The sequence below is a fragment of the Massilia varians genome, from assembly GCF_027923905.1.
GTDB lineage: Bacteria > Pseudomonadota > Gammaproteobacteria > Burkholderiales > Burkholderiaceae_D > Telluria > Telluria varians_B.
In genome coordinates, this window is record NZ_AP026966.1 from 1,336,636 (window position 1) to 1,451,978 (window position 115,343).

The following is a 115,343-nucleotide window of genomic DNA, read 5'->3' on the forward strand; positions in this document are numbered from 1 at the left end:
CTTCCTGGATCAGGTCGGCGTGCGGCAGACCATAGCCGAGGTAGCCACGCGCGATCGACACGACCAGGCGCAGGTGCGAGAGCACCAGCTTCTGCGCGGCGTCGAGGTCGTTCTTTTCGCGCAGCGACTTCGCCAGCGATACCTCTTCCTCGTGAGTCAGCATCGGCAGGCGGTTGACGGCAGAAATGTAGGCATCGATGTTGCCCAGATTGCCAGAGAAACCCAGTCCCAGAGCACGACTGCCGGCCGGAACCAATGCGGATTGTGCGGACATATTCAATTTCCTCGTAGTAGACTTACTGCATCCCAATGTGTCACGGACACATGCCGCGTGACACCAGCGTGTCGACTTCTACCTTGGATGCTTTCCTTGATTTCGCTGTATTCGAGACATATATTAGCACTCTCCATGTGTGAGTGCTAGGCAAGGCATCGATTTATCGAAATCGATTAAGTTTGGCCAAAGTATTGCTCTTAGGAATCAAAATCGCGCCGCTTTAACTGTAGAGCAGGCGACTGCAATTTGGTTGATTCAGCTCAAAAGTGAGCAAAAAACCGCTGGAAAACGTGTTAGAGACAGGTTAAAGGCCTGAGGAGCGGCCTTCTGTTGGCTGGCGCACATTCGTCAAAAACGGGCGTGTAGGAATAGCGCTCGTGTGAGCGTAGGGTGGGGCGGGTCAGCAGTTCGAAGCGGGGGCGGGCCCGGCTCGGCCGGTCGCACGCCCACCCACATCTGTTTTACCGGACGCGCGCCAGGTGCCGCTGCACCGACAGCATCGCGCCGATCAGGCCGAGGCCCGCGCTGATCGCCAGCACTCCCGTGCTTTCCAGCACGCCGAGCGGCACCAGCTGGAATTCCGAGGCATACAGTTTCGCAAAATCCGCAATGGCGCCGTTCAACGGCCGCAGGGACAGCGCCACGGCGCCGAGTGCCACCACGCCCGCGCACAGGCCGAGCAGGCCGCCGGTGTAATAGAAGGGGCGATGGATGAAATTGTCGGTCGCCCCCAGCAGCTTCGACACGCTGATTTCTTCCTTCTGCGTCAGCACCTGCAGGCGGATGGTATTGAACACCACCGCGATCACCACGACGCCCAGCGTGAGCGCCAGCAGCAGCAGGGCCAGGTGCAGGATGGCGAGCATGGCGGCCAGGCGCTTGATCCAGGCCGAATCGACCTGCACCACATCCACGCCCGGCAGGGCGCGCAGCTGTTCGGTGAGCGCGTCGACCTGGCCGGCCGCGCTGCTGCCGTCCAGGCGCAGCCTGAAGCTGTCCGGCAGCGGGTTTTCGCCCAGCGTGTCGATCACGTCGCCCAGGCCGCTCCCGGACTTCATCGCGGCCAGCGCCTGCTCGCGCGGGATGAAGTCGAGGTCGGCCTTGCCGCTGGCGGCGGCGAGTGCCTTGATGCGCGGCTGCAGGGCGGCCGCGTCCTCGCGCGTCGCCTCGAGCTTCATGAAGACGCTGATCTCGGGATCGACCGAGAGCTGTTCGGACAGCGGACGCACGTTGTCGAGCAGGGTGATGCCGGCGAACGGCAGCATCAGCGCGAACGCGACGACCAGCACGTTGAACAGGAAGCTGCCCGGTCCCTTGCGGATGGTGGACAGGGCGGCGCCGAGGGCGAAACGGTGTTGGCGGACCCAGGGGCTCATGCGGTGTCTCCCACCAGTTGGCCGTGCTCGAGACGGATCACGCGCGCCGCCGCACTGTCGAGCACCTCTTCGTCGTGGGTCGAGATCACGCAGGTCACACCGACGGCGTTGAAGGCGCGCAGCGCGTCGAGTACCTTGTCGGCGGCCACGCGGTCGAGGTTGGCGGTCGGCTCGTCCGCCAGGATGATCTGCGGCCGGTTGACGATGGCGCGCGCCACCGCCACGCGCTGCTGCTCGCCGCCGGAGAGTTCGAGCGGCATCGCCCTGGCGCGCTCGAGCAGTCCGACCTTGTCGAGGGCGGCCCGGGCGCGCTGCTCGGTCTGCTGCCGGGGCGCGCCGGTGACGAGCAGCGGCAGCATCACGTTGGCGAGGATGTTGCGGTCGTTGAGCAGGCGCTGGTGCTGGAAGATCAGGCCCAGGTTACGGCGCAGGAAAGGAATGCCGGCCCGCTTGAGGCGGCCGATGTCCTGGCCGTTGACGGTCACCACGCCGCTGCTGGGGCGCTCGACCGCGGCCACCATCTTCATCAGGGTCGACTTGCCCGCGCCGGACGGGCCGGCCAGGTAGACCAGCTCGCCCTTGCCGATGTTGAGGGAGACCTCGCGCAGCGCGTAGGCATCCTGGGAATATTGTTTGGAGACGGACTGGAATTCGATCATCGGGCGCGCCGTTCCTTCAACCCAGCAGGGCTTCGACGAATTCTTCGGCATTGAACGGCTGCAGGTCGTCCAGCTTCTCGCCCACGCCGATGAAGTACACCGGCACCGGGCGGGTCCGCGCGATCGCGGCCAGCACGCCGCCCTTGGCGGTGCCATCCAGCTTGGTGATCACCAGGCCGGTCAGCTGCAGCGCGTCGTCGAAGGCCTTCACCTGGGCCAGGGCGTTCTGGCCGGTGTTGCCGTCGATGACCAGCAGGGTCTCGTGCGGGGCGCCATCCATGCCCTTGCCGATCACGCGCTTGATCTTCTTGAGTTCTTCCATCAGGTGCAGCTGGGTCGGCAGGCGGCCGGCGGTATCGACCATCACGACATCGGTGCCGCGCGCCTTGCCCGACTGTACCGCATCGAACGCGACGGCGGCCGGGTCGCCCGAGGCCTGCGAGATCACGGTGACGTTGTTGCGCTGGCCCCAGACCATCAGCTGTTCGCGCGCCGCGGCGCGGAAGGTGTCGCCCGCGGCCAGCAGCACCGACTGGTCGAAGCGCTGCATGTGCTTGGCCAGCTTGCCGATGGTGGTGGTCTTGCCGGCGCCGTTCACGCCCGCGATCATCATCACCAGCGGTTCGTGGCGGCCCAGCTCGAGGGGCTTTTGCAGCGGCATCAGGAGCTCGATCATGAGCTCCTTGAGCGCGGCCTTGACCTGGGCGGCGTCGAGCAGCTTGTCTTCCTTGACCTTGCGGCGCAGGGCGCCCAGCAGGTGCTCGGTGGCGTCCATGCCGGCATCCGACATCAGAAGCGCCGCTTCGAGTTCCTCGTACAGGTCTTCGTCGATGCGCGCACCGACGAACAGCAGCGACAGGTTGCTCGAGGTCTTGGACAGGCCGGCTTTCAGGCGCGCCATCCAGGATGTTTTCTGTTCCGCAGCGCTGGTCGGACGTTCCGCGGTTTCCGGGAACAGTTCGCCGACATCGGCTGCGGCGGGCGGGGCGGCCGGTGCGGCAACCGGCACGACGACTGGGGCGGCCGACGGCGGGCTGAGCGGTGCATCCAGCGCACCCGGCACGAACATCGGCGCCGCTGCGGGCGCGGCCTGGTCCGGCGCCGAGACCTCGGTTTCAGGCTTCTTTCTCTTGAAGAAACTAAACATAAATGGGGGCGATTCCTGCGCACGATGCCGGCTGGCGCCGGCGATGAAAAAAGTAGCGAATATTTTACCAGAGCAGCAAGACGCTTCCCTGAATGCCCGGTATCGACGCTAGAAGATGCGTGGAAGGAACTCTTTGTTGTGTTATTGCTGAAACCGACAGGTTACTCAACAGTGCGCTTCTGGAAAACGACCGCGACTTGCGTTAAATTGAACAGAGAGAGAAAACCACAAAATACAGCGGGGCACACCGTGAAAATTAGCAATTTCCTGAAGCGCCTCATCTATGGAGACAACGCCACGGATGGCAGCGCTGCGAACATGCGCAACATCATCGTGTGGGCGTTCATCGCCCTCGTCGCATTGTTCCTGACCAACCCGTCGGGTGAGCCGGTCAGTATCTTCGACAAGCCGATTCCGCTGCCGGCCGAGCTGGGCCTGGGGCAGTAGGGTGGTCGGCTTGGCCGACCGCGCGTTCAAATACCTTATGAACATACGCTACGTCTGTTCTGCTGCTGGTTGAACGCGCGGACGGCATAGCCGTGATCTGGTCCACCGGACCAGATCACCCCTACGAAATCAGCGGCCTGCCTTGGCTGCTTCCGCCGTCTTGCGAATCGTCTCGAGCGTCGCATTCGGCGTGATCAAATTGCCGTCGTAGCGCAGCTCGATCACCGCCGGCAGCTTGCGTTCGTTCGCATGCGCCAGCGCGCGCTGCAGGGCGGGCGCGAATTCCTCGGTCTTCTCGACCACTTCGCCGTGGCCGCCATAGGCGCGCGCCAATGCGGCGAAATCCGGATTGTGCAGCCCAGTGCCCGACACGCGGCCCGGGTAGTCGCGCTCCTGGTGCATGCGGATGGTGCCGAACATGCCGTTGTTGAACACCAGGATGATCACGCCGGCGCCGTACTGCACCGCGGTGGCCAGTTCCTGGCCCGTCATCATGAATTCACCGTCGCCGGCGAAGGTCACCACGGTGCGCTGCGGATCGATGATCTTGGCCGCCACGCCGGCCGGCACCGCGTAGCCCATCGCGCCATTGGTCGGCGCCAACTGGGTGCGCTTGGCGCCGTAGCGGTAGAAGCGGTGCGCCCAGGTCGCGTAGTTGCCGGCGCCGTTGGTGATGATGGTGTCGCGCGGCGCCTGTTTCATGAGTTCCTGCACCACCTGCCACAGGTCGAGCGGCGCAGCGCCGTCGCGGAAGATCGGCGGCTGCGCCTGCCAGGCGGCCAGGTCGGCTTTCGCCGCTTCGACGCTGCCGGCCCAGGCCGAGGAATCCACCGGCGCCATCGCCGCCAGCATCGCGCACACCTGCGGAGCGCCGCTGGCGATCATCAGGTCGGCCTGGTAGACGCTGCCCAGTTCTTCCGGGTCCGCATGGATATGGACCAGGCGCTGGCGCGGCACCGGCGACGACAGGAGCGAGTAGCCGCTGGTGGTCATCTCGCCCAGGCGCGGGCCGATGGCGATGACCAGGTCGGCTTCCTTCACGCGCGCCGCCAGCTTCGGGTTGATGCCGATGCCGACGTCGCCCACGTAATTCGGGTGGGCGTTGTCCATCAGGTCCTGGAAGCGGAAGGTGCAGCCCACCGGCAGGCGGTTGGCTTCGGCGAAGCGGGCCAGGTCGGCGCAGGCCTGCTCGCTCCACGAGCCGCCGCCGAGCAGGACGATCGGGCGCTGCGCTTGCGCCAGCATGGAACGCAGCTGTGCGATCTGCGCCGAGGAGGGCGCCGCCTGCACCGGCTGGTAGCGGCGGGCATCAGGCACTTCCGCTTTCGCGACCAGCATGTCTTCCGGCAGCGCCAGCACCACCGGACCGGGGCGGCCGCTGGTGGCGACCTGGAAGGCGCGCGCGATGTATTCGGGGATGCGGTCGGCGCGGTCGATCTGGGTGACCCACTTGGCCATCTGGCCGAACATGCGGCGGTAGTCGATTTCCTGGAAGGCTTCGCGGTCGATGAAGTCGCTGCCGACCTGGCCGATGAACAGGATCATCGGCGTGGAATCCTGGTAGGCGGTGTGCACGCCGATCGAGGCGTTGGTGGCGCCGGGGCCGCGGGTGACGAAGCAGATGCCTGGTTTACCGGTCATCTTGCCGTAGGCCTCGGCCATGAACGCCGCGCCGCCTTCCTGCCGGTTGATCACGAAGCGGATGTCCGAATCGTGCAGCGCGTCCAGCACGTCGAGGTAGCTTTCGCCGGGCACGCCGAAGGCGGTGTCCACGCCGTGGGTATGGAGCGCATCGACCAGGATCTGGCCGCCGGTACGGGAAGGATGGGTCATGGTTGGGTCTCGTCCTTGATGGTTTTGCTATCCAAGCATTCTATGTGGATGAGGTGGGGAAGGATTTTGAAATGGCGACACGAAATTTCAGAAAACGTGGCTAGCTGGCGATAGGTTGTGCCGGCCCAATCGGTTACAATGCCCCCGTGAAGCAGGCCAGACAGCCGCTGGCCGTCACTTTCGGGTGATGGCGGGAGGAAGGTCCGGACTCCACAGAGCAGGGTGACGGTTAACGGCCGTCCGCTGAAAGCCGCAAGGTATAAGGCGAGGAATAGGGCCACAGAGACGAGCGTATTAAGTTACGGTGAAACGCGGTAACCTCCACCTGGAGCAATTCCAAATAGGCACGCGTTGATGTTGCTCGCGGAGCGTGCGGGTAGGAAGCTTGAGCGCTGGAGTAATCCAGCGCCTAGAGGAATGGCTGTCATAGGGGCGTCCCGCAAGGGAGACCACTACACAGAATCCGGCCTATCGGCCTGCTTTACATGAATTCAGCGCCCTGCCGAGGTGCCCCCGGGAGATGCCGATGCAGAAATACATCCTGGCGCTCGACCAGGGCACCACCAGCTCGCGCGCCATCGTCTTCGACCGCGCCGGCTTGGCCGTAGCGCGCTGCCAGCACGAATATCCCCAGCATTTCCCGGAACCCGGTTGGGTCGAGCACGACGCCCTCGACATCTGGCACAGCCAGCTCGCCTGCGCGCGCGCGGCCCTGCGCCAGGCCGGCATCGACGCGACCCAGGTCGCCGCCATCGGCATCGCCAACCAGCGCGAAACCACGGTCTTATGGGACCGCGCCACCGGCGAACCGGTCGCCCGCGCCATCGTCTGGCAGGACCGCCGCACCGCCGCCATGTGCGACCGCCTGCGCCAGCAAGGCAGGGCGGAGGACATCCGGCGGCGCACCGGTCTCGAAGTCGACGCCTATTTTTCCGCCACCAAGCTGCAATGGCTGCTCGAACACGTGCCGGGCGCCAGGGCCCGCGCCGAACGCGGCGAACTGGCCTTCGGCACGGTCGACAGCTGGCTGGTATACCGCCTGTGCGGGCGCCACGTCACCGACGCCAGCAACGCCGCGCGCACCATGCTTTTCAATATCCATACCCTGCGCTGGGACGAGGAGCTGCTGGCCCTGTTCGACATCCCGGCCGGTGTCTTGCCGGACCTCGTGGCCAGCTCGGAAGCCGTGGGCCTGGCAGCCGAGGAGCACTTCGGCGCCGCGCTGCCGATTGCCGGCATCGCCGGCGACCAGCAGGCCGCCACCTTCGGCCAGGCCTGCCACCGCCCGGGCCTGGTCAAGAATACCTATGGCACCGGCTGTTTCATGCTGATGCATGCCGGCACCACGGCCCCCGAGTCGCACCATCGCCTGCTGTCCACCGTCGGCTGGACCATCGAAGGCAGGACCGATTATCTGCTGGAAGGCAGCGTCTTCATGGGCGGCGCCACCGTGCAGTGGCTGCGCGACGGCCTCGGCATCATCAAGGAGTCCCGTGAGGTCGAAGCGCTGGCCCTGAGCGTGCCGGACAGCGGCGGCGTGATGCTGGTCCCGGCCTTCACGGGCCTGGGCGCCCCGCACTGGGACCAGTACGCGCGCGGCACCATCGTCGGCATGACGCGCGGTACGAGCGCCGCCCACATCGCCCGCGCCGCGGTCGAGGCGATCGCCTACCAGAGCGCGGAACTGCTCGCCGCGATGCAGAAAGACGCAGCCTGCGCCGTCCTCGAATTGCGCGCCGACGGCGGCGCCGCCGGCAACGACCTCCTGATGCAGTTCCAGGCCGACCTGCTCGGCATCCCGGTGCTGCGCCCGCGCGTGCTCGAAACCACGGCGCTGGGCGCGGCCTACCTGGCCGGGCTGGCGGTCGGCTACTGGGAAGGTAGCGACGAGATCGCGCGCCAGTGGCAGGTCGAGCGGCGTTTCGAGCCGGCGATGGACCCCGGCCGGCGCGCCGAACTGATGGCGCGCTGGGGCAGGGCGGTGGAGCATGCGAAGGGCTGGGCCAACGACTAGCTGCCTTGGTTCAGAACAGCGTGAAGCCGGCGCCCAGATCGGTATGCAAGCCAAGCCAGGTCAGCGCAGCCGCGACCAGCATCCCGAGCACCAGGTAGAGCTTCCAGGATGCCCGCCGTGCGACGTAGGGGTCTCGCAGGCTGCGCTCCGCCCCTTTCGGCAGCCTGGCCATGCGGGTCAGCGCCGTGCCGAAGGGGATGTTGATGCGGGCGCGGGCGTTCACCGCCCAGCCGTTGGCGTCCAGGATGGGACCCAGGTTGCGGTTGCGCAGCTTGAAGAAGGCCATCGCCACGGAAGGACCCGAAATCGCCAGGAACAGGCCCGCCATCGCGAGCGGCATCTGCCAGCCCTTGAGGCCCAGGAAGCCCGTGACCACCGAGGCCAGGGCGGTGCCGATGGCGCCGATCGCGAGCCCGAGGGCCGCGAAGATGCCGGCGAAGCGCGCCGCGTCGAACGTCGTGGGCGGCGGCCGGGCGCCGGCTTCGACCTTGCTGCCGGCCTCGGTGACCAGCTTGGACGTCATGTCGTCCACGCCCTTGGCCCGGGTGGCGGCGAATTTCTCCATCTGCTCGCTGATCAGGCGGGTGGCCTTGCGGTAGGGCGCCCAGAAAGCCTGGCGGATGCTGATCGGATGGTCCACGATCTTGGTAATGGTGGCATCCCAGTCCTTGCCCTCGCGGTCATAGAAGATGCCGTTGCGGCCGACCATGAGCTGGTCCGAATCGCCGGCGGTGAACGCGGCGGCGATCGTCATCTTCTGGCCGGCGCGCACACAGTCGCAATACGCCAGGTAGACCCCGGACAGCGTGGCCAGGACGCCGTGGCGGGCCGGGTCCAGCACCTTGATGCACAGCTCGCAGCTGCGGCCGTCCAGGAACAGGGTGCCGGCCTGGAACATGGCTTTGTCCTCGCTGCTATAGAAGTTGCGGAAGGAGACGAAGTTATTCGCCAGCTGTTCCAGGTCGCGCACATAGCGCACCAGGCGTTCCACCTCGGCGATGACCTCCGCTTCCGGGGCCAGGGCCAGGTCGCGCGCCAGGAGTTGGTCGATGGCGGCGCGGATGCCGGGTGCGAGGAAGGCTTGCAGACGGGCGGTTTCCAGGCCGGCCAGCGGCGTTTCCGGACGGGCCGCCTGCCAGGCCTGGTAGGCGGCGAAGCGCTCCTTCAGGCTCTCCCACTCGCCGGCGCTCAGGCTGTCCCGGTCTCCCAGCAGGGGGCGGACCACCTTGTCGCGCAGGGCCGCCACTGCCGCCGTCCAGGCCGGATTGATGCCGGAGGCCAGCGGCAGCGCGCCGCCGGCCTGGACGTAGGCGATCGGCAGGGCCGCCAGGACGGCGTCGTTCGCCGTCAGGCTCCTGGCGCCGACGGCGCGGATCTCTTCCGGTGCGCCGTTCATCAATTCCGCGGCCCGCGGGTCGAACTCGGCCAGGCGGCAGCGGGTGAAGTAATCGTCGGCCTTGACCTGGATCGCGGCCAGGGCGGCAAAGGCGGACTCGGTGTCGGCGCCGAGGGGGAGCAGGGCGGCGTCTTCGTGGGGGCGGGACTGCCAGGCGAGCCAGGCTTCGGCTTCGCTAAAGAAACGGTCGGCGAGCGCCTGGTCGATGCCTGCCGCGCCGCTGCGATCCGGCACGCTGCCCAGGGTCTCCACGATGGCGGCGAAGACTGGCCCCAGCGCCTCGTCGCAGGCCGTGGCGGTGATGACGCCGTCGCCGTTGAAGGCCATGCCGGAGAAGATGCGGTCGCTGTCGCTGACATCCTCGACGCTGATGGTGTCGCTGCCGCCTTTGCCCAGGCTGTCCAGCACGTGGCGCGCCGAGGTCAGGAGCCGCGCGCCCGCTTCGCTGTCGATGTCGAGGGCGGCCAGCGGCAGCGGGCCGCCCTGCGCCAGGACATCGGGGGAGGCCAGCCGCGCCGCCGCCCAGTCGATGGCGGCGATCAGTTCCGGAGCCCGGATGTGGCCGTCGTTGTCGGTGTCCATCAGCGCCAGGGTGCGGCGGTCGAATTCCAGGCCCTGGACCGGACAGGAAAGGGCGACCCACAACTTCTGGTCGAGCTGTTTGAGGTTGACGAGGTCGGCGCCCGTGTCGAGGCGGACCTGGGTGAAACCGCCGGCGGAAAAGAAGCGCCATGGATGACGCGGCTGGTCCTCGACGATCGGCGAGGCGAGATCCAGCAGGGGGCGATCCAGCGGGGCGTTCATGAACGGACCTCGCAGGCGCGGCATGTTCCCATGCGGGTGTGGACGGTGGAAGCGATAAGGGGAGAAACAACTGCCATGTCGAGCTTGGCCGGGAGGCCTGGGTCATTGTACGAAGCCTGGCAGTCTAGCCGAAAATGTTTCGCTAAGAAATTAGCCGGAGATGTATACCAAAGAGCGCCGCGCCTTCGCGCCGCGCCTTCGCCGCATTTCGCGCCGCTCCCGCGCATCTCGCGCCGCCGGCCGGCCATGTCGTCGCAAACCCGCCGGCGCACTACCGGCCTTGATAAGGTGGCGTGCATCGACCACCACCCGAAAGCCCATCATGCTGCAGCAGATCCTCATCAAGACCCCCCTGTATGTCTGGGCGATCCTCGCCTTCCTGGTGTATCGCGGCATGCTGGCCGCGCGCGAGCGCGACATCGCGCTCATCCGGATGGCGATCGTTCCGGTGCTGATGCTGGTGCTGGCGCTGCACGCCATCGCCACCCAGTTCGGCATGGGGAGCGTGGCCATGCCGGCATGGCTGCTCGGTGCGGCTGTCCTGACGCTGCAGCGCCTGGCGTTCGGCCATAGCGGCGTCATTGCGGGCGCCGGCGCGGGGAGGGTGCGCCTGCGCGGCAGCTGGACGCCGCTGGCCCTGATGCTGGCCGTATTTTCGATCAAGTACGTGCTGGCGATCGTGCTGGCGATCCGGCCGGAGATGGTCGGGCAGGCGCTCTTCGCGGCCACGGCATGCGGCCTCCTCGGCCTGTGCAACGGCTACTTCCTGGGCCAGCTGGCGCGCGATATCGTCTCGGCCCGCCATATGCCGGTGCTCAAGGCGCATCTGGGCTGAAGCGTGAGATTCCGGGAGTTTACGAGCATGCGGCAAATGGCATGATCTGCCGCATGCAAACGAACGATGGACGGGGATGAAGAAGACTAAGCCTGGCTACTGGTTCGCGGCCAAGCCGCGCGGACACGGATGGGGATGGGGGGCGCCGCTGACCTGGCAGGGTTGGCTGGTCCTGCTGGGTTTCATCATGCTCCTGATCGTGGGATCGGTCATGGTCCTGCCTTACGGCACCGGCATCTTCCTGGCCTACGTCGCCATCCTCGGCGCGCTGCTGGTCTATATCTGTGCGAAAAAGGGGGAGCCGCCGGGATCCTAGAACCCGATCCGCCCCTTGCCCGGTGTCGGCTTGATCCGGATATCCTCCACGCTGACGCGTTCGCGTCCGGCCGCCACCGCATGGCCCAGGCCATCGAGCAGGGTCTTGCGCAGGTCGCGCGGCGAGACGTTCACCAGCCGGTCCAGCACCACGTCGCCCAAGCGCGGATCGAAGGCCGCCAGGTTCAGCTCGTCCAGCAGCCCGGCGTACATGCGCTGGGCGATGCCGGCTGCCTGCTCGGGCGTCGGGGTCGGCACTTCATAGACCGCCATGCGGTTGAGCAGCGGGTGGGGGATGCCTTCGACCGAGTTGGCGGTCAGCACCCAGAAGATCCGCGAAGCGTCGATCTCGACGTCGATGAATTCGTCGCGGAAGCTGCTGGCCGTTTCCGGTTCCAGCAGCTGGTACAGGGCGGCGAGCGGATCGGATTGCGAGGAGCCGCTCGCCTTTTCCACTTCGTCCAGCACGATCACCGGGTTGGCGTACTGCCCGCGCACCAGGCGCTCGGCCACCTTGCCGCACTTGGCGCCGCGCCAGCTGGCCGAACTGCCGGTGATGACGAAGCCGGCCGACAGCGCATTCATGCTGATCAGCTCGCACTCGGTCTGCATGACCCGGGCCAGGCGCCGGGCGAAGTGGGTCTTGCCCACGCCGGGACCGCCCAGCAGCAGGATCGGCATGACATTGACGCCGCGGTCGCCCGCATGCGCCAGGGCCAGGTAACGCGCCAGGTCGTCCAGGACTTCCTCGAAGTTGGGGCATTCCTCGAACAGGGGATCGAGGGCATCGATCGATGAGGGTTTGGTGACGAAGCGCTCGGCCCCGGTTTCCAGCATGCGCTCGTAGAAGGCGTCGAGTTCCGGGGAGCGGCCGCGGCTGCGGTCGAGCGCTTCCTGGACTTCGATCAGGTCGTAGACCGCGCAGGTACGGGCAAGTGTAATGCTCACGGTATTTCTCCAGCTTGACCCGCTCACCCAGGCTCTGCCATCCAGCCGAGCGGGCCGTCGCCGGATGGGTCTTCGCCATGTCCCGATCCTAACGCTTCCAGCCGAGCACCGCCAATCTTCCACCATCAATTCTGTGCGGCAATTTTGTTTCCACAGAAAAATAAAACGTCAAGACATGAGATTAGTCAAACGGAAAGCTTGTCATGACAACTGAGGTCCAACCTTCATGTTGTTTCCTAAGTGACTGATTTAGGAGACATTTTAGCTTGGCGCTACCGCAATGGATGCGCCTAAGTCCTTGGTTTCATTAGACAAATTAGGATTTGCCAAGCGTGAATTCGCTTGACCACCAACATTGATTCCAATAAAGTGGGAAACAGTGTGAAAAAGTGTCGATTTGTGGGGGATTTTCAGAACCCCGAGCGGCCAAAAAATTCTAAATTGATAATTCTCCAAGCTAGGTAAATACGTGTTCCAGGGCGCGTCAGCGATCAATCTCGATGCTAAAGGAAGGATGTCGATTCCGGCAAAGCATCGTGACGCCCTTGCGGTCCAGTGCGAGGGCCGGATGACGTTGACGAAGCATCCGCACGGCTGCCTGCTGTTCTTCCCGCGCCCGGTGTGGGAGCAGCATCGCGAGCAGATCGCGGCCTGGCCGATGTCGGCCCGGGCATGGCAGCGCATTTTCCTTGGTAACGCGTGCGATGTCGAGTTGGACAGTGCAGGCCGGGTACTGATTTCGCCCGAGCTGCGCGCCGCGGTGGGTTTGGAGAAAGAAGTCATGATGTTGGGCATGGGCACCCATTTCGAAATCTGGGATGCCGCCAAGCTTGCCGAAAGCGAAGCCGAAGCTGTTGCCGGCGGCATGCCCGATGTCCTTTCCAATTTCTCCTTCTGAGGTACCGATGACGGAAACAAACACGGTGCCTGGAGCTTTTCAGCATCGCACGGTGCTGCTGGATGAAGCAGTCGATGCGCTCGACCTGACCGGCGAGCGCATCAACGGTACTTATATAGATGGCACCTTCGGCCGTGGGGGGCATAGCCGGCTGATCCTGTCCCGACTGGGCCCGCAGGGCCGCCTGGTCGCCTTCGACAAGGATCCGCAGGCGATTGCCACCGCGGAGCAAGTGCAGGACCCCCGTTTCACGATCGTGCACGACAGTTTTGCCACGATGATCGACGCGCTTGCCGCGCGCGGCATCAGCCAGGTGGACGGCATCTTGCTGGACCTTGGTATTTCGTCGCCCCAGGTGGACGACGCCTCCCGCGGATTCAGTTTCCGCCAGGATGGACCGCTCGACATGCGCATGGATACCACGCGCGGGATGTCGGCGGCCGAATGGCTGGCCACCGCGACGGAACAACAACTGGAAAAGGTTATTCGGGATTATGGAGAAGAACGGTTTGCTTTCCAGATTGCAAAGGCGATTGTTGCTCGCCGCGCAATCGAGCCAATTTCGACCACACGAGAGCTTGCCGCAATCGTGGCAAACGCGGTCAAGACTCGCGAAAAGGGCAAAGATCCGGCAACCCGGACCTTTCAGGCTGTCCGGATTTTCATCAATAAAGAGCTTGAAGACCTCGAAGCAGGTCTGAGCGCCGCCTATGCGGTGCTGGCGCCGGGGGCGCGCATGTCCGTGATCAGCTTCCACTCGCTGGAAGACCGCATGGTCAAGCAGTTCCTCGCGTCCAAGGCCAAGGTGGAGCAGCCGGATCGCCGGCTGCCGATCCGCGCCGTCGACCTGCCGCAGCCCTTGATGAAACTGATCACCAAGACCAAGCCGTCCGACCTCGAGGTCGAGGCCAACCCGCGCGCCCGCTCGGCGGTATTGCGCGTGGCCGAGCGCCTGGGCAATCGTCGGGAAGGCGCTGCATGAGCGTCAAGCTGAACATCGTGCTGACGGCGGCCGTGGTCGGCTGCGCGCTGTCGGTGGTGAACGCGCGCTACCAGTCGCGCCACCTCCTGATCGAACTCGAACGCCTGAACCAGCATTCGCGCCAGCTCGAGATCGACTGGGCCCAGCTCCAGCTCGACCAGTCCACGCTCGGCAAGAACGAGCGCATCGAGCAGATCGCGCGCAGCAGCCTGAACATGTCGCCGCTCACCCCGGCCCGTACCCAGTACCTGACGGAAGGGGCGAAATGAGCCGCACCGAACGTCGCAATACGTCGCGGGTGGCCGCTTCCAAGGGTGTGGCCTTCTCGAAGAGCCCGGTCCTGGCGGTGAACGTGCCCAACTGGCGCTCGCGCCTGGTGCTGTTCGTGCTGTTCGCGGCCTTCGCCGCGCTGGCCGTGCGCGCGCTCTGGCTGCAGGGCGTGTCCACCCAGTTCCTGCAAAAGCAGGGCAAGAGCCGCTACGAGCGCCTGGTCGAGCTGCCGGCCGCGCGCGGCAAGATCATGGACCGCAACGGCCAGGTGCTGGCCTCCTCGCTGCCGGTGAAGGGCGTGGCCGCCTTCCCGAAGGAAGTGCTGAACGCGCCCGCCGACAAGCTGGCCGAACTGGCGCGCCTGCTCGACATGCCGCTCGCCGACGTGCGCGCCAAGCTCGATCCGAAGCGCAGCTATGTCTACCTTAAGCGCCAGGTCGAGATGGACAAGGTCGAGCAGATCGAGAAGCTCAAGATCGACGGCATCGACACCCGCAAGGAATACAAGCGCTATTACCCGCAGGGCGAAGTGATGACCCACATGGTGGGCTTCACCAACGTCGAGGACCGCGGCCAGGAAGGCATGGAACTGTTCCACCAGAAGGCCTTGATGGGCGTGCCGGGCAGCCGCCGCGTCATCCGCGACCGCCTCGGCCACATCGCCGAAGACCTGGGCATGTTCCGCGAGCCGCACCATGGCAAGGACCTGACCCTGTCGGTCGACAGCAAGCTGCAGTACATCGCCTTCACCAGCGTGAAGAACGCGGTCGAGAAGTTCAACGCCCAGGCCGGCGGCGCCGTGGTGCTCGACGTGCACACCGGCGAAGTGCTGGCCATGGCCAACTACCCGACCTACAACCCGAACGACCGCTCCGGCCTGACCGGCGCCCAGCTGCGCAACCGCGTCATCACCGACACCTTCGAGCCGGGTTCGACCCTCAAGCCGGTGACGGTGGCGCTGGGCCTGGAAAAGAAGAAGATCACGCCCGACACCGTGTTCGATACCTCGGGCGGGCGCATCGTCGTGGGCGGCCGCCCGATCCGCGACATGCACCCGAAGGACGCCCTGACGGTCAGCGGCATCATCCAGAAGTCCTCGAACGTCGGCACCGTCAAGATCGCCCAGCTGCTCGAGCCGAAGGACATGTGGGAGCTGTACACCAAGCTCGGCTACGGCCAGGCGCCGCGCTTCGGCTTCCCGGGCGCCGTCGCCGGCCGCGTGCGTCCATGGAAGTCCTGGAAGCCGATCGAATACGCCAACATGTCCTTCGGCCACGGCCTGTCGGTGTCGCTGCTGCAGCTGGCGCGTTCCTACATGGTGTTCGCGCGCGACGGCGACATCATCCCGCTGTCCTTCCTGAAAGTCACCGAAGAGCCGGTCGGCCAGCAGGTGATCACGCCCGAGACCGCGGCCAAGGTGCGCACCATGCTGGAATCCGTCGTCGAGCCGGGCGGCACCGCGACGCGGGCCCGGGTGGCCGGCTACCGCGTGGGCGGCAAGACCGGCACCGCCGAGAAGATCGTCAACGGCCGCTACTCGAAGACCGACAACATCGGCTACTTCGTCGGCATCGCGCCGATGTCCAAGCCGCGCTTCGTCATCGCGGTCATGATCGACAACCCGCGCGGGGCCCTGAGAACCGGGGGCAGCGTCGCGGCGCCGACCGCCGCGGACCTGGCCTCGAATGCCTTGCGGGCGGCGAACGTGCCGCCCGACTCATCGATCACCGACATCATCATTCCGGACGAACCGGTAGAGGAGGATTTGTGATGGCGATGAGCCTGAACGACATCTGCCAGTGGATTCGCGCCGCTGCTCCAGGCGGCCGACTCGTTTCCGACTCCCGCCGCGTGGCGCAGGGAGACGTGTTCTTCGCCTATCCGGGCGAAGCATCGGACGGACGCAGCTACATCGCCGCGGCGCTTGCCGCCGGCGCGGCCGCCGTCGTCTACGAAGAAGAAGGCTACAGCTGGGATGCAGCGCACGCCGTCCCGCAGCTCGGCGTGGCCGGGCTGAAGAAGCAGCTGGGCCCGATCGCCCACGGCGTGCTGCGGCATCCGGACGCCGCCATGTTCACGGTCGGCGTCACCGGCACCAACGGCAAGACCTCGTGCGCCGTGTGGCTGGGGCAGGCGCTGGCGCGCCTGGGCGAGACCGCCGCCGTGGTCGGCACCCTGGGCGTTGGCGTCGTGAAGAAGGGCGCGGAACCGCAATTCGACGCCACCGGCTACACCACGCCGGACGCCGTGCTGCTGGCCCAGACCCTGGCCGAGCTGCGCGACCAGGAAGTCGGCGCGCTGGCGATCGAAATCTCGTCCATCGGCCTGGTGCAGGAGCGCGCCGCCGGCATGCATTTCGACGTCGCCGTCTTCACCAACCTGACCCGCGACCACCTCGACTTCCACGGCACGATGGAAGACTACGAGACCGCCAAGCGCAAGCTGTTCGAGTGGAACGGCTTGAAGAACGCGGTCGTCAACCTGGACGACCCGGCCGGCCTGCGCCTGGTGGCGCACCTGCGTGAGCACTTCGCGGCGCTGCCAGTGACCGGCTACACGCTTAGGAGCGAGGCCGAGCAACCCGCCATCGAAGGCGTCGGCATCCTGCGCGCCTCCAACATCCGCAGCCGCCACGCGGGCACCGACTTCACGGTCGACAGCCCGGCCGGCAATTCCGCAGTGAAGACCCGGCTGGTCGGCCACTTCAACGTCAGCAATGCGCTGGCGGTGCTGGGCGCGCTGCTGGCCAAGGGCGTGCCGCTCAAATGCGCGGTGGACGCCATCGAAGCCCTGGCGCCGGCCCCGGGCCGCATGCAGCAGATCGGCGGCCAGGATGCGCCGATGGTCGTGATCGACTACGCCCATACCCCGGACGCGCTGGAAAAGACGCTGCAAGCCCTGCGCCAGGTGGCCGAGGAGCGCGGCGGCGAACTGTGGTGCGTGTTCGGCTGCGGCGGCGACCGCGACCCGGGCAAGCGCCCGCAGATGGGCGCCGTGGCGCAGGCCGCCGACCATATTCTGGTCACCAGCGACAACCCGCGCAGCGAGGAGCCGGCCAGCATCATCGCCCAGGTCGTCGCCGGCATCGAGAAGCGCGATGACAATTCCTTCCAGGCCGTGGAAGACCGCGCCACCGCGATCCTGCTGGCCGTGAAGAACGCCGGCAAGCAGGACGTGATCCTGCTAGCAGGGAAGGGCCATGAGCCCTACCAGGAAATCAAGGGCAAGAAGTTCCCCTTCTCCGATGCCGACCACGCCGCGCTGGCATTGACCGCGCGGCTCACCATGATGAGGCCCCACTGATGCGCGGCACGCTTGCACAACTGGTGGCCGCGATCCCGGGCGCACGTCTCGTGGGCGGTGACGCCGCCTTCGAGGGCGTGTCCACCGACAGCCGCACGGCGCCCGCCGGCGCGCTGTTCGTCGCCCTCAAGGGCGAGACCTTCGATGCGCACCGCTTCCTCGGCCAGGTCGGCGAGCGCGGCGTGGCTGCGGTGGTCGTGCATGCGCTGCCGGAAGGCTGGACCCTGCCGGCGATCGTGGTGCCGGATACCCTGGCGGCCCTGGGCCGCATCGCCCATTCCTGGCGCGCGCAGCATGCCATTCCGGTGATCGGCGTGACCGGCTCGAACGGCAAGACCACGGTCAAGGAAATGATCGCGGCTATCCTGGCCGCCGCCGTCGGCGAGGACGCGCGCCTGGCGACCCAGGGCAACCTGAACAACGAGATCGGCGTGCCGCTGACCCTGTTCCGCCTGGGAGCGGGGCATCGGGCGGCCGTGATCGAGATGGGCATGAACCATCCGGGCGAGATCGCGCGCCTGGCCGCCATCGCCGCGCCTACCGTGGCGATGGTGAACAACGCCCAGCGCGAGCACCAGGAATTCATGCACACCGTGGAAGCGGTGGCGCGCGAGAACGGCTCGGTGCTGCAGGCGCTGCCGAGCGACGGCGTCGCGGTGTTCCCGGGCGACGATGCGTACACCGAACTGTGGCGCGGCCTGGCACCGTGCCCGGTGTTGACTTTCGGCCTGAGCGAGGCATGCGACGTGCGCGCGAGCTACACCTCGACCGGTTTCGGCAACGCCCTGCAGGTCGAGGCGCGCGGCCGGCAGTTCGCGCTGAACCTGGCCGCCGCGGGCGAGCACAACGTGCGCAATGCGCTGGCCGCGATCGCCAGCACGCTGGCGGCGGGCATCCCGGTCGAGGCCATCGTGCGCGGCCTGGAAGGCTTCGCTCCGGTCGGCGGCCGCCTGCAGCGCAAGCAGGCCGCTAGTGGCGCGACCGTCATCGACGACACCTACAACGCCAACCCGGACTCGATGCGCGCCGCGATCGACGTGCTGGCGGCGTATGACGCCCCGCGCATCCTGGTGGTGGGCGACATGGGTGAAGTCGGCACGCAGGGTAAGGAGTTTCACGAAGAAGTCGGTGCTTACGCTCAGGCGCGTGGCATCGAACACGTGCTCGCCACTGGCGAACTGGCCCGTCACATGACGGCGTCGGGAGCACGGCATTACGAGCAGTTCGACGAATTATTGGCAGCACTGGATTCAACACTGGGCGGCAATAGGAAAGCGACTGTGCTGGTGAAGGGCTCGCGCTTCATGAAGATGGAGCGCGCGGTCCAGCACCTGACCGGATCAACTATGAGTAAGGACGCCCACTGACATGCTTCTCTGGCTAGCCCAATATTTTCAGGACTACATCGGTCCGCTGCGCGTGTTCAACTACATCACGTTCCGCGCGGTCTTCGCGACCATCACCGCGATCGCCATCGGCCTGGTCTGCGGACCGGCCGTGATCCGCAAGCTGACCGCCATGAAGGTCGGCCAGGCGGTGCGCACCTATGGCCCGCAGACCCACCTGGCCAAGCACGGCACCCCGACCATGGGCGGCGTGCTGGTGCTGATCTCGATCGGCATCTCGACCCTGCTGTGGTGCGACCTGTCGAACCGCCTGATCTGGCCGGTGCTGGTCGTGACCATGGGCTTCGGCGCCGTCGGCTGGGTCGACGACTACCGCAAGGTGGTCTACAAGGACCCGGAAGGCATGCGTTCGGGCGAAAAATACTTCTGGATGTCGCTGATCGGCATCGCCTCGGCCCTGTACCTGGCGTTCTCGGTCTCGGCCGCCAACCCGTGGGAAGTGCTGCAGCTGTTCTATGCCTGGGTGCAGTCGGGCTTCTCGATGACCCTGCCGCCCAAGGCCGACCTGATCGTCCCGTTCTTCAAGTCGATCAGCTACCCGCTGGGCGTGTGGGGCTTCATCGCGCTGACCTACTGCGTCATCGTGGGTTCCTCGAACGCGGTCAATTTCACCGACGGCCTGGACGGCCTGGCGATCATGCCGACCGTGATGGTCGGCGCCGCGCTGGGCCTGTTCGCCTACCTCACCGGCAGCGTGACCTATGCGAAATACCTGTTCATCCCCTATATCCCGGGCGCCGGCGAACTCCTGATCTTCTGCGGTGCGATGGCGGGCGCGGGCCTGGCCTTCCTCTGGTATAACGCGCATCCGGCGCAGATGTTCATGGGCGACGTCGGCGCGCTGGCGCTGGGCGGCGCGCTCGGCACCATCGCCGTCATCGTGCGCCAGGAAATCGTGCTGTTCATCATGGGCGGCGTGTTCGTGGCCGAAACCCTGTCGGTGATCATCCAGGTCACCTGGTTCAAGTACACCAAGAAGCGCTACGGCGCCGGCCGCCGCGTGTTCCTGATGGCGCCGCTGCACCACCATTTCGAACAAAAGGGTTGGAAGGAGACCAAGGTCGTGGTCCGCTTCTGGATCGTGACGATGATGCTGGTCCTGGTCGGCCTGTCCACCTTAAAACTGCGCTGAAGCTACGCTAAAGAATGAACTACGAAGGCAAATCCGCACTGGTGCTGGGCCTGGGTGAATCCGGGCTGGCGATGGCGCAATGGCTGGCACGTTGCGGCGCGCGCGTGCGCGTGGCCGACACGCGCACCGAGCCGCAGCGCCTGTTCGCCCTGCGCCAGGCGGTGCCGAACGCGGAATTCGTCGCCGGAGAATTCGGCGAGACCCTGCTGGGCGGCATGGACTTCGTGGCCGTCAGCCCGGGCCTGGCGCCGCAGCGCGAACTCGCGCAGCTGGCGCCGGCCGCGCGTGCCCGCGGCATCCCGCTGTGGGGCGAGATCGAACTGTTCGCGCAGGCGCTCGCACACCTGCGATTAGCGCGTGCGTACACCCCGAAAGTCATCGCCATCACCGGCACCAACGGCAAGACCACGGTGACCAGCCTGACCGGCCTGCTGTGCCGCCGCGCCGGCCTGTCGACCCGCGTGGCCGGCAACATCAGCCCGGCGGCGCTCGACGTGCTGCGCGAATGCCTGGACGGTGACGACCTGCCGCAGGCCTGGGTGCTCGAGCTGTCGAGCTTCCAGCTGCATACCACCTTCAGCCTGCAGGCCGATGCGGCCACGGTGCTGAACCTGACCCAGGACCACCTCGACTGGCATGGCAGCATGGACGCCTATGCCGCGGACAAGGCGCGCATTTTCGGCGCCGATACCGTGCGCGTGCTGAACCGCAACGACGCCATCGTGATGCGCATGCAGGCGGTCGACACGCCGGCCACGACCTTCGGTACCGACGAACCGTCGGATCCGAACAGCTTCGGCCTGGTCAACGAACGCGGCGTGCTGTGGCTCGCCAATGCCGTCGCGCTCGACGACGAACCGCCGAGAAAGCTGAAGAAGGGCGAAGTTGCCCCGCCGCTGGAAGTGAGCGTGAACCGCCTGATGCCGGCCGACGCGCTCAAGATCCGCGGCCTGCACAATGCCGCGAACGCGCTGGCCGCGCTGGCCCTGTGCCGCGCCTGCGGCCTGCCGCTGGCCCCGCTGCTGCACGGCCTGCGCGAATATGCGGGCGAACCGCACCGCGTGGAACTGGTCGCGCATATCGACGGCGTCGATTTCTACGACGACAGCAAGGGCACCAACGTGGGCGCCACCGTCGCCGCGCTGGAAGGCCTGGGCAAGGCCTTCGCCGGCGACGACCAGCAGATCGTCCTGATCGCCGGCGGCGACGGCAAGGGCCAGGATTTCGCTCCTCTCGCCGGCCCAAGCTCGCGTTATGTGCGCGCCGTGCTCCTGATCGGCCGCGATGCCCCGAGCGTGCGCGCGGCGATCGAGCCGACCGGCGTGCCGGTCTTCGATCTGCCCGGCCTGCCGGAAGCGGTGCGCCGCGCCGCCGGCCTGGCGCGCCCGGGCGATAGCGTGCTGCTGTCGCCGGCCTGCGCCAGCCTCGACATGTTCACCAACTACGCGCACCGCGCCCAGGTCTTCGTCGACGCCGTGCGCGAGATCGCGCTGGAGAAGGGGCAGGAGATCTGATGGCTTTCCAGATTCCTTTCAAGTTCTCCGGATCGAGCAGCGACGCGGCCATCGAGGCGCGCAGCCGCCCGTCGAAGATGATGGACTACGACCAGCCGCTGGTCTGGGTCACCGTGCTGCTCATGATGTTCGGCCTGGTGATGGTGTATTCGGCCTCGATCGCGCTGCCGGATTCGCCCAAGTTCGCCTACCTGAACGACAAGAACGAATATTTCCTGTACCGCCAGATGATGTACATCATCGTCTCGATGGTCGCCGCGGCCGTGGTGTTCCAGGTGCCGGTGGCGGTGTGGCAGAAGTGGGCGCCGATGATGTTCATCGGAACCCTGTTCCTGCTGGTGATCGTGCTGATCCCGGGCATCGGCGTGTCCGTCAACGGCGCGCGCCGCTGGTTGCCGCTGAAGGTCATGCAGCTGCAGCCGTCCGAGATCATGAAGATCGCGGTGGTGCTGTACGCGGCCGACTTCACGGTGCGCAAGCAGGAATACATGCACAAGCTGACCAAGGGCTTCCTGCCGATGATGGTCGCGATCGGCCTGGTGGGCGGCCTGCTGCTGATGGAGCCGGACCTGGGCGCCTTCGGCGTGATCGTCTGCATCGCGATGGGCATCCTGTTCCTGGGCGGGATCAACATCGTCTGGTTCGGCGGCATCGGCGCGCTGCTGGTCCTGATTTTCAGCGCGATCATCGCGCTGTCGCCGTTCCGCCGCGCCCGCATGTTCGCCTACCTCGACCCGTGGGCCGACGGCCATGCGCTGGACAAGGCCTACCAGCTGACGCACTCCTTGATCGCCTTCGGGCGCGGCGAGTTCTTCGGCGTCGGCCTGGGTAGCAGCGTCGAGAAGCTGTTCTACCTGCCGGAAGCGCACACCGACTTCATCATGGCCGTGATCGGCGAAGAACTCGGCCTGGTCGGCGTGCTGACCGTGATCGCGATGTTCTACTGGCTGGTCAAGCGCGCCTTCGACATCGGCCGCCAGGCCATCGCCCTCGACCAGATCTTCGCCGGCCTGGTCGCCAAGGGTGTCGGGATCTGGATCGGCGCCCAGACCTTCATCAACATGGGCGTCAACCTCGGCCTGCTGCCGACCAAGGGCCTGACCCTGCCCTTGATGAGCTTTGGCGGCTCGGGCGTGATGTTCAACTGCATCGGCCTGGCCATCCTCCTGCGGGTCGACTACGAGAACCGCGTGCGCATGCGGGGAGGGCGCACATGAGTACGCAAATGAAGAAACGCCTGATGATCATGGCCGCCGGCACCGGCGGCCACATCTTCCCCGGCATCGCGATCGCGCAGACCATGCGCGCGCGCGGCTGGGAAGTGTCGTGGCTGGGCACCGCCCATGGCATGGAAACCGAGCTGGTGCCGAAGGCCGGCATCCCGATGGACAGCATCGACTTCGCCGGCATGCGCGGCAAGGGCCTGGGCCACACCATCAAGGGCGCCTTCAAGATGCTGGGCGCCTTCGCCGCCTGCCGCCGCTACCTTGGCCAACGCAAACCCCATGTGGTGCTGGGCATGGGCGGCTACGTCACGGTGCCGGGCGGGATGATGGCGAAGACGCGCAACATTCCGCTGGCCCTGGTGAATGCCGATGCGGCGCTCCTGCTGTCGAACAAGACGCTGGCCCCGATTGCCAGCCGGGTGCTGTTCGGCTTCCCGGCCGATTTCGGCGCGGCGGCCGGCAAGGCGGTGGTCACCGGCAATCCGGTGCGCCCGCAGATCCTCGACCTGCCGCTGCCCGCCCAGCGTTTCGCCGGCCGCAGCGGCCCGCTGCGCGTGCTGGTGGTGGGCGGCAGCCTGGGCGCGAAGGTGCTGAACGACAGCGTGCCGGCCGCGCTGGAGAGAATCGACCCGGCAACGCGCCCGATCGTGACCCACCAGTCGGGCAAGAAGAACATCGACGCGCTGCGCGCCGCCTACGCGGCCGCCGGCGTGCAAGCCAACGTGGTCGACTTCATCGACGACATGGCAGGGAGCTACGCGAACGCCGACCTGGTGATCTGCCGCGCCGGCGCGATCACCGTGTCGGAACTGACGGCCGCCGGCGTGGCCAGCGTGCTGGTGCCGTTTGTCGCGAGCACCACCAGCCACCAGCGCGACAACGCGATCTGGATGCACGAACAGAAGGCGGCGGTGCACCTGCCGCAGGGCGAACTGAATCCGCAGCGGCTGGCAAGCCTGCTGCAAACGACAACGCGCGCCGACTGCCTGGCAATGGCGCAGGCGGCGCACAAAGTGGGCAAGCGCGACGCCAATGAGGCAATCGCACAAGAACTGGAAAGATTGGCAGGCGCATGAAGCACAAGATCAAGAACATCCATTTCGTCGGCATCGGCGGCAGCGGCATGAGCGGCATCGCCGAAGTGCTGCTCAACCTCGGCTACAACGTGTCGGGCTCCGACCTGGCGAGCAATGCCGCCAGCCAGCGCCTGGCCGAACTGGGCGCCCGCGTGTACACCGGCCATTCGAGCGAGCACGTGGCGGGCGCCAACGTGGTCGTGACCTCGACCGCCGTCATTGACACCAATCCCGAAGTGGTGGCGGCGCGCGCCGCCAAGGTGCCGGTGGTGCCGCGCGCGATCATGCTCGGCGAACTGATGCGCCTGAAGCGCGGCATCGCGATTGCCGGCACCCATGGCAAGACCACCACCACCAGCCTGGTGGCCTCGGTGCTGGCCGAAGGCGGCCTGGACCCTACTTTTGTCATCGGCGGGCGCCTGACCGCGGCCGGCGCCAACGCCAAGCTCGGTTCGGGCGACTACATCGTGGCCGAGGCCGACGAGTCGGACGCCTCCTTCCTGAACCTGACGCCGATGATCGAGGTGATCACCAACATCGACGCCGACCACATGGAGACCTACGAGCACGACTTCGAGAAGCTGAAGGCCGCGTTCGTGAACTTCACCCACCGCCTGCCGTTCTACGGCCGCGTGATGATGTGCATCGACGACCCGCACGTGCGCGCCATCCTGCCGCAGGTGACCAAGCCGGTGACCACCTACGGCTTCTCGGAAGATGCCGAAGTGCGCGCCCTCGATGCCCACGCCGAGGGCGTGCAGATGCACTTCACGGTGCGCCAGCAGGGCTACCCGGATACGAAATTCGTGCTGAACCAGCCCGGCATGCACAACGTGCTCAACGCCTGCTCGGCGGTCGCGATCGCACGCGAGATCGGCATCGACGACGCCTCGACCAACCTGGGGCTGCAGAATTTCAGCGGCGTCGGCCGCCGCTTCACCCGCTATGGCGAGGTCAGCCTGCCCGGCGGCGGCAGCTTCACCCTGGTGGACGACTTCGGCCACCATCCGGTCGAGACCGAGGTGACCCTGGCCGCGGCGCGCGCCGCCTATCCGGGCCGGCGCCTGGTGCTGGCCTTCCAGCCGCACCGCTACAGCCGCACGCGCGACCTGTTCGAGGACTTCGTGAAAGTGCTGGCGACCCCGGACGTGCTGCTGCTGGCCGACGTCTACGCCGCTGGCGAAGCGCCGATCGTGGCCGCCGACGGCCGCGCCCTGGCGCGCGCGCTGCGCACCGGCGGCAAGCTGGAACCGATTTTCGTGGAGGCGATCGCCGACATGCCCGCCGCCATCCTGAACGTGGCGCGCGACGGCGACGTCGTCCTCACCATGGGCGCCGGCTCGATCAGCGGCGTCCCGCATCAACTGACCACTGCAAAGGCATAACATCGTGAATGCGACCGTGAACGCAACCACTCCCATCATCGACCCGGCAGCCTTCGGCAAGGTCGGCGTGCTGTTCGGCGGCCGCTCCACCGAGCGCGAGGTCTCGATCATGTCGGGCACCGGCGTCCTGAACGCCCTGACATCGCGCGGCGTCGATGCCCACCCCTTCGATCCGGGCACCCAGAGTCTGGCCGAGCTGGCGGAGCAGAAATTCGACCGCGTCTTCATCGCGCTGCACGGCCGCTACGGCGAGGACGGCAGCCTGCAGGGCGCGCTCGAGCAGCTCGGCATCCCCTACACCGGCAGCGGCGTGATGGCATCGAGCGTCGGCATGGACAAGATCACCACCAAGAAGATCTGGAAGATGGACGAGATCCCGACGCCGGACTACATGGCGATCGATCCGTCCACCGACCTCGACGAAGTCCTGGTCGCGCTCGGCCTGCCGATGATCGTCAAGCCGCCGCTCGAAGGCTCGACCATCGGCATCACCAAGGTGAACAAGGCCGACGAGCTGAAGGCCGCGGTCGAGCTGGCGATGGGCTTCGATCCGGTGGTGCTGGCCGAGGAATTCGTCACCGGCCGCGAGTTCACCGTGGCCGTGCTGGGCACCGGCAAGAGCGCGCGCGCCCTGCCGATCGTCGAGATCGTGGCCCCGGAAGGCAACTACGACTACCAGAACAAGTACTTCACCGACGACACCCGATACCACTGCCCGGCGCAGCTGGATGCGGCCCTGACCGAAGAGATCCAGCGCCACGCCGTGAACGCCTACCGCGCGCTCGGCTGCGAGGGCTGGGGCCGGATCGACGTGCTGGTGCGCAAGGAAGACATGCGTCCCTTCCTGTTGGAAGTGAATACCTCGCCGGGCATGACCTCGCACTCGCTGGTGCCGATGGCCGCACGCGCGGTGGGCATCGGCTACGAGGACCTGTGCCTGGAAATCCTGGCGTCCGCGCGCCTGAAGATGCCGAAGCAGGCAAAGGAATAAGAAGCAATGTGGCATGACGTCCGCGCCCTCAACGCAACCGCCAGCAGCCTGGTGGCGCTGGTGGTGCTCGCCTGTATCGGGTCCGGTGTATGGTGGCTGTCGCAGCTGCCCATGTTCTCGCTGCGCGCGGTGACGGTGGAAAGCATGTACCAGCTGCCGCTGCGCCACGTGAACGAGCTCACCGTGCGCAATGGCGTGGTCGGCAAGATCCGCGGCAACTTCTTCACCACCGACCTGGAAGGCGTGCGGGCCACGTTCGAATCCGTGCCCTGGGTGCGCCGCGCCACGGTACGCCGCGAGTGGCCGGACCAGCTGGTGGTCGAGGTGGAAGAGCACGAGGCGCTCGGCACCTGGGGCGAAGATGGCCGCCTGCTGTCGGTCAAGGGCGACGTGTTTACCGCCAACCTGGCCGAGGCCGACGACGACCACGAGCTGCCGGCCTTCACCGGTCCGAAAGGCAGCGAGAAGGAAGTGCTGGCCCGCTTCACCGAGCTGCGCTCGCTGTTCGCGCCGGTGCAACTGGCGCCGATGGCGCTGTCGCTGTCCGACCGGTATGCCTGGACCGTCAAGCTGGACAACGGCATGAGCGTGGCTCTGGGCCGCGAGCAGGACAAGGACACCTTGAAGAAGCGCGTGCAGCGGCTGGTGGGCGTCTACCCGCAGCTGGTCGCGCGGCTGCAGGAAGGGCGCATCGACACCATCGACATGCGCTATCCGAACGGCCTGGCGCTGTCCTCGGCGGCGCTGGCGGTGCCGGACGACGTTACCAAGCCGGTGAAGCCGGCAAAGAAAAAACCGAATCAACCCAACAAAACAACCAAGCAAACATAAGCAGGCAACAGCAATGACTAAAGACGCGAAGAACCTGATCGTCGGCCTCGACATCGGCACCTCGAAGGTGGTGGCGGTCGTGGCCGAAGTGATGTCCGACGGACGCCACGAGGTGATCGGCCTCGGTCAGCACGAGTCGAAAGGATTGAAGAAGGGCGTGGTCGTGAACATCGAGGCCACCGTCGAGTCGATCCAGCGCGCGCTCGAGGAAGCGGAGCTGATGGCCGATTGCAAGATCCGCAACGTCTATGCTGGCATCGCCGGCAGCCATATCCGTTCGTTCAATTCGAGCGGCATGGTTGCGATCAAGGACAAGGAAGTCACCGCCACCGACGTGGCGCGCGTGATCGAGACCGCCAAGGCGGTCAACATCCCGACCGACCAGCAGCTGCTGCACACGGTGCCGCAGGAATTCATCGTCGACAACCAGGAAGACGTGCGCGAGCCGATCGGCATGAGCGGCATCCGCCTGGAAGTGCGCGTGCACATCGTCACCGGTGCGGTGTCCGCGGTCCAGAATATTGTAAAGTGCGTGCGCCGTTGCGGACTCGAGGTCTCGGACCTGATCCTGCAGCCGATGGCGTCGGCCGACGCCGTGCTCACCACCGACGAGAAGGAACTGGGCGTGGTCCTGATCGACATCGGCGGCGGCACCACCGACATCGCCGTGTTCTCCGACGGCGCGATCCGCCATACCGCGGTGCTGCCGATCGCCGGCGACCAGATCACCAGCGACATCGCGATGGCCCTGCGCACGCCGACCGGCGAAGCCGAGGACATCAAGATCCGCTACGGCGTGGCCAAGCAGGTGCTGGCCGACCCGGGCGAGACGCTCGAAGTGCCGGGGCTGGGCGACCGCGGGCCGCGCGCCCTGTCGCGCCAGGCGCTGGCGGCCGTGATCGAACCGCGCGTCGAAGAACTGTTCGCGATGGTGCACACGGTGGTGCGCGAGTCGGGCTACGAGGGCGTGCTCTCGTCGGGCATCGTGCTCACCGGCGGCAGTTCGATCATGCCGGGCATGATCGAGATGGCCGAGGACATCTTCCTCAAACCGGCGCGCCTCGGCACGCCGGATTACCGCGGCCAGTTGGCCGACGTCGTGCGCAGCCCACGCTACGCCACGGTGCTCGGCCTGCTGCTGGAAGCGAAGAAGCAGTACCTGCGCGGACACATCGTCACGCGTCAGGATGGTTCGGTGAAGGCAGTGTGGCAGCGAATGAAGGAATGGATAGCGGGGAACTTCTAAAGGCGGGAACAGGATTAACAGTCGGGCAAGGCGTTAAATTTTTCAGTACGTCAGCAACAAAGCGTTCACGGGTCAAGATTTTTTAAATACAATCGCTACTTCCGGTTTTCAAGGCTCTGCCAGGGGCCTGGCTCCAGCCTTGAAACGGAAGCGGCAACTTAAAAATTGGGAGTTCGATATGGAGTTCGATATGGTCGATAACGCAGCACTGGGAACCGTTATCAAAGTTGTCGGCGTCGGCGGCGCTGGCGGCAACGCGGTTCAGCACATGATCAACAAGGGTGTGTCCGGTGTCGAGTTCATCGCCGCAAACACGGATGCGCAGGCACTTGCCGCGTCGAGCGCAAACAACATCATCCAGATCGGCGAGACCGGCCTGGGCGCGGGCATGCGTCCGGAAGTGGGCCGCCAGCTCGCCGAGCAGTCGCGTTCGCGCATCGAAGATGCGCTGCGCGGCGCGCACATGGTCTTCATCGCTGCCGGCATGGGCGGCGGCACCGGCACCGGCGCCGCGCCGATCGTCGCCGAAGTGGCCAAGACCATGGGTGCACTGACCGTTGCCGTGGTCTCCAAGCCGTTCTCCTACGAAGGCGACAAGTGCATGCAGGTCGCTGAAGCCGGCCTGGAAGAGCTGACCAAGCACGTCGACTCCCTGATCGTCATCCTGAACGAGAAGCTGGAAGACATCTACGAAGACGAGTCGATGCTCGACTGGATGAAGCACGCCGACGACGTCCTGAACAACGCCGTCGCCGGTATCGCCGAGATCATCAACGTGCCGGGCCACATCAACGTCGACTTCAACGACGTGAAGACCATCATGAGCGAGCAGGGCAAGGCCATGATGGGCACCGCGACCGCCGCGGGCGTGGACCGTGCGCGCATCGCCGCCGAGCAGGCCGTGGCTTCGCCGCTGCTGGACGGCATCGACCTGTCGGGCGCCAAGGGCGTGCTGGTCAACGTGACCGCAAGCCGTGGCCTGAAGGGCAAGGAGATCAAGGAAGTCATGGCCGCCGTGCGCGCCTTCGCCGCACCGGATGCCTCGATCGCACAGGGCATCGCCTACGACGACGCCATGGGCGACGAGCTGCGCGTGACCGTGGTCGCGACCGGCCTGGGCAAGAACAAGAAGATGCAGCTGGTGCAGCCGCAGCAGATGCTCAAGACCGGCACCTACAACGCCCCGGTGATGGCTGGCGCCTCGACCGTGGCCGGCGGCCTGACCATGGGCCACGCGGGCGGCGACGCCATGGGCGGCATGAAGCAGCCGGCCGTGTGGCGCCGCGAGCAGGCGTCCGAGCAGGTGCAGGCGATGCAGCGCAACGGCGTCGAGACCTACGACATCCCGGCCTTCCTGCGCAAGCAGGCTGACTGATTCAGGATGACTGAATGAAGAAGGGCCAGCGACATGCTGGCCCTTTTTGTATTTGTAGGGTGGGCGGGTCTCCCGCCCAGGCGGTCAGCCATCTTCAGCACTGACGCGACTAATCATTCTTCGCGTATCACCGCGTGGGCGGCAAGCCGCCCACCCTACAACCCCCTTTCTGCAGACTCAGTCAACATCGGCGATAATTGCCAGATTCTCAAAACTGAAGGAGCACACCCCATGACCATCCAGATCGGCGACCGCCTGCCGGAAGGCACCCTGTCGGAATTCATCGAAACCGAAACCGCCGGCTGCTCGCTGGGTCCAAACACGTTCCAGGTCGCTGATCTGGCCAAGGGCAAGAAGATCGTGATCTTCGGCCTGCCGGGCGCCTTTACCCCGACCTGCTCGGCCCAGCACGTGCCTGGCTACGTCAAGCATGCCGATGATTTGCGCGCCAAGGGTGTCGACGAAATCTGGTGCATCTCGGTCAACGACGCCTTCGTGATGGGCGCCTGGGGCCGCGACCAGAAGGCCACCGGCATCGTGCGCATGATGGCCGACGGTAACGGCGACTACTCGAAGGCCCTGGGTCTGGACGCCGACTTCTCGAAGCACGGCATGGGCACCCGCTGCAAGCGCTACTCGATGCTGGTCGAAGACGGCGTCGTCAAGGCGCTGAACGTCGAAACCGCCGGCTTCGAAGTCTCGAGCGCCGAAAAGATGCTGGAACAACTGGGCTGATCGGCCGCACTCCTGCAAACGGCGCCGCGGCGCCGTTTTTTTGTCCTTGAACCGTTTGATCGCCATGCCCCTGAAACGACCCGCCGGCAACCTCTACAGCATCTACGCGATGGTGCTGGCCGTGTTCATGTTCGCGCTGATGGATACGGTGATGAAAGTGCTGTCCCAGACCTATCCGGCGATCCAGGTGGCCGCGTTGCGCTCGCTCACCTCGCTGCCGCTGATCGCCGTCTACGTTGGCATCAAGGTCGGCTACGGCGACATCTTCCGCATCCGCTGGCCGCTGCATATCCTGCGCGCGGTGCTCGGCATCGCCATGCTCAGCTTCTTCGCCTTCGGCATCCGCAAGCTCTCGCTGGCCGAGGCCTATACGATCTTCTTCATCGCCCCGGCAATCATCACCGCGCTCTCGGTCTGGTTTTTGAAAGAGCGCGTCGACCTGGCGCGCTGGATCGCCATCGGGGTGGGACTGTGCGGCGTGCTGGTGGTGCTGCGCCCGAGCGGCGCCGGCTTTCTCACCATCGGCGGCCTGGCTGTGCTGGGCGCGGCCGCGATGTACGCGGTCTCGGCGATCACGGTCGGCATCCTGGCCAGGACCGACCGCAGCGAGCACATGGTGTTCTGGCTGATGCTCATGATGTCGATCGGCGCCGGCCTGCTGGCGGCGCCGGGGTGGGTTGGCATGCGGATGAGCGACATTCCGCTGTTGCTGGGCCTGGCCCTGAGCGGCTTCATCGGCCAGCTGGCCATCACCGAAGCCTTTGCCCGGGGCGATGCCTCGAGCGTGGCGCCCTTCGAATACACGGCCCTGGCCTGGGCGGTCGGCCTTGACTGGCTGCTGTGGCAGACCCTGCCGGACGGCTGGACGGTGGTGGGCGCGGCAATCATCATCGGCAGCGGTATGTATCTGATTCGCCACGAAAAAGTCCACGTGGAGTCGGATCATCCGTAAGGACGGCATGCCCTCAGCGGGCCAATAAACGCTGGGCTATAATCGTCGGATGCTGAAACAACGAACCATCAAACAGGTCGTCCGCACCACCGGTGTCGGCGTCCATTCCGGCACCAAGGTCGAACTGACCCTGCGTCCGGCGCCGCCGGGCGCCGGCATCACCTTCCGCCGCGTCGACTACGATCCCATCGTCGCCATCCCGAGCGCGGCCGACGTGGTCGGCGAGACCCGCATGGCCACCGTCCTGATCCGGGACGGGGCGCGCGTCTCCACCGTCGAGCACCTGATGTCGGCCTGCGCGGGCCTGGGCATCGACAACCTGACCGTGGACGTGACGGCCGAGGAGATCCCGATCATGGACGGTTCGGCGGCTTCCTTCGTGTTCCTGCTGCAGCAGGCCGGCCTGGAAGAGCAGGACGCGCCGAAGCGCTTCATCCGCGTGCTCAAGGACGTCGAGATCCGCCAGGGCAGCGGCAACAACGAGAAGTGGGCGCGCCTGTCGCCGTATGACGGCTTCAAGCTCGACTTCTTCATCGAATTCAACCACCCGGCCGTGGACGGCACCATGCAGCGCGCCTCGGTGGATTTCGGCGACGTCTCCTACGTGCACGACGTGGCGCGCGCGCGCACCTTCGGCTTCATGCAGGACGTGGAAACCCTGCGCGGCATGGGCCTGGCGCGCGGCGGTTCGCTGGAAAACGCGATCGTGATGGACGAGTACCGCATCCTGAATGCGGACGGACTGCGCTACGAGGACGAGTTTGTGCGCCACAAGATCCTGGACGCGATCGGCGACCTGTATATCGTCGGCCACCCGCTGCTGGCCAGCTACACGGCCCATAAGTCGGGCCATGCGCTCAACAACGAGCTGCTGCGCAAACTGCTGGCGACCCCGGATGCCTACGAATGGGTGGAGTTCGATTCGCTGAGCGAGGCGCCGCCTTCCTACCTGCGGCAGATGACGCGGGAGTGGGCGCAGATGTGATGCGCCCGCAACACCTTCATGGCTTGCCTGAAGGTGTTGTTAGAAGCGCTACATTACTTGCGCTTCTCGGCCAGCCTGCGCAAGGCCGCCACCAGATCCTTGTTCTGGTTGGTGTCTTCCAGCGACTCGGCCAGTTCCTCGAATGCCTGCACCGCCGTCTTCGGCAACTCCAGGGTGCGCATCTGCGGCTTTTGGTCCGGCATGGCGCGTCCCACCTGCACCTTCAGCCGGACCGATTCCACCGCCCAGCCGCGCTGCGCCAGCGCCGACTGCAGCTTGGGCAGCATCTGCTTCATCCTCGCCGCAACGGCCGAACTCGGCACAGCCAGCACCAGCGCCCCGTCCTGGAACGAGATCACGTCGGTATTGCCGGCCATGACCGGCAGGATGGCGGCGCAGTCGGACTGCAGGCGCGCCATCCGCATTGCGGCGGGCAGGAGGCTGGCCATGCGGTCGTCCTTGCGCAGGAAGTCCGTCGCGACGATCGAGGTCTGCCGGTTCTTGGTACCGTAGATATGCACTGATAAAAAAGGGACAGGGAAAAGGGCCGGAAAGAGCGGATTCGCTATGCCCCGCAACATACCATATTCGCCGCCCGTGCGCGGACGGAAGGCCCCGGGAACGTGGTTCCAGGTCCACGTGCAGTGCAATTTGATAACATTCTGCTGTTGAGCAGCCTTGTTATCCGACCCAATGTCCCCAAGTGTGGCCGGATCGCATGATAAAATCAGTAGCTTTTTGCCATAGGTGGTCTTCGGTAGCTCGTATTGACGGGCGCCCCTGGCTCTTTTTGCGGCGTAATTTTCTAGAACACAGCAATGTCATTCCTGACCCAGATTTTCGGCAGCCGTAACCAGCGACTGCTCAAGCAATACCAAAAGACCGTGCGTCAGATCAACGCGCTCGAGCCCCAGATGGAAAAGCTGTCTGACGCCGAACTGCAAGCTAAGACGCCCGAATTCAAGGACCGCCTGGCCAAGGGCGAGACGCTCGACGACATCCTGCCGGAAGCTTTTGCGGTCTGCCGCGAAGCCGCCAAGCGCGTCATGAAGATGCGCCACTTCGACGTCCAGCTGATCGGCGGCATGGTCCTGCACCAGGGCAAGATCGCCGAAATGGGCACCGGTGAGGGCAAGACCCTGATGGCGACTCTGCCGGTCTACCTGAACGGCTTGTCGGGCAAGGGCGTGCACGTCATTACCGTCAACGATTACCTGGCCCAGCGCGACGCCGAATCGATGGGCCGCCTGTACGGCTGGCTCGGCTTGACGACCGGCGTGAACCTGTCGCAGCTCGACCACGACAGCAAGCAGAAGGCCTACGCCTCGGACATCACCTACGGCACCAACAACGAATTCGGCTTCGACTACCTGCGCGACAACATGGTCTACGACGTGCGCGAACGCGTGCAGCGCAGCCTGAACTTCTCGGTGGTCGACGAGGTCGACTCGATCCTGATCGACGAAGCCCGTACCCCGCTGATCATTTCCGGCCAGGCCGAGAACCACACCGACCTGTACCACCGCCTGAACGCGCTGCCGCCGCTGCTGACCCAGCAGATCGGCGAGGAAACCCCGGACGGCAAGGGCAAGATCGAAGTCCCGGGCGACTACACCAAGGACGAGAAAGCGCACACCGTGCTGCTGACCGAAGCCGGCCACGAGAAGGCCGAGGCCATCCTGACCGAATGGGGCCTGCTGCCGGAAGGCGCGTCGCTGTACGACGCCGCCAACATCACCCTGATCCACCACCTGTACGCGGCGCTGCGCGCCCACGTCCTGTACCACAAGGACCAGCACTACGTGGTGCAGAACAACGAAGTGGTGATCGTCGACGAATTCACCGGCCGCCTGATGACGGGCCGCCGCTGGTCGGACGGCCTGCACCAGGCCGTGGAAGCCAAGGAAGGCGTGCGCATCCAGAACGAGAACCAGACCCTGGCCTCGATCACCTTCCAGAACTACTTCCGCATGTACGGCAAGCTGGCCGGCATGACCGGTACCGCGGACACCGAAGCCTACGAATTCCAGGAGATCTACGGGCTCGAGACCGTGGTCGTCCCGCCGAACAAGCCGTCGCAGCGCAAGGACCGCCAGGACCAGGTGTACAAGTCGGCCGAAGAGAAGTACAACGCGATGCTCAACGACATCCGCGATTGCTACGAGCGCGGCCAGCCGGTGCTCGTGGGTACCACCTCGATCGAGAACTCGGAACTGCTGTCGGGCATCCTGAACAAGGCGAACCTGCCGCACAACGTCCTCAACGCCAAGCAGCACGCCCGCGAAGCGGAAATCATCGCGCAGGCGGGCCGCCCGAAGATGATCACCATCGCCACCAACATGGCGGGCCGCGGTACCGACATCGTCCTGGGCGGCAACGTCGAGAAGCAGATCCAGCTCATCGAAGCCAACGACGCGCTGTCGGACGCGGAAAAGGCGGCGCAGGCCAAGGTGCTGCGCGACGAATGGCAATCGCTGCACGACCACGTGGTGGGCGCAGGCGGCCTGCACATCATCGGCACCGAGCGCCACGAGTCGCGCCGGGTCGACAACCAGCTGCGCGGCCGTTCGGGCCGCCAGGGCGACCCGGGCTCCTCGCGCTTCTACCTGTGCCTGGACGACCCGCTGCTGCGCATCTTCGCCGGCGACCGCGTGCGCGCGATCATGGACCGCCTGAAGATGCCGGAAGGCGAGCCGATCGAAGCGGGCATCGTGACCCGCTCGATCGAGACCGCCCAGCGCAAGGTCGAGGCCAGGAACTTCGACATCCGCAAGCAGCTGCTGGAATACGACGACGTCGCCAACGACCAGCGCAAGGTGATCTACACCCAGCGCAACGAGCTGCTGGAGTCCGTGGACATGGCCGAGCTGATCGCCTCGCTGCGCGTGGGCGTGTTCACCGACCTGGTGCGCCAGTACGTGCCGGCCGAGTCGGTCGAGGAGCAGTGGGACATCCCATCGCTGGAGTCGGTGCTGGCGGCCGAGTGGGGCCTCACGATCCCGCTGCAGAAGATGCTGGCCGACGAGCCGAACCTGAACGACGACGACATCCTCGAGCGCGTGCTGAAGCAAGCCGCCGAGTCCTACGACGCCAAGGTGGCGGTGGTGGGCAAGGAGTCCTTCGGCGGCTTCGAGCGCAACGTCATGCTGCAGAGCCTGGACACCCACTGGCGCGAACACCTCGCGGCGCTGGACCACCTGCGCCAGGGCATCCACCTGCGCGGCTACGCGCAGAAGAATCCGAAGCAGGAATACAAGCGCGAAGCCTTCGAGCTGTTCAGCGACATGCTGGACCGCATCAAGAACGAGGTGATCCGCACCGTCATGACGGTCCGCATCCAGACCCGCGAGGAAGTCGAAGCGGCCGAAGCGGCAATGGCGGCGCAAGTGGCGCAGCTGGAAAACATCAACTTCCAGCACGCCGACTTCAACCCGTCGGCAGCGCCGGAAGAGCTGCTCAACCCGAATCCGGTACGTTCGGACTCGGCGGCGGTGGCGGCGGAAGACCACAATACCTATCTGGGCATGAAGGTCGGCCGCAACGATCCGTGCCCGTGCGGTAGCGGGAAGAAGTTCAAGGCGTGCCACGGGAAGCTGGCGTAAGCACCAAGTATCGTGTGACAAGTAAAACGGCCGGGTGAAAACCCGGCCGTTTTTTCGTTTGAACATGATGTTTGTGCTGTCGATGGGATGTATGTGAGGCTTCATGACAGGCGGCGATTTTTTCTTGGCAAGCTGCTATGCTGAGTTCACCGGCTGCGTTCGGCCGGGCGTGGCCGCAGAAAGTATTCAAATCCTCCCAACTGATCGACTCGGAAAAACCAATGGAATTGTCTAGACCGATTGAGCTTCCACTCACACGTGACTCAGTGATTCGTGTGCTTACCTACGGTGCCAATCCAGAAGCCAGCCCGTACAGCCACAAGCAGATCGCTGAGTGGTGCGATCGGTTTTGATGTCAGTATCTTGATATTGACGCTGAGCCAGCAATAGAAGAGTTGCTACCTGTATTGACCGATGTCGATGCGCAGTGGGAACTCTATCTCGTGAACACATACTCGATCGACGAGCTACGTTCGAGATCGTTTGATGACGAGGCCATGCCCGTGCAATGGTTTCGCGACTGGCTCAAAGGAATCGAAAAGTAGAGGTGACTGGGTAACAGCGGCAGACCGCGCCGGCGCACCCGGTTTCCCGGTCTGGCCGTATCCAGACTACGCAAGGGCTCGCGTAAGGGGAATGTGATGAGGCTGGAAGAGCTGCAGCCTCACCTGGTCGACGAACTAGACAGGTATGCTTGAACGAACAAGCCTCAGACGTAGCGCCGATGGAATCGGCTGCCCAGGCGTGTCAGCACCTCATACCCGATCGTCCCCGCCAGCGCCGCCACCTCGTCCACCGATTGGTGCGACCCCATCAGCTCGACTTCCGAACCCGGCACTACGCGCTCCGGCGCGATCCCCGTCACATCCAGCGTGATGCTGTCCATCGACACCCGCCCCGCGATCGGCACCTTGACACCGTCCACGAAGGCGAAGCCGCGTCCCGACAGGGAACGCAACCAGCCGTCGGCATAGCCCACCGCGATGGTGGCGATGCGCTGCTCGCCGGTGCAGGCGTGGTGCGCGCCATAGCCTACCACGGCGCCATCGCACACGCTGCGCACCTGCACCACGCGCGCATGCAGCGACACCGCCTGCCTGAGCGGATTCGGCGTGCCCGGCTGCGGATTGATGCCGTACAGCGCAGCACCCGGGCGCAGCAGGTCGTAGTGGTAGGACGAACCCAGGAACACGCCCGAGGAGTTGGCCAGGCTGGCCGGCACGCCCGGGAACAGCGCGCGCAGCTCCTCGAAGCGGCGGCGCTGGGCCTCGTTCACGGGGTGCAGGGGCTCGTCGGCGCAGGCCAGGTGGCTCATCACGAGGGTGGGGCGCACGCCCGCCAGCCAGTCGCGCTCTTTGGACAGCGCCAGCAGGTCTTCCGGCGCCAGGCCCATGCGCGACATGCCGGTATCCAGCTGGATTGCGGCCGGCAGTTCGCGGTCCAGGGTACGGGCCAGTGCGCGCCATTCCTGGATCTGCCCCGGATCGTTCAGCACCGGGCGCAGGTCATACTGGAAGCAGTCGCGCGCCGTGCCCGGCGGCGGGCCGTGCAGCACGTAGATCGCGCAATCCTCGGGCACCAGCTGGCGCAGGCGGATGCCTTCCTCGAGGTGGGCGGTGAAGAAGGTCTTGCAGCCTTCCAGGGCCAGCGCCGGCGCCACCTGTTCCATCCCGAGCCCGTAGGCATCCGCCTTCATGACGGCCGCGCAGGCTCCCTTGGTCTTGCTGGCCAGCAGCCGGTAATTGTCCCGGATCGCGCCCAGGTCGACCGTCAGCCGCGCCCCCGCGCGGGACGCATCCACAGAATCCACCATGTCCGGATTACGCCTTGATCAGTTCGGGAGAGGCGCCGCGCTGTGGGGTGCCGGCGTAGCGGAACACCGCGAGGTCGTCGGCGCGAATCTGCGGCTTCTTGCCGCTGACCAGGTCGGCGATGACGCTGGCCGAGCCGCAGGCCATGGTCCAGCCCAGGGTGCCGTGGCCGGTGTTGGTGAACAGGTTGCGCAGCGGGGTGGCGCCGACCACCGGGGTGCTGTCCGGCGTCATCGGGCGCAGGCCGGTCCAGAAGGATGCCTGGCGGGTGTCGCCGGCGCCCGGGAACAGGTCGTTGACGACCATTTCCAGGGTTTCGCGGCGCGCCGGGTTCAGGACCTGGCTGTAGCCCGCGATCTCGGCCATGCCGCCCACGCGGATGCGGTCCTCGAAGCGGGTCACGGCGATCTTGTAGGTCTCGTCCAGGATGGTCGACACCGGGGCGCGGCTCGCGTCCGTGATCGGCACGGTGATCGAGTAGCCCTTGAGCGGGTAGACCGGCAGCGTGAACTGGTTCTTGAGCAGCAGGCGCGAGTAGCTGCCCAGCGCCAACACGTAGCGGTCGGCAACCAGGGTGCCCTTGTCGGTGCGCACGCCGGTGATCTGGTCGCCCGCGATGTCGAGGGCCTGGATGCTGGTATCGAACTCGAAGCGCACGCCCAGGTCGCGCGCCATCGCGGTCAGGCGGGTGGTGAACATCTGGCAGTCGCCGGTCTCGTCGTTCGGCAGGCGCAGGCCGCCCACCAGGGTGCCGTGACTGCCCAGGGCCGGCTCGGCCTTGCCGAGGTCGTGGCCGAGCAGCAGTTCATAGTCGACGCCGGCGTCCTTCAGGACCTCGATGTCCTTGCCGGCGCTTTCCAGCTGCTGCTGGGTGCGGAACAGCTGGATCGTGCCCAGGCTGCGGCCTTCGTATTCGATGCCGGTATCGGCACGCAGCTCGCGGATGCAATCGCGGCTGTACTCGGCCAGGCGCACCATGCGCTCCTTGTTGACCGCATAGCGGTCGGCGGTGCAGTTACGGTACATCTGCCACATCCACTGCAGCTGGAACAGCGAGCCGTCCGGGCGGATCGCAAGCGGCGCGTGCTTCTGGAACAGCCACTTCGCGGCCTTCAGCGGAATGCCTGGCGCCGCCCAGGGCGAGGCATAGCCCGGCGAAATCTGGCCGGCGTTGGCGAAGCTCGTCTCCAGGGCAGGGCCGGGTTGACGGTCGATGACGGTGACGTCGTGGCCTGCCTTGGCCAGATAGTAAGCGGTGGTCACGCCGACCACGCCGCTGCCCAGTACGAGAACGCGCATGATGTGCCTAGGTCCTGTAAGAAAAGAAGCTAAATTTAGGAAAGATTGCCATGATACAGGTGGTGATGGAATAATGGTTCCTGTTATTACACACGTTTTCAGTGAAACTTCATGCGCGTCCAGAAGAACTCCCACCGCGTCCTCGACAAGATCGACCTGCACATCCTGGCGATCCTCCAGGACGACGCGCGCATCGTCATGAAAGACCTGGCCGAGCAGGTCGGGCTGTCGCTGACGCCCTGCATCGAACGGGTCAAGCGCATGGAGCGCGACGGCGTGATCAGCGGCTACCACGCGCGCGTCAATCCGCAGGCCATGGGCCTGCAGATCCTGGTGTTCGTCGAGATCACCCTGCACCAGAAGTCCGAAAAGGCTTTTGATCGCTTCCGCCGCGCGATGCTCGGCATTCCCGAAGTGATGGAGTGCCACCTCGTATCTGGTGACTTCGACTACCTGATCAAGGCCCGCATCGCGGAAATGTCGGAATACCGCCGCCTGCTGGGCGAGATCCTGCACGTGGCCGATGCCGGCCAGTCGAAGAGCTATGTGGTGATGGAAGAGCTGAAGGAAACGCTGGCGCTGTCGATTCCGCGCTGAACGGCGCCGCCTCCCTCTCGTTCAGGCCTTGGCGGCCGGCGCCTGCATGTTCTGCATGGCGCGGCGCAGGAAGCCGATCACGTCGTCCCCGATACCCGTGCCCAGGTGCAGCATCGGTTCCAGGCTGGCGGCGCGGCGAAACTGTGCCACCACATCGGGATCGTCGCCCAACATGTCGGTGAACATGGCGAACCAGCGCCGCGCCAGCGCCAGGGCTTGATCGGAGCGGGCCTCCGGATCGTCCTGCATCCGCGCGCGGATCTGCATGGCCAGCTCGATCCACTCGTCCGAGTGGGACGCTTCGTGGCGTCGCATGCGCTCCACCGTCTGCGCGGGCAGGTAGCGCGCATAGATGCCGAAGCGCAGTTCGTTGATCGCGTTGCGCATGTAGGCCAGCAAGGCCGGCGTCAGGCCAAGCTGCTGCTGGACCGCCGCATCCTGTCCAGTCATCGCCGTCAGCCGCAGGAGCCGCTGTCGCGCGCCACGCAGCCCAGCCAGCGCTCGGCAAAGGCCCTGGCCTCGCGCGCATGCGGCGCCACGCCGCGGTCGATCAGCGACTGCGCGTGCCGCACCAGTTCGCGCCATTCGGCCTGCGCCCCGGGATTCTGGTACAGCGGCAGCCGCGCCAGTTCTTCCTTCGAAAAGTATTGTTCGTACATGCTCATCCGCTCCAGAGTAGTTAGCCAGATGGACAGGTCCGTCTTCTCGCCGGCGGTCAGGCGAGCGCGCAGGCGCAGCAGCTGTTCGCGCATCTGCTGCGCTTGCGCGATCTGCCGGTCGAGGCTGGAGAGCTGGCGTTCGACGATGGCCAGCGGCGAGGCGGCGGGACTGTCCAGGTAAGCCTTGACGTCGGCCAGCGCCATGCCGAACGCGCGCAGGGCCTGGATCTGCTGCAGGCGGGCCACGTCGTCGCGGTTGTAGAGGCGGTAGCCGGCGTCAGTGCGCGCCGAAGGCGAAAGCAGCCCGATGCCGTCGTAATGGTGCAGCGTGCGGACCGTCAGGCCGGCGCGCGCCGCGAGTTCTCCCACTTTCAACATCGAGCTTCCCCCGTCTTCATGCGTAGCGCTACTCTGGACCCTCACCTTGCGTGAGGGTCAAGCATCTTCGCACACCCCCGCTCACCAGACCATCTTGTTCCAGGTGTCGTCACCGACCACGCCGTCGGCGCTCAGGCCCTTCGAGGTCTGGAAGTTCTTCACCGCGGTCGTCGTGGCCGGGCCGAAGGCGCCGTCCACCGCGATGCCGGCGCCGCTCTCGTTGAGCTGGCTCTGCACCGCGCGCACCTTGGCGCCCGAGTCGCCCTGCTGGGTGAGGATGGTCAGCGCCGGCCAGGTGGCATTGCCGACCACGCCATCGGCGCCCAGGCCGTGCGAGGACTGGAAGTTCTTCACCGCGTTCTGGGTCGTGGTATCAAAAGTGCCGTTCACGGTGAGGGCATAGCCCCATTGCTGCAGCAGGTACTGGATGGTGCGCACGCGCTCGCCCGTGTTCCCGTACTGGACCAGCGGCCAGGTGGTGGTGGTGCCGCCGCCCGAGCTGCTGCCGGCCACCAGCGATTTATAGCGCGGCCAGTCCCAGCCCGAGCCCGGGTCGGTATGGCTCTGGCTGGCGTAGTTGACGTGGCCCTTGACGTTGTACAGCGAGTCCGCCGGCACCGCGCTCCAGCCGCTGCTGCCGTCGTACACCTTCTGCGCCAGGCTGCGCGAGGCCAGGATATCCTTGGTCAGCGCCGCCGAGGCGTTGTACATGGCGGTGGTATACCAGGCGGAGGGGTTGGCGATGTAGCCCTCGTGCTCGATGCCGATGGTGTAGCCGTTCGAGTTCCCGACGTGCCAGGCCTTGTCGGCCTCGCGCACCATCTGTGTCACCTGGCCGTCCGAGGAACGGATCACGTAGTGGGCGCTGACGCCGGCGCTGCAGTTCTGGAACCAGGAGATCGAACCGGCATACGAGCCCTGGGTGGTGTGCACGGTCACGTGGCTGACCGCGGCGGTACGGCTCGAATAATTGCAGCTGGCGGCCGGGTTCCAGATGGCCGGCGGGTAATCGGTCGAGGCCAGCGCCGGCTGGGCCGACGCGACGAAACACAAGCCCGCGAGCAGGCTGCGCATCATTGTTTTCATGAATGTTGTCTCCGTATTCTGCTGCGTTATTATTTATTCGGGGTGTCGCCGAAATCGGGCGCCGAGATCTTCGGATCGGGCGTGCCGGTCTCCACCGTGATGCGGCGCGCGGACAGCTTGCGCAGGCGCTCCTTGCCGTAAGCTTTCTCCATCTCGACGTGCTTCTGGTCGATCTCGAACTTGTCGCTGCGCCGGCCCTGGCGGATCGCTGTCAGGACCTCGTAGCTATAGATTTTCGCGATCTCCGGCTGCGGGATGCCGCTGTAGCGCGCCACCGCGGCTTCCCAGTCCGCGAGCGGGAAGCCCTTGTTCTTGCGGGCGCCGTAGTGGGCGAGCAGGGCGGCGGCGGCGCGGATGTTGGTGCGCGTATCAAGAGCCGCCTGTTCCGGCGTGACGCGGATCAGGGCCGCGCCTTCGCGCAGCGAATGGCCGAAGTGATTGTCGTCGCGCAGGCCCATGATGCCGTAGCTGATCGGCATGCCCTCGTGCGATTCCACCTCGACCTCGGGCTCGCCGTTCTTCTTGAGCTTGCCCTTGGGGACGTGCGGGTGCCAGCGGGTTTCGGCATAGGCGATCGACTGCAGCAGTTCGACCGGCACGTTGAACTCGTTCGAGGCCTCCCGGAAGTACTGCTTGTACTGCTTGGCCGACACGGTCAGCTCGGCCGGCTTGCCGTCGGCGTATGCGAGCGGCGATGCCGCCGTCCCGACCAGTGCTGCACAGAGCGCGATCATCAGCCGCGCCTTGGTACTTGCCTTCATTCTTGTCTCCAGTCTTGTTGTTTGAAACGGTCCCGACAGGGCGTCGGAATGGCTGCGCGGAAGGGGCAAAAAACATGCCGTTTCCGGGCCTGTCGAGTATATGCATACTCCAGATCAGGAAACGGTAAGCGTTTGATTTAGAACAATATTTCGGCAGAAATGAATCGTGCTCAATGCGCCACCAAGAGTTGGTACATACACGCAGATTAAGGGGGTGTAAGCAGGGGTTATCGGTTTATGCGCAGGGCATACATTCAGGCGCAAAACCGCAGCTGGACAGGCCTGCTCGCCTTGGCCGCCGCTGGCAGTACAATATTGGATTACCTATCTTTTCTTTTAAGAGAACGCCATGGCCGTCAATTCCCCCCTGCCAGTCGCAGCCGACCTGAAACCCGTCAACGGCATCGAGATCGGCTTCGCCGAAGCCGGCATCAAGAAGCCCAACCGCAAGGACCTGCTGGTGATGAAGCTGGCCGAGGGCGCCACCGTGGCCGGCGTCTTCACCACCAACCGCTTCTGCGCCGCGCCGGTCCAGGTGAGCAAGGCCAACCTGGCGGCCGTCGCGAATGGCGGCAAGCCGATTCGCGCGCTGGTGGTCAACACCGGCAACGCCAACGCCGCCACCGGCGAGCAGGGCCTGGCCAACGCCCAGGCCACCTGCGCCGAAGTGGCCAAGCTGCTCGGCCTGGACGCGCAGCAGGTGCTGCCGTTCTCCACCGGCGTGATCCTGGAGCAGCTGCCGATCCAGAAAATCGTCGCCGGGCTGCCCGCCGCGGTGTCGAACCTGAAGGCGGACAATTGGTTCAACGCCGCCGAGGCGATCATGACCACCGACACCCAGCCGAAAGCCGCGTCGCGCACCGTCACCATCGGCGGTCACCAGGTCACCATGACCGGCATCAGCAAGGGCGCCGGCATGATCAAGCCGAACATGGCGACCATGCTCGGCTACCTGGCGATCGACGCCCGGGTGGCGCAGCCGGTGCTCGACGAGCTGGTGAAGCACGCCGCCGACCATTCCTTCAACAGCATCACGATCGACGGCGACACCTCGACCAACGATTCCTTCATCATCGTCGCCACCGGCGCGGGCAGCCTGAACATCGATGCCGCCAGTGGCGCGGAGTATGAAGCGCTGAAGGAAGCGGTCACCGATATCTCGCGCAACCTGGCCCAGCAGATCATCCGCGACGGCGAAGGCGCGACCAAGTTCATGACCATCGCGGTGGAGCAGGGCAGCAGCGTGGAAGAGTGCCGCAAGATCGCCTACGCGATCGCGCACTCGCCGCTGGTCAAGACCGCCTTCTTCGCCTCGGACCCGAACCTGGGCCGCATCCTGGCCGCGATCGGCTACGCCGGCGTCGACGACCTGGATACCACCAAGCTGGATCTCTACTTGGACGACGTGTGGGTGGCCAAGGCCGGCGGGCGTAACCCGGACTACAAGGAAGAGGATGGCCAGCGCGTCATGAAGCAGGCCGAGATCACGGTGCGCGTGACGCTCGCCCGCGGCGAGGCCAGCGCCACCGTCTGGACCTGCGACCTGTCGCACGACTATGTCTCGATCAACGCCGACTATCGCTCGTAACCGATGACGCCACTGGAACAGTTCCTGCACCGCGCCGAAGCCCTGCTGGCGCGGGTCGAAGCGGTGCTGCCACCAGCGGTGCCGCGCGAGCCGGACTGGAAGCGCAGCGCTGCCTTCCGCTGGCGCAAGCGGGCCAACGGCGGTGGGAAGTACCTGGCGCCGGTGCTGCATGCCTCGACCATCCGGCTCGAGGACCTGCAGCACGTCGACCTGCAGAAGCGCCAGATCGAGCAGAACACCAGGCAGTTCGTGCTGCGCCGCCCGGCCAACAACGTGCTGCTGACCGGCGCGCGCGGCACCGGCAAGTCGTCCTTGATCAAGGCTTGCCTGAACGGCTTCGCCGACCAGGGCCTGCGCCTGATCGAGGTGGACAAGGCCGACCTGGCCGACCTGCCCGACATCGTCGACCTGGTGGCGGGAAGGCCGGAGCGCTTCGTGATCTTCTGCGACGACCTGTCGTTCGAGGAGGGCGAGGCCGGCTACAAGGCGCTCAAGGTGGCGCTCGACGGCAGCATTTCGGCGCAGTCGGACAACGTGCTCATTTATGCGACCTCGAACCGGCGCCACCTGATGCCGGAGAGAATGTCCGACAACGCCGGCTACACCCATGGCGACGACGGCGACCTGCATCCGGGCGAGACGGTCGAAGAAAAGATCTCGCTGTCGGAACGCTTCGGCCTGTGGCTCTCCTTTTATCCTTTCAGGCAGGACGACTACCTGGACATCGTCGCACATTGGCTGGCCGGTTTCGGCTGCACGCCCGAGCAAATCGAGGCGGCGCGCATGGAAGCCCTGCAGTGGGCGCTACAGCGCGGCTCGCGTTCGGGCCGGGTGGCGTGGCAATTTGCGAAGGACTATGCCGGCAGGTTGCCGGATCAAGAAAACGATGAGTGAAGCAGCAGTAACAACAAGGTCGGCAAAACCGGTCGACGTCGCGGTCGGCATCCTGATGCGCCCCAACGGCGACGTGCTGCTGGGCCAGCGTCCGGATGGAAAACCCTACGCCGGCTATTGGGAATTCCCGGGCGGAAAAGTCGAGCCGGACGAGGACATCTTCCACGCGCTGCAGCGCGAGTTCGTCGAGGAGCTGGGTATAAAGGTGCTCAGCGGCGCCCCCTGGTGCTGCGTCGAGCACGTGTACGAGCATGCGCACGTGCGCCTCTACTTCTACATCTGCCGCGAGTGGGAAGGGGAGCCGCAAAGCCTGGAAGGGCAGGCCTTCGCGTGGCAGGGTGGGTATAGCGTCAGCCCGCTGTTGCCGGCGACGATACCGTTACTGGAATGGCTGGATCGGGTGCGATTTACCTGAACGGCCCAGGGACCGTCGACGCGGGCGGTCCTAGCCGTCCGTCGGCTTGTCGTCCTGCGGATCGTTGGTGGACGCGCCGGGAATCGTGTACTTCTCTTCGGCCCAGGCGCCCAGGTCGATCTGCTTGCAGCGTTCCGAGCAGAACGGGCGGTACTTGTTCGCGGGGGTCCATTCGACCTTCTTGCCGCAGGTCGGGCAGGCTACAACAGTCATTTCAACACCAATCGACAATCAGAAGTTACACAGGGTCAGGTTGAAGGGCACGTCGGTTTCGAGCGCCTTCGGCTTGCAGTCCCCGTCCTGGGTGGTAAAGCGTACCCACAGCATATACTTGTTGGCCGAGATTTCGGGAATGGCGCCGAGCGATGCGTCAATCGACAGGCGCAGCATCTGGTACACCTTTCCCTGCAACATCTGCTGGTAGCTGCCTCCCACGGCGATCATCTTGGCCGGGCCGCCGGAATCGCGCAGCAGGCGCAGCACCAGGGCCAGGGCCTCGAACAGCGGCGCCAGCGGCGCGAACCAGCCCATGATATCCGATTGGCGCTGCTGCGCGGGACGATGCTGCCAGGCGAAATACGAGGGCAGGTCGAATTCGCAGGCGCCGCCCGGGATGATGGTGCGGCCGCGGATGCTCATCAGCCATTCGTTGTCGCGTACGTTCTGGCCGGTCTTGCCCTGGCTTGCCACCAGGGCGCCGCTGACGGCGTCCAGCTCGGCCAGTACCGCGTCGAGCGCGTCGGTGGCGACGTTGGGATTGCAGCGGTAGGACAGCAGGCTCTGCTTTTGACGCTCGAGTTCCTGCAGCAGGTCGGACTTCAGATCGGCACGGCCGGCCACTTCCAGCATGTCGAAGATCGTGGCGAGGGCCACGTGGTGCTGCATCGGGTGCTCTTGTTGCACAAAGAACTTGAATTTCTCGTACAAATCTTCCAGCCGCAACAACGTGCGAATCCGCTCGTTGAAAGGATATTCGTAGACGATCAAAATGACATTCCTCTGAATGTAGGCTGGCGAGCAACCCCGTGATTCTGAACCATGCTGCGTAAAATTACAAATCCCGCATTGACTTAATTCAATTGTTTTTCAAGTTCTTTTGCTCTGGGATAAATACATGGCGTGCAAAATCTCGACCTGCGGGCGTAAAGCGTCCAGTCCGTCGTCGTTGAGGATGATGTCGTCGGCCGCCGCCCGGCGCTGTTCGCGGCTGACCTGGGCGGCCATGATGGCGCGTACCTGTGCTTCCGTGATGCCGCTGCGGGCCATCACGCGCGCCACCTGCAGCTCCTCCGGGCAGTCGATCGCCAGCACGCGGCTGACGCGCTCGCGCCAGGTGCCCGATTCGATCAGGAGGGGCACCACGAAGATCACGTAGTCGCCGGTGGCGATGCTTGCCGCGGCGGCGGTGGCGTCGCGGATGCGCGGGTGCAGGATGGCTTCCAGGCGCGCACGCGCCGTGGCGTCGCTGAACACGAGAGCGCGCATCTTCGCCCGGTCGAGCGCCCCTTCGGGGGTGGCGAACTCCGGCCCGAACTCGGCGATCAGGGCCGGCATCGCCGCGCCGTGCGGGGCAGTGAGGGCGTGGGCGATCTGGTCGGTATCGATGACCGCGGCGCCGAGCGCCGCGAACATGTCGGCCACGGTGCTCTTGCCGCAGCCGATGCCCCCGGTCAGGCCGACGGAGAAGGCCGGTTTGTGCGGCGCGTCCATCTCAGCCTGCCACGACGGCGGCAAGGCGGGCGCTGATGTCGCTGCCGTAGAGCAGGGCGATCAGGCCGGCGGCCGCCAGGTAGGGGCCGAAGGGAATCGGCTTGTCGCGGCCGCGCTTGGCGAACACGATCAGGCTGATGCCGACGATGGCGCCGACCACCGAGGACAGCAGGATGATGGTCGGCAGCATCTGCCAGCCGAGCCAGGCGCCCAGCGCCGCTAGCAGCTTGAAGTCGCCGTAGCCCATGCCTTCCTTGCCGGTGACCAGCTTGAACAGCCAGTACACCGACCACAGCACCAGGTAGCCGGCGGCCGCGCCGATCACGGCATCCTGCAGGGGCACGAAGGTGCCGTGCAGGTTCACCAGGAGGCCGGCCCACAGCAGCGGATAGGTCAGGTCGTCCGGCAGCAGCTGGGTGTCGACGTCGATGAAGGTCATCGCCACCAGGAGGAACAGGAACAGCAGGGTCGCGAGGCCCGCCAGGCCGCTGCCGAAGGTCCACACCAGCACGCCGGCCAGGATGCCGGTCAGCAGCTCGACCGCCGGATAGCGCGCCGAGATCGGCGCCTTGCACTTGCGGCACCTGCCGCGCAGGGCCAGCCAGCTGATGACCGGGATGTTTTCCAGCGCCGTGATCTGGTGGCCGCAGTGCGGACAGGCGGAGCGTGGCACCATCAGGTTGTAGCGGTCGGTATGCGGCGGCTCCTTGCCGCTCTCCTGGGCCACGTAGTTGTCGGATTCGCGCTGCATCATCTTCGGAATCCGGTGGATCACCACGTTCAGGAAACTGCCGACGAGCAGCCCGAACAGGGCGGCCACGAGGGTGGCGCTGAGTGTGGCCGGCGGGGCGAACAGCAGGGATTCCATGGGCATGGCGGCAGGGTCCGATCAGAAAGCAGGGGCGGTGGCGGGAAAAGATTCTTTACGTCAATCTATTGTAGAGGTTTCCCGTGATTTGGCGAAGCATCGGCATGCTGCCGGCGCGCCCGGTGTGGCATGCAGTCCCGGCGCACGATTGTGAGGGATCATGCCCGCGCCGTGGCGCGCGGCTACGCTGGGCCTTGATCGAGCCACTTCCAGGTGCCCGCGATGTCACGCGCAACATTTACTTTCCTGAACCATGCCTGTTTCATGGTCCGCACCGACGGTGCCCTCCTGGTGTCCGACCCGTGGCTGGAAGGGGCGGTGCTGAACGACGCCTGGAGCCTGGTCGACGGCGCCACCAGCCATGCGGCCCTGCTCGACATCCTGAACAGCGCCGGCGTGCCGGTCTATATATGGTGCTCGCGCGCCCAGCCCGACCATTTCTCCCTGCCTTTCCTGCGGCGCTTGCGCGCCGAATTCCGCGGCATCGCCACCTTCCTCTACCGTCCCGGGCGCGACATGCGCATCGGCGAGGAATTGCGGCGCCAGCGCCTGCCGGTGGCCGAGTGCCCGGACGGCCTCACCGTGGCGCTGGCCGGCGACCTGCGCCTGACCGCGCTGGCCAACGGCGACGGCGATTCCGCCTGCCTGATCAGCTGCGGCGGCCGGACCATCCTCAACCTGGGCGACCGGGCGCTGGCCACCGATGCCGCCTGTCACGCGGCGGCGCCGCGCATCGGACGGGCCGCCTCGCGCATCGACCTGCTGCTCACCGGTTTCGGCAGCATGGGCTGGTGCGGCAATCCGGAGCAGTTCGCGGTGCGCGAGGCGGCCGCCAGGGCGGCAGTGGAGCGCCTGGCGCTGCAGGTCGAGCGTTTCCGGCCCAGGTTGGTGGTGCCGGTCGCCTCGTTCGCGCGCTTTGCGCGGGCCGACAACGTCTGGCTCAACGGCGGCAGGCTGTCGCCGCCCGAGCTGATCGAGCTGTCGCGGCTGGACAACGTGCGCGGCGTGATCCGCTTTCTCACCCCGGGCAGCAGTATCGACCTGCAGCGCGACACGCCGGGTACACTCGGGGCCGCGCACGAGCGCGCACTGGAGCACTGGGCCGGGTGCTGGCGCAAGCGGCCGCCGCCGCTGCCGCGCCCGCCGCAGGCCTCGCTGGGGGAGCTGAAAGCCGCCTTTGCGCGCTACCGCGAGCGCATCAAGGCCGCGATGCATGTGCTGCCGCGCCTGCTCGAGACGATCGGGCCGCTGCGGCCTTTGCTGGTGCACCTGCCCGACCTGCGCCAGACCGTGGAGCTGTCCTACCGGCACGGTTTCCGCGTGCGGCCGCGCATCGATGGCGAACCGCAGGCCGCCCACGTGGCGATGTTTTCGGGAACCGCGCTGCAGCTGCTGCGTTCCGAGGATGGCTTCGACACGGTCTATGCGGGCGGCTGCTTCTGGACGCTGCGGCGCAGCGGGCTGTCCACCTTCGGCCGCTTCTTCCTGCCGCAGCGCATGCGGCGGCGCGGCGCCGACCGCCACCGGCCGCTCAAGATGGGCGGCTACCTGTGGCGGGCGCTGGTGGGAAGGATGGCAAGGCAGCTGCAGGCGGCCTTGCGCTGAACATCGGACGCTCAGCGCGCGTAGCTCGGGCGCTTCGGGTCGTAGGTCCAGTCCGGGAACAGGTAGCGCATCGCCATGGCGTCGTCGCGCGCACCCGCCGCCACCTTCTTGTACAGCAGGTGGGCCTGCTCGATGCGCGCCATGTCCGGCTCGATGCCCAGGCCCGGGCGCTCCGGCACTGCCACCTGGCCGCCGACGATTGGCAAAGGCTCGCGCGTGAGGCGCTCTTGGCCCTCCTGCCAGATCCAGTGGGTGTCGATGGCGGTGATCTTGCCGGGCGCGGCGGCGGCAACGTGGGTGAACATGGCCAGCGACACGTCGAAGTGGTTGTTCGAATGCGAGCCCCAGGTCAGGCCCCGGTCGTGGCACAGCTGGGCCAGGCGCACCGAGCCTTCCATGGTCCAGAAGTGCGGGTCGGCCAGCGGGATGTCGACCGCACCCAGCAGATGCGAGTGGCCCATCTGGCGCCAGTCGGTGGCGACCATGTTGGTGGCGGTCGGGATGCCGGTGGCGCGCCTGAATTCGGCCATGATCTCGCGTCCGGAATAGCCTCCTTCCGGTCCGCACGGGTCTTCGGCATAGGCCAGGATGTGGCCCTGGCCGCGGCAGGCGGCAATCGCCTCGTTCAATGCCCAGGCGCCGTTCGGGTCGAGCGTCGCGCGCGACTCCGGGAAGCGCCGCTTGATGGCCGCCACCGCCGCGACCTCTTCCTCCGGACGCATCACGCCGCCCTTGAGCTTGAAGTCGCGAAAACCGTACTTGTCGACGCTGGCCTCGGCCAGGTCGGCGATGCGCTCCGGGGTGAGCGCTTCTTCAGTGCGCACGCCATGCCAGTCGTCCGTACCGCTGCCGGCAGCATAGGGCAGGTCGGTGCGCCGGCGCTCGCCGATGTAGAACAGGTAGGCCAGCCTCGGCACGTGGCTGCGCTGCTGGCCGCTGCCCAGCAGTTCGCAGACCGGCACGCCCAGGTGCTGGCCGAGCAGGTCGAGCAGCGCGGCTTCGACCGCCGTGATCACGTTCTCGAGGCGCAGGTTGATCTCGTGCGGCTGCGCCAGGAGGGCCGCTTCCGCATCCGAGCCGACCTGGTGGTGCGGCCCCGCGATGGCGCCGCGCAGCGTGTTCAGCGTGTGGCGGTAGCGCGCAATCGGGGTGCCGGTGATGAGCGGCACGAGGCGCTCTAGCTGTGATGTTTCAATAGGTTGTTCATTCGGATTGGATTTGCGAAACTGGAAATCGCCAAACCCCCAGTTCTCAAGGAAACCAACCGAATGAACATCCATAAGAATGCCCGATTGACCTTCATCCGTCGAGTCGAAATGGTCGAAGACGTCCTGAAATCTCGTTTGCCTGATAGCCAAGCGGCGCAGTTATACGGCGTCAGCGCAGCAACCGTGCGCAAATGGGTCGGTCGCTTTCTCGCCGAGGGAAAGCCAGGTTTGGTTGACCGCTCTTCACGTCCTAACTGCAGTCCGCGTGCCATTGATGAATCGAAGGCGCTGACCATCGTTGAGCTGCGCAAGAAGCGAATGACGCAAGCACGCATCGCCGAGTATTTGTCGCTATCAAAAGCCACGGTAAGCCGTGTGCTCGGTCGTGCTGGCCTGGCGCGATTGTCGGATCTGGAACCGGCCGATCCAGTGAAGCGTTATGAGCACGAGAATCCGGGCGACCTCATACACATCGATACGAAGAAGCTAGGCCGGATCGAGAAGACCGGTCACCGGGCTACTGGTGACCGTCGTGACCGCAGCCGCGGTGCGGGCTGGGAAGTGTTGTTTGTGGCCGTCGACGATCATGCCCGGATTGCGTACACCGAGCTGCACCCTGATGAGTCACAGGAAAGCGCCTGCCGCTTCCTGGCGAACGCTCATGCGTATTACTGCTCGCTGGGTGCGAAACCCAAGCGGCTGCTGACCGATAATGGCTCGGCCTTCCGTGCAAAGAGTTTTAGCCGCGTTTGCACAGGGCTGGACCTGAAGCACCGTTTTACCAAGCCCTACCGGCCCCAGACCAACGGCAAAGCCGAACGCTTCATCCAGTCGGCGTTACGTGAATGGGCCTACGGCTTCGTCTACAAGAGCTCCGACGAGCGTGCAGCCACGCTGCGTGAGTGGATCCATCATTACAACTGGCATCGCCCGCACCAGGGCATCAGCGGCAAGGCGCCAATGTCCAGGCTCTCAACCAACCGAAACAACCTCTTGCAACTTCACATCTAGCGCACGCAGGATGCCGCTCGACCCCGGCACTTCACCCAAGCCGGTGTTGCCGGCGCTGTCCTTCAGCAGCACCAGGATGCGCGTGAAGTAGGGTGCATGGGCGCCGCACAGGTTGAGCAGCATGCTGTCCGTGCCGGCCACCGGAATCACCTGCATCTCGGTGACGGTCGGGCTGGCGTGTGGCTGGATCGGATTCATGGAAGAGTCTCCTTGCAAGCAAGGATGGAACTTGCTCGTAACATTGGTATCAAATAAAATGATTGCGCTAACATAACCAGTGTGAAGGAATTGCGATGGCGCGTCAATCGATTCTGGCAGCCGCGCTGGCTGCCATGCTGCTGGCTGGGTGTGCCGCTTCCGGCGGCCCGGTTGCCTCCGAAGGACAGTGGGTGGCATCCTGGGGAACCGCGAACATGCTGCCCGGCCCCGAGCACCAGCTGGTGCCCGCCCAGTGGCAGGACGCCACCTTGCGCCAGGTCGTGCGGGTGTCGCTCGGCGGCGCGCGCCTGCGCGTCAGGTTCAGCAATGTCTTCGGCACCGAGCCGCTGGCGATCGGCGGCGCCAGCATCGCGCTGTCGGACGGGCCCGGCCGCTCCAGCATCGTGCCCGGCAGCAGCCGCGTCCTGCGCTTCGGCGGCGCCGCCGCGGTCACGATCCCGGCCGGCGCCGAATACCTGAGCGACCCGGTCGCCATCTCCCATGCGGTCGGAGCCGACCTGGCGGTGTCGATCCATTACCCGGATGCCCCCAGCCGCCAGACCGGCCACCCGGGCGCCCGCGCCACCAGTTTCATCGCGCCGGGACAGCACCTGGCAGCGGACGAGCTGCCGCAGGCGTCGCGCTTCACGCGCTGGTACCAGCTGGCCGGGATCGAGGTCGAGGACCAGCCCGGCACGCATGCCGTGGTGGCGATCGGCGACTCGATCACCGACGGCTATGGCGTCGCGCCGCACACCAACCTGCGCTGGACCGACGGCCTGGCGACCAGGCTGCGCCAGGCCGGCATGGGCGGAATAGGGGTGGTGAATGCGGGGATCGGCGGCGGGCGCCTGCTGCGCGACGGCCTTGGCCCCAACATGACGGCGCGCTTCGAGCGTGACGTCCTGGGGCGGCCCGGCGTGCGCCATGCGATCGTCCTGATCGGCGTGAACGACTTCGGCACCTAGCACCGTGATGCGAAGGACAGCCTTGAGGCGCGCCGGCAGCTGCTGGCCGACATGCAGGAAGCACTGCGCCAGTCGGTGGCGCGCGCCCATGCGCGCGGCGTGTGCGTGATCGGCGCCACCATCGGCCCTTATGCCGGCAGCGAGTACTACCATCCCAAGGCGCCGAACGAACAGGATCGACTGGCCTACAACGACTGGATCCGCCGCTCGGGCGTGTTCGACGGGGTGATCGACTTCGATGCGGCGCTGCGCGATCCGGCGCGGCCGGATCGTCTGGGCAAGGCGTATGACAATGATGGGCTGCATCCGAACATGGCGGGCTACCAGGCGATGGCGGAGGCGGTGCCCTTGGCATTGCTAAAGGAGTGCCGCCGCTGACGGTAGGGTGGACGGCTATGCCGTCCGCGCGTTCAGCCAGTGCAAGCGCAGTGGCAGCGCATCCGTGAGTTGAACGCGCGGACGGGAGACCGTGATCTGGTCCACTGGACCAGATCACCCCTACGAACGGCTCAGCCGTTACCAGGCGCGTACGGGAAACGCTGCACGCGGTAGTACTCGAGCGGCTGCGCCGGCGCCTTCGACCCGGCCGGCAGCGCCCGTCCCGACACGTGCATGAAATACGCCAGGCAGGCATCGCGCCACCACTGCGCCTCCACGCGCTGCTGGGCCAGGCGCTGGCCGAGTAGGGCAGGTTATTGGCCGAGTAGACCAGCATCAGCAGGATATAGGTCAGCAGCGCATAGACGATCTTGCCCTGCTGCCCGAGATCGGGCGTGCTGAAGGCCAGCAGCGCGGTGAGACCGAAGGGAATCGAGGTCCACAGGATCCAGGGGCGGAACTTGCCCCAGCGCGTGTGGGTGCGGTCCGCCAGCAGGCCCATCAGGGGATTGAAGCAGGCGCCGACGATGCCGCCGATGAAGATGATGGAAGCCGCGGCGCCCGGGCTGACCTTGTACACGTCCGTGTAGAAGAAGGCGATGAAGGTCAGGAGGGTCTGGAAGATCAGGTTGGCGGCAAGGTCGCCCAGGCTGTAGCCGAGCTTCTCGACTACTCCCAAGCGTGCAGGGGTCGCTTTTGGATGGCTCATGTGTCTCGGATATCGTTATAGGTCAGGCGTCTGGCGCGCCGGAACCAGTTGCTACCATTTATATATCACTAAATGATAGCGCTAGCATTTATCCGAGTATGGCTGAGGCTTGGTACGGAGTCAACAGCCGGGATCGACTGTTGCGGCTGTCGCCGGCGGGCGCCTCCGTGTGCGCGCCCGCCAGCGCCGCCGTGCGGGGTGACCCTTAGCCCGCCACCGCCGGCGGGTCCTTGCGGGTCTTCCACAGCGAGTACAGGATGCCCGAGGCGAGCAGCAGTCCGGTTACCGCCAGCGACAGCTCGGCCGGCACCTTGCCGCCGAAGACGAAGTCGCCCAGGAAGATCTTCGAGCCGATGAAGACCAGCACCGCGGCCAGCGAGTACTTCAGGTAGTGGAAGCGCGCCACCATCGCCGCCAGCGCGAAGTACAGCGCACGCAGGCCCAGCACCGCGAAGATGTTCGAGGTGTAGACGATGAACGGGTCGCTGGTGATCGCAAAGATGGCGGGCACGCTGTCGACCGCGAACACCACGTCGGTGATCTCCACCATGCACAGCGCCAGGAACAGCGGCGTCGCCCACAGCAGGGTCTTGCCTGGTCGCGCCGGGTCCGGCTGGCGCACCAGGAAGTGGTTGCCGTGCAGCTCAGGCGTGATGCGCATGTGGCGCTTCAGCCAGGACAGGACGCGGCTCTCGCGGATGTCGCCGCTGTCGCTATCCACGAAAAACATCTTGATGCCGGTGAAGACCAGGAAGGCGCCGAAGATGTACAGGGTCCAGTAATAGCTTTCCACCAGGGCGGTGCCGGCGCCGATCATGATGCCGCGCGTGATGATCACACCCATGATGCCCCAGAACAGCACGCGGTGCTGGTACAGCGGCGGGATCGCCAGGGTGGCGAAGATCAGCGAGATCACGAAAATGTTATCCAGCGACAGGCTCTTTTCGATCAGGAAGCCCGTATAGAAGTGCATGCCCTTCTCGCTGCCAAATTCATGCCAGACCCACAGGCCGAACAGCAGGCCCGCGGCGATGTACAGCGCCGACAGCTTCAGGCTTTCCTTGACCCCGATGACGTGGTCCTTCTTGTTCAGCACACCGAGGTCGAAGGCCAGCAGCACCACGACGATGGCGAGGAACACCAGCCAGCTCCAGGCTGGCGTGCCGAGCCAGAGCGTAGTCAACAATTCCATGATGGTCTCCGTTTAGAACAGGCGGCCTTAGTTGGCCAGGGCCGCAGTGGTGAAGGAATCCTCGGCATCAATCTGGCCGAACCAGGCGCGCGCCGCGCGCCGCACCAGGGTCGCTTCGCGGCCGTCGAGGTGGCCGTCGGCATGCACGATGTCGACCATGGTCCGCCACACGCGGATCTGCAGCAGCGGATCGCGGATGTCGAGCAGCAGGGCGTCCATCAGGCGCGGGTCGATCTCGACCATGCCGGCATGGCGGTTGGCCGCGGCATCGAGCAGGTCCTCGCACAGCTGGCGCAAGGTGCGATCGAAGGTGTCGTCGTCGATCTGCACCTGCTGCAGGTAGGGGGAGCGGTGCATGGCACTCACCTCGGACGGGCTCACGTGGCCGTCCACGATCATGGTCAGCGCCAGGATGCGGCTGACGGCTTCGGAACTATTGGTTTGATAAGTGTGCATGGTGACCTCGTTGTTGTGTGTAAGTGAGATCACTATAGAAGCGCACAAAACTAAAGTAAAATCGATTAATCTTTCGTAAAGCGTAAGTTTTATTGAGGTTTTATCGCGATGATCAACTACAAGCACCTGCATTACTTCCACGCGGTCGCCACCCATGGCACGGTGGCGCGCGCGGCCGAGCAGCTGCACGTGACGGCGCAGGCGATCAGCATGCAGCTGCAGGTGCTGGAAGAGCAGCTGGGCGAGGAACTGTTCAAGAAGAAGGGGCGGGTGCTGGAGCTCACCGAGGCCGGCAAGACCGTGCTGCGCTACGCCGAGCAGATCTTCGACCTCGGCAACGAGCTGGAGCAGGCAGTGCGGCGCGGCGCCTTTACGGGCGATGAAACCCTGCGGGTCGGCATCTGCGACGTGATCGCCAAGCCGATGGCCTTCCGCCTGCTGCAGCCTGCGCGCGAAGTCGGCCTGGCGATGCGCCTGATCTGCCGCGAAGGGCGCTTCGACGACCTGGTGGTCGATCTCGCCGCCCATAAGCTCGATCTGGTGATCGCCGACCAGGGCCTGCCCACCGGCGGCGCGGTGCGCGGCTACACCCAGCGGCTGGGGTCGAGCACGCTCACCGTGTTCGGCCACCCGGAGCTATGCCGGGCATGGCCGGGCGAGTTCCCGCAGCGCCTGCGCAACGCGCCCTTCCTGCTGCCCGGCCAGGACGCTGCCGTCCACACCCAGCTCAAGAGCTGGTTCGAGCGCCACGACCTGCGTCCGATCACGGTGGGCGAATTCGACGACGGCGCGCTGCTGAAGTCCTTCGCCTCTGCCGGTACCGGCTTCATGGCGGCGCCCACGGTGCTCTCGAGCATCGTGCAGCTCGAAACCGGGCTGGTGGAAGTCGGCACCATCGACAGCATCGTCGAGCATTTTTATGCCGTGTCGGTGGAGAGGAGGGAAGGGCATCCGGCGGTGCGGCGGATCCTGGAAGGGGCGGGGGCGGTGTTCGGGCACGGGGCCTGAGCCGGGCAGGTCCTGCGTGCAGCGCGAGGACCTTGTAGTTATCTGCTTCTTCTCGACTGAAGTGAGGCAAAGTCTTCGTTGATGCCTCCGCTACAGTGTTCGTTCCCCACTGACGGACAGGATGGACCATGGAGCTCGCCTGGTTCGGTCGCGCCACACTCGCTTTTGCCCTATTGTTCAGCAGCCCGCTGCACGGACGGCCGTCCGAGCCGGATAGCGTCGTAGCGGGAAGGATATGCTCACGCACGCACAGTGCCAAGCTAATTGCAATGCCACCAGCTTCCATCACCATGGTAGAAGCAGATTCGCTGTCTAGTTTCGACGTCAAGAGTACGGCTCATAACGCCAGTGCAGCCGTTCGCGGCTTCTGCGTCGTTGAAGACGTTCCTAATACTTCATCCAGGCGGGATACCAAGTTCTGGCGTGCTACCACCGCATGCCCGTCGGACAGTTCTACCGCGCGGCTGACATCGCCTGCCTTGATTGCGTTCGCAATTTCTTCGTGTTCATCCCAGATCGACTCCCGTTGACCAGCTGACTGCAGCACAGCACCCATCACACGGCGCAAGTGCGCCCAATGCAGTTGGGTAGTCTCAACGATGAGAGGATTTCCCGACGCATGATAAATAGCCATATGGAACGCAATATCGGCCTCGATCATGGCCTTGACGTCGTTTCCACGCGCTGCTCGCCGCCCCGCCTCGATGATCTCGATGCCGATGTCGGCGTGTCGTTCGGCTGCAAGCCTTGCCGCTAAGGTATCAAGGGCGCCACGTACTTGGTACAGGTTACCGATCCATTGCGGGTCAAGTTCTGCAATAAGAATTCCGCGTCCGGGAGCATCTTGTACCAAGCCGTCCTTCTTAAGCAGCCGAAGAGCCTGCAGGACAGGTGAGCGCGATACGCTCATCTGCTCCGCGATCTCCTCCTGGGTAATCCGTGCACCCGGCGGAAGGGAACCGTCGCTGATCGCGTCCAGAAGTGACTTATACACCTCATCAACAAGATCAGGACGTACTTGAATTTTCGACAATTTTGTAAGCATAGGGCACCTTTGTATTCAGTATACGTTTATCCGGCATGAAGTCAATTTGTCTCCGTACGGCAAGATGCACAACTTTTCGCACATCCTCCAAATAAGCTTGACATCCAGGCGAAAGAGGCCAAGAATGAACTCTGTATACAGAATACTGAACTCAAAAAGGGGTGTCATGAAAGTTTTTTACGACAAGGATTGCGACCTTTCCCTCATCCGGGACAAGCAGATCGCGATCATCGGTTACGGCTCGCAGGGGCATGCGCATGCCCAGAACCTGAGCGACTCGGGCGTAAAGGTTACGGTGGGGCTGCGCCGCGGCGGCGCCTCCTGGAGCAAAGTCGAAGCGGCCGGCCTGAAGGTCGCCGAGGTCAATGAAGCGGTAAAGAGCGCCGACGTCATCATGATCCTGCTGCCGGACGAGAACATCGCCCAGGTCTACAAGGAAAACGTTGAGCCGAACGCAAAGCATGGCGCGGTGTTGGCCTTTGCCCATGGTTTTAATATTCACTATGGTCAGGTTGTGCCTCGCAGTGACCTTGACGTCATCATGGTCGCTCCTAAGGCACCAGGCCATACGGTGCGTAGCACCTACGTGCAGGGCGGGGGCGTACCAACCCTGGTAGCCGTCTATCAGGACGAGTCGGGCTCGGCACGCGACATCGCGCTGTCCTACGCCATGGCCAACGGCGGCGGCCGTGCCGGCATCATCGAAACCGATTTCCGTGAAGAGACCGAGACCGACCTGTTCGGTGAACAGGCGGTGCTGTGCGGCGGTACCGTCGAGCTGATCAAGGCGGGCTTCGAAACCTTGGTGGAAGCCGGCTACGCGCCGGAGATGGCCTACTTCGAGTGTCTGCACGAGTTGAAACTGATCGTTGACCTGATCTACGAAGGCGGCATCGCCAACATGAATTATGGTATTTCCAACAACGCAGAGTACGGCGAATACGTCACCGGCCCGCGTATCGTAACCGCGGAGACCAAGGACGCAATGCGTCAGTGCCTGAAGGATATCCAGACCGGCGAATACGCGAAGAGTTTTATCCTCGAAAACAAGGCCGGCGCCCCGACGCTCAGCTCACGCCGCCGACTGAATGCCGAACACCAGATCGAGCAAGTTGGCGAAAAGCTGCGCGCCATGATGCCCTGGATCGCAGCAAGCAAAATGGTAGATCGAAGCAAGAACTGAAGTAAGTGGAGGGCGAATAACAGCGCCCTCGTCAATGCAGCAAATTTTTTTGCCCAATCACTTTGTATACAGAATACTGAGCACAGACTGGCCACGGAGCCATCGATTCTTCACAGGAGACAACATGAACACCCGCGACAAGACTGCAGAAACCGCCGCCGCCCAACCGGTCGTCAAGAAGCTCATCCCGTTCGGGGGCTATCACACCAATAAGGTTCCCGGTCATGATCCGGAACTGACCGAGGTCGGCCCTGGCACCCCGATGGGCGAATACATGCGCCGCTTCTGGCATCCGGTCTGCATGTCGATGGAGCTGACCGACACGCCGCACTTCCTGAAGATCCTCGGCGAAGAACTCGTCGCCTTCCGCGACAAGTCCGGCCGCGTCGGCCTGCTGCATGCGCATTGCGTGCACCGTGGTGCCTCGCTGGAATACGGTGCCATTCAGGAGAAGGGCATCATGTGCTGCTATCACGGCATGGTGTTCGACATCGACGGCACCTGCCTGCATGTTCCTTTCCCGAAAGGCGAAGAAAAGGAAGCGGAAAAATACGCGTGCTCGATCAAGCAGGGTGCCTACAAGGCTTTCGAGCGCAATGGCCTGGTCTTCGCCTACATGGGCCCGCCGGAAGAAGAACCGCCGTTCCCTGAGTGGGAAGGAAACTTCACGGTCGCGGAGGGCGATGAGCTGGTCCCGTACAGCAACTTCCAGCACTGCAACTGGCTGCAGGTGCAGGACAATGCGGCCGACAACTTCCACCCGACCGCGCTGCACGCCGCCAAGAACGTGGTGAACGGCCAGTTCCAGGGTACCACCTTCGACGAAGTGGGGGCGGCGTCGATGGAAGTGGCCCCGGACATGCAGTTCATCCCGATCCACCAGGGCCGCGGCCTGGCCTGCGCCGGCGCGCGCCGGGTGAACAAGGACCGCCTCTTTGTGCGCGTCCAGCACCAGGTACTGCCGAACCTGAGCCTGCACGCCTACACCTCGGAAGACGGTTCGAAGAAGAAGCTGTTCAGCCGCTTTCACATCGTGCGCTGGACCGTGCCGGTCGACGACGTCAACAGCAAGATGATTGGCTGGCGCGTCATGGGCCCTGGCATCGATACCCGCGGCGTGGGAAACAAGGAAATGGTCGGCTACGAAACCATCGACTTTCTCGAAGGGCAGGTTGCGATGCGCCGTCCGGAACGCTTCGGCAAGTACAAGCTGGAAGACATGCCGCCGATCCCGTCGGACCACCGTGCACGCGAGAACTACAAGGAATGCCAGTACGCACCGGGCGACTACGAAGCCATCATCAGCCAGCGCCCGATCGCCGTGCACGCGCTCGAGAACCCAACCAAGTTCGACGCCGGTGTCTTCCAGTTCCGCAAGATGCTGCGTGACGCCGTACGTGGCACCAACCCGGCCGCTGGCCCACAACAGTTCGCGCAATGGTTGCGTGACAACGCCGCCGCACCCAACAGCTATTGCTCGGGCAACGTGCTCGAGGTGCCGGAAGGTGCGACCGTCGAAGAGGAAGTGGCGCGTCGCCGTCACGTGACGCGCCAGATCGTGGCCATCATCACCGAGAGCGAAAAGCTCAAGGGCGACGAGCGCGCTGCCTTCGTCCGCCAGCGTTTCGACGAGCTGGAACAGTCCACCAAGAACTGATGCCCGGGCCGGACCTGCGGGTCCGGCCCGTGTTTGCGTCCACGTCGTGCAATGCAATAAAGGGCGCAGACCCTGGCAATCAAGGAGACAGTCATGGAAATGAATCAGACCTTTATCGCTGTCGGCCGACAGCAAACGAACCTGTCGCTGCTGGTACGCCAGATCCGCTACGAAGCCGAAGGAATCAACTCCTATGAGCTAGTGGATCCCGCCGGCGAAGAGCTGCCGCCGTTCACGGCCGGCGCGCACATCGACATCCACCTGCCGAACGGCATCATTCGCCAATATTCCCTATGTAATTCGCCCATGGAGCGGCACCGTTACGTGATCGCCGTCCTACGCGACGAGAAAGGGCGGGGCGGTTCCAAGGCCCTTCACGACTCGCTGCGTGTGCAGGACATTGTCACCGTCAGCCAGCCGCGCAACAACTTCACGCTGGTGCCAGGTGCGAAAAAGGTCATCCTGCTCGCCGGCGGTATCGGTATGACGCCATTGAAGTCGATGGCGCACGCGCTCGAAGCATCGGGTGTTCCTTTTGAAATGCACTACTGCGCCAGGAATGCCGGTTGCGTCGCCTTCAAGGAACAACTCGATGCAAAGTGGGACCACGGCAAGCTCCACTTCCACTTCGACCATGGGGACCCGGCCAACGGGCTGAACATTGCCAAGCTCTTGAGCGAAACCGGCGAAGACACACACGTGTTCTATTGCGGCCCCGGCGGCTTTATGAAGGCGTGTGCGGAAGCGGCCAGCCACTGGCCGGCAGGTACCGTTCACTTTGAACACTTCAAGGCCCCTGAGCCCAGCCCGTCCGCTCTCAACGTCGCACCAGGTAGCTTCATGGTGAAGATCGCCAGCACCGGCGCGATGCTCGAAGTGCCGGCAGACCGAACTATCGCCGACGTGCTCGAACAGGCCAACATTCGCATCGAGACCTCCTGCCAGGCCGGCCTCTGCGCCACCTGCAAGATCCGCTATCTCGAGGGAGAAGTCGATCACCGCGATTACATCCTGAGCGATGAAGAACATGGCCAGTGGCTGACCGCTTGCGTATCGCGTGCCACGAGCGGCGTGCTGGTGCTCGACCTGTAACACCCTGCGTCACGATCATTACATACCTCGCCTGACCCTGGTGCTGTCCGATCCGCCGCCAACCAATTGTGTCGGCAAGGCATGCATCTGTTATTTATATTTGACAACCTGAGGAGAATTTCATGCTGGACAAAGTGAAACAAGTGGCGAGCGCCGAGCCGACTGCCCTGCAGCTCGACGCCAAGCGCTCGATCTATTATCCGAAGCAGGAAGGCCTGATTTACCCGGAGATTCCGTCCTTCGAGTCCTTCGCGGAAGAGCGCCAGCACCGCAAGCAGCGCCTGGTCGCCGCCTGCCGCGCCTTCGCCCAACAGGGCTACGACTACGGCTTCGCCGGGCACCTCACGGTGCGCGATCCGGAACATCCGGAACTCTACTGGACCAACCCGATGTGCGTTCACTTCTCGCAAGTGAAGGTGTCCAACCTGATCCTGGCTGACCACAAGGGCCGCGTGGTAGAGGGAGACTACGCGATCAACCGCGCCGGCTTCGTCCTGCACGCAGCTGTCCACGAAGCGCATCCGGACATCATGGCGATGTGCCACGCGCATACCGTCTACGGCACTGCTTTCGCCGCCCTCGGACGCCCGCTCGACCCGATCAGCCAGGATGCGGCAGCCTTCTTCGAAGACCATATCGTCATCCAGGACGAGGCTGGACAGGTCGCGGTGGAGGAGAAGGCGGGCCTGGCGGTGTGCGACTGGTTCAAGGAGGTCAAGGCCGCCATCCACCAGAACCACGGCTTGCTGACGGCCAGCCGCCACAGCATCGAATCGGCCGCGTTCTGGTTCATCGCGCTCGAACGCTGCTGCCAGCAGCAACTGCTGGTGGAGGCAACCGGCATCAAGCCGAAGATGGTGCCGCCAGAGCGCTCGCGCTACAGCCGCGAGCACGTCGGCAGCGAATACATCGGCTGGCTGCACTTCCAGCCGATCTATGACCAGATCGCCGCGATGCAGCCTGACATGTTCGATTAATCCTCTTCCCTGGCCTGCGGGCCAGTTGCACCACATTGTTCCAGGGCTGCCGTCTGCGGCAGCCTCCCCCAAAGAACAGAAGACTACGAAGGCCGCAAGCCCGCTGCCGAACGTAGCGTGTTCATACACCATCAGGAGACAAACAATGTTGAGCTCGACTACGTTGGTCGGTAGTGCCATCACGCGTGACGAGGCCGCTGCGGCCTATGCCAAGGTCACGTGGCGCCTTCTACCATTCCTATTTATCTGCTACGTCTTCGCCTACCTGGACCGGGTGAACGTCGGTTTCGCCAAGCTCCAGATGATGAGCGACCTCGGCTTCAGCGAGGCTGTCTACGGACTCGGCGCCGGCGTGTTCTTCGTCGGTTACCTGCTGTTCGAAGTACCCAGCAACCTGATCATGCTGCGGGTTGGCGCCCGGGTCTGGATTGCACGGATCATGATCACCTGGGGCATCATCTCCGGCTCGATGATGTTCGTTACGACCCCGACCAGCTTCTATGTGCTGCGCTTCCTGCTCGGCGTCGCCGAAGCCGGTTTCATTCCGGCGATCCTGCTGTACCTGACCTACTGGTTCCCGGCCAATAAATGCGGCAAGGTCACGGCCCTGTTCCTGACCGGTATTCCCATGTCGGGTGTGATCGGCGGCCCTCTGTCGGGCTTTATCATGGCCAACATGGATAATGTCCAGGGCATGGCTGCGTGGCAGTGGCTGTTCGTGCTGGAGGCGATTCCGACCGTCATCCTCGGATTTATCGCTTACTTTTTCCTCAACGATAAAATCTCGGATGCCAAATGGCTCACCGAACGTCAGAAAGCCATCCTCGAGCATAACCTGAGCCAGGACCAGCACGGCAAGCATCATGCGCTGCGCGACGGCTTCACCAATCCGCGTGTGTGGCTGCTGAGCTTCATCTACCTGTTCTTCACGATGGGCCTGTACGGCATCAGCTTCTGGCTGCCGTCCATCGTCAAGGCGAGCGGCGTGGACAATGCGCTCGACATTGGCCTGCTGACAGTGATCCCGTATGCCTTCGCTACCGGGGCGATGATCATGACCGGTCGCAGTTCGGACCGTCGTCATGAACGTCGCTGGCACCTCGCGCTGGCAGGTATCGCCGGGGCGATTGGCCTGGCCTGGAGCGTGGCGTATGCCGACAACACGGCGGTGGCGATGCTCGCGTTGACCCTGGCAACGATGGGCATCATGACCACGATCTCGCAGTTCTGGACCCTGCCTCCGGCCATCCTGAGCGGCGCGGCGGCGGCGGCGGGTATCGCGATCGCCAACTCGATCGGCAGCTTCTCCGGACTAGTGGCGCCCTACCTGCTCGGCGTCGTCAAGACCGCGACCAACAGTACCGACTCAGGTGTGCTGGTACTGGCGGTGTGCCTGGTCCTGGGCAGCTTGCTGGTATTTACCGTGCCGGCCAAGCTCGTCAACCGCAAATAAGCGCCCCAAAAGGCAGCCCCGACCACCCGGCTGGCCATCGCCCTGCTTTCGCAAGGCGGTGGCTCCAGCCGGGCAGGCAGCTGCATGGCAAGAACATTCAGGAGTTCATCATGAAGAAGGCGCATTTCGCATTGGCCCTGCTCGGCATCCTTGCGGGCACATCTCATGCCCAGAGCCAGGTGACCGTGTACGGCCTGCTGGACCTGGCGATCGTGCAGGAAGCAGGCGGCAAGGTCGGTACAGTCAACAAAGTGAGCAGTGGTGTTGGCGCCGGCTCGCGCATCGGCTTTAAAGGGAGCGAAGATCTCGGCAACGGGCTATCGGCGGTCTTCCTGCTCGAAAGCGGCTTTCAGGCCGACACGGGCGAAATGGGGCAGGGCGGCCTGCTGTTCGGACGCCAGGTGTATGTAGGCTTGCAGGGGAATTTCGGCGTCGTTACCATCGGTCGCCAGTACACACCGGAATACATGACCACCGTGATGGCCGACCCGTTCGCCTCCGGCTATGTGGGCGACACCAAGAACATGATTTCCGTGACCGGGAACTCGTTCAGCCGGATGGACAATACGGTCAAGTACATCTCCCCCAAGTTCAATGGTTTCATCGTCGAACTCGTCGCCGCACCGGGCGAGGTATCCGGTGACAACGCCTCCGGGCGCCAACTCGGCGGCGCCATCGAGTACGCGACCGGGCCGCTACGGGTCCGCCTCGGCTACCACGACCGCAACAACGATACGGCCACGCTGAAGGATACCGAAAATGCCAGGAATCTCGTGCTCGGCGCCGTATATGATTTCGGCGTCGTCAAACTGTACGGTATCCTCGGCCGCAACAAGGGCTTGAACAGCGCGGTCTGGCGCAATAACAACAATCCGTTTGGCCGGCCAACGGCTCCGGTGGCATCGACCGACAGCCGGGATGCGTTGCTGGGGCTGACGGTACCATTCGGGATGCACGCGCTGATGGCTTCCTATATCTATAAGGATGACCGCACGGTGCGCAACCAGAATGCCAATCAGATCGCGATAGGCTACCGCTACAGCCTGTCCAAGCGAACGGAGCTGCATGCGAGCTATGCGCGGATCGACAACCGCAACGGCGCCAGCTATACGGTGGGCAGCGCGATCGAAGCCGGCACCGGTGACCGGGCCACCAGCTTTGGCATCCGGCACGCGTTCTGAGTATTCACCGGGACTGTTAATGAACTACCCAGTCATTCCGATTGCCCGCCTCGGCGACGGCGCCAGTCGCCAACGCAAACGCGCAGCCCCGAAGGGCCGGCGCGTCGATCCGCAGGCGCTGGCCGAGGTGCAGGCCCTGCTGGGCCTTGAATCGCGCCAGCCCGACCTCCTGATCGAGCACCTGCACAAGATCCAGGACCGCTACGGCTGCCTGGAGAGCCGGCACCTGGCCGCGCTGGCCCAGGAGATGCGCCTGGCCCAGGCCGAGGTCTACGAGGTCGCAAGCTTCTATCACCATTTCGACCTGGTAAAGGAAGGCGAGGCCCGGCCCGCCGCGCTCACGGTGCGGGTCTGCGCCAGCCTCTCCTGCGAGATGGCAGGCGCACGGGCGCTGCTGGAGCGGCTCCCTGGCCTGCTGGGACGCGAGGTGAGGGTGCTGGAAGCGCCCTGCGTCGGCCGCTGCGAACAGGCGCCGGTGGCGGTGGTGGGGCAGCGGGCGGTGCCGCAGGCCAGTGCCGAACAGGTCGCCGCCAGGGTCGCAGCCGGGCAGACGCGCGAAGAGCCGACCGAGCACCTGGATTACGACGCCTACCGCGCCGGCGGCGGCTACGCGCTGCTGCAGGCCTGTGTGGCCGGCACGGTCGACGTCGAGCAGGTGATCGGCACGCTGGAAGCCTCCGGCCTGCGCGGACTCGGCGGCGCCGGCTTCCCGCTGGGCCGCAAGTGGCGCATCGTGCGCGCCGAGCCAGGCCCGCGCCTGATGGCCATCAACATCGACGAAGGCGAGCCCGGCACCTTCAAGGACCGCGTCTACCTCGAGCGCGACCCGCACCGCTTCCTGGAAGGCGCGCTGATCGCGGCCTGGGCGGTGGGCATCGAGGCCATCTACATCTACCTGCGCGACGAATACCACGGCTGCCGCGCGATGCTGGAAGCGGAGCTGGACAAGTTGCGCCGCGATCCGCCGCTGGCCAACATGCCGCCGATCTACCTGCGCCGCGGCGCCGGCGCCTACATCTGCGGCGAAGAGTCGGCGATGATCGAATCGATCGAAGGCAAGCGCGGCATGCCGCGCCTGCGTCCGCCCTACGTGGCCCAGGTCGGCCTGTTCGGGCGCCCGACCCTGGAACACAACTTCGAGTCGCTGCACTGGGTGCGCGACATCCTCGAGCGCGGCGCCGACTGGTTCGCCAGCCACGGACGCCACGGACGGCGCGGCCTGCGCTCGTTCTCGGTTTCGGGCCGGGTGCGCGACCCGGGCGTCAAGCTGGCCCCGGCCGGCATCACCATCGTCGAGCTGATCGAGGAATACTGCGGCGGCATGCAGGATGGCCACGCCTTCTACGCCTACCTGCCGGGCGGCGCCTCGGGCGGGATCCTGCCGGCCTCGATGGGCGACATCCCGCTCGACTTCGATACCCTGCAGCCCTACGGCTGCTTCATCGGCTCGGCCGCGGTGGTGGTGCTGTCGCAGCACGACAGCGCGGTCAGCGCCGCGCGCAACACCCTGGCCTTCTTCAAGGATGAGTCCTGCGGCCAGTGCACGCCTTGCCGCAACGGCACCGCCAAGGCGCTCGACCTGATTCGCCAGCCGCAGTGGGACACGGTCCTGCTGGGCGAGCTGTCGCAGGTGATGCGCGACGCCTCGATCTGTGGCCTGGGCCAGGCGGCGCCGAACCCGATCGACTGCGTCATCAAATACTTCCCGCATGAGCTAGCGAGATAAGTGGTGAAATCATGAATGCACCTATTCGTACGATCACGTTCGAAATCAACGGCCATGCAGTCGACGCATTGCCCCATGAGACCCTGATCGAGGTCGCGCAGCGCGAAGGCATCGAGATTCCACACCTGTGCTACAAGGAGGGCATGGAGGCCGTCGGCAACTGCCGCTCCTGCATGGTCGAGATCGCCGGCGAGCGCGTGCTCGCCCCCTCGTGCTGCCGCAACCCGACGGTGGGCATGAAGGTCGCGACCAACAGTCCACGCGCGATTGCGGCGCAAAAGATGGTGCTGGAGTTGTTGCTGGCCGACATGCCTGAGGCAGTGTATACCCGCAAGAATGAGGTCGATCTCTGGGCAGGAAGGCTTGGACTCGGCAAATCGCGTTTCGCGCCGACTCGTCTGCAGCCTACGGTAGATGCCACCCACGCCGCGATCACCGTCAACCTCGACGCTTGCATCCAGTGCACGCGCTGCGTACGCGCTTGTCGTGACGAACAGGTGAACGACGTGATCGGCCTGGCCTTCCGTGGGCAGGAGGCGAAGATCGTGTTCGACCAGGACGATCCGATGGGCGCCTCCACCTGTGTGGCCTGCGGGGAGTGCGTACAAGCATGCCCGACCGGCGCTTTGATGCCAGCGCGCGAGGTGGCTCTTAACATCCCAGACAAGCAAGTCGACTCGGTCTGTCCCTACTGTGGCGTCGGCTGCCAGCTCACCTATAACGTCAAGGACAACAAGATCCTCTACGTCGAGGGCCGCAATGGCCCGGCCAACCTGGGGCGCCTGTGCGTGAAAGGTCGCTACGGTTTCGACTATGCGCACCACCCGCACCGCCTTACAAAGCCGCTGATCCGCCGTGAGGGCGTACCAAAGACCGGCGACTTCGCGATGGACCCGGACCGGGTGCTCGAGGTGTTTCGCGAGGCGAGCTGGGAAGAAGCCCTGGAACTGGCCGGTGGCAAGCTCGCGCAACTCCGCGACCAGCACGGTGGGGCCGCCCTGGCAGGCTTCGGCTCGGCCAAGGGCAGCAACGAGGAGGCTTATCTGTTCCAGAAGCTGGTGCGTACCGGCTTCGGCACCAACAACGTTGATCACTGCACCCGTCTGTGTCATGCCTCCTCAGTGTCGGCGCTGCTGGAGGGAATCGGCTCCGGTGCGGTGTCAAACCCGGTGATGGACGTCACGCGCGCCGAGGTGATCGTCGTCATTGGCGCGAACCCGACCGTCAACCACCCGGTTGGGGCAACCTGGATCAAGAACGCGGTCAAGACCGGGGCGAAGCTGATCGTGCTCGATCCGCGCCGCTCCGAGCTGGCGCGGCATGCGCACCGCTATCTGCAGTTCAAGCCCGACACCGACGTTGCGCTGCTCAATGCAATGATGCATGTGATCGTCAGCGAGAAACTGGTCGATGCCGACTTCATCGCCAGCCGCACGGTCGGTTACGCCGACCTGGAGGCGAACGTTGCCGATTACAGCCCGGAAGCGATGTCGCCGATCTGCGGGATCGATGCCGAGACCATTCGCTACGTGGCGCGGTTGTATGCAACGTCAAACGGTTCAATGATTCTATGGGGCATGGGCGTGTCGCAGCACGTGCACGGCACCGACAATGCCCGCTGCCTGATCGCCCTCGCTTTGATGACCGGCCAGATCGGACGACCTGGCACCGGCCTCCATCCGCTGCGCGGCCAGAACAACGTGCAGGGCGCCTCGGACGCCGGCCTGATTCCGATGATGCTGCCAGATTACCAGCGGGTCGATAACCCAGCTGTACGCGCGAAATTCGAACAGGCTTGGGGCGCCACGCTCGACCCAAAGCCAGGTTTGACCGTGGTCGAGATCATGGATGCCATCGACGCCGGGCAGATCCGCGGCATGTACATCATGGGCGAGAATCCGGCCATGTCTGACCCCGACGCTAACCATGCGCGCGCTGCGCTGGCCGCACTGGAGCACCTGGTGGTACAGGATATCTTCCTGACCGAGACGGCCTACCTGGCCGACGTGATCCTGCCGGCTTCCGCCTTCCCGGAAAAGACCGGCACCTTCACCAATACCGACCGCCTGGTCCAGATGGGCCGTCAGGCGATCGATCCGCCGGGTGAGGCGAAACAGGACCTGTGGATCATCCAGCAAATGGCCAGGCAGCTCGGCTTAAGCTGGGACTACGGCCATGTCTCGGAAGTGTTTGACGAAATGCGCAGCACAATGGAAAGCATCGGCGGAATCACGTGGGAGCGCCTGGAGCGCAATGGAGCAGTGGTATATCCGTGCTTCAACGAAGGCGACGTCGGTCAACCGGTTGTGTTCACCGAGCTGTTCCCGCGGGAAGGCGGAAGGGCGCGTTTCGTCCCCGCCGACATCATCCCGGCCGACGAGCGCCCGGACAGCGACTACCCTATGGTCCTGATCACCGGGCGCCAGCTTGAGCACTGGCATACCGGCAGCATGACGCGGCGCGCGACGGTGCTGGATGCAATTGAGCCTGACCCGGTAGCGCTGGTGCACCCACTCGACCTCAAGCGGATGGGAATCACACCCGGCCAGCCCATCACAATCGCCTCGCGCCGAGGTGAAGTCGTCCTGTATGCGCGGGCTGACGACAGTTCTCCGGTGGGAGCGATTTTTGTACCGTTCTGCTACTACGAGGCGGCGATCAACCGCCTCACTAACGCGGCGCTTGATCCTTTTGGCAAGATCCCCGAGTTCAAGTATTGCGCCATCAAGGTTACGCCTGGCGGTGAGGTGACTCCGCAGAGCAGCTACGGCGGTGGCCAGATTCTGGCCCGCAAGGTTCAAGTGACAGCATGAATCGTTGTATCTCGGAGTCTGCCGACTATCTGCCCGTCTTGTCAGAGGCGCATGCCAGCCTGACGCACGAAGTCACGGCTGTGGACGAACGCGGCCGGCACTCGACGATCCACATCCCAGCCGAGCGGCCGCTCACCGTCTACGTCGACACGCGCGAGATCGTCACCTTGATGACCCTGGGCGGCGCACCCGAGGCGCTGACCCTCGGCTACCTCCGCAACCAGCGCTTGGTGCGCTCGCTCGAGGACATCGTCTCGATCCAGGTCGACTGGTCGGTCGATGCGGTGGCCGTGGTCACCCGCAACGGCATCGCAGACGTCGAGGAGCGCACCGCGAAGAAGGTCGTCACCACCGGCTGCGGGCAGGGCTCGGTGTTCGGCGGGCTGATGGACGAGGTCGATAGAATCACGCTGCCGGAGGACGCGCGCCTGCCGCAGTCGGTTGTGTACCGCATCGTCGAGACCATCCGCACCCAGCAGTCGGTCTACAAGCAGGCCGGCTCGGTGCACGGCTGCGCGCTGTTCTCGAACGCCGGCAAGCTGCTGTACTTCGTCGAGGACGTCGGCCGCCACAACGCGGTGGATGCCATTGCCGGCCTGATGTGGCTCGACGGCATGGAGGGTGGGGACAAGGTGTTCTATACTACCGGGCGCCTGACCTCCGAGATGGTGATCAAGGGCGCCCAGATGGGCATTCCCTTCCTGCTGTCGCGTTCCGGCACCACCCAGATGGGCCACATGGTGGCCGAACGGGTCGGCATGTCGCTGCTGGCGCGCTGCTCAGGCAAGCACTTCCTGCTGCTGGCCGGGCACGAGCGTCTGGTGTTCGATCTCGACGTATTAATGCCAATACCCGCCCCACGGCTGGACTACTATCCTTGTTGACGGCAATTGCGCACGCTTTCGCGCTGCTGTTCAGCGGCGACGAGGCGCTATGGCGCATCGTCTGGGTGTCGGTCAAGACCAGCATCCTGGGGCTGCTGTTGGCAGCCCCGCCGGCGGTGTTCCTGGGCTACGTCATCGCCATGCACCGCTTCCCTGGACGGCGCATCGCCATCTGGTTGGCCCAGGCCGCGCTGTCGCTTCCCACCGTGCTGATCGGACTGCTGCTCTACCTGCTGCTGTCGCGGCGCGGCCCGATCGGCGGGCTCGAATGACTGTTCACTTAGGAAAGCGTGATCCTGGGCCAGATGGTGATCGGGCTGCCGGTGCTGCTGGCTTTCACGCTGGCGGCGGTGCAGGCGGCCGCCCCGCGCTATGCCGAGACCGCTATCGCCTTGGGCGCGTCCCGCCTGCGCGTTATGATCACGGTGCTGCACAAGGCGCGCTACGGCGTAATGGCCGCTGTCATCAGCGGCTTCGGCCGCGTGATCTCGGAAGTCGGCTGCGCTGATGGTGGGCGGGAACATCGAAGGGCAGACGCGCACCATCACCACCGCGATCGCGCTGGAAACCAGCAAGGGCGAGTTCGCGCAGGGCATCGCGCTGGGTATTGTGCTGGTGTCGCTGGCCCTGCTCATGAACGGCGCGCTTGTGCTGCTGCAGGGCGAGGCCCACACTGCTGGAGGCCGCTAGTGAGCACGCTGCTAACGCTGCACGGCCACTTCGCAGTATTTCGCCAGTACAGTAGTCTTTGTCACGTCCAAGTACAACTACTGCGAACTATATGAGAATACTGCGAATTCACTGCGAAGTTTTCTGAGAAACTGCGAAGTTTTCTGAGAACCTACAGTCCGCTGGATCAGACCACCGACCCCAGCTTAAAGATCGGCATATACATCGCAATCACCAGCCCGCCAATCAACACGCCCAGGATCACCATGATCAAGGGCTCCATCAGCGACGACAAGGCCGCCACCGCCTCATCGACTTCCTCTTCGAAGAAGTCCGCCACCTTGCCCAGCATGGCGTCAAGCGAACCGGATTCCTCGCCGATCTGCACCATCTGGATCACCATGTTCGGGAACACGTTGGCGTTCTGCATCGAGATGGTCAGGCTGGTGCCGGTGCTGACCTCGGTCTGGATCTTCTTGGTCGCTTCCAGGTAGACGTCGTTGCCGGAGGCGCCGCCCACCGAGTCGAGCGCTTCGACCAGCGGCACGCCGGCCGCGAACATGGTCGACAGGGTGCGGGTCCAGCGCGCGATGGTGGCCTTGCGGATCACGGCGCCGAAGATCGGCAGGCGCAGCAGGATGCGGTCCATCGCCTGCTGCATCTTGCGCGAGCGCTTCCAGGCCTGGAAGAAGAAGTACAGGCCGGCGAACAGTCCGCCGAAGATCAGCCACCACCATTCCACCACGAAGTCCGAGATGCCCATCACGATCAGGGTCGGGGCGGGCAGGTCGGCGCCGAAGGTCTTGAACACTTCCTTGAAGGCCGGGACCACCCAGATCATGATGATCGCGGTGACGATGAAGGCGATCGCGATGATCGAGATCGGGTACATCAAGGCCGACTTGATCTTGCCCTTGATGGCCAGCGTCTTTTCCTTGTAGATCGCCAGGCGGGTCAAGAGGTCTTCCAGGATGCCGGCCTGTTCGCCGACGCCCACCAGGTTGCAGAACAGCGGGTCGAAGTAGACCGGGTACTTGCGGAAGGCGTTGTTCAGGCTGGTGCCGGTCTCGACGTCGTTGCGCAGGTCCATGATCAGCTTGGACATGGACGGGTTGCCGTGGCCCTTGCCGACGATGTCGAAGGCCTGCAGCAGCGGCACGCCGGCCTTCATCATGGTGGCCAGCTGGCGCGTGAACAGGGTCAGGTCCTTGTCGGTGATCTTGCGTCCGCTGCGGTAGGCCTTCTTCTTGACCTTGGTGACCAGGATGCCCTGGCGGCGCAGGGTGACGTTGACGATCGCCTCGCCGCCGGCGCGCAGTTCGCCGCGCACGGTCTTGCCGGTCTTGTCCTTGCCTTCCCAGGCGTAGACCGCTTCCTTGACCTGCGCTACCGCGCGGCTCCGGGGTTGTAGGGAGGTAGCCATATGTCCTTGTCGCCTATTCGTTGGTGCAGCCGAGCACTTCTTCGAGACTCGTGAGTCCTTGTTTTACCTTCATCAGGCCGGAGCGGCGCAGCGAGTTCACGCCTTCCTTCTCGGCCTGCTCGGCGATCTGCATCGCATTGCCGTGCCCCAGGATCAGGGCCTCGATGCTCGGCGTGATCGGCATGATCTGGTAGATGCCGACCCGGCCCTTGTAGCCGGAGCCGAGGCAGCGGTCGCAGCCCACCGGGCCGTAGGGCTTCCAGCCGCCTTCCAGGTCGCTGTCGCGGTAGCCGGCCGCCACCAGCACCTCGCGCGAGGTCTCGAGCGGCTGCTTGCAGCCGCACAGGCGGCGCGCCAGGCGCTGCGCCGTGATCAGGATCACCGAGGAAGCGATGTTGAAAGGCGCCACGCCCATGTTCATCAGGCGGGTCAGGGTCGAGGGCGCGTCGTTGGTGTGCAGGGTCGAGAACACCATGTGGCCGGTCTGGGCGGCCTTGATCGCGATGTCGGCGGTTTCCAGGTCGCGGATCTCGCCGACCATGATAATGTCCGGATCCTGGCGCAGGAAAGACTTCAGCGCCACCGGGAAGGTCAGGCCGGCCTTGTCGTTGACGTTCACCTGGTTTACGCCGGGCAGGTTGATCTCGGCCGGGTCTTCGGCGGTCGAGATGTTGATGCCGGGCTTGTTCAGCAGGTTCAGGCAGGTGTACAGCGACACCGTCTTGCCGGAGCCGGTCGGGCCGGTGACCAGCACCATGCCGTAGGGGCGCGAGATGGCGTCCAGCAGCAGCGCCTTCTGCTCGGGATCGTAGCCGAGCGCGTCGATGCCCATCTGCGCCTGGGTGGCGTCGAGGATACGCATGACGGTCTTTTCGCCGAACAGCGTGGGCAGCGTGCTGACGCGGAAGTCGATGGTGCGGGTCGGGCCGACGATCAGGCGCATGCGGCCGTCCTGCGGCACGCGCTTTTCCGAGATGTCGAGCTTGGCCAGCACCTTGATGCGCGAGACCAGCTTGTCGCGGATCGACAGCGGCGGATTGGCGTGGTCGCGCAGCACGCCGTCCACGCGCATGCGGATGCGGTAGTACTTCTCGTAGGGCTCGAAGTGGATGTCGGAGGCGCCCATCTGCACCGCGTCCATCAGGATCTTGTTCAGGAAGCGCACGATCGGCGCGTCCTCGACGTCGCTGCTGGCGTCGGGCGGCGCCACCGGCTGCGCGTCTTCCTCGGCGAATTCGATGTCGGCGTCGTCGCCGACCAGTTCGTTCAGCGTGGCTTCGGCGCTCTTGGCCAGCTTGTCCAGCAGCTTGAGCAGGACGTCGTGGGCCACGATCACCGGCTCCACCGAGGCCTCGCTCTGGAACTTGATCTGGTCTAGGGCCTGGATATTGGTCGGGTCGGACAGCGCCACCGACATCTTGTTGCCGCGCTTGGCCAGCGCGACGACGCGCTGCGCCTGCATCAGCTTGGCGTCGATGGCGGCCACCGGGAAGGCCTCGAGCGCGAAGCAGCTCAGGTCGAGCAGCGGGTAGCCGAAGGTCTCGGCGCAGAAGCTGGCCAGGGCGCCGGACTCGATGATGCCGCTGTCGAGCAGGGCATCGATGAAGGGGGTCTTGTCGGCGGCGGCCTTCTTGTGCAGCATGTCCGCCTGTCCCGGGCTCAGCTGGCTGGCCTGCACGAGCGCCCGCGCCAGTCCCGAGAGGGGCGCACCGGTGATCGTGTTGGGAAGGACTGCTGCCATAGAAGAAGGGCTGAAAGGACGGAGTATTACCCGGGGGATTCACTGGATGATGCCTACAGGCATCAACTTTGTAAAGCGTGCCGTGCCCCGGGAGATGCGCGCACGCCACGTAGGCAGGCTGTCACGCGGCGTTTCGTGGCCGGGCCGACAATCCTTGTGGTCGAGTCGACAATCAGTATGGCTCAGGTGACAAGGGTGCGTATTGACGCGAATGGGGGCAGCGCAGGCCTTGCCTCAATTCCACCAATGGCAAGTCGACCCGGCTGCCGGCAGCTGTGCCTGCACGGCGTCGTGGACGATGCCGGCCTTGAGCGCCCCGTCGGCATCGAAGATGCGGGCATTGCCGGTCAGGTTGCTGCGGATGTCGGTGGGGCAGCCGGCGGCGGCGGTGGCTTCGAGGAAGATGCTGGCGTAGCGTTCGGCGTCGAAATCGAGGCAGTCGCGCCATTCGGAGACGCGCGAATGGTCGGCCGCGACCAGGCTGCCGAAGCCCCAGTGCAGCGGGTGGATCAGGAAGCGCGTGCCGGGGCAGGCGTAGCGCTTTTGCCCGGCCAGGAAGATGACAACGGCCACCGATTCCACGCTGCCGATGTTGTGGGTGGTGAGCGGCACCGGCAGCGACTTCAGGAAGAAATACAGGGCGAAGCCGGCCGTCATGTTGCCGCCTTCGCTGGACATGTGCAGTTCGATCTCGGTCGCGCCGTTCTGCAGCGCCTGCAAGCAATTGTTGCGGATGCTGCTGGCGGAATGGTGGTTGATCGGTCCGATGAAATGAACTATGTGCAATGCCATGGGCTCTCCCGACGCGATGAGCGCCAGCATAGCAAGTTTCAGGCGCCGGCCGCGTCCGGAACAAGCCTCAGCTGCCCCGGTAGGTCGAGTACGACCACGGCGTCAGCACCAGCGGCACGTGGTAGTTCTGGGTGCCGTCATGGACGCCGAAGGCGATCGTGATGCGGTCGAGGAAGCGCGGCGCGGGCAGTTGCACGCCCTGGGCCGCGAAGTAGTCGCCCGCATGGAAGACCAGTTCGTACTGGCCGGGCCGCAGCAGCTCGCCTTCCAGCAGCGGTGCGGCGCAGCGGCCGTCGCTGTTGGTGAACTCGGTCTTGAGCAGGGTGCGGGCGTCCGGATCCAGGCGGTACAGATCGAGCTTGACGCCCGCGCCGGGGCGGCCATGGGCGGTATCGAGGACGTGGGTGGAGAGTTTTCCCATATCGGCGCAATGAGTGGAAGTATGCGGGCAATCATATACCGTTGTGCTTCCTGCAATATATGATCGCCGATATACCTGTCTATTTCCGAGCCCATGGACACCAACCCGAACTATCCGCGCGACCTGGTCGGCTACGGCCGCAATCCGCCGCATCCGCGCTGGCCCGGCGGCGCGCGCGTGGCCCTGCAGTTCGTCCTGAACTACGAGGAGGGCGGCGAGAACTGCGTGCTGCACGGCGACCAGGCCTCCGAGACCTTCCTGTCCGAGATCATCGGGGCGCAGGCCTTCCCGATGCGCCACATGAGCATGGAGTCGCTCTACGAATACGGTTCGCGCGCCGGCCTGTGGCGGATCCTGCGCCTGTTCGAGGAACGCAGGCTGCCGCTGACGGTCTTCGCCGTGGCGATGGCGCTCGAGCGCAACCCCGAGGCGCTCGCTGCCTTCCGCGAGCTGGGCCACGAGATCGCCTGCCACGGGCTGCGCTGGATCTCCTACCAGAATGTCGACGAGGCGACGGAGCGCGCCCACATGCTGGAAGCGGTGCGGATCATGCGCGAACTCACCGGACAGGCGCCGCTCGGCTGGTACACCGGGCGCGACTCGCCCAACACGCGCCGGCTGGTGGTCGAGCACGGCGGCTTCGCCTACGACGCCGACCATTACGGCGACGACCTGCCGTTCTGGCAGCTGGTCGACACCAGCGACGGCCGGCGGCTGCCGCACCTGGTGGTGCCGTACACGCTCGACACCAACGACATGCGCTTCGCCGCCCTGCAGGGCTTCAATTCGGGCACCCAGTTCTTCGACTACCTGAAGGATGCCTTCGACGTGCTGTACGCGGAAGGCGATCCGGATGGCCTGAACCGGCCCAAGATGCTGTCGATCGGCCTGCATTGCCGGCTGGTCGGGCGGCCGGCACGGGCCGCGGCGCTGGCGCGCTTCCTCGACTACGTCCAGGGCCACGAGGGCGTCTGGATCACGCGCCGCATCGATATCGCCAATCACTGGAAAACCGTCCATCCTTTCCTACAATGACAGGGCGGCACGATGCATAAGATATGCAAATATATTGATAAGTGATATATAGGTTATCTTATAAGTGGGATGCCTCCGGGTGGTAGTCTTCCGCCCCTTGCCGCTTTTGCAGCCACGAGAGAACAGAATGTCAGAGCCGATCCGCTTTTATTACCGCGGCGCCGTCCAGGAAGTACGTGACGCGCAGCCGACGCAGACCATCCTGCAGCACCTGCGCGAGGACCTGCATTGCACCGGCACCAAGGAAGGCTGCGCCGAGGGCGATTGCGGCGCCTGCACCGTGGTGATCGGCTCGCTCGAAGACGGCGAAGTGCAGCTCAAGGCGGTCAACTCCTGCATCCAGTTCACCCCCACGCTCGACGGCAAGGCCCTGTTTACGGTGGAAGACCTGCAAGGGCCGGACGGCAGCCTGCATCCGGTACAGCAGGCCCTGGTCGAGTGCCACGGTTCGCAGTGCGGCTTCTGCACGCCCGGCTTCGCGATGTCGCTGTGGGGCATGTACCTGAAACAGGAAAGCCATGGGCTTTCCGGCCACGGGCCTTCCAGCCGTGCGCCCTCGCGCTGCCAGATCGACGATGCGCTCTCCGGCAACCTGTGCCGCTGCACCGGCTACCGCCCGATCATCGAGGCGGCCCGCCGCATGGTCGAGCTGCCGCCAGCCGCGTTTGACCGCGCCGCGCTGGCCGAGCGCCTGCGGCAGCTAGAGCGCACCCACGGCTTCACCTACGCGGCGCGCGGCGGGCGCTTCCACATCCCGCGCACGCTCGCCGAACTGGTTCGCCTGCGCAGCGAATTCCCGCAGGCCCTGATGCTGGCCGGCTCGACCGACGTCGGCCTCTGGGTCACCAAGCACATGCGCGAGCTGAACGACATCCTCTATCTCGGCCAGGTGGACGAACTCAAGACACTGACCGAATCCGGCGACACCCTGGAGATCGGCGCCGGCGTGAGCCTGGACGATGCCTACGCGGCCGTCTGCCGTCACTATTCTGCTGAACTGACCGGGATGTGGCAGCGCTTCGCCTCGCTCCCGATCCGCAACGCCGGCACGCTGGGCGGCAACGTCGCCAACGGCTCGCCGATCGGCGACTCGATGCCCTGGCTGATCGCCCTGGGCGCCCAGGTGGTGCTGCGCGGCACCGCGGGCGAGCGGGTGCTGGCGCTGGAAGATTTTTATCTCGGCTACCAGCAGAAAGACCTGCAGCCGGGCGAATTCGTGCAGGGCCTGCGCGTGCCGCTGCCAAGCGAGGGCCTGCGCTTTCGCACCTATAAACTGGCCAAGCGCTTCGACCAGGATATCTCGGCCGTGTGCGCGGCCTTCGCGCTACGCCTCGACGGCGAGACGGTGGCCGATGCCCGCATCGCTTTTGGGGGCATGGCAGCCACGCCCAAGCGTGCGGCGAAGGCCGAAGCGCTGCTGGTCGGCCAGCCGTGGAGCGAGGCCGCGTTGCGCGCCGCCATGGACGCGCTGGCCCAGGATTACGCGCCGCTGAGCGACATGCGCGCTTCCAGCAGCTACCGCATGCTGGCCGCGCAAAACCTGCTGCGCCGCTTCTGGCTCGAAACCCGCCTCGACAATCCGCTGCCGGCCGCCGCGGTCAATGCCTTCGCGGCCGCTTGAGAGGAGTACCGACATGAACGACGCAGGCACCCCCATCATCGACGCGGCGCAATGGACCGAAGTCGGGCGCGCGCGCCCGCACGAATCGGCCGTGCTGCACGTGCTCGGCCAGGCCACCTATACCGACGACATCCGCGAGACCGCCGGCACCCTGCATGCGGCGCTCGGCCTGTCCGGCCGCGCCCATGCGCGCATCCTCGCCATCGACCTGGAGCCGGTACGCGCCAGCCGCGGCGTGGTGGCGGTGCTCACCGCGCAGGACATCCCGGGCCTGAACGACTGCGGCCCCATCATCCATGACGACCCGATCCTGGCCGACGGCCTGGTCCAGTACGTGGGACAGCCGGTGTTCATCGTCGTCGCCGACAGCCACGACAATGCGCGCCGCGCCGCCAGGCTGGCGCGGATCGACTACGAAGACCTGCCGGCGATCCTCACGCCGCAGGAGGCGCGCGCGGCCCGCTCGTATGTACTGCCGCCGATGCGCCTGGCGCGCGGCGATGCGCAAACCGCCTTCGCGGCGGCGCCGCACCGCGTCAAGGGCGAGCTCTACGTCGGCGGCCAGGAACAGTTCTACCTCGAGGGCCAGATCGCCTACGCGATTCCGGGCGAAGACCGGGGCATGCACGTCTACTGCTCGACCCAGCACCCGAGCGAGATGCAGCACGTGGTGGCGCACGCGCTCGGCCTGCACTCGCACCACGTGACGGTCGAGTGCCGCCGCATGGGCGGGGGCTTCGGCGGCAAGGAATCGCAGTCGGCGCTGTGGGCGTCGAGCGCGGCCATTGCCGCCGCGCGCACGCGCCGTCCGGTCAAGCTGCGCGCCGACCGCGACGACGACATGCTCGTCACCGGCAAGCGCCACTGCTTCCACTACGAGTATGAAGTCGGCTACGACGGCGAAGGGCGCATCCTGGCCGCGAAAGTCGACATGGTCACGCGCGCCGGCTTCTCGGCCGATCTGTCCGGCCCGGTGGCGACGCGCGCCGTCTGCCACTTCGACAACGCCTATTACCTGTCCGACGTCGAGATCCGCGCCGCCTGCGGCAAGACCAACACCCAGTCGAACACCGCCTTCCGCGGCTTCGGCGGGCCGCAGGGCGCGATCGCCATCGAGTACGTGATCGACGAGATCGCGCGCAATCTCGGCCGCGATCCGCTCGACATCCGCCGCCTGAACTTTTACGGCAAGAGCGAGCGCAACGTCACGCCCTACGGCCAGGCCATCGTCGACAACGTCATCCACGAGCTGGTGGCCGAGCTGGAGCAGACCAGCGAATACCACGCGCGCCGCGCGCACATCGATGAGTTCAACCGCGCCAGCCCGGTGCTCAAGAAGGGGCTCGCGCTCACCCCGGTGAAATTCGGCATCGCCTTCAACGTCACCCACCTGAACCAGGCCGGCGCGCTGGTGCACGTCTACGTGGACGGTTCGATCCTGGTGAACCACGGCGGCACCGAGATGGGGCAGGGCATCAACACCAAGGTGATGCAGGTGGTGGCGCATGAACTGGGCGTGGACCTGGGACGCGTGCGCGCCACCGCCACCAATACCAGCAAGGTCGCCAACACCTCGGCCACCGCCGCCTCGACCGGCGCGGACCTGAACGGCAAGGCCGCGCAGGACGCCGCGCGCAAGATCCGCGACCGGCTGGCCGCTTTTGTCGCTGCGGAGTTCGGCGGCGACCCCGCGGAGGTGCGCTTTGCCGACGATACCGTGTTCGTGGCCGGCCAGGCCCTGCGCTTCGGCGAGGTGGTGGCCAAGGCCTACCTGGCGCGGGTGCAGCTGTGGTCCGACGGCTTCTATGCCACCCCCGGACTGCACTGGGACCCGAAGACCATGAACGGCCACCCGTTCTCCTATTACGCCTACGGCGCCGCCGTGTCGGAAGTGGTGGTGGACACGCTCACCGGCGAATGGAAGCTGCTGCGCGCCGACGCCTTGTATGACGCCGGTAACTCGCTCAACCCGGCGATCGACATCGGCCAGGTCGAAGGCGCCTTCATCCAGGGCATGGGCTGGCTCACCACCGAGGAATTGTGGTGGAACCCGGCGGGCAAGTTGATGACGCATGCGCCCTCGACCTACAAGATCCCCGGCGTTTCCGACTGCCCGGAAGACTTCCGCGTGCGCCTGTTCAGGAACCGCAACGTCGAGGACAGCATCCACCGCTCCAAGGCCGTGGGCGAGCCGCCGCTGCTGCTGCCGTTCTCGGTGTTCTTCGCGATCCGCGACGCCGTATCGAGCGTCGGCGGACACCGGGTACATCCGCCGCTGAACGCGCCGGCCACCTGCGAGGAAATCCTGAAGGCGGTGGCGGCCGTCGAAGCGGCGAGCGCTTGATGAGCGATTGGCTGCCAACGGAGCTGCACGCACCGGCGGTGCTGGTGACGGTCGCCCGCGTCGAGGGCTCCGTCCCCCGCGAGCCGGGCGCCCGCATGCTGGTGGATGCGCGGGGCTTTCGCGGCACCATCGGCGGCGGCCACCTGGAACACCGGGCGCTGGAGATGGCACGGGCGATGCTGGGGCAGGGCGTTCGTCACGCGCATATCGAGCGGTTTCCGCTGGGGCCGAAGCTGGGGCAGTGCTGTGGGGGGATTGCGTGGCTGGCTTTTGAGTTCGCCGATGCCGAACAGCTCACGCTGCTCAATGCAAGACGCAGGGAAGATACGTGGCGCGTGGTGTGCGTAGGGTGGGCGGCTTCGCCGCCCACGCGTTCAACTGACGGAAGCTCAGCCGAGAATTCATCGTTAGCTGAACGCGTGGGCGGGAGACCTGCCCACCCTACGACGGCGCTGTTCGACGGCAGCGGACGCCAGCTCGCTGGCGGCGACGCTCCCGCATTCGACCGCACTGCCGGCACCCACATCTTCCAGGACGCCGACCACCGCCTCTGGCTGCTTGATGCCGTCCTTGCCCCGCGCGCCCACCTGATGCTGTTCGGGGCCGGCCACGTCGGCGCCGCCATCGTGCGCGCGCTGGCCGAACTGCCTTGCCGCGTCACCTGGATCGACGAGCGCGAGGACCTGTTCCCGGCAGCGGTCCCGGCCAACGTGACGGTCGAAGCGACCGACACTCCCGAGACGCTTGTTGAAAAAGCAGCACCCGGCACCAGCTTCCTGGTCATGACCCACAGCCACGCACTTGACCTGCGGCTGACACACGCGATACTGTCGCGTCCCGGCGCAGGGGATTGGTTCGGACTGATCGGATCAAGCACCAAGCGCCGCCAGTTCGAGCACCGCCTGCGCGAACGCGGCATCGATGACGCGCGCCTCGACACGATGGTCTGCCCAATAGGCTTGCCCGGCATCGAGGGCAAGGCCCCGGCCGTGATCGCAGCCTCCGTGGCGGCTCAGTTGCTGACCGTATGGGAAGCTTGCGCCCGCCACTCAGAAGTTTCAACGGAATTTAACTAATGTCCATCGCACAAACGAACGTGCAAGCCTACCGTGCGAGCTTGCTGCATTTTCACGGCGACCCGGCTTTCGACAGCGAGGCCCGCGCCTGGCACGAGGACGGCCTGCTGGTCGTCGAAGACGGCCGCATCAAGGCGGCAGGCGATTACGCGGCCCTGATCGGCAGCCTGCCGCCGGGCGTGGTCCCGCACGATTACCGCGGCCAGCTCATTACCCCGGGCTTTATCGACACCCACCTGCATTACCCGCAGACCGACATGGTCGCCTCGCCGAGCCCGGGCCTGCTGCCCTGGCTCGAGACCTACACCTTCCCGACCGAGCGCCGCTTCGAGGATCCGGCGCACGCGCGCGCGACCGCCGAATTCTTCCTCGACGAGCTGCTGCGCTGCGGGACCACCACGGCCGTGGTGTACTGCACCGTGCATCCGCAATCGGTGGACGCCTTTTTCGACGCCAGCGAGGCGCGCAACTTGCGCATGGTGGCCGGCAAGGTGCTGATGGACCGTCATTGCCCGGACTTCCTGCGCGACCTCGAGGGCAGCGTGGGAACCAGCGCGGACCTGATCGAGAAGTGGCACAAGCGCGGCCGCCAGCTGTATGCGATCACCCCGCGCTTTGCTCCCACCTCGACCGACGCCCAGCTGCGCGCCACCGCCGAGCTGGCCCAGGCCTATCCGGACACCTTCATCCAGACCCACGTCTCGGAGAACAAGGACGAGTGCAAGTGGGTGGGCGAACTGCATCCGCAGGCGCGCAGCTACCTGGACGTCTACGAGCGCTTCGGCCTGATGCGCCCGCGCGCCCTGTTCGGCCACTGCATCTGGCTGGACGACGAGGACTTCGCGCGCATGACGGCCACCGGATCGGCGGCGGCGGTGTGCCCCACCTCCAACCTGTTCCTCGGCAGCGGCCTGTTCGACTTCGACAAGGCCGATAGCGCGCGCACGCAGCTCTCGCTCGGCACCGACGTCGGCGCCGGCACCTCGTTCTCGATGCTGCAGACCATGAACGAGGCCTACAAGGTGGCGCGCCTGAAAGGCAGCTACCTACCGGCGGAACGCATGTTCTACCTGGCCACGCTGGGCGCGGCCCGGGCCATGGGCCTGGAAGGCACGATCGGCAATTTCCAGCCGGGGGCGGAAGCGGACTTCGTCGTGCTCGATCCGACCTGCACGCCGCTGCTGGCGCGCAGGACCCGGCAGCTGGACTCGCTGGAAGAGCTGCTGTTCGCGCTGGCGCTGCTGGGGGATGACCGGACCATCCGGGCGACATACTCGGCCGGCATGCAGGTCCACGCCCGCGCCGCTTGATGTCCGTAGGGTGGTCGGCTCTGCCGACCGCGCGTTCAAACTTCAGTACTGCCGCCCGCGCGGATGTTCCATTGCTTGCTGAACGCGCGGACGGCGAAGCCGTCCACCCTACGTACGATATTGCCAACGCTAACTCAACCGTATAGAGTTGCGCGGTCCACCGCACGAGAAAGCACCACCCATGTACAAACAACTGACCGGCAGCGTCCTGCTCGCCCTGGCCGTCGCCGGCGCCCCGCAGGCCCTGGCCAAGGGCCCGGCCGCAGCGAACACCAAGGCGAACGAAGCCGCCACCGCGCGCCACTATGCGAGCCTGATCGCCGGCGAGCCGAAGACCGCCGAGCTGACCCTGTTCTTCACCCAGATGCCGAAGGGCGGCGACCTGCACCACCATTATTCGGGTTCGGTCTACGCCGAGCAGTACGTCGACTTCCTCGACAAGCAGGGCTACTGCGTCGACAAGCGCACTTACCGCATCGAGACCAAGAAGGAAGTGGTGGCCGCCGAGCGCGCCAAGCCGGCGGAAGAGCGCAACTGCCTGTCGACCGCCGAGGTCTACGCCGACGACTACACCTACCGCGAGCTGCTGCAGCGCTGGTCGAACAAGGACTTCTACAACCACGGCGCGATCCAGCCGCCGCCGGACCGCCTGTTCTTCCAGACCTTCGGTTTCTTCGGTCCGGTGTCGAACGCGAACTTCCGCGAAGGCCTGCAAGAGCTGAAGAAACGCGCCATCGCGGAAAACGTCAGCTACATCGAGACCATGTTCAAAATGTCGCCGTTCGTGGTGAACAAGGACTTCGACGCCCAGGCCTGGAACAATGCGCACGACGACAGGGCCTTCGAGGCCCAGATGGGCGCCTGGCTGGCCGTGCTGGAACAGGATGCCGGCTTCCGGAAACAGACCGAGGACTTCGTCGCGAAAATCCACGAGTCGGCCGAGGGCATCGACGACGAGCGCTTCACCATGCGCTACCAGACCTACGTGCTGCGCCTCCTGAACCCGTCGCAGGTGTTCTCCTCGATGGTGTCCGGCTTCCGGGCCGCGGCCATGAGCGACAAGATCGTGGGCGTCAATATCGTCGGCCAGGAAAGCACCATGGTCTCGATGCGCGACTACACGCTGCACATGAAGATGTTCCGCTTCCTGAAGTCGCGCTACCCGGAAGTGAAGGTGGCCATGCACGCCGGCGAGCTGGCGCTGGGCGACGTGCCGCCGGAAGGCCTGAAGTTCCACATCGACCAGGCCCTGGTGGTCGCCAACGCCGACCGCATCGGCCACGGCCTCGACCTGGCGCACGAGAGCAATGCCCCGGCCATCCTGGCCAAGATGCGCAAGGACGACATCCCGGTCGAGATCAACCTGACCTCGAACGCCTTCATCAGCGGCATCGAAGGCGCGAACCATCCGATCACCCTGTACCGGCAATACGGCGTGCCCTACGTGATCTCGACCGACGATGCCGGCGTCACCCGCCACACCCTGTCGAACGAGTACGTGCTGTTCGCCAGCCGCTACAAGCCGGACTACGCGGAGATGAAGCGGACCTCGTACAACAGCATCCGCTACGCCTTCCTTCCGGTGGCAGAAAAACAACGTTTGACCCGCCAACTGGATGAGCGTTTCGCCGCCTTCGAGGCGAAGATCGCCGCCCTGGCGAAAACGCGCGCAGCCGTGAAGTAAAGCTTTCCAGAAGCGCTACACGGCCTGCGTGGAGCGCTTCTGCGTCACCCTGGGCGAGTGACTTCTTGATACTCGCTTAGCAAATATTCATCTTTTGTGGCCTTCCTGCTACAAAAAATCCTCTTCCATCCTCGGTTTAGCGAAATTTTTCTTAAAAAAATTTCGCCTAGGAATGCCGCCTTTATAATCCCGCCTTGTCATTTTGCTGGGAACCACGCTGAGTTTGTGGCGTATCAACAACGTGCTGGCCCGTATTTATACGACAAACGTATGAATGTCGAAGCCAAAACGAATTTGCCGCTTTGTTAACGCTCATGCATATTGGAGTTTGATTTCCAAAAGGCATTTCCCGTTAGACGGGCATCCGCATGATGAAACTCTGCGGTGTAACTTCGTTGAAATACTTGCACGTTAGACTTGCCGCCGCCACCCGGCAGGACCGCCGGCGCACCACGCAGCAAATAAAAGAGATTGCAGTACTTGTAAGAGAGGGCAACCGTCGGCTGCCCGTTATAACTATTAGTTCTTTTTGGGGTTATCAATGATCACTCAACAACAGATCCGGCTCACCAAACTGGCGCTGGCTTTGTCGGTTGCATTGGCTGCTACGCCGGCCTTCGCGCAGAACACCACCTCGGCCATCGGTGGCCGTATCTCGGCCGCTGACGGCAATCCGGCAGTCGGCGCCCAGGTGCAGATTGTTCACACCGAGTCCGGTTCTGTCAGCAATGTCACGACCGACGCAGAAGGCCGTTACGTTGCACGTGGCCTGCGTGTAGGCGGCCCTTACACGATCATCATCACCAAGGACGGCGTCACCGAGCGCCGCGAAGGCGTGTTCGTCCAGCTGGCGGAAACCGCCGCCATCGACGCCACCCTGGGCCAGCAGATGCAGACCGTCACCGTGACCGGTTCGGCTGCCCGCTCGGAAATCTTCTCGAACCAGTCGATGGGCTCGGTCACCGCGATCTCGCGCGCCGACCTGGAAACCCAGGCATCGATCAACCGCAACCTGCAGGACTTCGCGCGTCTCGATCCGCGCGTCTCGCAGACCGACAAGGACCGCGGCGAAATGTCCGTGGCCGGCCAGAACTCGCGCTACAACTCGATGACCATCGACGGCGTGGCCGTGAACGACACCTTCGGCCTGGAAGCCAACGGCAGCCCGACTGCCCGCCAGCCGATCTCGATGGAAGCCATCGCCTCGGTGCAGGTCAACGTCGCCAACTACGACGTGACCCAGCGCGGCTACACCGGCGCCAATGTCAACGCCGTCACCAAGTCGGGTACCAACGTGTACCACGGCGGCGCCTACTACGTGACCCGCGACGACCGCCTGGTCGGCAAGCGCTACAACCGCTCCACCGACAGCTACAACGACGCGCCTGACTTCAAGGACAACACCAAGGGCCTGTGGGTCAGCGGCCCGCTGATCCAGGACAAGCTGTTCTTCTTCGCCCTGGCCGAAAACTACGAAAGCAGCCGCAGCGGTCCGGAATTCGGCGCCATCGGCAGCGGCACCGGCACCACCGTCGGCATCAGCCCGAACCAGATCAGCCGCATCAAGGACATCGCGCAGAGCCGCTACGGCTTCGACATCGGCAGCACCGAAGTGCCGGCCGGTACGAAGATGAAGTCGGAAGAGCGCATGATCAAGTTCGACTGGAACATCAACGACAACCACCGCGCCAACCTGCGTTACTCGAAGACTTCGCAGAACGAGCCGATCTTCCCGGGCTTCTCGCAGAGCGGCGTCGCCCTGAGCTCGCAGTTCTACAACCAGGACAAGACCATCGAAACCCTGGTCGGCCAGGTGTTCTCGGACTGGACCGAGAACCTCTCGACCGAATTCAAGATCTCGCAGCGCGACTATGACTCGCAGCCGATCAACAACGCCAAGCTGCCGACCATGTCGTTCCAGTTCAGCGGCCCGCTGCCGTCGGATGCCCCGAGCGGCACCCGCACCGGCAACCGCTTCCTGAACACCGGTACCGAAGCCAGCCGCCACAACAACGTGCTGGGCACCAAGACCCTGGACGTGTACGCCGGCGCCAACTACCTGTGGGGCGACCACGAATTCAAGTTCGGCGCGGACTACACCCAGAACAAGGTGTACAACGCCTTCCTGCAGAACGTGTTCGGCAACTACACCTTCGCCTGCGACAACAACTTCACCTACGCGAACGTGCCTGGCACGAGCGCTGCCGGCACGCTCAACTGCTCGACTGCGACCGCATCCCAGATCGACGCTGCGATCTACGAGAACTTCTCGCGCGGCCGTCCGACCTCGTACACCGTGCAGCTGCCGGTGCCGGGTGGTTCGCTGAGCAACGCGATCGCCCAGTTCAAGATGAAGAACACCGGCCTGTTCCTGCAGGATAACTGGACCGTCAACAAGAACCTGACCGTCAGCGCCGGCGTGCGCGTCGACGTGACCGGCGTCGACGGCAACCCGCTGCGCAACGCCAACGTCGCCCTGGCGCCGGTGGCCGGCAATGCCGCCACCTTCACCCGCCAGACCGGCGGCTTCAACGTCGACAACACCCGCACCTTCGACGGCAACAAGCTGTGGCAGCCGCGCGTCGGCTTCAACTACAAGATCGACGCTTCGCGTCCGACCCAGCTGCGCGGCGGTGTCGGCCTGTTCCAGGGCGCGGCAGCGACCGTGTGGATGTCGAACCCGTTCTCGAACCCGGGCGTCGCCACCCGCAGCATCACCTGCTCGGGCTCGGGCGCGACCCGCTGCCCGAACACCGACGGCCTGTTCACCCCGGACGTGAACGCCCAGCGTACCGTGGCCGGCTCGACCCCGGCAGTCAACGTCGACATCCTGTCGCCGAGCCTGCGCCAGCCGTCGATCTGGAAAGCCAACCTGGCATTCGAGCATGAGCTGCCGGTCGGCGGCCTGGTGTTCGGCGCCGAGCTGCTGGCGACCGAGAACAAGGATGCGATCTTCTACCAGCACCTGAACCTCGGCGCGCCGACCCGTATCGGCAAGGACGGCCGTGAGCTGTACTACAACGCCAACGGCCTGAGCGCGAACTGCTACACCTTCACCAACAACGCGGCAGGCGCGGCAACCGGTTGCCAGAACACCGCCAAGGCCTTGTCGAACCTGAGCTACGACCGCGTGCTGCTGGCCCAGCGCACCGGCAAGGGCGACGCCCAGCTGGTGACCTTCTCGCTGACGAGCCCGACCCGCAAGGGCTTCGGCTGGTCGGTGGCCTACACCCACACCAACGCAAGCGAAGTGTCGCCGCTGACCTCGTCGACCTCGAACTCGAGCTGGTCGGGCCGTTCGGTCTTCAACCCGAACGAGGAAGTCGCCGCCAACTCGTCGTACCTGGTGAAAGAGCGTATCAATGCCCGCCTGTCGTGGGAGAAGCGCTTCTTCGGCGAGTACCGCACCCGCCTCGGCGTCTTCTATGAAGGCCGCGAAGGCAAGCCGTACAGCTGGACCATCAACAACGACCTGAACGGTGACGGCCTGGCCGGCAACGACCTGATGTACATCCCGTCGGCCGAAGGTTCGGGCGAAGTCGTGTTCTTCGGCGACACCGCGACCAACAAGAGCAACGAAGCGCGCTTCTGGGCAGTCGTCAACGCCAACGAAGTGCTGCGCAACGCCAAGGGCGGCGTGGTTGGCCGCAACAGCGACTTCTCGCCGTGGACCAACAGCTTCGACGTGAAGATCACCCAGGAACTGCCGGGCTTCTTCAAGAAGCACAAGGCCAGCTTCGCACTCGACATCCTCAACTTCGGCAACCTGCTGAACAAGAAGTGGGGCCGTATCGAGGAAGTGGGCTTCCAGTCCGCCGGCGCGCAGGCACGCAGCTTCGTCGACTACCTCGGCCTGGATGCACAGGGCCGCTACGTCTACGGCGTGCGTAACAACGTCGAGGACCTGGACGTCCGCCAGGCCAAGGGCGAATCGCAGTGGGCCATCCAGGCAACCTTCAAGTACGAGTTCTAATCAAGACTTGATGGCATCCCTGTGATGCAGAAACGGCCGGTGGCGACACCGGCCGTTTTTCATTGGGTGAGACTGGCGCCGCGCGCCCCGTAAAGATGGCGGGCCGGCGCAAGCCCATGTGATAATGCGGAGGGCATAGCTTTGCCTCCCTCCTTGATCGAGAACATTCCATGACCGTTTCCCTGCGTGCCCCGGCACCATTCGCGCGCGCCGCACTGGCCCTCGCCGTTTCCCTGACCCTGGCCGGTTGCGCCGGCACCGCCAGCCGTGCGCCGGTGACCATCAACCTGGTCGCCATGAACGACTTCCACGGCAACCTCGAACCTTCCCGCTATGTCCCGACCAATCCGGACGGCAGCAAGGCCGCCGCGATCCGCGCCGGCGGCGCCGAGGCGGTGGCCGCCGCGCTGCAGGCCTGGCGCAAGCAAGACAAGGACCTGCTGTTCGTCTCCGCCGGCGACCTGGTCGGCGCCAGCCCGGCGATGTCCTCGCTGTGGGCGGACGAGCCGACCATCGAAGCGATGAACATGCTGGACCTGCGCGTCTCGGCGGTCGGCAACCACGAATTCGATGCCGGCCGCAAGGAACTGCTGCGCCAGCAGAACGGCGGCTGCGATTCGCCGCGTCCGGCCAAGGCCTGCCAGATGGCGCCCAACTTCGGCGGCGCGAAGTTCACCTACCTGGCCGGCAACGTGGTCGACAAGGCCACCGGCAAGCCCTTCATCCCCGCCTTCCGGATCGTCGAGACCAAGGGCATCAAGGTCGGTCTGGTCGGCGTGGTGCTGCAGGACACCCGCTCGGTCGTGATGGCCTCGGGCATCGCCGGCCTGGAATTCGGCGACGAGGCCGCGGCGATCAACCGCGCCATTCCCGACATGCGCCGCCAGGGCGCCGACGTGATCGTGGCCCTGGTGCACCAGGGCGGCAGCACGCCGGAACATCCGCTCACGCCCGGCTGCAGCCAGCTGAAAGGACCGATCGTCGACGTCGTCAAACAACTGGACCCGGCGATCCGCCTGGTCATCACCGGCCACACCCACCAGGGCTACCTGTGCAAGGTCGACGGCCGCACCGTGACCCAGGCCTCGTCCTATGGCCACCTCCTGACCCGCATCGCCATGAAGGTCGAGAAGGGCGTGGGCCAGGTCGGCGAGGTCCAGGTCGAGAACGTCCTGATGAAGGCCGGCGACTATCCGGCCGACGAGAAGATGGCCGCCTTCATGGCCAAGGTGAAGGACAGCAGCCGCGCCGCATTGACGCGCCCGGTCGCGCGCCTGGCGTCGGCGCCGGTGCTGCGCAAGCAGAACGCGGCCGGCGAAGCGCCGCTCGGCAACCTGATCGCGGATGCGGTGCTGGCCGCCACCCGCAACGTCGGCGCCCGCATCGGCTTCATGAACGAAGGCGGCATCCGCAAGGACCTGGAAGCCGGGGAGGGCAAGGTCGCCGCCTTCGGCCAGGTCCAGGCCGTGCTCCCGTTCGGGAACACCCTGGTGGTGATGGACCTGAGCGGCGCCCAGATCCGCGCGCTGCTCGAACGCCAGTGGAACAAGGACGGCTCGATGGGCTCGATGCTGCAGATTTCGAACGGCTTCAGCTATACCTGGGACGAGAAGCGTCCGGTCGGCAGCCGTGTCACCGCCATCACCCTGGACGGCAAGCCGCTCGAGGACAGCCAGCGCTACCGCATCGTGGCCAACAACTTCCTGGCCGAAGGCGGCGACAACTATCCGGAATTCGGCCAGGGCAGCAACCGCCTCGAGACCGGCCTGCTCGACCTCGACGCCTTCGCCGAGTACCTGCGCGCGACCGAAGGGCAGGGCGCCGCCATGGCCCCGGCCGCACCACGCATCATCAAGGCCCAATAAGCCGACCGTTCCAAGCAAGGATGACCATGAAAAAACTAGCCTGCGTACTGGCGCTCACCACCGCCTTCGCATCTTTCGACGCCGCGGCCTGGGGCCGCGACGGCCACAAGGCCATCGGCGCCATCGCCGACAAGCTGCTCAAGGGCAGCCGCGCGCAAAAGGAAATCGCCCTGCTGCTCAAGCCGGGCGAATCGCTCGAACTGATCGCCAACTGGGCCGACTGCGTCAAGGGCACCTATTGCGGCGAGCAGACCTCCGAGATGATCGAGTACGTCAACGCCAACCCGCAGCACGACAAGTACCACTACACCAACGTGCCCTTCCAGCACGACCATTACGACGACCACGGCGTGGGCCGGACCGGCGCCGACATCGTGCAGACCCTGCGCCAGTGCATCGCCGTGTTGCAGGGTAAAACCGATCCGGAACTGAACCCGCACAAGTTCAGCAAACGCCAGGCGCTGATCCTGCTGACCCACTTCGCCGGCGACATCCACCAGCCGCTGCACGTGGGCGCGGCCTACGTCGGCAAGGACGGCCAGTTCGTCGCCCCGAAGACGCAGGAAGAAGTCAACGAGACCCTGATCTTCGATACGCGCGGCAGCAACAACCTGCTGCTCGACGATGCGAGGCTGGCGGAACTGGCGGCGCGCGCGATTCCCGCGGGCGAACCGGCCGTGGTGAAGGAAGGCATGCCGAAGTCCCTGACGCGGCCCTTCCATTCGTACTGGGACAGCACCACGGTCGACTACGCGTTCCGCCGCCTGCAGACCAAGACGCCGGCGCAGTTCGCCGACAAGGTCGTCGGCGGCAAGACGCAATTGCCGCTGATCGAGGGCGATCCGATCACCGTGCCCTACGCCTGGGCCAACCACTCGCTGTTCGTGGCCAAGGAAGCCTTCAGGGACGTCACGCCGGGCAAGTTGACGCCGCAGACCGGCAAGAAGGGCGAGACCTACTACACCTTCGCGCTGGAAGTGCCGGCCCACTACCCGGTGCCGAGCTCGGAGCTCGCCAAGCAGCAGCTGATCCGGGGCGGCTACAACCTGGCGGCGCTGCTGCAGGCCATCTATCCGGAAAAAGGCTGATCGATTGGCCGCAGGATAGATCAGCAGCAGACAGCATCATGGGCGCCACTGGCGCCCATGATTTTTTGGACGCGTTCGCGCGTCGCCACCACGGTCTTGGCATAGAATCCGTTCTCCCGGATCTTATCGAAAAACCATGACCACTCTCATCAAGGCCGCCTGCGCCGCCTGCTGCCTCCTGCCACTGGCCGCCCACGCCCAGTCCGCGGCCGAACGCAATCTCCCGCTCTGGGAAATCGGCCTCGGCGCCGCCGCCCTGTCCACGCCTTCCTACCCGGCCTCCAGCGGGCGTGAAACGCGCGTGCTGGTCGTCCCGAGCGTGATCTACCGTGGCGACATCCTGCGGGCCGACCGTTCCGGCATCAATGCGCGCCTGTTCAGCTCCAACCGCGCCGAGCTCGACCTCGGCTTCGCCGGCGCCCTGCCGTCCGATTCGGATGACGTGCCCGAACGCGCGGGGATGCCCGACCTCGGCCCGCTGGTGGAATTCGGTCCGCGCCTGAAGCTGCGCCTGGCCGACCTGGGCGAAAACCGGCGGCTGCGCCTGGAGCTGCCGCTGCGCGCCGTGATCGAGGCGCGCGGCGGGCTGCATGCCCGCGGCACGAGCTTCGAGCCGCGCCTGGCCTACGAGATGGCCGGCCCGCGCAGGGCCTGGACGCTGGAGGCCAACGTGTCGGCGGTGCTGGGCGACCGCCGGATCAACCGCCACTTCTACGAAGTCGCTCCGCAGTATGCGAGCGCCACGCGGCCGGCCTATGCGGCCGATTCGGGCCTGCTGCTCACGCGCCTCGGCCTGTTCGGCTCGCGCTACCTCAACGAGGACGTGCGCCTGTTCGGCTACCTGCGTGTGGAAAGCTACAAGGGGACGGCGAACCGCGACAGTCCGCTGCACGTGAAGGACAGCGGCGTATCGGGCGGAATCGGGGTGTTGTGGACCTTCAAGCGCTCGGCGGCGCGGGCCCGTGGGGCGGAGTCGGTCGATCCGAGCCTGTGATCTGACAAACAAAAAGCCGCGCGGGGCCGCGCGGCTGCCTGTACCCGGACGGCGCACGGCCGGCCCGGGTGGCGCAGGGATTACTTGGAAGCGTCCTTGCCGTCCTTGTGCTTGGACTTCTTGTCGTGCTTGTCCTGCTTGGCGTGAGCCTTGTCGGTCTGGTCGGCCGACGATGCCGATGCCGGCGTTGCCGGGGTAGCGGGCGTGGCCGGAGTTGCCGGCGAAGCCGCGGTGGCAGCGGTGCTGCCGGTGCCGCCGGCGGTGGCCGATGAATCCGTGGTGGCCGAGGTTTCGGTGGCCGGCGTGGTCGGCATGGCCGGGGTGGCGGCCGTTGCCGGGGTTGCCGGAGTGGCCGGGGTGGTGGTCTGGGCGTAGGCCGAGGCAGCGGACAGAGCGACGATCAGGGTAGCAATGGTCTTCTTCATTGGGTGATTCCTTTCTGGTTCGGTTCTGGCGTACGTTTATCGTGTCACCTGGACATCTAACGGGGCGTGGATGAGGCTTGTTGACGAACCTTACAAAGCCTTACGCTGATCACATTTGCTAACAAACTGTGCAACAAGCGGTGACTCGGCGCAAAAAAAATGGCCTGCAGCAATGCAGGCCATTGTTACTGAGCTTAGGGAAGCCTAGCGCGATTTGACGAAAGGCTTGCCGAGCGCCTTGGGCGCGACGGATTTGGCCATCAGGCCGGCCAGCACGATCACGGTCAGCACATACGGGATCATCTGGATCAGCGCACCCGGGATGCGGCCCACCACCGGCAGGTCCACGCCTTCGATCTGCACCTGCACCGCGCCGAAGAAGCCGAACATCAGGCAGCCCAGCACCGTGTGCAGCGGACGCCAGTTACCGAACACCATCGCCGTCAGCGCCAGGTAGCCGGCACCGGCCGACATGTCGCGCAGGAAGAAGCCGCTCTGGACGATCGACAGGTAGGCGCCGGAGAAGGAGCACAGCACGCCGGCGATCAGCATCGCGGTGTAGCGGGTGCGCTGCACCGAAATGCCGGCGGCGTCGGCCGCATGCGGGTTTTCGCCGCAGGCGCGCAGGCGCAGGCCGAAGCGGCTGTGGTACAGCAGCCAGTGCACCAGCGGCAGCAGCAGGAAGGCCAGGTAGACCAGCAGGGTGTGGCCGCCGATCACGCTGCCGTACAGCCAGCCGATGAAAGGGACGTCGGAGAGCAGCGCGGTGCCCGGCAGGACGATCTCGCTCAGGCGCGCTTCGCCCAGGTCGGGGGTGCGGCCGCCCTGCTGGAAGAAGTACTGCGCCACCACGAAGGTCAGGCCGCTCATGGCGATGTTGATCGCCATGCCGGCGACCAGCTGGTTGCCCTTCTGGGTGATCGACACGAAGGCCTGGGTCAGGGCCAGCATGCTGGAGGCCACGATGCCGGCGGCGATGCCGATCCATGGGTCCTGGTAGGCGTAGGCCACGCCGGCCGAGACGAAGGCCGAGGCGAGGATCTTGCCCTCGAGGCCGAGGTCGATCACGCCGCTGCGTTCGGCGAACAGGCCGGCCATGGCTGCGAAGATCAGGACCGGCGCATTGCGGATCATCGTGACGACGATGCTGGCTAATTGGAAGTCGTCCATGGCTTATCCCTTGCGTGCGTTGATCAGTTTGAGGACGGCGGGCGCGTACAGGTTCTCCATGGCGCCGCAGAACAGGATGATCAGTCCCTGGATGAAAATGAAGGTCTCCTGCGGGATGTTCGGCTTTTCCAGCGACAGGTCGAAGCCGCCCTGGATCAGCGCGCCGAACAGCACCGCGGACAGGAAGATGCCCACCGGGTGCTGGCGGCCCATCAGGGCGATCGCGATGCCGATGAAGCCGGCGCCGGCAGGGAAGTTCAGGCTCAGGTAATGGGTCGAGCCGAGGATCGAGTTGACCGCGGCCAGGCCGGCCAGCGCACCCGAGATCAGCATCGCGACGATGATCATGCGGCTGATGCGCACGCCGGCGTAGTGGGCCGCGTGCTGGTTCAGGCCGGTGGCCTGCAGCTTGTAGCCCCAGGGCGAGCGCGTCATCATCACCCAGTAGATCGCCAGGGCCAGGATCGCCAGGAAGAAGCCGATGTTGAGCGGGGTGTCGCCCAGCACCGGGAACCATTCGCCCAGGCGCGGCATCCACGCCGCTTCCGAGAACACACGGCTGGCCGGGTTCTGGTCGCCCTCGGGGATCAGCTTGAGGATCAGGAAGTTCATCAGGCTGGCGGCGATGAAGTTGAACATGATGGTCGTGACCACCACGTGGCTGCCGCGCTTGGCCTGCAGGTAGCCGGGCAGGAAGGCCCAGCCGGCGCCGAACACGGCGCTGGCCACCATCGCCAGCGGAATCAGGAGCCAGGGCGAGAGCGAGGCATCGAAAGCGAGCATGGCCAGGGTCAGCCCCAGGCCGCCCAGGTACATCTGGCCTTCGGCGCCGATGTTGAACAGGCCCGCCTTCATCGCCACCGAGACCGCCAAGCCGGTGAACACGAAGGTGGAGGCGTAGAACAGGGTGTAGCTCAGGCCTTCCGGATTGATGACGGCGTTGTTGACCAGGATCTGCAGCGATTCGACCGGGCTTTCGCCCAGCAGGTGGATCACCAGCGCGGCCACCAGCAGCGCGGACAGCAGGTTCAGGATGGGCAGGACGAAACCAGATGCCCAGCGTGGGAGTTCAGTCGTTTTCATATCAGTGCTTGTGCATCCCGCCCATCAACAGGCCAATGCGGGTGGTATCGAATTCGTCGATGTTCAGTTCACCGGTGACGCGGCCGCCCGAGACGACCACGATGCGGTCGGCCAGGGCGCGCACTTCTTCCAGCTCGGTCGACACCAGGAGGATCGCCACGCCTTCGTCGCGCAGGCGCAGCAGCTGGGTGTGGATGCTTTCGATGGTGCCGATGTCGACGCCGCGGGTCGGCTGGCCGACCAGCATCAGCTTGGGTGCGGCCGACACTTCGCGCGCGATCACGACCTTCTGCTGGTTGCCGCCCGAGAGCAGGCCGATGCGCAGATCCGGGTTCTTCGGACGCACGTCGAAAGCTTCCAGCAGGTGCGCGCAGCGCTTGGCGATGGCCTCGAAGTCGAACAGGCCCAGCTTGTTCCTGACCCGGTCCTGGTAGCCGAACACGGTGTTCTGCATGACCGAGAAATCCTTGATGACGCCGTCGCGCAGGCGGTCTTCCGGCACGTGGCCGATGCCCAGCTCGCGGAAGGTGGCGGGCAGGCCGTCGGCATTGGCGCGGCCGGCGTAGGGCAGTTCCTTGCCGAGGAACTCGACTTTACCGGAGCTCGGCAGGCGCATGCCCGACAGGATTTCCATCAGCTCGCTCTGGCCGTTGCCCGAGACGCCGGCAATCGCCACGATCTCGCCGGCGCGCACGGTCAGGTCGATGTCGGACAGCAGCTTGACCTTGTTCTTGTCCTGCAGCTCCAGGTTCGACACCTTGAGCACCGGCGCGCCCGGGTTGAAGGGCTTGCGCGGCAGGTTGCCTTCGATCGGGCGGCCGACCATCATGTTGGCCAGCTGCTCTTTCGACGTGTCTTTCGTGGCGACGGCGCCGGCCACGCGGCCTGCGCGCATCACCGTCACCTGGTCGGTGATCTCCATGATCTCGCCCAGCTTGTGGGTGATCAGGATGATGGTCTTGCCCTGTTCCTTGAACAGCCGCAGGATCTCGAACAGCGAGGCGGTTTCCTGGGCGGTGAGGACGGCGGTCGGCTCGTCCAGGATCAGGATCTCGGCGCTGCGGTAGATCTGCTTGAGGATCTCGACACGCTGCTGCGCGCCCACCGACAGGTCGTGGATGGTGGCGAGCGGGTCGACGTCGAGGCGGTAGCGCTCGCAGATCTCGCGCAGCGCGCTTTCCGTTTCCTTGCGCTTGGCAGCCAGCTTGAATCCGCCCTCGGTGCCCAGCATGACGTTGTCGAGCACGGTCATGTTCTCGACCAGCATGAAGTGCTGGTGCACCATGCCGATGCCCAGGTCGATCGCCTCGAGGGACGAGCGGATCTGGCGCTCCTGGCCGTTGATCACGAGCTGGCCGCTGTCGGCATGGTAGTAGCCGTACAGGATGCTCATGAGGGTGGACTTGCCCGCGCCATTCTCGCCGATCACGCCGTGGATCGAGCCTTTGGCGATCGAGAAGCTGACGTCAGCGTTCGCCTGCACGGCCCCGAAGGCCTTGCTAATGTTGCGAAATTCTACGGCTGGCTGCATTGCGATCTTAGTGTAAAAGTGGAGACTGCATTCATTCAAAAGCGCGCCGGGCCGGGTTCACCGGCGCGGCGCGCTTTTCTCTGGGAGGGGGGTATCAGACCGGGCAGCTGCCTGCGGCGCGGTAGTCGATGACCTTGATCTTGCCGTTGATGATGTCGGTGCGCACGCCGTTGACGCGCTTTTCCATCTCCGGCGAGACGACCTTGCGGTTGTCCTTGTCCAGGACCCAGTCCACGCCGCCTTCCTTCAGGCCCTTGTAGGTCACGCCCGGCTTCCAGGTGCCGTTCTTCATGGCCATGAAGGAATCGTAGACGGCGACGTCCACGCGCTTGACCATCGAGGTCAGCATGCTGCCCGGATGCAGGTAGTTCTGGTTCGAGTCGACGCCAATCGCCAGCTTGCCCTTGGTCTTGGCCATCTGCAGCGCGCCCATGCCGCTGCCGCCGGCCACCGCGAACACCACGTCGGCGCCGCGGTCGAACTGCGCGCGCGCCAGTTCGCCGCCCTTGGCCGGATCGTTCCAGGCCGCGGCGGTGGTGCCGACCATGTTCTGCATGATCTCGACTTTCGGATACTCGGCCTTGGCGCCCTGGGCGTAGCCGCAGGCGAAGGCGCGGATCAGCGGGATGTCCATGCCGCCGACGAAGCCCAGCTTCTTCGACTTGGAAGCCATGGCGGCGGCGACGCCGACCAGGTAGGAGCCTTCCTGTTCCTTGAACATCACCGAATTGATGTTGTTACCCTGGGCGACGCTGTCGATCAGCACGAAGCGCACGTTCGGGAATTCCTTGGCGACCTTCTGCACCGCCTGGGTCTGCGAGAAGCCGATCGCCGCGATCAGGTCGACCTTCTTGCGCGCGAGGCCGCGCATGACCTGCTCGGCCTGGGTATCGCTGTTGGCCTGCACTTCGAAGACCTTGATGCCGGTCTCTTTCGTGAAGCGCTGCAGGCCTTCGAAGGCCGACTGGTTGAACGATTTGTCGAACTTGCCGCCCGCATCGTAGACCATGCCGAGCTTCGGTGCGGCGGGCGCTGCGCTTGCAATGCCTGCGCTGCCGGCGACGCACAGCGCCGCAATGGTCATGGTGAGTTGCTTGAGTTTCATGAATGAGGCTCCTGGGAATTTCGATATTGTACCCGGCCCAACAGTGAGACAGGAACGGGCTGCGCAAGCTGCATCGCCTACGACACCATAGGGCGAACGATGCGCAGGGCATTGTGTCAGCCGTCTGGTACGGATGTCGTTACGATTTGTATCGCGGTGATATTTCTCTCGGCAGTGCCTGATACATGTAGCTCATCTGCAACAGCAATACAGCGAGCCGCGACAGGCCTGAGCGGAAAATCCACCGCGAGGCCGCGCAAATAAGGGAAATCCGGGTGTACGCAGCTCAGCCTGTCAAATATGCATCAAGCGACATATTGATGACAAATACGATTTTACTTGGCAATTTATTCCAAGGAAATATAACTGCTGACAATATTCAGCAATTATTTTGCTATGGCGCTCATCGTGTCGGCGACGGGAAGCGCCGGGAGCGTCTTGACGTCGGGCTTGGGACCGACTTCCTTGCCGACTTCGATGTGGGGCTTGGGAGACTCCGAGGCGCCCGGCTCGGCGGCCGGAAGCTGGGGCGGGGTGGCCGGTTTGGCGAACTGGCGCGTGAGGAAGCTGGCGATCAGGGCCTGGGTGGCTTCCAGGTAGGGGATGTTCATGTGGTCCGAGCCGGGCACGGTGTCGTCGCCCACCAGCGTGGCCAGCTTGCCCACCAGCTGGTCGGTGTGCGAATGCGGCACCACGTCGTCGTCGAAGGCGCGCAGGATATAGGTCGGCGCCTTCAGCGAGGGCGCGTACTTGATGGACTCGAAGCGGTGGCGCAGCATGTACTCGATCGGCATGACGCGGAAGCGCCGCTTGGCGATGGCCAGGATGGAATCGTAGGGCGTGATCAGGACCACCGAATGCACCGGGCGCTGCTTTGCCACCTGCACCGCCACGCCCGAACCGAGGCTGCGGCCGACCAGGGCGATGCGCGTGGCGTCCACCTGGCCGAGTTCGGCGAGCCAGTCGAACAGGGTGCAGCCGTCGTCGATCATGTGGATCTCGGCCGGCACGCCGTGCGACTGGCCGTAGCCGCGGTAGTTCATGGCGAGCACCGTCATGCCGGGGAACAGCTTGCCGGCGTCGCGCGCGACCCAGGATACTTCTTCGGAGCGCCCGCCGAAATACATCACCGCGGGACGCGGACCCGGAACGAGCGGGGTAAGCAGCCAGCCGCACAGGCGGGTGCCGTCCTTGGCGCGCAGCACCACGGGGCGGGTGCGGTGCCCGCTGCTGCGCGGGCTTTCGCATTCCGGGGTGATGCAGGGATTGAACACCAGGCGACGCTGGTTGGCCGCGACGGCGGCCGTCAGGGTCAGCCACAAAAAGCTGGCAAACCCGGTAATCCCCGCCGCCATTTTCTTTGAAGTGTCCATGGTTCCAGTCTACGCCCGCCGCGGGAATTTGTTCTGTGCGGCACTTCGCTCAGTGGAGAGCGATATCGAGGCGTAGCGGAACAGTTGGCTTATTACAACAGCAAGTCGGCGGAGCCGCGCGCCCCGCGCTTCAGTCCGGCGCGTGCAGCGGGGAAGGGCCGGCGGCCACGTATTGCTCGACGTCGGGCGCGCGATGGTCGATGCGCACGTCCTGCCCGTCGGCGTGCACGCCCGCTTCGGCATGCTCGCCGCCATCGCCGTCGCCGCCCATGCGCCTGCCCAGGTATTCCGAGGCCAGCACGCCGGCGGCCGACAGGGCGGTCAGGGCCAGCGAACCGCCCCTGGCATGGCTGCCCCGGCGGCGCAGCACCAGGTTGGCGGCGCCCACCAGCAGGGCGGCGCCGGTGAGGGCGGCATGCAGCTGGCCTTCGCGCCTGGCTTCGCCCTGCGGCTTGTCGGCCACGTACTCGGCCACGCCGGCGGCGCCGGCTGCCAGGCCGCCGACGATGCCGGCGCCCATGCTCAGGTAGGAGGCCTTGGCATAGTCTTCGTCGCCGGTGGCGCTGTGCATGGCGTCGAGGATGAAACCGAAGGGAATGAGGACGCTTGGGGCCGCGCCCAGGATCGAGTGCAGAGGTTGGCCGGCAATGGTGATCTTGTTCATGGCATGCTCCTGGCGGTGGTTGCTGTCGGCTCAAGTGTGGCATAGGGGAGGGGAGGGGCACGCACGGTTGGGGATGGCCGGATGTTCGAGTAAGATCGACCATTCCGGCCCATGCGCCGCCCTGCCATCGGAGATTCTGTGCACTACCTGCTCATGTACGACCTCGCCCCCGACTATCTCGAGCGCCGCGCCGAATTCTGCGACGAGCACCTGAAGCTGGCCTGGGAGGCGCAGCGGCGCGGCGAGCTGGTGCTTGCCGGCGCGCTGGACAATCCGGCCGACCGCGCGGTGCTGATGTTCAGCTGCGACAGCCCGCAAACGGCGCAACTGTTCGCCGCCAGGGACCCCTACGTCACCCACGGCCTGGTGCGCGCCTTCCACGTGCGCCAGTGGAACACCGTGATCGGCGACGATGCCTTCGCCCCGGTCCACCCCGGCTAAAATTCCTGCTGGCAAACTTGCACTGAACAGGTAACATTGCCCGGCTTTCAACTGAGCCGGAGAGTTCATGCATACTGCCGTCAACCTGTGGCCGCTGCTCGGCGTCGCGGTCATCGTCGCCGGGTTCCTGCTGCGCGCGCATCCCGTGCTGGTGGTGGTGGCCGCCTGCGGCGTCACCGGGTTTGCCGCCGCCATGCCGCTGGAACGCATCCTCGGCTCGCTCGGCAGCGCCTTCGTCAAGACGCGCAACCTGCCCTTGATCCTGCTGCTGCCGCTGGCCGCCATCGGCCTGCTGGAGCGCGCCGGCCTGCGCGAGCGGGCCCAGGCCGCGATCGCGACAGTGCGCTCGGCCACGGCGGGCCGCCTCCTGATCGTCTACCTGTTCGCGCGCGAAACCTCGGCGGCGGCCGGCCTGACCAGCCTGGGCGGCCAGGCCTCGATGGTGCGTCCGCTGGTGGCGCCGATGGCCGAAGCCGCCGCCGAAACGCGCTACGGCAATCTGCCCGAGCCGCTGCGCCACCGCATCCGCGCCATGTCCGCCGCCACCGACAACGTCGGCCTGTTCTTCGGCGAAGACATCTTCGTCGCCTTCGGCGCCATCGTCCTGATGCAGACCATCCTGAACGCTGAAGGCATCGCGGTCGATCCGCTGCACATGGCGCTGTGGGGCATCCCGACCGCCGTCACCGCCTTCGTCATCCACGCCTGGAACCTGCGCCGGCTCGATGCGCACATCCGCCGCACGATGGGCGAGGCAGGGGGGAAGGCATGATCACGCTCGAACTGTTCTACATCGTGGCCGGCCTGCTGTTCCTGGCCGTGGCCGTGATGAACCTGCGCGACCGCAGCAACCCGCGCCGCCATACCACCGCGCTGTTCTGGGGACTGTACGCCTTGCTCTACCTAGCGGGCGAACGCCTGCCGCCGAACCTGGTCGGCGCCCTGATGATCCTGATGGCGCTGCTGGCCGGCTTTGGCGGCGTCATCGGCGGCAAGCCGGCCGTGGTGCCGGAGGAGCAGCGCCGCGCTTCCAGCGCCCGGCTCGGCAACCGGCTGTTCATCCCGGCGCTGATCCTGCCGCTGGTGACCATGCTCGGCGCCACCGTGTTCTCCGATGTGCAGGTGGCCGGCCTGCCGTTGCTCGATCCCAAGCACCTGACCCTGGCCGCCCTGGGCGTGGCGGCGCTGCTGGCGCTGGGCGCGGCCTGCTGGCTCACGCGCGTCACGCCGCTGCAGGGCGTGCGCGAGGCGCGCCGCCTGGTCGATGCGATCAGCTGGGCCTTCGTGCTGCCGCACATGCTGGCCGTGCTCGGCCTGCTGTTCACCGAGGCCGGCGTGGGCAAGGCGGTCGCGCACGTGACCACCTCCTATATCGACATGGATTCGCGCTTCGTCGCGGTGGCGGTGTTCTGCATCGGCATGGCCCTGTTTACCATCGTGATGGGCAACGGCTTCGCCGCCTTCCCGGTGATGGCGGGCGGGGTCGGCATCCCGGTGCTGGTCGGCGTGTACGGCGCCAATCCGGCCGTGATGGCGGCAATCGGCATGTTCAGCGCGTATTGCGGTACATTGATGACGCCGATGGCGGCGAACTTCAACATCGTGCCGGCCGCGCTGCTCGACCTGCCCGACAAGAACGCCGTGATCCGGGCGCAGATTCCAACTGCGCTGCCGCTGCTGGCGGCCAACATCTTCCTCTTGTACTTCCTGATGAACCGATGATCAAGACCGTACTGCTTACCGGCTTCGAGCCGTTCAACAAGGCGACCGTCAACCCGGCCTGGGAGGCCGTGCGCGCGCTGGATGGATGGAGCGGCGAGGGCTTTCGCGTCGAAGCGCGCCAGTTGCCCTGTGTCTTCGTCGACGCCAACGAGGCCTTGGCCGCGATGGTCGACGAGCTGCATCCGGATATCGTGATCGCCGTCGGCCAGGCCGGCGGGCGCGCCGAGATCTCGGTGGAGCGGGTGGCGATCAACGTCGACGACGCGTCCATTCTCGACAACGCCGGCCGGCAGCCGGTGGACCGTCCCATCGTCGAGGACGGACCGGCGGCCTATTTCAGCACGCTGCCGATCAAGGCGATGGTGGCGGCGATGCGCGCCAAGGGCCTGGCGGCGGGCGTGTCACAGACCGCGGGCACCTTCGTGTGCAACCACGTGTTCTACGGGCTGATGCACCATACGGCCGGCAAGCCGACGCGGGCGGGTTTCATCCACGTGCCCTTCCTGCCCGAACAGGCGGAAGAGCGGCCGGACGATCCGCCCTCGATGGCCCTGGACGACATCATCCTGGGCATCATGACGGCGGTCGACACGGCCGTGCACGTGGAACGCGACGTGGCGCAGGCCGGCGGGGCGACTCACTGAGCCGCCCGCCGGGTTGCGCCACGCACTCCGTCAGTTCGGTAGGGTGGGCGGGTTCCCCGCCCACGCGGTGATAGTTGCGATATGATCAGTCGCACGGGCTGCAGTACTGTGATCTGACCGCGTGGGCGGGAGACCCGCCCACCCTACATAAGAACGGTGGCTCTTGGAATGATCAGCGCTTTTCCTGCAGCTTCTCGCCGGCACGCTCCAGGGCGGCGCCGGTCTTGTCGCCCACCTTGTCCGAGGCTGCGCGGACTTCGGCTGCGGCTTCCTTCGACTCCTGCTTGATCTCGGCGCCGGCTTCGCGCATGTTTTCGCCGGCCTTGTCGGCTGCCTGCTCGATGTTCTCGCCGGCGCGGTCGGCGGCGGCGTCGACGCGTGCGGCGGCTTCACGGGTTTCCTGGGCAGCGTTGGCGGCCGCATTGTCGACGGCGGCGCCAGCTTCCTGGGCAGGGCCCATGTTCGGGTTGTCGTCGGTTTTCTTGCAGCCGGTGGCCATCACGGCGACAGCCAGCATCAGGGCGGTAATGGTAGCGGTGGTTTTCATGGGTGTGCTCCTTGTGAAGAGGTTTAAGTTATTCATCTTTTGACAAGAGTTTGCACGAGAGACTTGATGAGAACGGTGCGCGAAGTAACGCAGAATAAAGAAAAACTTGCTTATCAAACAAAATTTATGAAAAACCTTGTTGTAATAAGTTTTGTTGAAAGGCGATTGCCTTGGAGCGCGAGCTAGGGGGATGTTAGGATCGATCAATGGACCGACGAACTGATTACAAGACCGCACTGCTCATCGACTCCGCCATCCATGAGGCGGCCAGCGAAGGGCGTCCGCGCGCCGCCACCGAACTGGCCAAGCTCGGGGTGCCGATGGAAATCACGATGCGGGTGCTGACCCGTCCCGCCGACCGCCGCCACCAGATCGCTTCGCTCAGCACGGTGGCGGTCGAGATCAAGCGTCAGTAGGCTGTTCCGGGAACAGGATGTTCAGGAAGGCGCGCACCACCGGCGCATCGCCTTCCACCGGGTAGGTAATATAGAGATTCGCCGAGGGCGGATTGCTGCGGATCGGCAGGAAGCGCACGCCCGGCCAGCCGATGCGGCTGGTGGTCTGGGGCAGCAGCGCCACGCCCAGGCCGGCGCCCACCATGGCCAGCAGGGTCTGCGGCTCGGCCGCTTCCTGGAAGATGGTCGGCTGGAAGCCGGCGTTGACGCAGCACTGGATCAGGTAGCGCGGTTCGGCCGACTGGTCCAGGTGCAGGGTCAGCATGGGCTCGCCGGCGATGTCGATCAGTTCGATCGCCTCGTTCTGCGCCAGCGGATGTTTGGCGTTGATCGCCACGCACACGTCCTCCCGGAAGCACAGGTCCTGGCGCAGGTTGGCCTGCTTCAGCACGTCCGCCTCGATGCGCGGCTCGCGCCAGAAACCGACGTCGATCTGCCTGGCGCGCAGCGCTTCCCACTGGTCGTTCGGCCCCAGTTCGTGGATGGTCCAGGTCACGCGCGGGTACTGGCTCTGGAACTGTTCCAGCAGCGCGGGAATCGGCCCCCACATCGCCGAGCCGACGATGCCCACGCGCAGGCGGCCCACTTCGCCGCGGTCGATCTGGCGGATGGTGTCGATCGTCATGCGCATCCTGGCCAGCAGCTCGGCCGCCTCCAGCATCAGGGCCTTGCCGGCCACCGTCAGCTCGAAGCTGCGCGTGGTGCGGGTGAACAGGCGCACCCCGAGCTCGCTTTCCAGCTTCATGATCTGCTGGCTCAGCGGCGGCTGCGAAATGTGCAGGCGCTCGGCCGCGCGCGAAAAGCTTTTCTCTTCGGCGACGGCCAGGAAGTAGCGCAGCTGTTTCAGGTCGATCGACATGGCGCGCCGCGGATCAGGCGTTCAAGGCCACGGCCAGGCGGGCGCCCACCAGGGCGTTGTGCTTGACCAGGGCGATGTTGGTCGCCAGGCTGCGGCCTTCGGTCAGTTCCTTGATGCGGGCCAGCAGGAAGGGCGTGACGGCCTTGCCCTTCACGCCTTGCGCCTCGGCTTCGCCCAGCGCCTGCTTGATGATGGCGTCGATTTCCTCGCCCGGCATCGCCGATTCGGCGGGAACCGGATTGCTGACCACCACGCCGCCCGCCAGGCCGAGCTGCCACTTGGTGCGGATAAAGGCCGCCTGTTCTTCCGGCGTGTCGAGCTGGAAGTCGGCCTTGAAGCCGCTCTCGCGCGTGAAGAAGGCCGGGAAGCCCGGCTGGCCGACGCTCAGCACCGGCACGCCGTGGGTTTCCAGGTATTCGAGGGTCAGGCCGATGTCGAGGATCGACTTCACGCCGGCGCAGACCACGGCCACGCTGGTGTGGCTGAGCTCCTGCAGGTCGGCCGAGATGTCGAAGCTGGTCTCGGCGCCGCGGTGCACGCCGCCGATGCCGCCGGTGACGAACACCTCGATGCCGGCCAGCTGGGCGCAGATCATGGTGGCGGCCACGGTGGTGGCGCCAAGCTTGCCGGTGGCGAGCACGTAGGGCAGGTCGCGGCGGCTGACCTTGAGCGCGTCGGGCGAGGCGCCCAGCAGCTCCAGCTGCGCGTCGTTCAGGCCGACGCAGATCTGGCCGCCGATGATGGCGATGGTGGCCGGCACGGCGCCGGCATCGCGGATGATCTGCTCGACCTCGCGTGCGGTCTGCACGTTCTGCGGGTAAGGCATGCCGTGCGAGATGATGGTCGATTCGAGTGCGACGACGGGTTTGCCGGCGGCGCGCGCGCTGGCCACTTCGGGCGAGAACAGGAGGAAGGATTGCATGGTCAGTCCAATACGGATTCGTTGAGGGATTCCAGCTGGCCCGCTTCGAGCGTCGGGCAGACGGTCTGCTCGCACTCGATGGTCATGCTGGAGAGTTGCAGGCCGCGGCGGCAGGCCAGGCCGAGGTCGGCGCCGTCTTCGCCGGCGCTGTGCAGCGACCAGCAGACCGCCGCGGCAAAGGCGTCGCCGGCGCCGGTGACGTCGACCACCTCGACCGCCGGAGCATCGAGGCGCATGACGCCGCTGCTTGACGTATACATGACGCCGCGCGCGCCGCGCGTGACAACCACGTCCTGCACGCCCTGGGCCTGCAGTTCGCGGCAGGCGGCGCCGATGGCGGCATCGCTGTCGAGCGGACGCTGGAGGCGGCTTGCCAGCTCGCCTTCGTTCAGGATCAGGAGCCGCAGGCCGCGCAGCTGCTCAGGCAGGCGCGCCATCTTCGGTTGCGACACCGCCACCAGCACCAGCGGCACGCCGTCGCGCGCCGCGTCCTCGAGCAGGAGGGAGATGGACTCCCTGGGCAGGTTGAGGTCGGCCACCACCAGCGCCGCGCTGGCGCGCTGCTGCTGGCGGGTGGCGAGGAAGTCCGGGCCGAGGCGCTCGTTGAGCGCCATGTCGGCCAGCGCCACCACCATCTCGCCATCCTGGTCCAGCACCGCGGTATACGTGCCGCTGCTGACGCCGTCGAGGCGCAGGGCGCCGCGGGTGTCGATGCCGGCATCCTCGGCGTGGGCGATCAGGGCGCGGCCGGATGCGTCGTTGCCGACCGCCGTGATCAGGGCCACCGGCGCGCCCAGGCGCGCCAGGTTCTCGGCGATGTTGCGGGCGACGCCGCCGAAGGATTCGTCCTGGCTGGCCGGGTTCGAGGTGCCGAGCACCAGTGCGCCGCTGCTGCGCAGCTTGCGGTCGAGGTTGGAAGCGCCGATGCACACGATCGGGCGCCGGTCCGGCAGCACGTAGGCGCGCCCCAGGATGCGGCGCTCGCGCACCAGGGTGGCGATGTAGTTGGCCACGGCCGAGCGCGACAGCCCGAGCTGGGACGCCAGGTCCTGCTGCGAGATGAAGGGATTCGCGCGGATCAGCTCGTACAACTGTTGTTTCTTGGGCAGCTCGGTCACGGTAGGATGTCAGTGGGTATAAACAAATGTTTGTCTATACTAGACAAATGTTTAGTCGGCGTCAAAGGAAATCTGCTTTTATGTCTGTACGTCAACGATACACCGAAACATTTATTTTTTAAACCAATAAATCGGCAAGAAAAATGGTATTTGCCATACATATCGCCCCTCATGCATAGTTATAATATTCCGGCTGGTATGTGCTACTCCGCTCCTGGTCGATAGCAAATCCTGATCCAGCCCTTCCTCACGTCTCCCGTATCCGCACACAAGGACTACCATGTTCAGCAATACCCCATTTGAAGCAGCAGAAGTCATCAAGGCCCGCAAACCCGGTTTCGCACCGCGCGCCGCATTGATCCTGGGTTCGGGACTGGGCGTGCTGGCCGAGCAGATGACGGACGCCGTGTCGATCAGCTATGCCGACCTGCCGGGCTTCCCGATCAGCACCGTGCACGGCCACGCGGGCGAACTGGTGCTGGGTACCCTGGCCGGCGTGCCAGTGGTATGCATGAAGGGCCGCGGCCACTTCTACGAAGGCTATGGCGCCAACGTCATGACCTCGGCCGTGCGCACGTTCAAACTGATCGGCTGCGAGATGCTCCTGGTGACCAACGCCGCCGGCTCGCTGCGTCCCGAAGTGGATGCGGGCAGCGTCGTGGTCCTGAACGACCACATCAACCTGCTGCCGGGCAGCCCGATGGCCGGCCCGAACGACGAACGCTTCGGCCCGCGCTTCTTCAGCATGGCCAATGCCTATGATGCCGAGCTGCGCTCGATGATCAAGGAAACCGCGGCCAGCAAGGGCATCACCCTGCACGAAGGCGTGTACCTGGCCTGCCCGGGCCCGAACTTCGAGACCGCCGCCGAAATCCGCGCCTTCAAGGCGCTCGGCGCCGACGTGGTCGGCATGTCGGTGGTGCCGGAAGTGATCTCGGCGCGCCACTGCGGCCTGAAGGTCGCCGGCATCTCGGCGATCACCAACCTGGCCGAGGGATTGACCCCGTTCCCGCTGTCGCACGAGCAGACCCTGAAGTACGCCGCGGTCGCGGCCAAGGACCTGGTCACCCTGATCCACTCCTTCATCGAGCGCCTGGGTGCGACCCCGCGCAGCGACGCCAATTAAACAGACTTAGCGAGCGATTCCATGTCACGCGCATTCATCCTCCTGCTTGACTCGTTCGGCCTGGGCGCCTTGCCCGACGCCGACAAATACGGCGACGCGGGCGCCAACACCTTCGGCCACATCGCAGCCTGGGCCGCGAAAGAGGGCAAGCCGATGGCGCTGCCCAACCTCGAGCGCCTCGGCCTGGCGGCGGCCGCGCACAAGGCCAGCGGCGAATGGGCCGCCGGCTTCAGCCAGCGCGACGGCTTCACCGGCGCCTGGGGCGCCGCGCGCGAGCAGTCGACCGGCAAGGACACGCAGAGCGGCCACTGGGAGATCGCCGGCGTGCCGGTGCTGTTCGACTGGGGCTACTTCCCCAAGACCGTGCCGTCCTTCCCGAAGGAGCTGACCGACAAGCTGCAGGAGCTCACCGGCGTTCCCGGCTGGCTCGGCAACTGCCACGCCTCCGGCACCACCATCATCGACGAGTTGGGCGACGAACACGTCGCAACAAACAAGCCGATCCTGTACACCTCGGCCGACTCGGTGCTGCAGATCGCCGCGCACGAAGAACACTTCGGCCTGGAGCGCCTGTACCAGGTCTGCGAGGTCGCGTATGAACTGGTCAAGCCCTACAACATCGGCCGCGTGATCGCGCGTCCCTTCCTGGGCGAGAACGGCAAGTACAAGCGCACCAGCAACCGCCACGACTACGCCGTGCCGCCCACGAGCCCGACCCTGCTCGACCACGTCAAGGACGCGGGCGGCGAAGTCATCGCGCTGGGCAAGATCAGCGACATCTTCGCGGCCCAGGGCGTGACCCAGCTGATCAAGGGCGCCGACAACATGGCCTTGTTCGACCGCCTGGTCGAGGTGGCCGACACGGCGCCGGAGAAATCGCTTACTTTTGTCAACTTCGTCGATTTCGACATGCACTTCGGCCACCGCCGCGACGTCGCCGGCTACGCCAACGCGCTGCACGAGCTGGACGCGCGCCTGCCGGAGTTCATGGGCAAGCTGAAGGATGGCGACCTGGTCGTCATCACCGCCGACCACGGCTGCGACCCGACCGCGCCGGGATCCGACCACACCCGCGAGCACATCCCGATGATCTTCTTCGGCCCGAATGTCGCCCCGCAGGAACTGCCGATCGCGAATACCTTCTCGGATATCGGCGCTACCCTCGCCAAGCACCTTGGCGTCAAACCACTTTCGAACGGAACCGCACTGCTATGACCCAGCCCCTGGATTTCAAACGTAACACCGCCGTCGGCCTCGACCTCGGGCTGGTCAAGCACGTCAAGGTGAACCGCAACGCGGCGGACCGCCGCGCCGCCAGCCTGGCGAACCGCCGCACCGTCAAGAAGGAATACCAGGCCGCCTGGCTGGTGCGTGCGATCGAATGCATGGACCTGACCACCCTGGGCGGCGACGACACCCCGGGCCGCGTCGAGCGCCTGTGCATGAAGGCGATGCGCCCGCTGCGCGCCGACCTGATGGGGGCCCTGGGCCTGGAGTCGCTCACCACCGGCGCCGTCTGCGTCTACCACGAGATGATTCAACCGGCGGTGAAAATCCTGCAGGGCCGCCTGCCGATCGCCGCGGTGTCGACCGCCTTCCCGGCCGGCCTGTCGAGCCTGGAAACCAAGCTGCGCGAGATCGAACTGTCGGTGGCCGCCGGCGCGACCGAGATCGACATCGTGATCACGCGCCAGCATGTTTTGACCGGCAACTGGCAGGCGCTGTACGACGAGATGCTGGCCTACCGCCAGGCCTGCGGCGACGCGCACGTGAAGGCGATCCTGGCCACCGGCGACATCGTCACCCTGGACAACGTGGCCAAGGCCTCGATGGTCTGCATGATGGCCGGCGCCGACTTCATCAAGACCTCGACCGGCAAGGAAGGCGTCAACGCCACCATCCCGGTGTCGCTGGTGATGGTCCGCGCGATCCGCGATTACTACGAGCAGACCGGCTTCCAGGTCGGCTACAAGCCGGCCGGTGGCGTGTCCACCGCCAAGGCCGCGCTGCAGTACCTGACCGTGATGAAGGAAGAACTCGGCAACGACTGGCTGCAGCCGCACCTGTTCCGCATCGGCGCGTCGAGCCTGATGACCGACATCGAACGCCAGCTCGAACACTACGTGACCGGCAACTACTCGGCCGCCCACCGCCACGCGCAACCATAAAACAGCATCGGATTCGTCATGCCAACTATTAAAGAGATTCTTCAGACTATGGATTACGGCCCCGCACCAGAAAGCACCAAGGAAGCGAATGCGTGGCTGGACCAGCATGGACGCCGTTTCGGCCTGTTCATCGACGGCGCGTGGACCGAAGCCGCGAATACCTTCGCCACCAGCAATCCGGCCGACGCCAGCGAACTGGCGCAGGTAAGCCAGGCAAGCGCGGACGACGTCGAGCGCGCCGTCCAGGCCGCGCGCCGCGCCCAGCCGGGCTGGGTGGCCATGGGCGGCCATGGCCGCGCCAAGGTCATGTACGCGCTGGCGCGCCTGCTGCAGAAGCACGCGCGCCTGTTCGCGGTGCTCGAGACCCTGGACAACGGCAAGACCATCCGCGAAACCCGCGACGCCGACCTGCCGCTGGCAAGCAGGCACTTCTACCACCACGCCGGCTGGGCCGCGCTGCAGTCGGAAGAATTCGCCGACTACCGCGCCGTCGGCGTGGTCGGCCAGATCGTGCCGTGGAATTTCCCGCTCTTGATGCTGGCATGGAAGATCGCCCCGGCCCTGGCCGCCGGCAACACGGTCGTGTTCAAGCCGGCCGAGTTCACGCCGCTCACCGCGCTGCTGTTCGCCGAGATCTGCCAGCAGGCCGGCGTCCCGGCGGGCGTGGTCAACATCCTTACCGGCGACGGCGCCGTGGGCGAAGCCATCGTCAACCACCCGGGCATCGACAAGCTGGCCTTCACCGGTTCGACCGAAGTGGGCCGCATCATCCGCAAAGCGACCGCCGGCACCGGCAAGAAGCTGTCGCTGGAACTGGGCGGCAAGTCGCCCTTCATCGTGTTCGACGACGCCGACCTGGATGCGGCCGTGGAAGGCCTGGTCGATTCGATCTGGTTCAACCAGGGGCAGGTCTGCTGCGCCGGTTCGCGCCTCCTGGTGCAGGAATCGGTGTACGAGCGTTTCATCGCCAAGGTGAAGGCGCGCATGCAGAACCTGCGCGTCGGCTCGCCGCTCGATAAGTCGAACGACATCGGCGCGCTGGTCGATCCGATCCAGCAGCAGCGCATCCACGCGCTGGTGGAATCGGCACGGCTTGAGGGCTGCGACATCTGGCAGCCGGCCTGCGAAGCCCCGACCGCGGGTTCGTGGTACCTGCCGACCCTGATCACCGGCGCTTCGACCTCGGCCGCCGTGGCGCAGGCCGAAATCTTCGGCCCGGTGCTGGTGGCGATGAGCTTCCGCACCCCGGTTGAGGCGGTGCAGCTGGCCAACAACACCGTGTACGGCCTGGCCGCCTGCGTGTGGTCGGAATCGATCTCGCTGGCGCTGGACGTGGCGCCGCAGATCAAGGCCGGCGTGGTCTGGATCAACACCGCCAACCAGTTCGACGCCGCCTGCGGCTTCGGCGGCTACAAGGAATCGGGCTTCGGCCGCGAAGGCGGCAAGGAAGGCATGTACGAGTACCTGACGCCTCTAGCGGAAGACGCTCGCCCGGCCGCGCCGGTCGTCGCTGAAAAAGGCCGCGTCAAGCCGTCGGACGAAGGCAGCCCCTTCGCCGTCGACCGCACCGCCAAGCTCTACATCGGCGGCAAGCAGGCGCGCCCGGACGGCGCCTACAGCCGCGCCATCATGGGCGCCAATGGCGCCTTCCTGGCCGATGTCGGCGAAGGCAACCGCAAGGACATCCGCAACGCCGTGGAAGCGGCGCACAAGGCGTCCGGCTGGTCGAAGGCCACCGCGCACAACCGCGCGCAGGTGCTGTACTACATCGCCGAGAACCTGGCGATCCGCGCCGACGAATTCGCCCAGCGCATCGCCGCGCAGACCGGTGCCAAGGATGCGGCACGCGAGGTGCAGGCTTCGATCGAGCGCCTGTTCTATTGGGCCGCCTGGTGCGACAAGTACGACGGCCAGGCGCACCAGCCGCCAATGCACGGCATCACCGTGGCCTTGAACGAGCCGGTCGGCGTAATCGGCATCATCTGCCCGAACGAGAACCCGCTGCTGGGCTTCATCTCGCTGGTCGCTCCGGCGCTGGCGCTGGGCAACCGCGTGGTGGCGGTGCCGTCGGAAACGGCGCCACTGTCGGCGCTTGATCTGTACCAGGTGCTGGACACCTCGGACCTGCCGGGCGGCGCGCTGAACATCGTCACCGGTTCCAGCTCGGAGCTGGCCCGTACGCTGGCCTCGCACTCGGACGTGGATGCGGTGTGGCGCCACGACGGTTCGGCGGAGGGTTGCGCGGAAGTCGAGCGCTTGTCCAGCGAGTCGCTCAAGCGCACCTGGGTCGGCGGCGCCAAGGGCCGCGACTGGTTCGATGCCAAGCAGGCCTGCGGCCGCACCGTGCTGCAGCACGCGAGCCAGGTGAAAAATGTCTGGATTCCGTACGGCGTCTAATTGAATTATTGGCGCCTGCGGGCGTCGTAGGGTGGGCGGGTCTCCCGCCCGCGCGTTCAACCAGCCCATGAGCAGCCTCGGAGCAGGCCGGGATACGTGATTTGAACGCGCGGGCGGCGAAGCCGCCCACCCTACGTTATAGAAAGGCTCATCTTATGTTCCTCCCCCAAGAAATCGTCCGCAAAAAGCGTGACGGCGGCACCCTGAGCGCCGAAGAGATCCAGTTCTTCGTGCGCGGCATCCCGGACGGCAGCACCACCGAAGGCCAGATCGCGGCATTCGCGATGGCCGTCTACTTCAACGACATGAGCATGGACGAACGCGTCGCCTTCACGCTGGCGATGCGCGATTCCGGCCTGGTGATGGAATGGAAATCCCTGGACCTGCCAGGCCCGGTGGTCGACAAGCACTCGACCGGCGGTGTCGGCGACGTGGTCTCGCTGATGCTGGGGCCGATGATCGCGGCCTGCGGCGGCTTCGTGCCGATGATCTCGGGCCGCGGCCTGGGCCACACCGGCGGCACCCTGGACAAATTCGACTCGATTCCCGGCTACAGCACCGTGCCGGATCCGGAAACGTTCCGCCGCGTCGTCAAGGACGTGGGCGTGGCCATCATCGGCCAGACTGCTCAGCTGGCGCCGGCCGACAAGCGCTTCTACAGCATCCGCGACACCACCGCGACGGTGGAGTCGGTGGCCATGATCACCGGCTCGATCCTGTCGAAGAAGCTAGCGGCCGGCCTGGACGCGCTGGTGATGGACGTGAAGGTCGGCAGCGGCGCTTTCATGCCGACCTACGACAAATCGGTCGAGCTGGCCGAGAGCATCGTCCACGTCGGCAACGGCGCGGGCACCCCTACCTCGGCGATCCTGACCGGCATGAACGAGTCGCTGTGCCACGCCGCCGGCAACGCCGTCGAAGTGCGCGTCGCGATCGACTACCTGAGCGGCAAGTCGCGCCCCGCGCGCCTGCACGAAGTGACGATGGCGCTGTGCGCCGAGATGCTGGTCATGTCGGGCATCGCCAAGACCGATGACGAAGCGCGCGCCAAGCTGCAGGCGGCCCTCGATTCCGGCGAAGCGGCCGAGCGCTTCGCACGCATGGTCACCGCGCTGGGCGGCCCGGCCGACCTGATGGACAAGCCGGACGCGCACCTGGAGTCCGCACCGGTCATCGTCCAGGCCCCGGCACTGCAGGCAGGTTTTGCCACCTCGGTCGACACCCGCGGCCTCGGCCTGGCGGTGGTGGCGCTGGGCGGCGGCCGCGTGCGTCCGCAGGACACGATCGACTTTGCCGTCGGCCTGACGAACATGGTCGAACTGGGCGAGGCGATCGCGGTCGGCCAGCCGCTGGCGATGGTGCACGCCCGTAGCCACGACGCTGCCGAACAGGCGGTGCGCCAGGTGCAGGCTGCCTACCGGATCGGTGCTACGATGCCGGCGGCCGAGCCGATGATCTACAAGACCATCCGTCCTTGATACCCAGACCATGAAATACGCGAAACTCATCGACGAAGCGCGCGCCGCGCGCGAACTGGCCTACACGCCGTACTCGAAGTTCCAGGTCGGCGCCGCGCTGGAATGCAAGGACGGCCGCATCTTCCGCGGCTGTAACGTGGAAAACGCGTCCTACGGCCTGTGCAACTGCGCCGAGCGCACCGCCTTCTTCAGCGCCATTGCGCACGGCTACAAGCCGGGCGACTTCACGGCCCTGGTCGTGATCGGTCAGACCGAGGGCCCGATCGCCCCCTGCGGTGCCTGCCGCCAGGTGATCCTGGAACTGGGCGGCAAGACACTGCCGGTGGTGCTGACCAACCTGAACGGCGACGTGTTCGAGACCACGGCGGCCGAGCAGCTGCCGAATGCCTTCGTTGGCGGAGACCTCGACAAGTAAGCGGCATCGTCTGGCCTGAAAAGCGCTGTACGCGGCAAACGCGACAGCGCTTTTCTTTTGCTTGTTAAAAGCAAGCAAGCTGAGCTTCCTCAAGAGCAACGTTGCGATACCGGCGTGTAATCGCTGGAATCGCCTTGACCGCGCGCCGCGGGCAGCCCGACGCCCAGCACAACCAGTACGCGCATGGGCCGGGCGCCGTGACGGGCAACGCGCCGGCGTGGTTTCCCGGCGAAAGCGGCGGGCATGGACATGCGGCGGTGCTGTCGGGCTTCAAGTCGCAGAGCCTGGGCGAGAGCCAGCCGGGCGATGGCGCATACAGCCAATTGGTGTTCGACGACAGTCCTGGCCAGGCGCGCACTGCCTTGCAATGCCATCTGAAGGCGCATGAAGGCACGGCGGAGCTGAATCTCGGACATCTGGTTCACCAGACCGACAACGAGCGGCTGCAGACGGTGGGCTTCGGAGCGGAGCTGAAGACGGCGCACAGTCTGGCGTTGCGGGCCGGGCAGGGGATGCTGCTGTCGACCGACGCCCGGCAAGGAGCGCGCGGCAGCCAGCTCGATTCGCGCGAGGCGCTGGCGCAGATCGAGGAGGGCCATCGCTTGCAGGTAGATATGGCGAGCCTGGCGCAGAAGCACAACGCCCGCCTGGAGGGGGTGCCGGCGCTGGAGGAACTGGCGGCGGTCAAGGAGATGGCGCACAGCGCCGAGGCGATCGGTGTCGCCGAGGATGGCGCAACCGCGTATAGCGCAGCGCAGCTGCAGCTGTCGAGTCCTGCGGGCATTGTCGTCAGCACCCCGGCGGATGCGCTGCTCTCGGCGGGGACGACGAGCAGCATCGTCGCCGGGCAAGACATCAATGTCCTTGCGCAGGGTAATTCGTCCACATTGCTTG

At 65.4% G+C, this 115,343-nt stretch carries 98 protein-coding genes, 1 other RNA gene and 5 pseudogenes (2 of these 104 only partly in view); 64 read left to right on the top strand and 40 right to left on the bottom strand.

The features are described from left to right. The 4 genes from rpoH to ftsY form a co-directional block, all read right to left on the bottom strand. Positions 1–274: the start of an RNA polymerase sigma factor RpoH gene (rpoH, locus tag MasN3_RS06220; RefSeq protein WP_281913060.1), read on the bottom strand. The gene continues 617 nt to the left of window position 1, outside the view; 274 of the gene's 891 nt are visible here — the first part of the coding sequence; the start codon lies at positions 272–274; the stop codon falls past the left edge of the window. Between the two features lie 464 nt (positions 275–738). Next, positions 739–1,653 carry a permease-like cell division protein FtsX gene (gene ftsX, locus MasN3_RS06225; RefSeq protein WP_281913061.1) on the bottom strand — a complete coding sequence of 305 codons (915 nt, stop codon included), beginning with the start codon at positions 1,651–1,653 and terminating at the stop codon, positions 739–741. After that, complete coding sequence (locus MasN3_RS06230) at positions 1,650–2,312, bottom strand: cell division ATP-binding protein FtsE (RefSeq protein WP_281913063.1); 663 nt, start codon at positions 2,310–2,312, stop codon at positions 1,650–1,652. The genes ftsX and MasN3_RS06230 overlap by 4 nt, the downstream gene beginning before the upstream one ends. Before the next feature lie 16 nt (positions 2,313–2,328). Then, positions 2,329–3,459 carry a signal recognition particle-docking protein FtsY gene (ftsY, locus tag MasN3_RS06235; RefSeq protein ID WP_281913064.1) on the bottom strand — a complete coding sequence of 377 codons (1,131 nt, stop codon included), beginning with the start codon at positions 3,457–3,459 and terminating at the stop codon, positions 2,329–2,331. A gap of 24 nt (positions 3,460–3,483) precedes the next feature. Here ftsY and MasN3_RS06240 point away from each other — a divergent pair, with 24 nt between their 5' ends. After that, on the top strand, positions 3,484–3,906 hold the full coding sequence (locus MasN3_RS06240; protein WP_281913065.1) for a hypothetical protein: 423 nt from the start codon (positions 3,484–3,486) through the stop codon (positions 3,904–3,906). A gap of 129 nt (positions 3,907–4,035) precedes the next feature. Here the strand turns inward: MasN3_RS06240 and MasN3_RS06245 are convergent, their stop codons facing one another. After that, positions 4,036–5,739 (bottom strand): thiamine pyrophosphate-binding protein, encoded by a 1,704-nt coding sequence (locus MasN3_RS06245; protein WP_281913066.1) that lies wholly within the window; start codon positions 5,737–5,739, stop codon positions 4,036–4,038. A gap of 148 nt (positions 5,740–5,887) precedes the next feature. Between MasN3_RS06245 and rnpB the strand changes: the two genes are divergently transcribed. After that, positions 5,888–6,226: RNase P RNA component class A (gene rnpB / locus MasN3_RS06250), an RNA gene on the top strand. A 39-nt stretch (positions 6,227–6,265) separates the two neighbouring features. Next, a complete protein-coding gene (gene glpK / locus MasN3_RS06255) occupies positions 6,266–7,753 on the top strand; it encodes a glycerol kinase GlpK (protein WP_281913067.1) in 1,488 nt (495 codons plus the stop codon). A gap of 10 nt (positions 7,754–7,763) precedes the next feature. Here the strand turns inward: glpK and MasN3_RS06260 are convergent, their stop codons facing one another. Beyond that, a complete protein-coding gene (locus MasN3_RS06260) occupies positions 7,764–9,977 on the bottom strand; it encodes a hypothetical protein (protein ID WP_281913069.1) in 2,214 nt (737 codons plus the stop codon). 136 nt (positions 9,978–10,113) lie between these two features. Here MasN3_RS06260 and MasN3_RS06265 point away from each other — a divergent pair, with 136 nt between their 5' ends. Together MasN3_RS06265 and MasN3_RS06270 are read left to right on the top strand one after the other, a co-directional pair. Beyond that, positions 10,114–10,788, top strand: a complete 675-nt coding sequence (locus MasN3_RS06265) for a DUF6622 family protein (RefSeq protein WP_307730402.1) — start codon at positions 10,114–10,116, stop codon at positions 10,786–10,788. A 76-nt stretch (positions 10,789–10,864) separates the two neighbouring features. Beyond that, on the top strand, positions 10,865–11,104 hold the full coding sequence (locus MasN3_RS06270; RefSeq protein WP_281913071.1) for a hypothetical protein: 240 nt from the start codon (positions 10,865–10,867) through the stop codon (positions 11,102–11,104). Here the strand turns inward: MasN3_RS06270 and MasN3_RS06275 are convergent. Further along, a complete protein-coding gene (locus MasN3_RS06275) occupies positions 11,101–12,051 on the bottom strand; it encodes an AAA family ATPase (RefSeq protein ID WP_281913072.1) in 951 nt (316 codons plus the stop codon). The two genes, MasN3_RS06270 and MasN3_RS06275, sit on opposite strands and share 4 nt — an antisense overlap. 469 nt (positions 12,052–12,520) lie before the next feature. Between MasN3_RS06275 and mraZ the strand changes: the two genes are divergently transcribed. The 18 genes from mraZ (at position 12,521) to lpxC (ending at position 32,358) form a co-directional block, all read left to right on the top strand. Then, the gene (mraZ, locus tag MasN3_RS06280; RefSeq protein ID WP_027867878.1) at positions 12,521–12,949 is read left to right on the top strand and encodes a division/cell wall cluster transcriptional repressor MraZ; all 429 of its coding nucleotides are present in this window, start codon (positions 12,521–12,523) and stop codon (positions 12,947–12,949) included. Further along, positions 12,936–13,931 (top strand): 16S rRNA (cytosine(1402)-N(4))-methyltransferase RsmH, encoded by a 996-nt coding sequence (gene rsmH, locus MasN3_RS06285; protein WP_370662346.1) that lies wholly within the window; start codon positions 12,936–12,938, stop codon positions 13,929–13,931. The genes mraZ and rsmH overlap by 14 nt, the downstream gene beginning before the upstream one ends. Then, positions 13,928–14,200 carry a cell division protein FtsL gene (gene ftsL, locus MasN3_RS06290; protein ID WP_281913076.1) on the top strand — a complete coding sequence of 91 codons (273 nt, stop codon included), beginning with the start codon at positions 13,928–13,930 and terminating at the stop codon, positions 14,198–14,200. Before rsmH ends, ftsL begins: the two co-directional genes overlap by 4 nt. Continuing rightward, positions 14,197–15,972: a peptidoglycan D,D-transpeptidase FtsI family protein gene (locus MasN3_RS06295; protein WP_281913078.1), complete on the top strand. Its 1,776-nt coding sequence runs from the start codon at positions 14,197–14,199 to the stop codon at positions 15,970–15,972. Before ftsL ends, MasN3_RS06295 begins: the two co-directional genes overlap by 4 nt. Continuing rightward, positions 15,972–17,504: a UDP-N-acetylmuramoyl-L-alanyl-D-glutamate--2,6-diaminopimelate ligase gene (locus MasN3_RS06300; protein WP_281914442.1), complete on the top strand. Its 1,533-nt coding sequence runs from the start codon at positions 15,972–15,974 to the stop codon at positions 17,502–17,504. The genes MasN3_RS06295 and MasN3_RS06300 overlap by 1 nt, the downstream gene beginning before the upstream one ends. Beyond that, complete coding sequence (locus tag MasN3_RS06305; protein WP_281913079.1) at positions 17,504–18,871, top strand: UDP-N-acetylmuramoyl-tripeptide--D-alanyl-D-alanine ligase; 1,368 nt, start codon at positions 17,504–17,506, stop codon at positions 18,869–18,871. The genes MasN3_RS06300 and MasN3_RS06305 overlap by 1 nt, the downstream gene beginning before the upstream one ends. 1 nt (position 18,872) lies before the next feature. Then, on the top strand, positions 18,873–20,042 hold the full coding sequence (mraY, locus tag MasN3_RS06310; RefSeq protein WP_281913080.1) for a phospho-N-acetylmuramoyl-pentapeptide-transferase: 1,170 nt from the start codon (positions 18,873–18,875) through the stop codon (positions 20,040–20,042). Between the two features lie 14 nt (positions 20,043–20,056). Continuing rightward, entirely contained in the window at positions 20,057–21,556 is a 1,500-nt protein-coding gene (murD, locus tag MasN3_RS06315; protein WP_281913081.1) for a UDP-N-acetylmuramoyl-L-alanine--D-glutamate ligase, read from the top strand. Then, on the top strand, positions 21,556–22,773 hold the full coding sequence (gene ftsW / locus MasN3_RS06320) for a putative lipid II flippase FtsW (RefSeq protein ID WP_281913082.1): 1,218 nt from the start codon (positions 21,556–21,558) through the stop codon (positions 22,771–22,773). Before murD ends, ftsW begins: the two co-directional genes overlap by 1 nt. Continuing rightward, positions 22,770–23,858: an undecaprenyldiphospho-muramoylpentapeptide beta-N-acetylglucosaminyltransferase gene (gene murG / locus MasN3_RS06325; RefSeq protein WP_281913083.1), complete on the top strand. Its 1,089-nt coding sequence runs from the start codon at positions 22,770–22,772 to the stop codon at positions 23,856–23,858. The genes ftsW and murG overlap by 4 nt, the downstream gene beginning before the upstream one ends. Continuing rightward, a complete protein-coding gene (murC, locus tag MasN3_RS06330) occupies positions 23,855–25,243 on the top strand; it encodes a UDP-N-acetylmuramate--L-alanine ligase (RefSeq protein WP_281913084.1) in 1,389 nt (462 codons plus the stop codon). The genes murG and murC overlap by 4 nt, the downstream gene beginning before the upstream one ends. 16 nt (positions 25,244–25,259) lie before the next feature. Next, positions 25,260–26,234, top strand: coding sequence for a D-alanine--D-alanine ligase (locus MasN3_RS06335; RefSeq protein WP_281913085.1), 975 nt, complete (start codon positions 25,260–25,262; stop codon positions 26,232–26,234). 6 nt (positions 26,235–26,240) lie between these two features. Next, entirely contained in the window at positions 26,241–27,065 is an 825-nt protein-coding gene (locus MasN3_RS06340; RefSeq protein WP_281913086.1) for a cell division protein FtsQ/DivIB, read from the top strand. A 13-nt stretch (positions 27,066–27,078) separates the two neighbouring features. Next, complete coding sequence (gene ftsA, locus MasN3_RS06345; protein WP_231059350.1) at positions 27,079–28,311, top strand: cell division protein FtsA; 1,233 nt, start codon at positions 27,079–27,081, stop codon at positions 28,309–28,311. A 178-nt stretch (positions 28,312–28,489) separates the two neighbouring features. Beyond that, positions 28,490–29,686, top strand: coding sequence for a cell division protein FtsZ (gene ftsZ, locus MasN3_RS06350; protein WP_281913087.1), 1,197 nt, complete (start codon positions 28,490–28,492; stop codon positions 29,684–29,686). A 231-nt stretch (positions 29,687–29,917) separates the two neighbouring features. Further along, entirely contained in the window at positions 29,918–30,421 is a 504-nt protein-coding gene (locus MasN3_RS06355; RefSeq protein ID WP_281913088.1) for a peroxiredoxin, read from the top strand. A gap of 64 nt (positions 30,422–30,485) precedes the next feature. Next, the gene (locus tag MasN3_RS06360; protein ID WP_281913089.1) at positions 30,486–31,373 is read left to right on the top strand and encodes a DMT family transporter; all 888 of its coding nucleotides are present in this window, start codon (positions 30,486–30,488) and stop codon (positions 31,371–31,373) included. A gap of 49 nt (positions 31,374–31,422) precedes the next feature. Next, positions 31,423–32,358 carry a UDP-3-O-acyl-N-acetylglucosamine deacetylase gene (gene lpxC, locus MasN3_RS06365; RefSeq protein ID WP_036248233.1) on the top strand — a complete coding sequence of 312 codons (936 nt, stop codon included), beginning with the start codon at positions 31,423–31,425 and terminating at the stop codon, positions 32,356–32,358. Positions 32,359–32,411: 53 nt separating this feature from the next. On the opposite strand, the gene MasN3_RS06370 is transcribed toward lpxC, so the two are convergent. Further along, the gene (locus MasN3_RS06370; RefSeq protein WP_281913090.1) at positions 32,412–32,879 is read right to left on the bottom strand and encodes a DciA family protein; all 468 of its coding nucleotides are present in this window, start codon (positions 32,877–32,879) and stop codon (positions 32,412–32,414) included. 297 nt (positions 32,880–33,176) lie between these two features. Between MasN3_RS06370 and secA the strand changes: the two genes are divergently transcribed. Then, the gene (gene secA / locus MasN3_RS06375; RefSeq protein WP_281913092.1) at positions 33,177–35,960 is read left to right on the top strand and encodes a preprotein translocase subunit SecA; all 2,784 of its coding nucleotides are present in this window, start codon (positions 33,177–33,179) and stop codon (positions 35,958–35,960) included. A gap of 709 nt (positions 35,961–36,669) precedes the next feature. Here secA and alr read toward each other — a convergent pair. Then, complete coding sequence (gene alr / locus MasN3_RS06380; protein WP_281913093.1) at positions 36,670–37,761, bottom strand: alanine racemase; 1,092 nt, start codon at positions 37,759–37,761, stop codon at positions 36,670–36,672. Between the two features lie 19 nt (positions 37,762–37,780). Continuing rightward, a complete protein-coding gene (locus tag MasN3_RS06385) occupies positions 37,781–39,070 on the bottom strand; it encodes a D-amino acid dehydrogenase (protein ID WP_281913094.1) in 1,290 nt (429 codons plus the stop codon). Between the two features lie 111 nt (positions 39,071–39,181). Between MasN3_RS06385 and MasN3_RS06390 the strand changes: the two genes are divergently transcribed. Further along, positions 39,182–39,667, top strand: a complete 486-nt coding sequence (locus MasN3_RS06390) for an Lrp/AsnC ligand binding domain-containing protein (RefSeq protein WP_281913095.1) — start codon at positions 39,182–39,184, stop codon at positions 39,665–39,667. Between the two features lie 21 nt (positions 39,668–39,688). On the opposite strand, the gene MasN3_RS06395 is transcribed toward MasN3_RS06390, so the two are convergent. The 4 genes from MasN3_RS06395 to MasN3_RS06410 form a co-directional block, all read right to left on the bottom strand. Next, the gene (locus MasN3_RS06395) at positions 39,689–40,117 is read right to left on the bottom strand and encodes a hypothetical protein (protein ID WP_281913096.1); all 429 of its coding nucleotides are present in this window, start codon (positions 40,115–40,117) and stop codon (positions 39,689–39,691) included. A 5-nt stretch (positions 40,118–40,122) separates the two neighbouring features. Then, positions 40,123–40,704, bottom strand: coding sequence for a MerR family transcriptional regulator (locus MasN3_RS06400; RefSeq protein WP_281913098.1), 582 nt, complete (start codon positions 40,702–40,704; stop codon positions 40,123–40,125). Between the two features lie 81 nt (positions 40,705–40,785). Continuing rightward, a complete protein-coding gene (locus MasN3_RS06405) occupies positions 40,786–41,790 on the bottom strand; it encodes a peptidoglycan recognition protein family protein (RefSeq protein ID WP_281913099.1) in 1,005 nt (334 codons plus the stop codon). A gap of 29 nt (positions 41,791–41,819) precedes the next feature. After that, positions 41,820–42,551 carry a transglycosylase SLT domain-containing protein gene (locus MasN3_RS06410; RefSeq protein ID WP_281913100.1) on the bottom strand — a complete coding sequence of 244 codons (732 nt, stop codon included), beginning with the start codon at positions 42,549–42,551 and terminating at the stop codon, positions 41,820–41,822. Positions 42,552–42,900: 349 nt separating this feature from the next. On the opposite strand from MasN3_RS06410, the gene argJ reads away from it, so the two are divergent. The 3 genes from argJ to MasN3_RS06425 are packed head-to-tail and all read left to right on the top strand — an operon-like array spanning position 42,901 to position 45,448. Further along, positions 42,901–44,139, top strand: coding sequence for a bifunctional glutamate N-acetyltransferase/amino-acid acetyltransferase ArgJ (gene argJ, locus MasN3_RS06415; protein ID WP_281913101.1), 1,239 nt, complete (start codon positions 42,901–42,903; stop codon positions 44,137–44,139). 3 nt (positions 44,140–44,142) lie between these two features. Next, the gene (locus tag MasN3_RS06420; protein WP_281913102.1) at positions 44,143–45,033 is read left to right on the top strand and encodes an ATP-binding protein; all 891 of its coding nucleotides are present in this window, start codon (positions 44,143–44,145) and stop codon (positions 45,031–45,033) included. Continuing rightward, positions 45,026–45,448, top strand: a complete 423-nt coding sequence (locus MasN3_RS06425; protein ID WP_281913103.1) for an NUDIX domain-containing protein — start codon at positions 45,026–45,028, stop codon at positions 45,446–45,448. Before MasN3_RS06420 ends, MasN3_RS06425 begins: the two co-directional genes overlap by 8 nt. A 30-nt stretch (positions 45,449–45,478) precedes the next feature. Here MasN3_RS06425 and yacG read toward each other — a convergent pair whose 3' ends face one another. The 4 genes from yacG to MasN3_RS06445 form a co-directional block, all read right to left on the bottom strand. Next, entirely contained in the window at positions 45,479–45,661 is a 183-nt protein-coding gene (yacG, locus tag MasN3_RS06430; protein WP_281913104.1) for a DNA gyrase inhibitor YacG, read from the bottom strand. 18 nt (positions 45,662–45,679) lie between these two features. Continuing rightward, the gene (zapD, locus tag MasN3_RS06435) at positions 45,680–46,435 is read right to left on the bottom strand and encodes a cell division protein ZapD (RefSeq protein ID WP_281913105.1); all 756 of its coding nucleotides are present in this window, start codon (positions 46,433–46,435) and stop codon (positions 45,680–45,682) included. A 99-nt stretch (positions 46,436–46,534) separates the two neighbouring features. Beyond that, on the bottom strand, positions 46,535–47,158 hold the full coding sequence (gene coaE, locus MasN3_RS06440; RefSeq protein WP_281913107.1) for a dephospho-CoA kinase: 624 nt from the start codon (positions 47,156–47,158) through the stop codon (positions 46,535–46,537). Between the two features lies 1 nt (position 47,159). Continuing rightward, on the bottom strand, positions 47,160–48,032 hold the full coding sequence (locus MasN3_RS06445; protein ID WP_281913109.1) for a prepilin peptidase: 873 nt from the start codon (positions 48,030–48,032) through the stop codon (positions 47,160–47,162). A gap of 216 nt (positions 48,033–48,248) precedes the next feature. Here MasN3_RS06445 and MasN3_RS06450 point away from each other — a divergent pair, with 216 nt between their 5' ends. Continuing rightward, positions 48,249–49,631, top strand: a complete 1,383-nt coding sequence (locus tag MasN3_RS06450; RefSeq protein ID WP_281913110.1) for an MBL fold metallo-hydrolase — start codon at positions 48,249–48,251, stop codon at positions 49,629–49,631. Between the two features lie 11 nt (positions 49,632–49,642). On the opposite strand, the pseudogene MasN3_RS06455 reads toward MasN3_RS06450, so the two are convergent. Continuing rightward, a pseudogene (locus MasN3_RS06455) lies at positions 49,643–50,812 on the bottom strand (enolase C-terminal domain-like protein); the annotation flags it as partial. An 87-nt stretch (positions 50,813–50,899) separates the two neighbouring features. On the opposite strand from MasN3_RS06455, the gene MasN3_RS06460 reads away from it, so the two are divergent. Beyond that, positions 50,900–51,850, top strand: coding sequence for an IS481 family transposase (locus MasN3_RS06460; protein ID WP_281913111.1), 951 nt, complete (start codon positions 50,900–50,902; stop codon positions 51,848–51,850). Here MasN3_RS06460 and MasN3_RS06465 read toward each other — a convergent pair. Beyond that, positions 51,845–52,048 (bottom strand): annotated as a pseudogene (locus MasN3_RS06465) (glucarate dehydratase); the annotation flags it as partial. The gene MasN3_RS06460 and the pseudogene MasN3_RS06465 overlap by 6 nt on opposite strands. 215 nt (positions 52,049–52,263) lie before the next feature. On the opposite strand from MasN3_RS06465, the pseudogene MasN3_RS06470 reads away from it, so the two are divergent. After that, positions 52,264–53,394 (top strand): annotated as a pseudogene (locus MasN3_RS06470) (SGNH/GDSL hydrolase family protein). A gap of 131 nt (positions 53,395–53,525) precedes the next feature. Here MasN3_RS06470 and MasN3_RS06475 read toward each other — a convergent pair. The 4 genes and pseudogenes from MasN3_RS06475 to MasN3_RS06490 form a co-directional block, all read right to left on the bottom strand. Next, a complete protein-coding gene (locus tag MasN3_RS06475; protein ID WP_281913112.1) occupies positions 53,526–53,672 on the bottom strand; it encodes a hypothetical protein in 147 nt (48 codons plus the stop codon). Between the two features lie 77 nt (positions 53,673–53,749). Beyond that, positions 53,750–54,103: pseudogene (locus tag MasN3_RS06480) on the bottom strand (MFS transporter); the annotation flags it as partial. Positions 54,104–54,308: 205 nt separating this feature from the next. Further along, complete coding sequence (locus tag MasN3_RS06485; protein ID WP_281913113.1) at positions 54,309–55,295, bottom strand: TerC family protein; 987 nt, start codon at positions 55,293–55,295, stop codon at positions 54,309–54,311. A gap of 27 nt (positions 55,296–55,322) precedes the next feature. Beyond that, entirely contained in the window at positions 55,323–55,751 is a 429-nt protein-coding gene (locus MasN3_RS06490) for a TerB family tellurite resistance protein (protein WP_281913114.1), read from the bottom strand. 108 nt (positions 55,752–55,859) lie between these two features. Here MasN3_RS06490 and MasN3_RS06495 point away from each other — a divergent pair, with 108 nt between their 5' ends. Continuing rightward, positions 55,860–56,759 (top strand): LysR family transcriptional regulator, encoded by a 900-nt coding sequence (locus tag MasN3_RS06495; protein ID WP_281913115.1) that lies wholly within the window; start codon positions 55,860–55,862, stop codon positions 56,757–56,759. A gap of 337 nt (positions 56,760–57,096) precedes the next feature. Here the strand turns inward: MasN3_RS06495 and MasN3_RS06500 are convergent, their stop codons facing one another. After that, on the bottom strand, positions 57,097–57,804 hold the full coding sequence (locus MasN3_RS06500; protein WP_281913117.1) for a GntR family transcriptional regulator: 708 nt from the start codon (positions 57,802–57,804) through the stop codon (positions 57,097–57,099). A 166-nt stretch (positions 57,805–57,970) separates the two neighbouring features. Here MasN3_RS06500 and ilvC point away from each other — a divergent pair, with 166 nt between their 5' ends. From ilvC to MasN3_RS06550, 10 genes and pseudogenes are all read left to right on the top strand, one after another. Then, on the top strand, positions 57,971–58,987 hold the full coding sequence (gene ilvC / locus MasN3_RS06505; protein WP_281913118.1) for a ketol-acid reductoisomerase: 1,017 nt from the start codon (positions 57,971–57,973) through the stop codon (positions 58,985–58,987). Between the two features lie 124 nt (positions 58,988–59,111). Beyond that, positions 59,112–60,644: a Rieske 2Fe-2S domain-containing protein gene (locus tag MasN3_RS06510; RefSeq protein WP_281913119.1), complete on the top strand. Its 1,533-nt coding sequence runs from the start codon at positions 59,112–59,114 to the stop codon at positions 60,642–60,644. A 99-nt stretch (positions 60,645–60,743) separates the two neighbouring features. Next, positions 60,744–61,736 carry a PDR/VanB family oxidoreductase gene (locus tag MasN3_RS06515; RefSeq protein ID WP_370662347.1) on the top strand — a complete coding sequence of 331 codons (993 nt, stop codon included), beginning with the start codon at positions 60,744–60,746 and terminating at the stop codon, positions 61,734–61,736. A gap of 122 nt (positions 61,737–61,858) precedes the next feature. Beyond that, positions 61,859–62,713 (top strand): class II aldolase/adducin family protein, encoded by an 855-nt coding sequence (locus MasN3_RS06520; protein WP_281913121.1) that lies wholly within the window; start codon positions 61,859–61,861, stop codon positions 62,711–62,713. 145 nt (positions 62,714–62,858) lie between these two features. Continuing rightward, the gene (locus tag MasN3_RS06525) at positions 62,859–64,166 is read left to right on the top strand and encodes an MFS transporter (protein WP_281913122.1); all 1,308 of its coding nucleotides are present in this window, start codon (positions 62,859–62,861) and stop codon (positions 64,164–64,166) included. Between the two features lie 110 nt (positions 64,167–64,276). After that, positions 64,277–65,347, top strand: a complete 1,071-nt coding sequence (locus MasN3_RS06530; protein WP_281913123.1) for a porin — start codon at positions 64,277–64,279, stop codon at positions 65,345–65,347. Between the two features lie 19 nt (positions 65,348–65,366). After that, the gene (locus MasN3_RS06535; RefSeq protein ID WP_281913124.1) at positions 65,367–67,073 is read left to right on the top strand and encodes an NAD(P)H-dependent oxidoreductase subunit E; all 1,707 of its coding nucleotides are present in this window, start codon (positions 65,367–65,369) and stop codon (positions 67,071–67,073) included. Positions 67,074–67,084: 11 nt separating this feature from the next. After that, positions 67,085–69,886, top strand: a complete 2,802-nt coding sequence (gene fdhF / locus MasN3_RS06540; RefSeq protein ID WP_281913125.1) for a formate dehydrogenase subunit alpha — start codon at positions 67,085–67,087, stop codon at positions 69,884–69,886. Then, entirely contained in the window at positions 69,883–70,770 is an 888-nt protein-coding gene (locus tag MasN3_RS06545; RefSeq protein WP_281913126.1) for a formate dehydrogenase accessory sulfurtransferase FdhD, read from the top strand. Before fdhF ends, MasN3_RS06545 begins: the two co-directional genes overlap by 4 nt. Beyond that, positions 70,725–71,460 (top strand): annotated as a pseudogene (locus MasN3_RS06550) (ABC transporter permease). The gene MasN3_RS06545 and the pseudogene MasN3_RS06550 overlap by 46 nt, the downstream one beginning before the upstream one ends. A 166-nt stretch (positions 71,461–71,626) precedes the next feature. Here the strand turns inward: MasN3_RS06550 and MasN3_RS06555 are convergent. From MasN3_RS06555 to uraH, 4 genes are all read right to left on the bottom strand, one after another. Beyond that, entirely contained in the window at positions 71,627–72,862 is a 1,236-nt protein-coding gene (locus MasN3_RS06555) for a type II secretion system F family protein (protein ID WP_281913127.1), read from the bottom strand. Positions 72,863–72,875: 13 nt separating this feature from the next. Continuing rightward, the gene (pilB, locus tag MasN3_RS06560; RefSeq protein WP_281913129.1) at positions 72,876–74,603 is read right to left on the bottom strand and encodes a type IV-A pilus assembly ATPase PilB; all 1,728 of its coding nucleotides are present in this window, start codon (positions 74,601–74,603) and stop codon (positions 72,876–72,878) included. Positions 74,604–74,837: 234 nt separating this feature from the next. Then, positions 74,838–75,395, bottom strand: coding sequence for a ClpP family protease (locus MasN3_RS06565; protein ID WP_281913130.1), 558 nt, complete (start codon positions 75,393–75,395; stop codon positions 74,838–74,840). A 67-nt stretch (positions 75,396–75,462) separates the two neighbouring features. Continuing rightward, positions 75,463–75,816 (bottom strand): hydroxyisourate hydrolase, encoded by a 354-nt coding sequence (uraH, locus tag MasN3_RS06570; RefSeq protein ID WP_281913131.1) that lies wholly within the window; start codon positions 75,814–75,816, stop codon positions 75,463–75,465. Between the two features lie 93 nt (positions 75,817–75,909). Between uraH and puuE the strand changes: the two genes are divergently transcribed. The 10 genes from puuE (at position 75,910) to MasN3_RS06620 (ending at position 92,806) form a co-directional block, all read left to right on the top strand. Continuing rightward, positions 75,910–76,851 carry an allantoinase PuuE gene (gene puuE, locus MasN3_RS06575; protein ID WP_281913132.1) on the top strand — a complete coding sequence of 314 codons (942 nt, stop codon included), beginning with the start codon at positions 75,910–75,912 and terminating at the stop codon, positions 76,849–76,851. Between the two features lie 127 nt (positions 76,852–76,978). Continuing rightward, a complete protein-coding gene (xdhA, locus tag MasN3_RS06580) occupies positions 76,979–78,472 on the top strand; it encodes a xanthine dehydrogenase small subunit (RefSeq protein ID WP_281913134.1) in 1,494 nt (497 codons plus the stop codon). 13 nt (positions 78,473–78,485) lie between these two features. Continuing rightward, entirely contained in the window at positions 78,486–80,816 is a 2,331-nt protein-coding gene (gene xdhB, locus MasN3_RS06585; RefSeq protein ID WP_281913135.1) for a xanthine dehydrogenase molybdopterin binding subunit, read from the top strand. Continuing rightward, complete coding sequence (gene xdhC, locus MasN3_RS06590) at positions 80,816–81,892, top strand: xanthine dehydrogenase accessory protein XdhC (RefSeq protein ID WP_281913136.1); 1,077 nt, start codon at positions 80,816–80,818, stop codon at positions 81,890–81,892. Before xdhB ends, xdhC begins: the two co-directional genes overlap by 1 nt. Beyond that, the gene (gene guaD, locus MasN3_RS06595; protein ID WP_281913137.1) at positions 81,892–83,202 is read left to right on the top strand and encodes a guanine deaminase; all 1,311 of its coding nucleotides are present in this window, start codon (positions 81,892–81,894) and stop codon (positions 83,200–83,202) included. The genes xdhC and guaD overlap by 1 nt, the downstream gene beginning before the upstream one ends. A gap of 181 nt (positions 83,203–83,383) precedes the next feature. Further along, positions 83,384–84,886 carry an adenosine deaminase gene (locus MasN3_RS06600; protein ID WP_281913138.1) on the top strand — a complete coding sequence of 501 codons (1,503 nt, stop codon included), beginning with the start codon at positions 83,384–83,386 and terminating at the stop codon, positions 84,884–84,886. A gap of 541 nt (positions 84,887–85,427) precedes the next feature. Beyond that, on the top strand, positions 85,428–88,859 hold the full coding sequence (locus MasN3_RS06605; RefSeq protein WP_281913139.1) for a TonB-dependent receptor: 3,432 nt from the start codon (positions 85,428–85,430) through the stop codon (positions 88,857–88,859). Positions 88,860–89,029: 170 nt separating this feature from the next. Continuing rightward, positions 89,030–90,724 carry a bifunctional metallophosphatase/5'-nucleotidase gene (locus MasN3_RS06610; RefSeq protein ID WP_281913140.1) on the top strand — a complete coding sequence of 565 codons (1,695 nt, stop codon included), beginning with the start codon at positions 89,030–89,032 and terminating at the stop codon, positions 90,722–90,724. 26 nt (positions 90,725–90,750) lie between these two features. After that, complete coding sequence (locus MasN3_RS06615; protein ID WP_281913141.1) at positions 90,751–91,812, top strand: S1/P1 nuclease; 1,062 nt, start codon at positions 90,751–90,753, stop codon at positions 91,810–91,812. A 136-nt stretch (positions 91,813–91,948) separates the two neighbouring features. Further along, complete coding sequence (locus MasN3_RS06620; RefSeq protein WP_281913143.1) at positions 91,949–92,806, top strand: MipA/OmpV family protein; 858 nt, start codon at positions 91,949–91,951, stop codon at positions 92,804–92,806. An 80-nt stretch (positions 92,807–92,886) separates the two neighbouring features. On the opposite strand, the gene MasN3_RS06625 is transcribed toward MasN3_RS06620, so the two are convergent. From MasN3_RS06625 to MasN3_RS06655, 7 genes are all read right to left on the bottom strand, one after another. After that, positions 92,887–93,231 (bottom strand): hypothetical protein, encoded by a 345-nt coding sequence (locus MasN3_RS06625; RefSeq protein ID WP_281913144.1) that lies wholly within the window; start codon positions 93,229–93,231, stop codon positions 92,887–92,889. A 204-nt stretch (positions 93,232–93,435) separates the two neighbouring features. Next, on the bottom strand, positions 93,436–94,401 hold the full coding sequence (locus tag MasN3_RS06630; protein WP_281913145.1) for an ABC transporter permease: 966 nt from the start codon (positions 94,399–94,401) through the stop codon (positions 93,436–93,438). 3 nt (positions 94,402–94,404) lie between these two features. Next, positions 94,405–95,484 (bottom strand): ABC transporter permease, encoded by a 1,080-nt coding sequence (locus tag MasN3_RS06635; protein WP_281913146.1) that lies wholly within the window; start codon positions 95,482–95,484, stop codon positions 94,405–94,407. Between the two features lies 1 nt (position 95,485). Further along, complete coding sequence (locus MasN3_RS06640; RefSeq protein WP_307730403.1) at positions 95,486–97,015, bottom strand: ABC transporter ATP-binding protein; 1,530 nt, start codon at positions 97,013–97,015, stop codon at positions 95,486–95,488. A 94-nt stretch (positions 97,016–97,109) separates the two neighbouring features. Next, entirely contained in the window at positions 97,110–98,120 is a 1,011-nt protein-coding gene (locus MasN3_RS06645; RefSeq protein WP_281913148.1) for a BMP family lipoprotein, read from the bottom strand. 386 nt (positions 98,121–98,506) lie between these two features. Continuing rightward, a complete protein-coding gene (locus tag MasN3_RS06650; RefSeq protein WP_281913149.1) occupies positions 98,507–99,493 on the bottom strand; it encodes an alpha/beta hydrolase in 987 nt (328 codons plus the stop codon). A gap of 130 nt (positions 99,494–99,623) precedes the next feature. Beyond that, positions 99,624–100,157 (bottom strand): DUF2231 domain-containing protein, encoded by a 534-nt coding sequence (locus MasN3_RS06655; protein ID WP_281913150.1) that lies wholly within the window; start codon positions 100,155–100,157, stop codon positions 99,624–99,626. Positions 100,158–100,295: 138 nt separating this feature from the next. On the opposite strand from MasN3_RS06655, the gene MasN3_RS06660 reads away from it, so the two are divergent. The 4 genes from MasN3_RS06660 to pcp all read left to right on the top strand — a co-directional run bounded on the left by MasN3_RS06660 (position 100,296) and on the right by pcp (position 102,964). Continuing rightward, positions 100,296–100,598, top strand: a complete 303-nt coding sequence (locus MasN3_RS06660; RefSeq protein WP_281913151.1) for a YciI-like protein — start codon at positions 100,296–100,298, stop codon at positions 100,596–100,598. Positions 100,599–100,665: 67 nt separating this feature from the next. Continuing rightward, complete coding sequence (locus MasN3_RS06665) at positions 100,666–101,370, top strand: DUF969 domain-containing protein (protein WP_281913152.1); 705 nt, start codon at positions 100,666–100,668, stop codon at positions 101,368–101,370. After that, entirely contained in the window at positions 101,367–102,320 is a 954-nt protein-coding gene (locus MasN3_RS06670) for a DUF979 domain-containing protein (protein WP_281913153.1), read from the top strand. Before MasN3_RS06665 ends, MasN3_RS06670 begins: the two co-directional genes overlap by 4 nt. Then, complete coding sequence (gene pcp / locus MasN3_RS06675; protein WP_281914443.1) at positions 102,320–102,964, top strand: pyroglutamyl-peptidase I; 645 nt, start codon at positions 102,320–102,322, stop codon at positions 102,962–102,964. The genes MasN3_RS06670 and pcp overlap by 1 nt, the downstream gene beginning before the upstream one ends. A gap of 172 nt (positions 102,965–103,136) precedes the next feature. Here the strand turns inward: pcp and MasN3_RS06680 are convergent, their stop codons facing one another. Beyond that, the gene (locus MasN3_RS06680) at positions 103,137–103,511 is read right to left on the bottom strand and encodes a hypothetical protein (protein ID WP_281913155.1); all 375 of its coding nucleotides are present in this window, start codon (positions 103,509–103,511) and stop codon (positions 103,137–103,139) included. A gap of 206 nt (positions 103,512–103,717) precedes the next feature. On the opposite strand from MasN3_RS06680, the gene MasN3_RS06685 reads away from it, so the two are divergent. Further along, positions 103,718–103,927, top strand: coding sequence for a hypothetical protein (locus MasN3_RS06685; RefSeq protein WP_281913156.1), 210 nt, complete (start codon positions 103,718–103,720; stop codon positions 103,925–103,927). Here MasN3_RS06685 and MasN3_RS06690 read toward each other — a convergent pair. From MasN3_RS06690 to MasN3_RS06700, 3 genes are read right to left on the bottom strand one after another with little or no spacing between them, the layout of a single operon-like run. After that, positions 103,914–104,825 carry a LysR family transcriptional regulator gene (locus tag MasN3_RS06690; protein WP_281913157.1) on the bottom strand — a complete coding sequence of 304 codons (912 nt, stop codon included), beginning with the start codon at positions 104,823–104,825 and terminating at the stop codon, positions 103,914–103,916. The two genes, MasN3_RS06685 and MasN3_RS06690, sit on opposite strands and share 14 nt — an antisense overlap. 13 nt (positions 104,826–104,838) lie before the next feature. After that, a complete protein-coding gene (locus MasN3_RS06695; RefSeq protein WP_281913158.1) occupies positions 104,839–105,747 on the bottom strand; it encodes a pseudouridine-5'-phosphate glycosidase in 909 nt (302 codons plus the stop codon). A 2-nt stretch (positions 105,748–105,749) separates the two neighbouring features. Further along, the gene (locus tag MasN3_RS06700; protein WP_281913159.1) at positions 105,750–106,865 is read right to left on the bottom strand and encodes a carbohydrate kinase; all 1,116 of its coding nucleotides are present in this window, start codon (positions 106,863–106,865) and stop codon (positions 105,750–105,752) included. A gap of 280 nt (positions 106,866–107,145) precedes the next feature. On the opposite strand from MasN3_RS06700, the gene xapA reads away from it, so the two are divergent. The 7 genes from xapA to MasN3_RS06735 all read left to right on the top strand — a co-directional run. Beyond that, the gene (gene xapA / locus MasN3_RS06705) at positions 107,146–107,991 is read left to right on the top strand and encodes a xanthosine phosphorylase (protein WP_281913161.1); all 846 of its coding nucleotides are present in this window, start codon (positions 107,146–107,148) and stop codon (positions 107,989–107,991) included. A 21-nt stretch (positions 107,992–108,012) separates the two neighbouring features. Continuing rightward, positions 108,013–109,206, top strand: coding sequence for a phosphopentomutase (locus MasN3_RS06710; RefSeq protein WP_281913162.1), 1,194 nt, complete (start codon positions 108,013–108,015; stop codon positions 109,204–109,206). Continuing rightward, positions 109,203–110,159, top strand: coding sequence for a deoxyribose-phosphate aldolase (deoC, locus tag MasN3_RS06715; protein WP_281913163.1), 957 nt, complete (start codon positions 109,203–109,205; stop codon positions 110,157–110,159). Before MasN3_RS06710 ends, deoC begins: the two co-directional genes overlap by 4 nt. 18 nt (positions 110,160–110,177) lie before the next feature. Continuing rightward, a complete protein-coding gene (locus MasN3_RS06720) occupies positions 110,178–112,556 on the top strand; it encodes an aldehyde dehydrogenase family protein (protein ID WP_370662332.1) in 2,379 nt (792 codons plus the stop codon). Positions 112,557–112,711: 155 nt separating this feature from the next. Then, positions 112,712–114,034, top strand: a complete 1,323-nt coding sequence (gene deoA, locus MasN3_RS06725; RefSeq protein WP_281913164.1) for a thymidine phosphorylase — start codon at positions 112,712–112,714, stop codon at positions 114,032–114,034. 10 nt (positions 114,035–114,044) lie between these two features. Further along, on the top strand, positions 114,045–114,449 hold the full coding sequence (locus MasN3_RS06730; protein WP_281913166.1) for a cytidine deaminase: 405 nt from the start codon (positions 114,045–114,047) through the stop codon (positions 114,447–114,449). Between the two features lie 134 nt (positions 114,450–114,583). Next, on the top strand, positions 114,584–115,343 hold the 5' portion of the coding sequence (locus MasN3_RS06735; RefSeq protein WP_307730404.1) for a type VI secretion system Vgr family protein. Its footprint extends 542 nt past the window's final position; 760 of the gene's 1,302 nt are visible here — the first part of the coding sequence; its start codon is at positions 114,584–114,586; its stop codon lies beyond the right edge, outside the window.

Bases quoted from the DNA above. Each gene is read 5' to 3' on its own strand.
- ftsX (WP_281913061.1), bottom strand. From the start codon at position 1,653: ATGAGCCCCTGGGTCCGCCAACACCGTTTCGCCCTCGGCGCCGCCCTG.
- MasN3_RS06230 (WP_281913063.1), bottom strand. From the start codon at position 2,312: ATGATCGAATTCCAGTCCGTCTCCAAACAATATTCCCAGGATGCCTAC.
- ftsY (WP_281913064.1), bottom strand. From the start codon at position 3,459: ATGTTTAGTTTCTTCAAGAGAAAGAAGCCTGAAACCGAGGTCTCGGCG.
- MasN3_RS06240 (WP_281913065.1), top strand. From the start codon at position 3,484: ATGCCGGCTGGCGCCGGCGATGAAAAAAGTAGCGAATATTTTACCAGA.
- MasN3_RS06245 (WP_281913066.1), bottom strand. From the start codon at position 5,739: ATGACCCATCCTTCCCGTACCGGCGGCCAGATCCTGGTCGATGCGCTC.
- glpK (WP_281913067.1), top strand. From the start codon at position 6,266: ATGCAGAAATACATCCTGGCGCTCGACCAGGGCACCACCAGCTCGCGC.
- MasN3_RS06260 (WP_281913069.1), bottom strand. From the start codon at position 9,977: ATGCCGCGCCTGCGAGGTCCGTTCATGAACGCCCCGCTGGATCGCCCC.
- MasN3_RS06265 (WP_307730402.1), top strand. From the start codon at position 10,114: ATGTATACCAAAGAGCGCCGCGCCTTCGCGCCGCGCCTTCGCCGCATT.
- MasN3_RS06270 (WP_281913071.1), top strand. From the start codon at position 10,865: ATGAAGAAGACTAAGCCTGGCTACTGGTTCGCGGCCAAGCCGCGCGGA.
- ftsL (WP_281913076.1), top strand. From the start codon at position 13,928: ATGAGCGTCAAGCTGAACATCGTGCTGACGGCGGCCGTGGTCGGCTGC.
- MasN3_RS06295 (WP_281913078.1), top strand. From the start codon at position 14,197: ATGAGCCGCACCGAACGTCGCAATACGTCGCGGGTGGCCGCTTCCAAG.
- MasN3_RS06300 (WP_281914442.1), top strand. From the start codon at position 15,972: ATGGCGATGAGCCTGAACGACATCTGCCAGTGGATTCGCGCCGCTGCT.
- MasN3_RS06305 (WP_281913079.1), top strand. From the start codon at position 17,504: ATGCGCGGCACGCTTGCACAACTGGTGGCCGCGATCCCGGGCGCACGT.
- mraY (WP_281913080.1), top strand. From the start codon at position 18,873: ATGCTTCTCTGGCTAGCCCAATATTTTCAGGACTACATCGGTCCGCTG.
- murD (WP_281913081.1), top strand. From the start codon at position 20,057: ATGAACTACGAAGGCAAATCCGCACTGGTGCTGGGCCTGGGTGAATCC.
- ftsW (WP_281913082.1), top strand. From the start codon at position 21,556: ATGGCTTTCCAGATTCCTTTCAAGTTCTCCGGATCGAGCAGCGACGCG.
- murG (WP_281913083.1), top strand. From the start codon at position 22,770: ATGAGTACGCAAATGAAGAAACGCCTGATGATCATGGCCGCCGGCACC.
- murC (WP_281913084.1), top strand. From the start codon at position 23,855: ATGAAGCACAAGATCAAGAACATCCATTTCGTCGGCATCGGCGGCAGC.
- MasN3_RS06340 (WP_281913086.1), top strand. From the start codon at position 26,241: ATGTGGCATGACGTCCGCGCCCTCAACGCAACCGCCAGCAGCCTGGTG.
- ftsA (WP_231059350.1), top strand. From the start codon at position 27,079: ATGACTAAAGACGCGAAGAACCTGATCGTCGGCCTCGACATCGGCACC.
- ftsZ (WP_281913087.1), top strand. From the start codon at position 28,490: ATGGAGTTCGATATGGTCGATAACGCAGCACTGGGAACCGTTATCAAA.
- MasN3_RS06355 (WP_281913088.1), top strand. From the start codon at position 29,918: ATGACCATCCAGATCGGCGACCGCCTGCCGGAAGGCACCCTGTCGGAA.
- MasN3_RS06360 (WP_281913089.1), top strand. From the start codon at position 30,486: ATGCCCCTGAAACGACCCGCCGGCAACCTCTACAGCATCTACGCGATG.
- lpxC (WP_036248233.1), top strand. From the start codon at position 31,423: ATGCTGAAACAACGAACCATCAAACAGGTCGTCCGCACCACCGGTGTC.
- secA (WP_281913092.1), top strand. From the start codon at position 33,177: ATGTCATTCCTGACCCAGATTTTCGGCAGCCGTAACCAGCGACTGCTC.
- MasN3_RS06385 (WP_281913094.1), bottom strand. From the start codon at position 39,070: ATGCGCGTTCTCGTACTGGGCAGCGGCGTGGTCGGCGTGACCACCGCT.
- MasN3_RS06390 (WP_281913095.1), top strand. From the start codon at position 39,182: ATGCGCGTCCAGAAGAACTCCCACCGCGTCCTCGACAAGATCGACCTG.
- MasN3_RS06395 (WP_281913096.1), bottom strand. From the start codon at position 40,117: ATGACTGGACAGGATGCGGCGGTCCAGCAGCAGCTTGGCCTGACGCCG.
- MasN3_RS06400 (WP_281913098.1), bottom strand. From the start codon at position 40,704: ATGTTGAAAGTGGGAGAACTCGCGGCGCGCGCCGGCCTGACGGTCCGC.
- MasN3_RS06405 (WP_281913099.1), bottom strand. From the start codon at position 41,790: ATGAAAACAATGATGCGCAGCCTGCTCGCGGGCTTGTGTTTCGTCGCG.
- MasN3_RS06410 (WP_281913100.1), bottom strand. From the start codon at position 42,551: ATGAAGGCAAGTACCAAGGCGCGGCTGATGATCGCGCTCTGTGCAGCA.
- argJ (WP_281913101.1), top strand. From the start codon at position 42,901: ATGGCCGTCAATTCCCCCCTGCCAGTCGCAGCCGACCTGAAACCCGTC.
- MasN3_RS06420 (WP_281913102.1), top strand. From the start codon at position 44,143: ATGACGCCACTGGAACAGTTCCTGCACCGCGCCGAAGCCCTGCTGGCG.
- MasN3_RS06425 (WP_281913103.1), top strand. From the start codon at position 45,026: ATGAGTGAAGCAGCAGTAACAACAAGGTCGGCAAAACCGGTCGACGTC.
- yacG (WP_281913104.1), bottom strand. From the start codon at position 45,661: ATGACTGTTGTAGCCTGCCCGACCTGCGGCAAGAAGGTCGAATGGACC.
- coaE (WP_281913107.1), bottom strand. From the start codon at position 47,158: ATGGACGCGCCGCACAAACCGGCCTTCTCCGTCGGCCTGACCGGGGGC.
- MasN3_RS06445 (WP_281913109.1), bottom strand. From the start codon at position 48,032: ATGCCCATGGAATCCCTGCTGTTCGCCCCGCCGGCCACACTCAGCGCC.
- MasN3_RS06450 (WP_281913110.1), top strand. From the start codon at position 48,249: ATGTCACGCGCAACATTTACTTTCCTGAACCATGCCTGTTTCATGGTC.
- MasN3_RS06460 (WP_281913111.1), top strand. From the start codon at position 50,900: ATGAACATCCATAAGAATGCCCGATTGACCTTCATCCGTCGAGTCGAA.
- MasN3_RS06485 (WP_281913113.1), bottom strand. From the start codon at position 55,295: ATGGAATTGTTGACTACGCTCTGGCTCGGCACGCCAGCCTGGAGCTGG.
- MasN3_RS06490 (WP_281913114.1), bottom strand. From the start codon at position 55,751: ATGCACACTTATCAAACCAATAGTTCCGAAGCCGTCAGCCGCATCCTG.
- MasN3_RS06495 (WP_281913115.1), top strand. From the start codon at position 55,860: ATGATCAACTACAAGCACCTGCATTACTTCCACGCGGTCGCCACCCAT.
- MasN3_RS06500 (WP_281913117.1), bottom strand. From the start codon at position 57,804: ATGCTTACAAAATTGTCGAAAATTCAAGTACGTCCTGATCTTGTTGAT.
- ilvC (WP_281913118.1), top strand. From the start codon at position 57,971: ATGAAAGTTTTTTACGACAAGGATTGCGACCTTTCCCTCATCCGGGAC.
- MasN3_RS06510 (WP_281913119.1), top strand. From the start codon at position 59,112: ATGAACACCCGCGACAAGACTGCAGAAACCGCCGCCGCCCAACCGGTC.
- MasN3_RS06515 (WP_370662347.1), top strand. From the start codon at position 60,744: ATGAATCAGACCTTTATCGCTGTCGGCCGACAGCAAACGAACCTGTCG.
- MasN3_RS06520 (WP_281913121.1), top strand. From the start codon at position 61,859: ATGCTGGACAAAGTGAAACAAGTGGCGAGCGCCGAGCCGACTGCCCTG.
- MasN3_RS06525 (WP_281913122.1), top strand. From the start codon at position 62,859: ATGTTGAGCTCGACTACGTTGGTCGGTAGTGCCATCACGCGTGACGAG.
- MasN3_RS06530 (WP_281913123.1), top strand. From the start codon at position 64,277: ATGAAGAAGGCGCATTTCGCATTGGCCCTGCTCGGCATCCTTGCGGGC.
- MasN3_RS06535 (WP_281913124.1), top strand. From the start codon at position 65,367: ATGAACTACCCAGTCATTCCGATTGCCCGCCTCGGCGACGGCGCCAGT.
- fdhF (WP_281913125.1), top strand. From the start codon at position 67,085: ATGAATGCACCTATTCGTACGATCACGTTCGAAATCAACGGCCATGCA.
- MasN3_RS06545 (WP_281913126.1), top strand. From the start codon at position 69,883: ATGAATCGTTGTATCTCGGAGTCTGCCGACTATCTGCCCGTCTTGTCA.
- MasN3_RS06555 (WP_281913127.1), bottom strand. From the start codon at position 72,862: ATGGCTACCTCCCTACAACCCCGGAGCCGCGCGGTAGCGCAGGTCAAG.
- pilB (WP_281913129.1), bottom strand. From the start codon at position 74,603: ATGGCAGCAGTCCTTCCCAACACGATCACCGGTGCGCCCCTCTCGGGA.
- MasN3_RS06565 (WP_281913130.1), bottom strand. From the start codon at position 75,395: ATGGCATTGCACATAGTTCATTTCATCGGACCGATCAACCACCATTCC.
- uraH (WP_281913131.1), bottom strand. From the start codon at position 75,816: ATGGGAAAACTCTCCACCCACGTCCTCGATACCGCCCATGGCCGCCCC.
- puuE (WP_281913132.1), top strand. From the start codon at position 75,910: ATGGACACCAACCCGAACTATCCGCGCGACCTGGTCGGCTACGGCCGC.
- xdhA (WP_281913134.1), top strand. From the start codon at position 76,979: ATGTCAGAGCCGATCCGCTTTTATTACCGCGGCGCCGTCCAGGAAGTA.
- xdhB (WP_281913135.1), top strand. From the start codon at position 78,486: ATGAACGACGCAGGCACCCCCATCATCGACGCGGCGCAATGGACCGAA.
- xdhC (WP_281913136.1), top strand. From the start codon at position 80,816: ATGAGCGATTGGCTGCCAACGGAGCTGCACGCACCGGCGGTGCTGGTG.
- guaD (WP_281913137.1), top strand. From the start codon at position 81,892: ATGTCCATCGCACAAACGAACGTGCAAGCCTACCGTGCGAGCTTGCTG.
- MasN3_RS06600 (WP_281913138.1), top strand. From the start codon at position 83,384: ATGTACAAACAACTGACCGGCAGCGTCCTGCTCGCCCTGGCCGTCGCC.
- MasN3_RS06605 (WP_281913139.1), top strand. From the start codon at position 85,428: ATGATCACTCAACAACAGATCCGGCTCACCAAACTGGCGCTGGCTTTG.
- MasN3_RS06610 (WP_281913140.1), top strand. From the start codon at position 89,030: ATGACCGTTTCCCTGCGTGCCCCGGCACCATTCGCGCGCGCCGCACTG.
- MasN3_RS06615 (WP_281913141.1), top strand. From the start codon at position 90,751: ATGAAAAAACTAGCCTGCGTACTGGCGCTCACCACCGCCTTCGCATCT.
- MasN3_RS06620 (WP_281913143.1), top strand. From the start codon at position 91,949: ATGACCACTCTCATCAAGGCCGCCTGCGCCGCCTGCTGCCTCCTGCCA.
- MasN3_RS06625 (WP_281913144.1), bottom strand. From the start codon at position 93,231: ATGAAGAAGACCATTGCTACCCTGATCGTCGCTCTGTCCGCTGCCTCG.
- MasN3_RS06630 (WP_281913145.1), bottom strand. From the start codon at position 94,401: ATGGACGACTTCCAATTAGCCAGCATCGTCGTCACGATGATCCGCAAT.
- MasN3_RS06635 (WP_281913146.1), bottom strand. From the start codon at position 95,484: ATGAAAACGACTGAACTCCCACGCTGGGCATCTGGTTTCGTCCTGCCC.
- MasN3_RS06640 (WP_307730403.1), bottom strand. From the start codon at position 97,015: ATGCAGCCAGCCGTAGAATTTCGCAACATTAGCAAGGCCTTCGGGGCC.
- MasN3_RS06645 (WP_281913148.1), bottom strand. From the start codon at position 98,120: ATGAAACTCAAGCAACTCACCATGACCATTGCGGCGCTGTGCGTCGCC.
- MasN3_RS06650 (WP_281913149.1), bottom strand. From the start codon at position 99,493: ATGGACACTTCAAAGAAAATGGCGGCGGGGATTACCGGGTTTGCCAGC.
- MasN3_RS06655 (WP_281913150.1), bottom strand. From the start codon at position 100,157: ATGAACAAGATCACCATTGCCGGCCAACCTCTGCACTCGATCCTGGGC.
- MasN3_RS06665 (WP_281913152.1), top strand. From the start codon at position 100,666: ATGCATACTGCCGTCAACCTGTGGCCGCTGCTCGGCGTCGCGGTCATC.
- MasN3_RS06670 (WP_281913153.1), top strand. From the start codon at position 101,367: ATGATCACGCTCGAACTGTTCTACATCGTGGCCGGCCTGCTGTTCCTG.
- MasN3_RS06680 (WP_281913155.1), bottom strand. From the start codon at position 103,511: ATGAAAACCACCGCTACCATTACCGCCCTGATGCTGGCTGTCGCCGTG.
- MasN3_RS06685 (WP_281913156.1), top strand. From the start codon at position 103,718: ATGGACCGACGAACTGATTACAAGACCGCACTGCTCATCGACTCCGCC.
- MasN3_RS06690 (WP_281913157.1), bottom strand. From the start codon at position 104,825: ATGTCGATCGACCTGAAACAGCTGCGCTACTTCCTGGCCGTCGCCGAA.
- MasN3_RS06695 (WP_281913158.1), bottom strand. From the start codon at position 105,747: ATGCAATCCTTCCTCCTGTTCTCGCCCGAAGTGGCCAGCGCGCGCGCC.
- xapA (WP_281913161.1), top strand. From the start codon at position 107,146: ATGTTCAGCAATACCCCATTTGAAGCAGCAGAAGTCATCAAGGCCCGC.
- MasN3_RS06710 (WP_281913162.1), top strand. From the start codon at position 108,013: ATGTCACGCGCATTCATCCTCCTGCTTGACTCGTTCGGCCTGGGCGCC.
- deoC (WP_281913163.1), top strand. From the start codon at position 109,203: ATGACCCAGCCCCTGGATTTCAAACGTAACACCGCCGTCGGCCTCGAC.
- MasN3_RS06720 (WP_370662332.1), top strand. From the start codon at position 110,178: ATGCCAACTATTAAAGAGATTCTTCAGACTATGGATTACGGCCCCGCA.
- deoA (WP_281913164.1), top strand. From the start codon at position 112,712: ATGTTCCTCCCCCAAGAAATCGTCCGCAAAAAGCGTGACGGCGGCACC.
- MasN3_RS06730 (WP_281913166.1), top strand. From the start codon at position 114,045: ATGAAATACGCGAAACTCATCGACGAAGCGCGCGCCGCGCGCGAACTG.